Consider the following 115,343-nt stretch of genomic DNA (forward strand, 5'->3'; position numbering starts at 1 on the left):
CTCGAGCCGCGTGAAGCGTTCGCAGCCGGACCCTACGGTCTGAGCATCCATATGCGAGTGCTCAAGGACGCGCCGCGTTATTTGCGGCGCGGAGGCATCCTGCTTTTCGAGGTTGGGCTTGGCCAGGACCGGCAGGTCATGAGTTTGCTCGAGCGTTCCAAGGCTTATGAGAGTATCCGGGCAGTCACCAACCAGGCCGGCGAGGGCAGGGTGGTTGTGGGGCATACGAAGGCGCAGGCGTAAGCACCGCCGTCGCGACAGGCCTAGACGCGCTGTCGCAACCGGAAACGGTCGGGGACTTGAAACAGAGTTGCGCGAGATGTCGGCAAATCAGTTTCTCTTGCGCATGACATATTGCGCAATTCCCTCGATGGAATCGAGATTCTCGGGCAGCAGCTCGCTGTCTTCGACCGTGATGCCGAAGGTCTCCTCGATGAAGCCGATAACCTCGAGCACCCCCGTCGAGTCCACGATGCCTTGGTCGAGAAGCGAGGTGTCGCTCTCCAGGCTCTCTGGATCGGCTATATAGAAATTCGACGCCAGGAAAGCGCGAATTTGATCGCTGCAGGTATCGGTTCTATCCTTGGTAGACAACATTGATTTCGCCTCCGGTACAAAAAATGAATGCTGATCAACTTCGCCCTGATACCGACTCATGACAGGGCGGTTTTTTTGAGTTTGCCCGTGTCGGTCATCGGCAGACTGGGTACGATGACGATCGACTTTGGAACCATGAAGTTTTCCAGTCGTCTCTGGCACTCTTTCTGCAACTGCTTTTCACCGATCATGCTTCCTTGCTCCATCACGACAAATGCCTTCACTGCTTGTCCAAGCAACTCGTCCGGAACGCCGATGACCGCGGCTTCCCGTACGCCCGCAATCTCCATCAACACGTTTTCCACCTCCTTCGGCGCTATCTTCTCGCCCCGCGATTTTATGATCTCGTCGCCGCGACCGACAAAGTAGAGGTAGCCCTCGGCGTCCATCCGGCAGTAATCGCCGGTGTACAGGACCTGCTCGCCCGGCAGCGGTCCGGGCTTGAGCTTCCTGGCCGTCGCCTCCGGCTTGCCCCAGTAACCCTTCATCACCGTCGCTCCGCGGATGACGAGCTGGCCAACGACACCGTGGCCGACCCGCCTGTCATGCTCGTCGACAATCCACATTTCCGTATTGGGGATGGCGATCCCGACGCTCAACGGCTTTCGCTCGAGATCCTCCGGCGGCAGGTAGGTACAGCGCTTGCATTCGGTAAGGCCGTACATCGAATAGATACGGGCACGAGAAAATAGCTCCTGAAGCAGGAGAATGTGCTTGAGCGGCAGAGCGGCCGCAGTGTTCGTGACATAGCGAATACTCGAAAAATCCTGATCCCTGAGAGACTTGAGCTCCCCGAGTGCGGCGAAGATGGTCGGTACGCCGGGAAAGCCCGTCACCCTTTCTTGCTTGATCAGCCCAAGGATCTGCGCGGGGAAGGCGAACGAGCGTTCAAGCACCAGCCGGGCGCCCGCGCCGAATGCCATGATCATCTGGTACAGGCCGTAGTCGAAGGCGAGCGGCAGGACGTTGAGGATCACCTCGTCTTCAGCAAGCGCCAGGTATGAGGAAATCGAGGCGCACGCGGCAACCATGTTTCGGTGCGTCAGCATCACGCCCTTGGGCTCGCCCGTCGAGCCGGACGTATAAATGATTGCAGCAAGATCGATATCGATGCAGCGGCGCGCGGGCGGCGTGCTGCGGGCTCCCGCGACCGCAGTTTCCCAGCGCACAGCATGCGGCAGTTCTTGCAGGTCGTCGCGTTCGATCGGCCCGGAGACGATCATGCAGCGCAACGATGGGCAATTCCGCGCCGGCTCCCTGAAAATCGAATGCAGGTGGTTGTCGGTGATCAGTGCCGTCGGGCGGCAATCGTTGAGCAGATAACCAAGCTTGTCGCTTTTGGTGAGTGGATTGACGATGCACACCACGGCGTTGGCCTTGAGCACGGCCCAGAAAGCGACGACGGCCTCGACAGTGTTGTCGGCGAAGATCACCACCCGATCGCCGCGCGCGATTCCGGCCTGGCTCAAATGATGCGCTATGGCGTTCGAGCGCATATCGAGATCGCCGTAGGTGACACGTTGATTACCGCACACCAGGGCCACCTTCCCGCCGAGCCGGCTGGCAGAGTGGATGAGATAGTCGTGCAGGAGCGGTACGGCGCCATGCATCATGCGAGCACCTCTGCGCGATGCTCGCGGTCGATATCGACGCTGAGCTTGAGCGTGCGAGCTCCACTTGGTCGGCTCGCGATAAATTGCTCATGAAGAAGCTGCGTCGACAGCACCCCGACCAGCGCCATATTGTCGGAGTTGGACAGGTCGGCGCCGCCGGCGCTGGCCTGGCACTTGCTCAGGAGACGGGCAACCGACTTAGGATCGAAGACGTTTGCCTCGCGCAGCGCCGCCTCCGAAAGTGCTTCGCGAATATAGGCCGGAGCGCCATCGGCGACGAAGCAAAGCGCGTTGGGGGCCCGGTAGGGCTGCTTCTTGCGAGTGACGATTTCCGACGGCACAATCGGTTGCGCCACACGCTTCAGAACATGCTTTTCATCGAGCACGCGCAGCTTATAGGCGGCCGGAAGCGAATTCGCGAGCCTCACGAGTTCATGATCGAGGAATGGGAAGCGCCCCTCGACGGAATGGGCCAAGAGCATCCTGTCCCCTTGCGATGAAAGCAGGTATCCCGACATCAGCGTCTGGATCTCGATATGCTGGTCCTGCGCAAGGGAGCCCCATCGCGAAAACTCCGCCGGCAGGCGGGCAAGCAGCTCGGACACGGCGTTGCGGCGCTCCGTTTGGGCCCGCATGTCTGCCGAAAACAGCCGCTTGATAGCGCTCGTGGTACGCCAGCGCGTGCCATGCGCAAAACCAGGCGCGTCATGGGCGTGGATGTCGCGCCCGAAGAACTGGCGTGCCATCGCCTGCCGTTGCACCGGCGAGCGGCTGAGATAGGGATAGAGGCGCTCCAGCAGCCGGGAGCGTCGCGTCGAGGCGGGCTGGCGTCCCCAGAAACGGCGGACCTTGCCCTCGCGGAACAGATCGTAGCCGGCGAACATTTCGTCGGCCCCTTCGCCGGTCAGCACGACCTTGATGCCATGCTGACGCACCAGTCTCGATAGCAGGAACAGCGGCGCCGGCGCGGTCCTGAGGATTGGCCGCTCGGTGTGGTAGATCACCTCAGGGAAGATGCCAGCGATATCGCTGCGCGAAACAACCACCTCATGGTGCTCGCTTCCCGCGACGCCGGCAACCAGGCGCTGGAAATGAGTCTCGTCATACTCGGCGTCGGCAAAACGCAGGGAGAAAGTCTGGAAGCGTCCGCCGGCGAAGCGTCTTCCAAGCGCGGCGACCAGCGAGCTGTCGAGCCCGCCGGACAAATAGCAGCCGACCGGCACGTCGGCGCGTACTATCCTGAGCGCCGTAGCGGCTTCCAGGGCGCCGCGCACTTCCTCCACCGCGTCATCAAGTGAACCGGCGAATTCGTCATCGCCGGGTCCGTCAACCTCTGGATAGCTTGGCTTCCAAAAAGCCCGCTCGCGAACGATGCCACTGTCATAAATGCGAATGTGCCCTGGAGTGAGTTCGCTTACTCCTCCAAACACGCCTTGTGGCGGCACGACGGTCCAGAGCGTGAAAGTCTGATCGATGCCGGCTGGATCGAAGGCGCGGGGTATATCCGCATCGGCCGCGAAAATGGCCTTCACCTCGCTGGCGAAGTAAAGCCGTCCGCCGTGCTCGCAAAAATGCAGCGGACAGATGCCGAACCGATCCCGCGACAGGACGAGTCGACCCGCCACGGAGTCCCAAATGGCGACTGCCCATTGCCCATTCATCCGCTCGAAGGCGGCCTCGCCCCAGGCATGATAGGCATGGACGATGACCTCCGTGTCGCTGCGTGTGCGGAAGCGATAACCGAGCGCGACCAGGTCTTGTCGCAGCTCGATGTAATTGAAGATTTCGCCATTAAAGACGATCCACATTGTGTCGCCCGCGCCAGCGAGTGGCTGCTGGCCACTGGCGAGATCGATGACGGACAGACGGGCATGCGCCAATCCCGCACGTTTGTCCCGGTAAAGACCACGCTCGTCCGGGCCGCGATGCGCCAGTGTGCCTACCATGCGCATCAGCGCATCACGGGAAGGGGGCGCCGCGGCGGCGCTCAGCGACACAATTCCGGCGATGCCGCACATCGCCTAGCCCTCGCCCATTGAAGAGGACACCAACGGCCGCGCGTGAAGATAGCGTGCGGCGCGCCGTTTGCTGTCGATATCCTTGAAAACTTTCTGAACCTGCACCACGGTGAGACCGGTGGCCTCGGCGACGTCTTCGCTAGCGATCCCGTGGTTTAACCCGTAGAGGCACAAATCCATCAGATAATAAGGCAGTGCGAAGTAGAACTCCTCCTGGCTCTGCGCCATCGAGAAGGTGTCCGTGGTGGGCGGTCTGCGCCGGACCTCTTCCTCCACCCCAAGATATTCGGCCAACTGGTAGACCTGGGTCTTGTAGAGGTGAACGATTGGCATCAGGTCGGCGATTCCGTCGCCCTGCTTGACGAAGAAGCCCTGGTCGTATTCCAGGCGGTTCGGCGTGCCCGCTACCGCGTAGTTGAGGCGGTCGGCATGATAGTACTCGGTCATCTTGCGCAGGCGCTGCTTGTAATTGGTTGCGGCGACGATCTGCAGATAGGCTGCCGACGGCAGACGCACCGTGTCGGTCCTGCCCTCAGGGTCGTGAACCGTGAGGCGCGTGATGTTGAGACCATTGCTCTCGAGAACTGAGGCCAGCACCAGCTTGCATTTCCAGCCGTCCCCATAGTCGGGAACGACAGTCTGGATTGCCTCGGTCTGCCGACAATAGGCGCCGATCGCTTCGAGGGCCGGTGTTATGTCCTCCAGGATCGCATCGATGCCAAGCTGTGCGGCGACAGTGCGGCCAAGCCTTAGCGAGTCACCGGAGGAGTGGCGCTCCGGCATGAATATTCCGAGGACCTTGTCTTTCCCAAAGGCGCGAACACACAACGCCGCGACGACGGAGCTGTCGATGCCGCCTGAGAGGCCGACAACCGCGCCTCGACGTCGCAGCGTGCCAAGGACCTGCTGGCGCAGGATCTGGACGATGCGATCGACCTCCGCAGCAGCGTCGAGCACAAGCGCGTCCTTGCTGAATGTTGAGATCAGGTCGATAGCTTGTACTCCAGTTTGCGAGACTCGGTTGGCGAATAGGTTTGCGCCACCGCTTTCTCGATAAGCGGGCGGTTGGTGGCGAGGTGAGGTTCTACGACCAGATCGATGTGGCTGCCGACGATCGGAATCACGTCCAGATGTCCGAAAGCGCGATCCCAGCCGATGGCCAGAGGCATTCCGGGTCGAGCACAGCGGAACAGGGTGCCTGTGATCGGCAGCGCCGGCTTTGGCTCGGCCACCCACTGGAAGAAGGCTCGCGCGCGCAAAACCTCTTGCAGTTCCAGTTTGGTTCTAAAACTCGTCGCGTTGAACTGTCCCTGAGCGAAACGATCGAGAAACCGGACCAGTTGCGCCTCGCGCCGCATTGCCACGGCGACTTTCGCGAGGGCCCGGCAAGCCATCCGATAAGCGGATACGCGGTTGGTTCGGATTCGATTGAATGTGCGCGTAAACGTCTCCCAGCGAGCGCTTCGCTCGCCGACGAGACTGGTGTCGAGAATGCCAAGGAACCTTACGGTCCGCCCCGCGGCCAGCAGCCGCGCCGCAACTTCGAAAGCGACAGCACCGCCGAGCGAATGACCGAGAAGTCGTATATGACCCGCGGGTTGAGCGCGGCGGATCTGCTCGACGGCGGCATCGGCCATGTCGGAGAGGCTGTTTTGCCCGCGCAGGATCATGGTCAGGGCTGGGTACCTGATCGGGGCAACGCGGGTGATCTTGCCCATCGCTGCTGCAAAGGCAGCAAGGCTCGGGCCGTAGCCGACGGATCCCGGGAACAGAAAAAGAATTGGAGGATCATGCTTCTGGGCGCGCGCGCTTTGGTCGCCTGCCTGTGCAGACTCGACCGCCTTGACCATCTCGTCCAGGCTCATTCCAACGGTGAACGCCTCAAGGCCGAGTTCCTGCCCGATGGCGCTTTCGATTTCCATGACGCAGTGCAGCAGCTTCAGCGAGTCTCCTCCGGCGTCATCCCAGCGTCCCGCCGCTACGCGCGTATTGAGGATGCTGGTCCACGCCCGCTGGACGATCTGCTGCGCCGTCAGCTTGCCTCGCGGCTCGAGCGGACGCGCCGTCGCTGCCGTCCCTCTGGCTGAAAGATCCATCTCTGCAAGTGTCGAGATGTCCACCTTGCCGCTTGGCAGACGCGGGATCTCGGCGATCGTGTGTAACCGCAAGGGACGCAGCGGCGGTGGCAGATTGGTCCTCACAAGCTGGCGAAGCTCGTCCGAAAAGCTCGCTTCGGCCGAGCGCCGAGGAACGGCAAAGGCGACAAGCTCATTGGCCGCAGTCACGATTGCCACGGCATCCGCAACAGCAGGCGCGCAACGCAGCACCCGTTCGAGTTCGGCTGGCTCGACGCGTCGACCGTTGATCTTTACCTGCCGTCCCTTGCGACCGACGATGTGCAGTAAGCCTTGATTATCAAGTCGGACGAGGTCACCTGTCGCGAAAATCCGAAGGCCTGGATCGTCCGGGTCTGATGTCGCCGGCACAACCGCCCCGTCCTCCCAATGGCCAAGCAAGACATACGGGCTCCTGATCAGAAGCTCTCCGCTGCGGCCCGATTGAACGCAGCGGCCCGCTTCGTCGACAATTGCGAAGGTGATTCCAGGCAGCAGCCAACCAACTGGAACCGAATCTCCATGCTCCGGCCAGTCTCGCGGCAAGAACCATTGTGAGCCGGTGGTCTCGGTTGACGAGTAACCGATCTGGATGAGGCACGTATCGGAGACGGCCTTGCGCAGCAGTGCGATGTCGGTCCAGGGCACCTTCTCGCCACCGATCCGGGCGACTCTAAGCGAATGGAACGCTTCAGCAGGTCCGTCGGCCATGAGCGCGCGAAGCAGCGCCGGCACCAGATAGGTGATTGTCACGCCTTCGGATCGCACCAGGCGCTGAACGGCGCGCAAGCCGACCGCTTCGACTTCGACCAGATGCAAAGTGGCTCCGGTGAGAAGGGCTGCAAGAATCTCCCGGTACCCGGCGATTGTGGCGGGTCCGGTCAATGGCAGGAAAACATCATCCGAGTTGATGTGGCATGCATCGACATATTGCTGGACCCGGCACAGCAAGCTGCGCTGGCTGTTAACGATGCCTTTGGGGCGGCCTGTGCTCCCTGACGTATAAAGCACGATGGCGGGCGCATCGACCGAGACGGGGTAGGGCTGAGGCACTTGTACCGATTGCGAGGCCGCACTGGTGGGCACATCGATCCAACTGACCTGGTGAGGCAAACCGGCGGGTCGGACATTGCCCTCGCCCAGGATGGCCGAGAGCCGCGCCCCCGCCACGATTTCTAGGATCCGCGAGCTGGGATCTCGCGCGTTGAGTGGCACCGAAAGTCGCCCAGCCGTCATGCTTGCCAGCATGGCGATGGGATACCAGGCCGAGTTGGCCTGAAGAATCCCTATCGCCTGTCCGTCTGGGACGGCGGCAGCGATCTGGTAGGACAGCGTCTCAACTGACCGGAGAAGCTGGGAATAAGTCAGACGATTGGCGCCGTCGCTGATTGCAAGCTTGTCGGGGTACTGGCGGACCATATTTCTCAGGTGATCGAATACGGCAACGTTGGTAAAATCGGTGCCCAATCCTTGAAATGGGCGCAGTACCGGACCACCCTGATCCAGTGCGTATTGTGGAACACTTGACCATTTATTGGAGGTCGTTGTCTGACAATCCACCGCTAGATCCTGATCCGCGACTTCTGATCCCAAATATGCCGAAGACATGAGTTGCCCACGCTAAGATTAGGATCACTTATCGCCTCCCGCCCCAATCTTTTCATCGATCATTCTGATGATGCCCCGATCTTCGCCCAAGGACGCTTGGTTAGTCACTTCGCCTGTTTCGCAAGCCGCCGGCAGAGCCAATCATGCCGGGCTCGCGTGGTGCGCATGACGCGGCGAGCACCGGCGTTCGTGCCAGGTTGGCAACGCTGCTGCACATATGCCAAGGTGGATCGAAGACGGAATCGCCGCTATTCAGGCAGATTGCCTATTCTGTGGTTCTCCCGGGCGATACCGGCAATGGTTCAGTATCGGAGTAGCTGCCGGCGACAAAACAATATGCATAGATCTGTCCCCGATTTTCGTCAGTCACGCGGATCCAGTCTTTTTCCCACTTTCGGAAGGTAATATGTCCATCGGTCACCATGGCCGCAGCCTTGAACGGACTCGGCGCGTTGACGACGCGCACCGAGATCACATCGTCGCCGTCCATACGCTCGACGAGATACGTCTGCATGAAAGCCTCCCGCGAAACCACCCGCACTTTAACGCCGGCTAATAGATTCGGTTGCAACGTGCTTGGCGAAACTTGGGGTGGACACGTTCCATACCTGCAGGCACCTTCGCACTCGGCGTCGGCCGCGATGGTCTCGCCTGTCGGCAACGGTTCGCGCGCCCTGAGCGTCGAGACCAAAAGAAGCTCAAGACAGCTCAGCGGGCTGAGATATCGGCCGGATGGCTGAGCGCGCAGCCTGCGCGCCGCCCAGACCGGCACCATCGCCGCGCCGATTTCGGACGTCACCAACCCCTTTTTCGCCGAGTTCGTACGCGGACTGGAGACGCAGCCCACCAGCGCGCCGAGCGCTATAATATTCTGCTGTTCAACACCGAGGAGAAACACGGCACGCGAAGCGCGCGAGATCGACCGGGTGCTGGAGCGCCGCATCGACGGCATCGTCATGGCACCGGCGGCGGCAACGAGGAGTTGCTCGCCGACCTCGCCGAGAGCGGACTGTCACTCGTCTTCGGCCACCGCAGGCTGAAGGGCGTGCTGGAACGTCAGTCGCATTTGGCCAGGAAGCGCCCGACGGCGGCGAGGCAGTCGTGCTTTTCCTCGACATGCGGCATGTGGCTGGAATTCGGGAAGACCAAACCTTCGACGTGCGGGATAAGATCCAGAAAGGGCTGGACGCAGGCCTCGGTCGCTTCGTCGTAGAAGCCGCGGAAAACCAGGGTCGGCGCCTCGATCTGATGCAGGCGGTCGACGATGGTCCAGTTCCGCATCGTGCCGATGACGTGGAACTCATTGGGACCATTCATGGTGTGATAGACGGTCGGATCTTCCTCGATTGCCGCAAATGTCCGGGCGACCTCTGGCGGCATCGGAACGACGCGACAGACATGGCGGTCGTAGAAAGCCTTCGTCGCCGCAACATATTCCGGATGATCGGTGGTTCCTGCCGCTTCGTGCCGGTCGAGCGCGCTTTGTACATCGACTGGCAGCCCGGCGCGCAATTGCCGGGCTCCTTCCACCCACAGCACCATCGAGGCCAGCGAATTGGCCAGGATCAATGCCTTGAGCCCCTCCGGGCGGCGCACCGCGTGCTCGGCCGAAAGTATGCCGCCCCAGGATTGGCCCAGCAGGGCGTAGCGGCTGGCAATGCCGAGATGGGCGAGCAGCGCATCGAGTTCGCCCAGGAAGAAATCGACGGTCCAGAAGTCACCGCCCTTATCCGGCAGATGGGTCGATTTGCCATTGCCGATCTGGTCGTAGTGGATGACGGCTCGTCCGGTTTCGGCAAGCTCCTTGAATGAATCCACATAGTCGTGCGTGCAGCCCGGTCCACCATGAGCGACGATCAGGGGCAGCTTGCCCGAGGTGAGGTCTCCGGTCACTCGGTACCAGGTGCGATAGCCCTGGCATTGGCTAAATCCTTCGGTGATCGCATGCGCCGTCACAATCAAAGCTCCGCATCATGGCGCGGCAGGAGCCGAAGTGTGGACCCCTCCCAAGCCTTGTTTTGCGGCCGACGGTACTAAGCGGCCCGGCGCATTTACAGCTAGCACTATTTATAGGTTTGCCGGTTATGAGTTTGCCCGAGGCAAGGCCGATCGCCCGCAGGTCGAGAGCCTCAATGCTCCGGTTCAAGCAGCCGGTAATGGGCGGCGAGCGCGATGGCATGGAAGCGGTTGCGCGCGCCAAGCTTTCGCGTCGCCGCGTTGAGGTGCAGCGTTGCGGTAGGCACCGCGCGGCCAATCTCGCGCGCGACCTGCTTGGCCGTCAGTCCGGCAGCGGCCAGGCGCAGGCACTGGCGTTCGCGCGACGTCAGATGGACATGTTGGCAGGTGCGGATTCCAGCATCGAAACCGGCATAGACGGAATCATGCAGCAGATGACCCAGATCGCCGATCTCGGCGATGAAGGGTCTGGCTTCGGCCTCGAACCCGGCCTCCGGATCGGCACGGATAGCGGTGAAGGTGGCGAGATCGCCGCCGGCAAGGCGAATGGGTACGGTGACGCCGCAGGTCATCCTCGTGTCAAGCAGATAGCTGACCACAGGATCGTGCTTGGACTGAAGCACACGCTGCATGACGTTGCTCTGAACGCCGTTGTGCGACCAGAGAAACGGTCTCGATACCGCGAGCGCGGCCTCCTGCACCGGGTCGAGCTGATAATATCCGCCCTTGCACCAGAGATCCTGCATGTCGCGCGGCACGTTGCGCAGAGCCATCAGCGAGGGCGTGATAAGCTCGCCCTTGTGGCTGACCGGCACCGGCGTATAGTCGTAGATGAATGCGGTGAAACCGATGGGCTCCAGCACCTCCGTCGCCATCGCCATGGCAGCGTCGATGCTCATTCCAGTTCGGAACCGGCTCTCTAGATCGCCTGGAAGGCTTTGCATCCGGCAAGCTTACCCGCTGATGATTGCTTGTCAAATAGCCATGTCGGGCGACTGCTCAACAAATAGGCGGGAATAAGCCTGTCCGACCCTATCTATCTTAATAGCTATCCCGTCCGGCTTCGCTCGCCGTAGTCTTTTGCGATTGGGCGAAGTAGCGAACGCCGTTCGCAAACCCAGCACTGTTTTCAGCCGCGCGGTGGTCGATCGACCGGATTCAGCGCGGCAAAAGCCGACACGCCTCCATGAGGGAACAAATATGCGACCCCAAAAAGCATTTGCAGCGTTGATACCCGGGCTGGCTCTGCTCGGCGTGACGATGATGTCGCCGGCAAGCGGTGCCTTGGCCGCCGAGGGCAAGCCAGGCGGCACGCTCCGATTGCTGGCCAATGCCGCGGCAGGCACCGCCGATCCGCACATCAATTACACGCTGCAGTATTTCCAGATCAATTATGTCCTCTACGATGGCCTGGTGACCTACAGGAAGGCCGGAGACAAGACCGGCTTCGAGGTCGTCGCGGACCTGGCGGAAAGCCTCCCGCAGGTCGAGAACGGCGGCAAGACCTATGTCTTCAAGCTGCGCAAGGGCATCAAGTTCGCCGATGGCTCGGACGTCACGACCAAAGACGTGGTCGCTTCGTTCCAGCGCATCTTCAAGATCAGCGGGCCGACGGCCGGGACCTTCTACAAAGGCATCATCGGCGCGGATGCATGCTTGAGGGCGCCCGCGACATGCTCCCTCGAAGGTGGCCTGTCTGTCGACGATGCGGCCGGAACCATTACCTTCAACTTGGTCCAGCCGGATGCCGAGTTCCTGCAGAAGCTTGCCGTTCCACACGCGTCGATCCTGCCGGCGAGCGCGCCGCTCAAGGACGCCGGCACCGATCCGATTCCGGGCACCGGACCCTATATGATCGCCAGCTACGACCCCAACAAGCTGATGAAGATTGTGCGCAACCCTCACTTCAAGGAATGGAGCAAGGAAGCGCAGCCGGCCGGATATCCGGACGAGATCGACTATGAATTCGGCCTTACCGACGAGGCGGCGGTGACGGCGGTCGAGAATGGCCAGGCGGACTGGATGTTCGATCCGCCGCCGTCCGACCGTCTCGCCGAACTCGGCACCAAATATGCCAAGCAGGTCACGGTTCACCCGCTGACGGCGATGTGGTACGCGCCGATGAACACCAATCTGGCGCCGTTCAACGACATCCGCGTTCGCCAGGCGGTGAACTTCGCCATCGACCGCGCCGCGATCGTCAAGCTTTTCGGCGGCAGCAATCTGGCGCAGCCGGCCTGTCAAATCCTGCCGCCGGGCTTCCCGTCATTCGCAGCCTATTGCCCGTTCACCGCCAATCCGGGTGAGAAGTGGTCCGCGCCGGATATGGATAAGGCCAAGCAATTGGTTGCTGAATCGGGAACCGCAGGTCAGGAGGTGACGATCATCACCGAGGACACCACTGTCTCCAAGGCGATCGGCGTCTATCTGCAGGACGTGCTCAACCAGCTTGGCTACAAGACGTCGGTCAAGCCGATTTCGCAGAACATCCAGTTCACCTACATCCAGAACACCAACAACAAGGTGCAGATTTCGATCTCGCAATGGTTCCAGGATTACCCGGCGCCATCGAATTTCCTGCAGGTCTTGTTCAGCTGTGCCTCGTTTACGCCAGGTTCCGACGCCTCGGTCAATATTTCGGGGTTCTGCGACAAGTCGATCGACGCATCGATGGACGAGGCAGAGGCAGCCACCATCGCCGATCCGGCCAAGGGCGCGACACTCTGGACCGCCATCGACAAGGCGGTGACGGACAAGGCGCCGGTCGCCGTCCTGTTCACGCCGAAGCGGGTCGATGTCATCTCGTCCAGGCTGAAGAACTTCACCTTCAGCCCACAATTCTACTGGATCGTCAGCCAGTCTTGGGTGGAATAATCTCCCGGAGCCAATGCGACGGAGCGCCGCCGGCTCTCCGTCGCATTTCCTTTTCCGGCGGATCAGCGCATCTTTCAGGCCGAGATTTTTCCTAGGCAATCCTGTTCATGGTCAATGTCATTGCGGATCAGCCCGCCATCTCGGTTCGCCGGGTCACCGATGGCCCGTGGCGCACGGCATGGCGCAAGCTGAAAGGCGATCGTTCGGCAATATCGGCATTCGCCGTGCTCGTCGTCGTCGTGATCGCCTCGCTCGCGGCGCCGCTTTATGCGCGGTACGTCTCCGGCACCGATCCATTTGTGACCAATCTCAATGGCGAGGTCGTCGTCGATGGGGTGACCCAGCCGGTGCTGCAGCCCTCCACAGAAGGCCTTGGCCTCGGCATGACGCCGATCGGGCCGACGTGGCGCATCGGTCCCTACCTGCTCGGAGCCGACAACCAGGGCCGCGACGTCGCGGCGCGGCTGCTTTACGGCGGACGGGATTCGCTGTTGATCTCGGGTGCTGCAGCCGCGCTGTGCCTCGTCCTCGCGACGTTTCTGGGGGTCGTCTCCGGGTTCTTCGGTGGCATCGTCGACATCGGCCTGTCGCGCATTCTCGACGTGCTCTGGGCCTTCCCGATCTTCCTGCTGGCGATCTCGCTGTCGATCGTGCTGATTGCGCAGAGTATCCAGATCGGTCCATTCGAAATCCGCTCCGGCAGCCTGTGGCTACCGGTCTTCATCATCGGCATCGTCTATGTGCCCTATGTGGCGCGGCCGATCCGTGGCCATGTCCTGACCTTGATGCATGCCGAATTCGTGACCGCTGCGATCGGCCTGGGCGCGTCGCCCTGGCGCATCCTTTTGCGCGACATCATGCCCAATGTGGTGACCCGGATCATCGTTTTCGTGCCGTTGATCCTGGCGCTCAACATGATGACGGAATCCTCGCTGTCGTTCCTGTCGATCGGCGTGCAGCCGCCGGATGCCAGCTGGGGCACCATCATCCAGGACGGCCAGGGCCTGCTCTATTCGCGGCCGGTCGTTGCACTGGCGCCGGGGCTGGCCATCGTCATCACGGTCCTGGCCCTCAACATTCTGGGCGACAGCGTACGCGACGCGCTCGATCCGAAATCCTCGCCGAGGGGCGTCTAGTGGTTGCCGCGCTCGGCTTCCGGCTTGGCCAGATGGTGCTGGTCATGTTCGGCATAAGTGTCGTTGCTTTCCTGATTTTCTTTGCGACGCCGGGCGCCGATCCGTCGGCGCGCATTGCCGGCCGCAATGCCTCGCAAGAGACGTTGATCCAGGTGCGCCACGATTTCGGTCTCGACCGGCCATTGCCTGTGCAATATGGGCTGATGATGAACCGGCTTTTTGTCAGCCGTGATCTCACCTCCTTCGTCAATCGCGGGCAGCGCGTCATCCCGACCGTGATAAGCGCCATTCCGGTGACGCTGTCGCTGGTCGGCGGCGCGGCAGTGCTGTGGGTGCTGGGTGGACTGATTGTCGGGGTGATCGCAGGCGCAACGCGCGGTACATTCGTTGATCGCGCGCTGATGATCCTGAGCCTGGTCGGCGTGTCGATCCCGGTCTTCTGGCTGGGCGAGGTCGCCAACCTGCTGACACAAAGCCGCTGGCACGACAGCTGGCTGTTTTCCTGGGTTCCTCCGCTCGGCTACATCCCCCTGACCGAGAATCCCTGGGGCTGGTTCAAGGCGCTCGTCATTCCGTGGTTCACGCTGGCAACCCTCTATGTCGGCCTCTATGGACGGGTGCTGCGCGCAAGCCTGATCGAGATGATGCAGGAGGATTTCATCCGCACCGCCCGGGCCAAGGGGATCGGCGAGCGCCGGGTGTTGCTGCATCATGGCCTCAGGACCTCGCTGGTCGCGTTCGTTACCATGTTCGGCCTCGATTTTGGTGCCCTGGTCGGCGGCGGCGCACTGTTGACCGAAGTGGTCTTCGGATTGCAAGGTGTCGGGAAACTGACCTATGAGGCACTGCAGACCCTCGATCTGCCGATGATCCTGGCCACGGTGATCTACGCCGCCTTCTTCGTGGTGATGGCAAACTTCATCGTCGACGTCGTCTTCGTCATCATCGACCCGAGGGCACGCAATGTCGGCTGATGCTCCTCTTCTGGTGGTCAAGGACCTCACCGTCTCCTTCCGCAGCGACGAGGGCCTGGTGCGGGCGGTGGGAGGCGTCTCGTTTACCGTCGAGCAGCGCGAGATCATCGGGGTGGTCGGCGAATCCGGTTCGGGCAAAAGCCAGACCTTGCTCGCCATCATGGGGCTGATCGACAGCCCCAACGCTATCGTCTCCGGTTCCATCCGTTTCATGGGACAGGAGCTGATCGGGCTCAGCCGGCGTGCGCTCGATGCCATTCGCGGCCGCCAGATCGCGATGATCTTCCAGGATCCGATGTCGGCGCTCACTCCTGTGCATACGATCGGCAACCAGATCGGCGAGCAGGTGCGCGCGCATGAAAAAGTGTCGGCGAAAGCCGCGCGGGCGCGGGCCGTGCAATTGCTGGATGCGGTCGGCATCGCAAATCCGGATCGGGTCGTCGACAGCTATCCGCACCAGCTTTCCGGCGGCATGCGCCAGCGCGCGGTGATTGCCATGGCACTCTCCTGCAACCCGGCGCTGCTCGTCGCGGATGAACCGACCACAGCCCTCGATGTTACCGTGCAGGCGCAGATCCTCGAGCTGATCGGACGATTGCGCGACCAGTTCGGCTCGGCGGTGATCCTGGTCACGCATGATCTTGGCGTCGTTGCCGAAGTCGCGGACCGGGTGCTGGTGATGTATGGCGGACGCTTTGTCGAGGAGGGCGGCAAGAGCAGCGTGTTCCGGGCGCCGCTGCATCCCTACACATGGGGCTTGTTCGGCTCGATCCCGCCGATGGAGGGACCACGTCCGGCCCGGCTTGCCGCTATCCCGGGGATTCCGCCCTCGCTCTCCAACCTGCCGAAAGGCTGCGCCTTCGGCCCCCGGTGTGCCTTTCGCCACGACGCCTGTCTGGTCCAGCTGCCGATCATGCAAGGCGAGAGCCATCGCGCCGCCTGCGTGTTGCCGGAGTCCACGCGCAGACAATTCGCTGTCCAGAAGGCTGGCGGCGTGGAGATGCAACGATGAATGCCGTGCCGCGCCCGCTGCTTCGCGCCGGCGATCTGTCGAAACGTTATAGCGTCGGCCGCTCGATCTTCCCGGCACAGCGCCGGACCGTACATGCGGTCGATAAGGTGTCTCTCGACATCTGGCCCGGGGAAACGCTCGGCATCGTCGGTGAGTCCGGTTGCGGCAAATCCACGCTTGGCCGGTGTCTGGTGCGTCTGACCGAAATCAGCTCGGGGTCGCTGGAATTCGAGGGCCGCGACATCAGCGATGCCTCCCAGCGCCAGCTTCGTCCGTTGCGGCGGCAGATGCAGATGGTCTTTCAGGATCCCAGCGCTTCGCTCAATCCGCGCCGGCGGGTCGGCGATCTGCTGGCCGATCCATTCCGTATCCATGAACGCCTCTCGGCATCGGAAATGGCGGATCGCGTGGCCGACCTTCTGCGCCGGGTCGACTTGTCGCCCCAGCACGCATCGCGCTATCCGCACGAATTCTCCGGCGGCCAGCGCCAGCGTATCGGCATCGCCCGTGCGCTGGCGCTGCGGCCACGGCTGATCGTGGCCGACGAGCCGGTCTCGGCGCTCGACGTGTCGATCCAGGCGCAGATCGTCAATCTGCTCGCCGATCTGCGCGAGGAGTTCAACCTGACCTATGTGTTCATCGCCCACGACCTTTCCGTGGTGCGTCAGATCTCGAGCCGTGTGGCGGTAATGTATCTGGGATCGATCGTGGAGAGTGGGCCGACCGACGAGGTCTTTGCGACGCCCAGACACCATTACACCGCGGCGCTGCGTTCCGCCGTGCCGACACCCAGCATCGACCGGGCGCGGCGCGGGCGGTTGGTACTCAAGGGTGACCTGCCCAGCCCGATGAACCCACCTTCGGGATGCCGGTTCCACACCCGTTGTCCAGCCGCCACCTCCCTCTGCCGCAGCGAGCGTCCGCTTCTCCAAAGCATCGGCAATGGCCGCCTGGTTGCATGCCATCATCCAGCCGGCGGTTGAGGACAGACGTTTCTCGTTCAGCTGCATCATCTGATCACGACCGCTCGGGCCGGGATTTCATCACGGCACGTCGGCTTCAGAGAGATCAGGCGCCATCTGGACCCCGCACGATCCGGCCCTATGTTGCGCTTCGACGTGCGCGGCATGGGCACCGCGAGCCTAATACTAAAGTAACTGTTCTCGCGTTGCCGCGCGATGCTACGATTTGAGGGACGGGCATAGCCGGCCCTACAGCGCTGCGATTTTCCGCCGGAGAGGACGGAATATGGGAGGCCACTCTTCGTGCCGCAAGCAGGCAGCCGCCGACATGTTGCTCGGTTGTCGACCATAAGGGAGGAAGTCACCAATGAAGATATCGTACCTGGCCTTGGCCGCGCTTCTTGCAGCGACTGCGATGCCTGCCGCAGCCGCCGAGATTTCTGACGGCAAGGTCAAGATCGGCATTCTCAACGACCAGTCGGGCGTCTATGCCGATTTCGGCGGCAAGTGGTCGGTCGATGCCGCCAAGATGGCGGTCGAGGATTTCGGCGGCAAGGTACAAGGCGCGCCGATCGAGATCGTCAGCGCCGACCACCAGAACAAGCCGGACATCGCCTCCAACATTGCGCGGCAGTGGTATGATACCGAACAGGTCGATTCCATAATGGAACTGACCACCTCCTCGGTGGCGCTGGCCGTCCAGGGGATTTCCAAGGAAAAGAACAAAATCGACATCGTCACCGGCGCCGCGACCACCGAGCTGACCGGCAAACAATGCTCGCCCTATGGCTTCCACTGGGCCTATGACACGCATTCGCAGGCGGTAGGAACCGGTGGCGCTCTTGTCCAGCAAGGCGGCGACAGCTGGTTCTTCGTCACCGTCGATTATGCATTCGGCTATTCGCTCAAGGAGCAGACCGCCAAGTTCGTCGAGAGCCATGGCGGCAAGGTGGTTGGCGAGGTGCGCTACCCGCTCGGCTCGACCGATTATTCATCCTTCCTGCTGCAGGCGCAATCGTCGGGCGCCAAGGTCGTCGGGCTGGCGAACGCCGGCCTCGACACCTCCAACTCGATCAAGCAGGCGGCCGAGTTCGGTATCGTGCAGGGCGGTCAGCGGCTTGCAGCGCTTCTGTTCACGCTGGCCGAGGTGCATGGGCTCGGCCTCGAGGCAGCGCAAGGCGTGGTGCTGACCGAAGGCTTCTACTGGGATCGCGATGACAAGAGCCGCGAGTTCGCCCAGCAGTTTTTCAAGCGCACCAACCGCATGCCGAACATGATCCAGGTCGCCACCTACTCGGCAGTGACGCAGTATCTGAAGGCGATCGACAAGGCCGGCACCGACGCGACTGAAGCCGTCGCCAAGGAATTGCATTCGATGCCGGTGAACGACGTCTTTACGGCGAACGGCAAAGTGCAGTCCGACGGCAACATGGTCCACGATATGTATCTTTATCAGGTCAAGTCGCCGAGCGAGAGCACCAAGGAATGGGACTATTACAAACCCCTTGCCACGATCCCCGGTAACGAGGCGTTCCTGAGCCCCAAGGAAAGCGGCTGTCCTACGGCCAGCGAGTGATTGGCGGGCCGATGGCGCCGCCCGAACCGAATGGGCCGCGGGTGGTGCTTTCCGCCCGGGGCCTGCGGCGCGACTTCGCCGGTTTCGTCGCGGTCAGGAATGTCGATCTCGACCTCTACCATGGCAACATCCACGCGCTGATCGGGCCCAACGGCGCCGGCAAGACCACCGTCTTCAACCTGCTTACCAAGTTCCTGCCGCCGACGAGCGGCAGGATCGAACTGCTCGGCCACGACATCACCCGCACGTCGCCGGCCAAGGTCGCGCGGATGGGCTTGGTGCGCTCGTTCCAGATATCGGCGGTGTTTCCGCATCTCAGCGTGCTCGACAATGTGCGCGTTGCATTGCAGCGGCCGGGCGGGCTCAGCGTTCAGTTCTGGCGCTCGCTGGCAGCGCTCGATCGATTGACGCCGCGCGCCGAGGAGCTTTTGCGGTCTGTCGGCCTCGACGATGCCAAGAACAGGCCCGCCGCCGATCTCTCCTATGGCAGGAAACGCGTGCTCGAGATCGCCACGACGCTGGCCCTCGATCCGAAAGTGCTGCTGCTCGACGAACCGATGGCCGGCATGGGGCAAGAGGATGTGCGCACGGTTTCAGACATCATCCGCTCGGTCGCCAGGGATCGCGCCGTGCTGATGGTCGAGCACAATCTGACTGTTGTAGCCGATCTTTGCGACTGGATAACCGTGATGCAGCGCGGCGAAATCCTTGCCGCCGGCGACTATGCCACGGTCAGTCGCGACGAACGGGTGAGGATCGCCTATATGGGCACCGCCGATGAGTGACGCCGCGCCTCTTCTTGCAGTCCGCGGCCTCAACGCCTGGTATGGCGAAAGCCACGCGCTTCACGGCGTCGATCTGGAGGTCTTTCCAGGTGAAACGGTGACATTGCTGGGCCGCAACGGCGTCGGCAAGACCACGACATTGCGCGCCATCATCGGGCTGATCCGCCAGCGGACCGGCCAGATCGCTTTCGACGGCAAGGATCTGATGCCCCTGCCACTGCACCGGACGGCGCATCAAGGCATTGGCCTGGTGCCGGAGGAACGCGGCATCTTCGCGACGCTGACCGTGGACGAGAATCTGGTCCTGCCGCCGATCGTAGCCGAGGGCGGCATGAGCGTGGAGGAAATATTCGATCTCTTCCCCAATCTGAAGGAGCGCCGCAACAGCCCCGGCACCAGGCTGTCGGGCGGCGAACAGCAGATGCTGGCGATCGCGCGCATGCTGCGGACCGGCGTGAAAATGCTGCTTCTCGATGAACCGACCGAGGGACTGGCTCCCGTTATCGTGCAGCGCATCGGCGATCTGCTGGCGACGATGAAAAAGCGCGGCATGACAATCCTGCTGGTCGAGCAGAATTTCCGCTTTGCCAGCCGTGTCACCGATCGTTTCTATCTGATGGAGCACGGCAAGGTAGTGTCGGGCTTTCCGGTCGGCGAACTGCCTGACCGCATGACGCTGCTGCATGAAGTGCTGGGTGTATGATGGCGCCATGACGATGATCTTCGGAATACCCGTTCAGGCATTCCTCGGCCAATTGCTGGTCGGCCTCATCAACGGCTCTTTCTACGCCATGTTGAGCCTCGGCCTGGCTGTCATATTCGGCCTGTTGCGCGTCATCAATTTCGCTCACGGCGCGCTCTATATGCTCGGCGCCTTCATCGGCTATCTGCTGCTCACCCGGTTCGGCATCGGCTATTGGCCGGCTCTGATCCTGTCGCCGCTGATCGTCGGCGGCTTCGGTGTCGTGGTCGAGCGCCTGGCGCTGTCGCGGCTTTACGATATCGACCCGCTTTACGGTCTACTTTTCACCTTTGGCCTCGCGCTCGTGCTCGAAGGCGTGTTCCGGTACTACTATGGGGTATCGGGAAGTCCTTATTCCGTGCCGCCGCTGCTCTCCGGCGGCACCAATCTCGGCTTCATGTTCCTGCCAAATTACCGCGGCTGGGTGGTGGTCGCCTCGATGATCGTCTGTTTCGGCACCTGGGTGCTGATCGAGAAGACCAAGCTGGGCTCCTATCTGCGCGCGGCAACGGAGAACCCCCGCCTGGTCCAGGCTTTCGGCGTCAACGTGCCGTTGCTGCTGACCCTTACCTACGGCCTCGGCTGCGCTCTTGCCGGTCTCGCCGGCGTTCTCGCCGCGCCGATCTATCAGGTAAGCCCGCTGATGGGATCTGATCTCATCATCGTCGTGTTCGCTGTTGTCGTGGTCGGCGGCATGGGATCGATCCTCGGGGCGATCGTTACCGGTTACATGCTTGGGCTCGCCGAAGGCCTGACCAAGGTTTTCTATCCCGAAGCCTCCAATCTGGTGGTCTTCGTCATCATGGCGATCGTGCTTCTGGTCCGGCCAGCCGGCCTGTTCGGAAGGGACGTCTGAGATGGCCGAACTCTCACTTCGCGAGACGCGCGCCAAAAGTTCGGTATGGCTTGAATGGACGCTGGTGGGGCTCGGCATCCTGGCGCTGCTGGTGGCGCCTTTCTTCGTCTATCCGATCTTCCTGATGAAAATGCTGTGCTTTGCGCTGTTTGCCTGCGCGTTCAACCTTCTGATCGGCTACACCGGGTTGTTGTCCTTCGGCCATGCGACGTTCTTCGGCGGGGCGGCCTACTTCAGCGCATATGCGGTCAAGGTCTGGGGCTGGCCGCCGGAAGCGGGCATCCTGCTCGGCGTCCTGGGTGCCGCGCTGCTTGGCCTTGTGATGGGCTTCTTTGCCATCCGCCGGCAAGGCATCTATTTCGCCATGATCACGCTGGCGCTGTCGCAGATGTTCTTCTTTTTCTGCGTGCAGGCGCCGTTCACCGGAGGTGAGGACGGCATCCAGGGCGTGCCGCGCGGCAGGCTGTTTGGAATGCTCGACCTGAACGTCTCGATGAACATCTACTATTTCGTTCTGGCGGTCTTCCTGATCGGCGTGTTCGCCATCTGGCGCATCATCAACTCGCCTTTCGGCATGATCCTGCGTTCCATCCGCGAAAACGAGAGCCGGGCGATTTCGCTTGGCTATTCCGTCGCCAACTACAAGCTGGCGGCTTTCGTCATGTCGGCAACATTGGCCGGGCTGGCCGGCGCGCTCAAGGCGATTGTTTTCCAGTTTGCCACGCTCACCGACGTCACCTGGCAGATGTCGGGCGAGGTGATCCTGATGACGCTCCTCGGCGGCATCGGCACCATGGTCGGGCCGATCATCGGCGCCAGTCTGGTCGTCGGCCTGGAAAACACGCTCGCTACCTCGAATTTTCCGGTGACCATCGCCACCGGCCTGACCTTCATGGTCTGTGTGCTGGTTTTCCGGCGCGGTATTGTCGGTGAGGTCTATGCGCGGTTTCTCGGGCCAAAAGGTGACGCGAAAGACTGAAATGGCTCAGCGCCGCCTCGCTACGCGATGCGTACGCCTTGCGCGTCGAGAAGCACGCAGCTCAGCGGGTCGAAGCAGACATCGACCGTTTCGCCCTCACGCAGCGGCTGGCCGTCGATCAGCGTGTTGGCGCGCACCGGCGTGCCAGCGCCGATGTCGATCTCGTAGACCGCATTGCCGCCGAGATAGGAGGTCGAGACTATTCGTCCCGCCAGCCTGTTGGCAGCACCCGCCGCGCCAACGGTAAGCTTCTGCGGGCGAACGACGACAGTGATCGCGCTGCCGGCCGTGAGCGCCTTCGGCGCGGCCGCCTTTACGACATGGCCGCTGGCCAGCGCGATCGTCGCCATCTTGCCGTCCATCGCCGTCACGCTGCCGGGCAGCATGTTGGCCTTGCCCAGGAAATTGGCGACAAATGCGGTGGCCGGCTGGTCGTAGACCTGCGCCGGGGAACCGATCTGCTCGATCAGGCCGGCGTTCATCACGACGATGCGGTCGGACATCGACAAGGCTTCTTCCTGGTCGTGCGTCACAAAGATGGCGGTGATGCCCGTCTCTCGCTGGATTTTCTTGATCTCGACGCGCATGTCCTCGCGCATATTGGCGTCGAGCGCCGACAAGGGCTCGTCTAGCAGCAGCACTTCCGGTTCGAAGACGATGGCGCGGGCCAGTGCGATGCGTTGCTGCTGGCCGCCCGAGAGCTGTGACGGCAGCTTTGTCTCACTGCCGGGCAGCCGCACCATATCCAGCGCCTTCTTGACCCGGCGCACGATTTCCGGTTTCGGCACGTTCCGGTATTTCAGCCCGAATGCGACGTTGTCGAAGACGTTCTTGTGTGGAAAGAGCGCGTAGTTCTGGAACACCAGGCCGATGTTGCGCTTGTAGATCGGGATGTCGTCGACGCGCTTTCCGCCGATCGAGATCTGCCCGCTGGTGATATCCACCAGGCCGGCGATCGATCGCAGGATCGTGGTCTTGCCGCATCCGGACGGCCCCAGCAAGGTGACGAAACTGCCCTTGCGGATCGCCAGTGAAAAATCGCGCACGGCGGCGAACTTGCCGTAGAAAATATCGATGTCGCGAAACTCGACCGCAGGCTTTCCTGTCGGCTGGCTTTCGCCCCGAGCGAGCGGGTCGCGATCAGCCCCGGCCGATGCCGGCCGGGGCTGATCGTGGCTGTTATCGTCATGCACCTTTCGACACCCTGTCCCATTGCTTGGTCCAGGCGTCTTCGTTCTTCGCCCAGTAGAGCGGATCGGCGAAGGTCAGCGACTTCATCGATCCGGTCGGGTCGAAGGCCGGAAGCGCTGCGATCTTGTCGGTCAGCTTCACCTTGGTCGGATCAAGCGAGGGTGGATAATTCTGGCCTTCGGCGACAGCGATCGACGTGGCCGGATCCAGCATGAAGTTGATCAGTTCCTCGCATTCGGCCATCGGCGATCCCTTGAGCACCAGCATGTCCTCCATCCATGCGTATGAGCCGGCGGGGTCGAGATAGCCGATCGGCTGGCCCTGCTGCTGCAGGGCGGCGACGCGTCCGGACCAGGCATCGGTAACGACGATTTCGTTGCGCGACAGGAGGTCCATCAGTTCCGCGCCGGAACTCCAGAACTTCTTGGCCAGGTCGCGGGTCTCGCGAACCTTGGCCCAAACCGCATCCATGTCCTGGATGTTGTTGGGGTCCTGTTTCGTCTGCAGCGCCGCATACCAGACGCGCGTCGTCATATCGGCGTAGCCGCCGACCTTGCCGGCATATTTCTTGTCGGTAAGCAGGTTGGCGCCCTTTTCCTTGGCTTCCTCCGGCGAGATGACCTTGTTGTTGTAGGCGATGCCGGTGGTGCCGTAATCATATGGCACTGCCGACAGCTTCGGCGTGATCTTGCGGAACGGCTCGATCATGGCGGTCAGCACATTCGCCATGTTCGGAATGTTCGCCTCGTTGATCTCCGAGTTGAAGCCGCCATTGACGTATTTGATGTAGTAGTTGACGCCGGAAGAATGGACGATCTGGAAGTCGCCCGGCTTCGACGTCTTGATCTTGGTGATGATCTCGTTCTCGTCGCCAAAGGTGCCCTGGACGACCTTGACCTTGGACTTGGCGGTGTAGGGCTGGAACGCGTACTTATCGATCGCCTCCTGCACCACGCCGCCCCATCCGTCGAAGCGCACTTCCGAAACCGCGGCCAGCGCGCGTCCCATCCAGGGCATGGAAAGCCCGGTGGCGGCGGCAGCGGCGGCCGTCAGCGTCAGGAATGATCGCCGGCTGATGTCGCCATTGGCATAGCGTTCGTTGAGCCGTTCCAGTCGTTTGGTGGTTGTCAGTTTCATTTTCATTCTCCCATTTTCATTTTCACTTGCCTGCCTTGAACCAGGTGAGGCTTTGCAGGATGAGCCCACCAGCCAAGGGAATGCCGACCGTCAAAAGGATCATGACAGTGCCCAGCGCGTTCACCTCGGGGCTGATCGAGATCTTCAGCATCGAGAGGATTTGCGTCGGCATGGTCTCGACGCCCGCCGGTCGCCAGAACAGGCTGGCCGAGGTGTTGTCGAACGAGATGGTGAAGGCGAGCAGCACGCTGGCAAGCACTGCGGGAATGAGCAGCGGCAGCGTGATCTCGCGGAATGTCGACACACGCGGCGCCCCGAGCGACAGTGCCGCCTCCTCATAGGAACGTTTAATGCCGACCATGCGCGCCTGAACGATCAGCACCACGTAGGGGAGCGTGAGCAGAATGTGGCCGAGCACCAGAAGCGTCATGCTGCGCGGTTGGTCGACGGCTTTGATCATGACCAGCAGGCCGACGCCCAGTATCGTCTCGGGGACCAGCGCGGGAAGAATGACAAGCGTGTTGATCGCCTGCTTGCCACGGAACTCGAAGCGCACCAGCGCCAATGCCGCCATGATGCCGAGCAGCGTCGTCACCGTTGCCGTCACCAGGGCAATCCACATCGATGTCCGGAAGGCATCGAGGACCGGCCCGTTGGTGAGCAGCTTCTCGTACCAGCGCAGGCTGAAGCCGGTGAGGGGAAAGCCGCCAAACATCGAGGCGTTGAAGGAAAGCACGACCGTGGCGAGGATCGGCGCGAACATGAAGACATAGACGCACACCGTGATCGCGCCGGTTAGCCGCCACGCCCATCTGCCTTCGCGATCGGGATGCTCCGCTCTCATGCACTGAGACCCTTCATGATCTGCGACAGGCCCATATAGCGGCTGTAGGCGGCCGCGGCCGCACCGAGCAGAACGAACAGGACAATGGAAAGCGTGGCGCCCATCGGCCAGTTGAGCTGCCCCATGATGGTGTCGTAGATCAGGTTGCCGAACAGCGCGTCGCGGCTTCCCCCGAGCAATTGCGGCGTCACATAGGAGCCGGCCGCCAGCACGAAGCAGAGCAACAGTCCGGCGCCCAGCCCCGGAATCGACAGCGGCAGGGTCACTTCGCGGAACGCCTGTGCGCTGGTGCAGCCCATCGAGCGGGCGGCGGCGATCAAGGTGCGGTCGATGCCCTCCAGGCTGACATAGACGTTCAGGATCATGTAGGGCAGCAGAAAATGCAGCAGCCCCATGATGACGGCGCCCTCGGTGTAGAGCATCGGCAACGGCTCGTTGATGACCCCCAGCCGGATGAGCACGACGTTGATCAGCCCCTGTTCGCCGAGAATGTGGATCCACGAGAATGTCCGGATGGTGAAGCTGATCCAGAACGGCACGATGAGCAGCAACAGCAGCAGCCATTTGTGCTTGAAAGTCGTGGCCCAGATGAAATAGGCGGGGAAATAGCCAAGGATCGCGCAGATCACAGCGGTGATGGCGCCGACGCGAACGGTCTTCCAAAGAAAGCCGTGATAGTAGCTGTCGGTGAGGAATTCCTTCCAGTTGTCGAAGGTCAGCACCGCCGACTCCACCCCAGCGGTAACGAAGGTGAAAAACGTGTAGACAGTCATCATCGCGATCGGCAGCAGCAGAAGCAGGGTAAGCAGCAAAAGCACGGGCGCGACGAGGACCCAGGCCAGTCGCTGATCATATAATTTCCACCCTTTGGTCACGACCCGTCCAACCACTTCATGTCCAAGCCGCCATCACCGGGCTCGGCTCCGGACTAGATTGGGCGATCGGCGTTCAGGTGTCCACTCTGCATATGGCTCCTGCACAAATTCTGTGCAGGGCCACCGCGCGACCGTCGCCCTGCTGGATTTAACAAATTGCTCGGGTTCGCCTGCGCATTGATTAAATCAGATATCCCGATATACAGGATAATTTCGGATATAGATTTGGCATGGGCCCGGGCATTTCATGAGTCGCAATTTTCTGGTGATTGAACCTGAGGAAGGCATTGCCGTGCTCAAGGGGCTTGCCTCCTCGGCGCGTATCTCGATGCTGAAACTGCTGCATGAGAAGGGGCCGATGAATGTCAACGAAATCGCCGCCGTGCTGTCGCTGCCGCAGTCGACCGTCTCGACCAACATCCAGGTGCTGGAGGATGCGGGGCTGATCCGCACCGAGAACCTGAAAGCGAAGAAAGGCAGCCAGAAAATCTGTTATCCGACGGCCGAAGAAGTGCTCGTCGTGTTCAAGAGCGAATATCGTGCGGTCAAGAACGACGCGATCGAAGTGTCGATGCCGATCGGGCTTTACACCGGCTTCGAGGTTACCGCGCCCTGCGGCCTTTGTTCGCCGGACGGCATCATCGGCTTGCTCGATGTACCGAACACTTTCCTCGATCCGGATCGTATGAAAGCCGGGCTGTTGTGGTTCACCCGCGGTTTTGTCGAATACCAGTTTCCCAATAATGCCAAGCTCGCCAATGCCGAGATCACCGAGCTCGAAGTGGCGATAGAGCTGTCTTCGGAAGTGCCGGGCACCAGCGCCGATTGGCCCTCGGACATCACGCTGACGATCAATGGCGTCGATGTCGGCACCTGGACGTCGCCGGGGGATTTCGGCGACAAGCGCGGCGTCTTCACGCCGTCCTGGTGGAAACTCAAGGGTTCGCAATACGGCAAGCTCAAGAACTGGCGAATTGCCAATGACGGCACCTATGTCGACGGCCTCAGGATTTCCGAAACCGGCCTCGCCGCACTCGATCTGAAGAGCCATCATTCAATCCGCGTCCGTATCGGCGTCAAGGACGACGCCAAGCGCCCTGGCGGGATCAACATTTTCGGCAAGGGCTTTGGAAATTACGATCAGGACATCCTGCTCCGGATCAAAACTGGTTGATATCATGAAACCGGGTTCTGAAGATAACGCAGCAATTTCAATGAACTGGCTTTCTGCTGAGCCAAAACCTTCGTCTAATTGTCCTACTTTTGGCTATTTTGGCTTGACGAAGGGCTGCCAATTCCTCTTTGATATCGGGCAAGATGATTTAAATCATCGTTTGTGATATCGATGGGAGGAATGCATGAAGGCAGCCGTTACGGCACATCCGCATTATGTTGTCTCGGAAATCGATCCGAGGCTCTACGGATCCTTCATCGAGCATCTCGGGCGGGCAGTTTATACCGGCATCTACGAGCCAGGCCATCCGACGGCGGATGCCAATGGCATGCGTCAGGACGTCATCGATCTCGTCAGAGAACTTAATGTTCCGATCGTCCGCTATCCCGGCGGCAATTTCGTCTCCGCCTACAATTGGGAAGACGGCATCGGCCCCAAGGAAGAGCGCCCGGTGCGGCTCGACCTCGCCTGGCATACGTCGGAAAGCAACGAAGTCGGCCTGCACGAATTTGCCGATTGGTGCACCTCCGCCAACACCGAGATGATGCTTGCCGTCAATCTCGGCTCGCGCGGCCTTGACGAAGCCCGCAACCTTCTGGAGTACGCCAACCATCCCGGCGGCAGTAAATGGAGCGACAAGCGCATCGCCAATGGCCGCAAGGAGCCCTTCGACGTCAAGCTCTGGTGCCTCGGCAATGAAATGGACGGCCCCTGGCAGATCGGCCACAAGACCGCGGACGAGTATGGCCGCTTAGCGCATGAGACGGCCAAGGCAATGCGCGCCTTCTCCAAGTCGCTCGAGTTGGTGGTCTGCGGCTCTTCGAATGCCAAGATGCCGACCTACCCTGAATGGGAAGCGACGGTTCTCGACCATACCTACAACGAGGTCGACTACATCTCGCTGCACATGTATTTCGACAACGAAGCCAACGACGCTTCGAACTATCTCGCCATGAGCGAAAAGCTCGACGACTACATTGTCTCGGTCGCCGGCGTCATCGACTATATCAAGGCCAAGAAGCGCTCCAACAAGCAGGTCTACATCTCGTTCGACGAATGGAACGTCTGGTACCATTCCAAGGAGCAGGACAAGAAAATCCTCGGCGGCAGCGACGGCTGGCCATTCGCCCCGCCGTTGCTCGAAGACATCTATAATTTCGAGGATGTGCTGCAGGTCGGCCTGATCCTCAACACCTTCATCCGCCGTTCCGATGTCGTCAAGATCGCCTGCCTGGCACAACTGGTCAACGTCATCGCGCCGATCATGACCGTTCCGAATGGCCCGGCATGGCGGCAGACGATTTTTTATCCCTATCTGTTTGCTTCTAACTACGGCCGCGGCAATGCGCTGGATCTCAAGGTGGAAAGCCCGACCTATAAATCCACCGTTGCGGGCGACGTCGCCTACGTCGACATTGCCGGCGTGCACGACACGAAGACCGGCCACGTCACCTTCTTCGCCGTCAACCGCCATTCGAGCGAGGCAATCGAAACAGTGGTCGACCTCACCGGCTTCGGCGCAGCGGAAATCGTCGATCACCGGGTCGTGGCGCACGCCGATCTGAAAGCTGTCAATTCGGCCGAGAACCCAGGCAATGTCGGCCCAAGGAAGGGTGAGGGCGCCTCACTCGCCGGCGGCAAGCTGAGCCTGTCGCTGCCGGCCTATTCCTACCAGGTCATTCGCCTGAGGCTCTGAGTTCAGGCGGATCATCGAGACAAGCGCAAGCGCTGAGGAGGAGCGTCGACGTGACGGCCGATATCGAGATCAGAAACGTGAGCAAGCAGTTCGGTGCCATGACGGTGCTGGATCATCTGTCGCTCTCCATAAGGGCACGCGAATTCATCGTGTTCCTGGGGCCGTCCGGTTGCGGAAAATCGACGCTTCTTCGAATGATTGCCGGTCTCGAAGCTGTCGATAGCGGCGAGATTGCCATCAACAATGAGCGCATTGATCATCTGCCGCCGGGCAAGCGCGGCATTGCCATGGTGTTCCAGTCCTATGCGCTTTATCCGCATATGACGGTGCGCGACAACATGGCCTTCGGGCTTGCGAATATCGGCGTTCCAGGCAAGGTCATCGAGGCGCGCATCAACGAAGCCGCCCGCATCCTCGAAATGCCGCATTTGCTCGATCGCAAGCCGGGCCAGCTCTCCGGCGGTCAGCGCCAGCGCGTCGCCATCGGCCGTGCGATCGTCAAGGAGCCGAAGGCGTTCCTGTTCGACGAGCCGCTCTCCAATCTCGATGCGGCGTTGCGCACCCGCACCCGCATCGAACTTGCCCAGCTTCATCAGCGCCTGCAGTCGACGATGATCTTCGTCACCCACGACCAAGTCGAGGCAATGACGCTCGCCGACCGCATCGTCGTCATGAACAATCGCAAGATCGATCAGATCGGCACTCCGATGGAGATCTACGAGCGTCCGGCGACCAAATTCGTCGCAGGGTTCGTCGGTGCGCCGGCGATGAACTTCGTTGATGCGACGCTCAACAAATCCGGCGAGAACGCCACGGCCAGGTTTGCGGACGGCATCTCGGTGCAGACCGAGATCGCCTCCAGCCAATTGACCGATGGCAAGTACACTTTCGGCATCCGTTCGGAAGACGTCCGTATCGTTGCCGCCGGACAGGGCAATGCCGATGGCGTGGTCGATGTGCTCGAGCGGCTCGGCGAACGCACCCTGATCTACGCGCGGCTGGGCGATGGCCAGCAGATAGTCGGTTCCGATGCCGGCAACAGTCGCGTCGCCGTCGGCGACAGGATCGGGCTCGCCTTCGACGGCCAGAAATCGCATCTGTTCAATGAGACCGGCCGCGCCTGGCATGCGAGGGAGGCCTGGGATGGTTGACCGGCTGGCGATGTCCCCGACCGCGACGCTTGCTGTCGGCGCCAGAACGCCGACCGCCGACATCTATGCGCCGCAATGGCGAAACTTCATTTTCGTTGCGCCATTCTTGTTCTTCTTCACGACGCTGCTGCTCTTCCCGCTGCTCTGGGGGATGTGGCTGAGTTTCCACAAGGCCGACACGTTCTCGTCCGGAAATTTTGTCGGTTTCGGCAATTACGTCAGGCTGTATCACGACAAGGTCTTCCTGCAATCGATCTGGAACACCTTCTACTTCGTGCTGCTGACGGTGCCGACGCTGGCGCTGATCGGTCTTTTCCTGGCGCTTTGCCTCAATCGCCGGACGCGCACTGCTGCGGTTTTGCGGACGCTGTTCTTTTCCTCGTCGGTGCTGTCGGTTACCATCGTCACGCTGATCTGGCGCATCGTCTTCATTCCGAATGTCGGCCTGTTGTCGACGATCTACGGATGGTTCGGCGCGACCGCGCCGGCTTTCATTTCCGATCCCAACCTGGCGATGGTCGGCATCGCCATTGCCACCATCTGGTGGTGCATCGGCCTGCCGATGATGCTCTTTCTCTCGGCGCTCCAGCAGATTCCGCAGGATATCTACGAGGCGGCGGCGCTGGACAATGCCAATCGCTGGCAGACGCTACGCTCGATCACGCTGCCGTCGATCAAGCGGACCTTCATCCTGGTGATCATTATCCAGATCGTGCTGCAATTCCAGCTGTTCGGCCAGGCTTGGCTGATGACGCGGGGCGGTCCGAACAACCTGACCAAGCCGATCGTGCTCTACATCTACGACACCGCATTCCGCCGCTGGGATCTCGGCCTGGGCGCCGCTGCATCGGAAATCCTGTTCATCCTCATCCTGATCGCGGCCATGGCCCAGTACCTGGTGACACGCAGCAGGGGAGACCAGGCATGAGCGCTCCAGCCGCTTCCATCAAGGGACGGGCATTTGGCGACCATTTGTTATTGGCCTTGGTCCTCCTGCTTTCGATCGTCATGATCGCGCCGGTTCTGTGGGTCATCGGCCTGTCACTCAAGGACAATGCGGAGCTGATGGCAGATCCGAATTCGGTGTTTCACGCGCCCTATACGCTGAAGAACTACATCAACACGGTCGGCACCTCGTCGGTGTTCATCTGGGTGCGCAACAGCATCATCGTCTCGGGCGGATTGACGCTCGGCACCTTGATCCTGTCGTCGCTCGCCGGCTACGGCTTTGCACGGCTGAATTTCCCCGGCCGAGACGTGCTGTTCGTGATCGTGCTGTTCGGCCTGGCGGTCCCGGAGCAGGCCGTGCTCGTCGCCCGTCACCAGATCTTCAGCATGCTGAAGTTCCACAACACCTATCAAGGGCTCATTCTGCCGGGCCTTTCGGCTCCGTTCGGCGTCTTCCTGATGACCCAGTATTTCAAAGCCATCCCGAAGGAGTTGGACGAAGCCGCCATGCTCGATAACGCCAGCCGGCTCAGGATTTTCTGGAAGGTGCTTCTGCCGCTCACGCTGCCTGCGCAGGCAACGCTCGGCATCTTTACCTTTCTCGGCGCGTGGAACGATTATTTCTGGCCGCTGATTTCGGCAACGAGGAAGGACATGTTCACGCTGACGGTCGGCATGGCCTCGACGCAGACCAACTTCGCCCAGTCCGAAGGCATCGGCTTCCTGATGGCGCAGGCGGTGTTTGCCGGTGCACCGATCCTGATCGTCTACCTGTTTTTCCAGAAATACATCGTCACGGCGGTCTCCGGCGCTGCGGTGAGATAACGAAGATTGCCTGACGGCCGGGGGGAATGCGCAGCGATTGAAGCACGAAGGCCAATCCAGGGTGGAGCGGCGGAAACTCAGTAGGAGGAACTGATATGAAACTGAAGAAAATGCTGTTTGCCGCAGTCTCTGCGGGCGCAATGATGCTCGCAAATCCAAGCTTCGCGGCCACGGAACTGAGCGTGCAGCGCTTTTTCGGCGCCTGCGATGCCGATTTCGGCACCAACACCGATCCCACCAAAGCCGTTGGCGAATGCGGAATCATCACCTCGCTGATCAACAAGTTCAACGCCGACAATCCCGATGTCCACGTCAACGTCACCACCGTGGAATGGCCCGGCTACGATCAGCTGACCGCGCAGTTCGCTTCAGGCGACGCTCCGGACATCGTCACGATCCATGAATCCGTACTGTCGGATTATCAGTCGAAGGGCCTGTTGATGCCGCTCGACGATCTCTTGAAGTCAGTCGGCGTGACACCCGACGCCTTCACCGACGCGGCGCGCAATGGCGCCACCAAAGACAGCAAGATCTATGGCCTGCCGATCGACAGCTGGACGATGCTCTATCATGTCAACATGGATCTTTTCAAACAAGCCGGCCTCGTCAGTGCCGACGGCACGCCGATTTTTCCAAAGTCGCCCGAGGAACTGCTCGCCCAGGCCGAACAGTTCAAGCAGAAGACGGGCAAGCCTTATTTCGTCCAGAACCTGACCAATGAGACTGCGCTCTACACACGCAATCTCTACACTTATCTTTTCCAGCAGGATTCCGATTTCTTTGCCGATCCGAAGCATGTGAAGTTGAATACGCCGGAAGCCAAGAAGGTCGTCGAGATGTACAAGGCGATCTTCGAGAAGGGCTACACCACCAAGGACCTCGATTATGGCGGCTCGATCAATGCCTTCCTTGCCGGCGAGGGTGGCGTCCACCTCAACGGCACCTGGGTGGTCGGCGATTACAACGCCCAGTCCGAAACCAAGGGTACGGCGCTCAACAAGGGCGGCTATGCGGTTTATCCGTATCCGCAGCTGTTTGGCGGCACCCACGCGCAATATGCCGACGGCCACACCTGGGCCGTGTCGCAGAAAGACCGCACGCCTGAACAGATCGCGGCCATCGGCAAATTCCTGAAGTTCTTCGCCGACAACGATTTTGAGTGGTCGCGCACCGGTCACCTGCCGGCCTATAAGGCCGTCATCACCTCGGACGCCTTCAAGGCCCTGCCGCATCGCAACACGATCTCTGCGGTCGCCGACCTCGGCAAGCCGCTGCCGTCGGCCGTACAGCGCCAGTTTGCGATCCAGGACATTATCGGCGAAGAGATGAGTGCAGCAATCAGTGGCCAGAAGGACGTCGACACCGCCCTTGCCGACATGGAAAGCCGCGTCAACGAATTGCTCGCCAACATTTGACCACGGGTTTCGAAAGGCCCTCCCAAGGCGCCCCCGCGGCTGGAAACGGCCGTGGGGTTTTGGCGAGGTGGTGGTTATTGTCCTCGAATTGCGCGACTTGCCGCTGGCGACCGGGTCAAACACGCCAGCCACGGCGCCGCAACCTCGGCAGCAGCCGACGCAAGCCCTGGCTGGCGGATTCCGCTAGAACGCCGCGGCCATGGGCATTGCGACTTTGTTGGGGATCTGGATGTCGATCTCCAATCTCGACGTCGTTTCGCCGTGATCCATGCTCACCTGCAGGAAATCCTGGTCGACCTGAACATGCCGGGCGATCACCGCCATGATCTCCTCGCGCAACACGGAGACGAGATCGGGCTGGTTGCGGCTTCGACGCTCGTAAGCCAACAGCAGTTGCAAGCGCTCGCGCGCCACGGGTGCGCTGCCGCGGCGCTTGAAGATATCGAGCAGGTTCATGCTGCCCTCCTTCCCAACAGCCGGTCGAGGAGGCCCCTCCGCTCGAAAGGCAGAATGACCGGCAGGTCCTCGCCCTCGAGTCTTCTTGCCGCGTCGATATAGGCGCGTGCGGCGGGGTTGGTGTTTTCGCTGAGCGTAACCGGCGCGCCCACATTGGATGCGCGCAGCACGTCCTGGCTCTCGGGAATTATTCCCAGCAGAGGCGTGGACAGGATCTCGAGCACGTCATCGATGCTGAGCATCTCGCCGCGGGCAGCGCGGGCAGCGTCGTAGCGCGTGACGAGGACGTGTTTGGCAATCGATTCACCTTGCTCTGCTTTCATCGTCCTGGAGTCGAGCAGGCCGATGATGCGATCGGAGTCGCGGACCGAGCTCACTTCCGGGTTGGTCACGATAACCGCCTCGTCGGCAAAGCGCATCGCAAGCTGCGCGCCGCGCTCTATGCCGGCCGGGCTGTCGCAGAAGACATAGTCGAAAACCGAGCGCAGCTTGTCGATGACATCGGCGACGCCTTCCTCGGTGAGAGCATCCTTGTCGCGCGTTTGCGAGGCCGGCAGCAGGAACAGCGTGTCGAGCCGCTTGTCACGGATCAGCGCCTGCGAGAGCTTGGCGGTTCCCTGAATGACGTTGACGATATCGAAAACAACGCGCCGCTCGGCGCCCATGATCAGATCGAGGTTGCGCAGGCCGACATCGAAGTCGACGAGGGCCACCCGCTTGCCGGTTTTCGCGACCGCGGCGCCGAGAGCGGCCGTCGAGGTCGTCTTGCCGACACCCCCTTTGCCGGATGTGACAACCACTACCTTGCCCATATTTGTGCCTCCAATGTTGTTAGTTGAGCGGTGCGACGCAAAGTGCGCCGTCCTCGAGAAAGGCCTGTACCGGCCTTCCTCGCGAGGAGGCGTCCATCTCCTCGGCGGTGCGGTACCAGCCGTCTACCGCCAGAAGTTCGGCTTCATTTTTCCGGCAAAAGATACGAGCCGCGGAATTTCCGGTGGCGCCGGCGAACGCACGTCCACGCAGCGTGCCGTAGACGTGGATCGATCCTCCGGCGATGATCTCGGATCCGGAACTGACGGAGCCGACAATGACCACATCGCCATCGGGGTGAAAGATCGACTGGCCGGAGCGGATCGGTGCCTTGATCATCAATGAGTTCGGCGCCTGCGGCTCTTCCGTGTTGGCCTCAGCGGCGGCTTTCGGGTCCGGCTGCACGTAAAGCGCGTCAGCGGTGGCCTCCTTGGCGCCAACGAGGAGCGGCGGCAGATCAGCGTCGAGACCAACATTGCCGTCCGCCTCGATCGCGTAGATGCGAATCCCGCGCTCCGCGAGCTGTGAGACCAGATCTTCGATCTCGCCCCCCTCGGGCTTGAGCATATTCAGGTCGAGCACGACCGGGCGACCGGCAAAGAAGCCGGGAGAGTTTTCGGTCCAGTGATCCAGGCTTTGCAGCCATTCCCCCAGCGGGGCCTCAGGGGTGAGGGTGAAGGCTACAAACGAGCGCGCTCGAAAGCGTATGGACTTGTTTTGGATGGGAGCGACGCAGGTCACAGAGGCGACTCCTTACTGATTGGTTAAGGCTAGCCCGGCATGGTTAACGAACAGTTAATGGCGGCCTTCCGAGGCTTCCATTCTTGCTGTTTCGGAGCGCACCGACGGTCGATCTGATTGGACCCTGGAGACCCTCGCCGTTGCCGAAGACCGGCCGATGGGCGGAAATGAGGCGTTGCGACGGTGCGGAGGTGCCATTCGACCTCCGCACCGCAATCGCCATGGCACTTTTGTCAGTTACCCATCATCTGCTTGGCGTTTTCCGGCGTGATCGCCGTCGTTGCAACTGTGACCGTCGGCTCGACGGATGTGGCGCAATCGAGAAGAACCGACTTTGCCATATCGATCGCCTCCTTGGCGCCCGTCGGATAAGTGAAGGTTGCAGCCCATTCGCCTTCGGCAACGGCCCGGATGCCGCCGGCAGGACCTGGCAATCCGTCGGTGCCGATGATCTTGATCTGCCCTTCCTTGCCGGCGCCCTTGGCGGCAAGGCGCGCTCCGGCGGCCATCATGTCGTTGCTGGCGTAGACCATCTTGATATCGGGATTGGCCTGAAGCATGGCTGCGAACGCCGTCTGTGCCTTGTCCGGCAGCCAGTCCGCCGCCTGCTCAGCGACGACCTTGATCTTGTCGTTCTCCTTGACGCCGTCCTTGAAGCCGTTGAGCCGTTCCACGGCAGGGGTCGAACTGGGCAGCCCTTCCAGAACGGCAACTTCACCGCCGTCAGGAAGCAGTTTCGTGGCGGTGTATTTGCCGGCTTCGAAGGCGATCTTGTAATTGTCGCCGCCAATAAAAGCCGTGTAGTCCTTGCCCGGATCGCCAACCGTCTTGCGGTCGAGCTCGATGACGGGGATGCCGGCCTCCATGGCCCGCTTCACCGCCGGCGTCAGCGGCGATGCTTCGAAGGGCGATATCAGCAGCAGGTCGACCTTCTGGGTGATGAAATTGTCGACCTGTGAGGTCTGGGTGTTCACGCTGCCGGCGCCATCGGCGATCTGCAAGGTGAACTGGGACACTGCCTTGGCGGCGGCGGTGAGTTCGTCATTGACGTGCTGGCGATACGGCTCGGCATTGTTGGCCTGAGAAAAGCCGATTACGAATTCGCCGGTCTTGGAGCAAGCCTTGACCAATGGTTCCGCAGCTTGAGCCCCTCCGGCGGCTGCGAGAAAGGTCCCGGCAAGCAGACACGTTTGCCAGGCCCTTTGTCTGCTATTGCGTGTGCTCCTGATAACCATGGTTGTTTCCTTCCTGTCGATGCCCTTGGCTCGACTGTTGGTTTGCTGAGCTTCACTCTCCCGACGCCGGGTAAGCTGGCGTTCAGGGGTCTTCCAATGTCGCCCACTTAACGGACCAGACCTTCGCGGCGACGGACGAGGGACTGAAGAACCGCCGCCAGGATGATGATCGCGGCTGTCGCGAGCAATTGCAGGGCGGGTGTGATGTTGTTGAGTTGCAGGACGTTGGCGAGCGCGCCGAGCATGATCGTGCCGGCGACCGTGCCGACCATCGATCCGGCTCCACCGAACAGGCTGGTACCGCCGATGACGACCGCGGCGATGGCGGTAAGTTCGTAACCGGCGCCGTCATTGGCACTGCCGAAGTTGAACTGCCCTGCATGGACGATGCCGGCGAGAGCGGCCGCGAAGCCGGTGATCGCATAGACGGTGATCTTGACGGCGGACACCGGAACGCCCGAGAGGCGCGCCGCCCGCTCATTGCCGCCGACGGCAAAGACATAGCGGCCAAAGCGGGTCGTGTTGAGAACCACTGTGGCGATCGCCGCAAAAGCGATGAAGACGATGGTTGCCACCGGCACCACATTGTTGAACAAGCGCTCGCCCAGAATGGCAAATACCGGAGGGGCAAGCCCGGGTCCGTCGCCATAGGAGATGTTGATGTACTCGTTGCCCGAGACGACCAGGGCCAGACCGCGCGCGGCCTGAAGGCCCGCGAGGGTGACGATGAAGGGCTCAAGGCGGAAGCGCGTCGAGATCGAGCCCTGAACGGCACCGAAGACCACGCCGGCAAGAAGCACGGCAAGAATCGTCGGCACGAGGCCAACACCGCCATTGATCATCATCGTAGCCGTGACGACACTGGCCAGGCCAAGCAAAGCGCCAACCGAGAGGTCGATCCCCGCAGTGATGATGACGAAAGTCATGCCGATCGCGATGATGCCGGTCTCGGACACGGCGCGTACGATGTTGGCGATGTTGTCCGGGGCGATGAACAGTATCTGTCCGTGCCGGCGCGGCGAGAAGATGATGCCGCCGATCACGACGACCACCAAGCCGATCAGGCTCTGGAAGCGGACGATGAGTGCAAGCGGATCGCGCCGCTTCTGAGCTGTCTTGCCGCTCGGCAGTTCGGTATCCGCCGTGCTGGTGTCGGACATCAGGAGGCCTTTCCGGTTGCGGCGGCAAGCACCGTGTGTTCATCGACGCCGCGCTCGAATTCCGCCACGTTGCGGCCCTCCCGAAGAACCACGATGCGATCGCATAGGCCAATCAGCTCAGGCATTTCGCTCGAGGCGACGAGTATGCCGAGGCCTTGCGATGCCAGATCGCGAAGCCTGGCATAGATTTCCGCCTTGGCGCCGACGTCGACGCCACGCGTCGGTTCATCCAGCAACAGCAGCCGCGGATTGCCGAGGATCTCCTTGGCGAGCACCACCTTCTGCTGGTTGCCGCCCGACAGCGCGCCGACCGGGATGGCCGCATTGCGCGGTCGTATGTCGAATTGGCCGAACGAGCGCGCCACAGCGGCTGCTTCGCGTGCAATCGACATGAAGCCGCGCGGTGAGATTCGTCGCAGCACCGACATGACCAGGTTGCGGCCGACCGTCGTACGCAGCATCAGTCCGCTTCCTCGCCTGTCGTCGGTGACGAAGGCGACGCCGGCCCTGCGCGCAGCTCTGATGGACTCGAGGCGCACCGGGCGATCGTCGACCTCGACGGTGCCGGCCCAACGGCCTGCCAGGCCGGTGCCATAGAGCGCGCTGAGCAACTCGGTACGGCCGGCACCCATGACGCCCGCCAGCCCGACAATTTCGCCCTCATGCACGTCGAGCGAAACGTTTTGGGGAACCTGCCAGCCGGCGCTGGCTCGAGCGGGATGGAAACGGGCGTCCTTGAGATGAAGGAGCCGGCGACCTACGGTGCGTGTGCGTTTCGGGTAAAGGTCCTCCAGAGGCCGGCCGACGAGAAGGCTGACCAGTTCGGCCTGTGGTGCGTCCGGGGCTGTCGTCCCGGCCACGCGGCCATCGCGCATCACCGTTACCCGGTCCGCAACTTGGGGAACCTCCTCAAGCCGATGCGAGATGTAGATGATGCCCACGCCGGTGGCACTGAGCTTGCGCATGATGGTGAAGAGCCTGTCCACCTCGCTGACCGTCAGGGCCGCCGTCGGCTCGTCCATGATCAGGACACGCGATGCATAGGACAGTGCCTTGACGATCGCCACGACCTGACGATGCCCGATCGACAGTTCGCCGACGGGCCGTTCGACATCGATGTCCAACTCGATGGCGGTCAGCCGGGTGCGGGCTTCTTCGCGCATCCTTGCGACATCGAGAAAACCGCCGGGCTTCACCAACTCGCGACCGAGGAAAAGATTGGCCGCGACATCGAGGCCAGGCACGAGATCGAGTTCCTGGAAGATCGTGGCGATGCCGGCGGCCTGCGCTTCGCGCGGATTGGCAAAATGCACCGGTGCGCCATCGATCGTGATCGTTCCTTCGTCAGGGGCGTGCACACCGGACAGGATGTTCATCAATGTCGACTTGCCAGCGCCGTTCTCGCCCAGCAGGGCATGGATCTCGCCCACGCGCAGTTCGAAATCGACGCCGCGCAAAGCGTGAACGCCACCGAAACGTTTAACGACGCCATTCATGGTCAGAAGCGGCGAAGTCATGCCGGTCTTCCGCAGGATGCGCGCAGGCGCAGCGTTGGCTCAAGGCGAACCGTGCGTCGTTGGCCATCTGGAAGTCCAATCCGCTCAATCAGCAACGCGGCTGCCTGCCGGCCCAAATCCTCGCAGGGCTGTTCGACCAGCGTCAGTCGCGGCTCGAAGTAATCGGCCCATTCGAAATCGTCGAAGCCGACCACCGATATGTCCCTGGGGACAGCGAGCCCTCGCTCACGGACCGCGCGCATCACGCCTATCGTCGACAGATTGTTGCCGGTCACCAGGGCAGTCGGAGGCACCAGCAGCGACAACAGCGCATGGGCGGCGGTGCTCGCACTGGCGGTGGTCGCGTTTCCCGTCACGACGTAGTCCGGCACAAACTCCAGGCCGTTGGCCTCCAGTGCCGCGCGAAATCCGTTCATGCGCTCCAGCGTGGTGGCAAATCCCCGCTGTCCGGCAACAAAACCGATGCGGCGATGTCCGAAGGACACGACGTGGTCGATCAGCGCGCGGATGGCCTCGAAATTCTCGACACCGACCTGATCAAAGCGATCGTCAGGTAGTCGGTCGATCAAGACGCAGGGCAGGGACCGTTCCGAGAGATATCGCAATGCAGCTTGCGGCGCGGCAGAGGGCGCCAGGATGATCCCGTCGACGCGTCGCTGGTGCAGTGCCTGGACGACAGCCAGTTCCTTGTCGGGATCGTCCTGCGTATCCGACAGGAACACCATGAGGCCAAGGCGCGCGCACTCGGTCTCGACGGCGCAGATGATGTCGCTGAAATAGGGGTTTGAGATCGCCGAAATCGCCAGGCCGACACTGCTCGTCGAGGCCAGCTTTAGCGAGCGTGCGACACTGTTGGGCATATAGCCGAGAGCAGCGATCGCCTCGCTCACCGATCTGGCAGTGGCCGGGGAGACATAGCGGGTTTGATTGACGACGTGTGAAACGGTCGACACCGACACGCCTGCCCTGCGAGCGACCTCGACGATCGTCGTCATCGCGGAGCTGTCGCGCTCGACGTGGTGACGGGCAAGCGCACGCACGCTCCTCCTCGAATCTTGCGTTTCCCAGTCTCACAATCTTTGAATCCGCCTGGGCGGCCGTTGTGACTTTCCGAAAGCTAGCGCCATCGAAACGTTTGCGCAACCGGTTTTCTGGCTTGATGTGACTTGCTTGCGCCGAAATCAGCCAGGACTTCCGTGCCGGCCATCAGCTGCGGCTGGATGCCACCGCGATCTGTTGGCCGGGCGCGACAACTAGAGCAAGGCTTCGTACCGATCGCCAATCGTGTCGACTGTGAAATCCGCCGCCCGGCTTTTCAGGACGGCAGCAGGGGTGGGGTGGTCCAGCATCTCGGCCATCGCCTTCGCCAGGGCTGCGGCGTCACCGACCGACACCAAGGTGCCGAAACGGCCGTCACCGAGTATCTCGCGCGGGCCATGCGGAGCATCGGTGGAGATTACCGGGACACCGGCAGCCATGGCCTCGACCAACACGTTGCCAAAGCCTTCGCTGGTGGATGTAAGGACGAACAGATCGGCTGCGGCATAACAGGCTGCCGGATCGTTGACGTAGCCGGCAAAGAGCACTTCCCCGCCTATGCCGGTACCTTCGGCATAGGCGTGCAATTCGGCAGCCAGCGGACCTTCGCCGAAGATGACAAGCCGGGCAGGGCGGCCGGCGCGCAGGGCAGCGAAGGCCCGCAGCAAAGTCCGGTGGTCCTTGACCGGCACCAGGCGCCCGGCGGTGGCGATGACCGGGCCATATCCCATCGCTGCCAATTTTGCCTGCCAGGCATAGGAAGTCCCCTGCGGTGCTTCAGCCGGCGGCAGCGGGTTGCTGATGACCACGACCTTGGATTCGGGGAAGCCGCGGGCGATGATGTCACGGCCGACACCCGCCGAAACGGCGATGGCTTTGGTCGCGCGCGCTGCAACCAGCGCGGAAAGCCAGATCGCCAGCCTCGCGCCGAGGCCGCTCGCAGGCAGCGAGGCGGCGGCGTGGAAGCTTGGAAAGAATTTTGCGCGGCTTCTGGCCAACATGAGTGACAGCGCCATGACCAGATTGGCGAATTCCGGGGCACTATAGACCGCATCAGGATCAAGGCGGCGGAACAAATTTGCGCTTCGCACGATGCCTTTTAGCGTCGCCGACTTGGCGTAACCCTCGCCGCGCAAGAGAAGGCCGAAGTCGACCAGATGCACGGCGGCGGAGCGCAGCGCCGCGTTAGGCCCTTGCGCGTTCCAGGTAAAAAGCGTGACCTCGTGGCCACGCGACGCCATTTCATTTGCCATCAGGACGAAGACACGCTCGGCGCCGCCGCCTCGCAGGCTGGCGATGTGGAAAACGATGCGCTTCGCCATGCCTTGCTTCAGGCTCGGCTGGCAGCAAGGTCTGATCTGTTCGGCGGCCGGCGCATGTCGCGGATAATGCCCATGCCAATGGCCAGCAGCATGCCCAGGGCAAAGCCTGCGAACGCTCCTGCGCCTGCCACCAGGGCAGTACGCGGGGGCCATGAGCGCCCTGGCGGGGGCACCGCGGTCGAAATCACCTGTACGTTTGTGGTGTCGATCTGCTCGCGCTCGCTGATTTGGCGCGCACGTGAGAGAAAGCTCTCATAGACCGCTCTCTTCGAGGCCGCATCGCGTTCAAGCTCACGCAGGGCGACTTCGGACTCGCTGTCGGTGAAAACGTTGCTCTTCAGATCGTTCATCCTGGCGTTGAGAGAGGCCAACGAGGCCCTGGCCTTGTCCAGGCTGGACTTTGCCGTTCCGACGGTGCGGGAGAACTCGGCTCGGAGTTGCGAGTTGACGGTCTCGAGCTCCGTCCTCAGCCTGACAATCGTCGGGTGGCGCGGACCGAAGGTCATCGACTGTGAGTCGATCTGCTGTCGCAGGCTGTTTGACCTGTCGCGCAGCGCCGCGAGCGCTTCCGAAACCGTGGGGTCGGGATTGGCCCCATTTATACCGGAGGCAACCAGGGCGTCGTAGCTTGCCTGCGCGGCGATCACGCGCGATTGCGCATCGACGATTTCGCCGTTGAGCTGCGTCATCGTCTGCGAACTGACGAGCTGGCCATTGCTGGAGGACAGGTTGTGGCTGCGCCTGTAGCTCTCGACCTTCTCTTCGGCTGCCTGGACGTCGCTCTTGAGTTGGCCAAGCCGGCTGTCGAGGGCAGCCGCGGCACGGCCGGCACCGGCAGCTTCGGCCTTGGCCAGTTCTTCCTGGAAGTTTTTGACTATGGCCTGCGAGATCAGGATCGCTTTGGCAGTGGTTTCCGCGGATACCGAGAGGGTTGTGACAAACGAGGTTGGGTCCGCAGCGGCGTTTACCCGGTCCGCCAGGTTCTTCAAGGCGATAAGCTTCGGGTCGGGCTTCGCCACCGCGCCAGACGTAGACGTGCTCCGGTCTGGATCGAAAAACTCTGGATCGTGAGTCAGATTCAGTTCGTCCACCACACGGGAAAGCACGTTGCCCGAGGTCAAGATGCGCTGCTTGCTGCGTGTGCTGAGCAGCTGGCTATCGATCTGGCCCGGTTGTGAGTAGAGGTCGTTTTCCACAACCTGCAAATTGGAGGGGTTGATGAGTACCTCTGTCGTGACGGTGTAACGCTGCTTGCTCAGCAATGCATAGGCGCCGCCGACAATGCCGCCGATTACCGCCAGCATGAACGCCAGGGCGAGACCGGCCCGCAGCCAGACGAACAGGCGTCGAAAATCGAGCTCGAGGAAATCGCCGATCTTGTCCAGGGTCACCGTCGCGACAGGCTCGGATGGTTGCGGCGTCACCGGTGCGGAGCTGCGCGCCGCGACTGGGTCATGCTGTTGCAGCATCGCCCTGCGCCGCGCATTGGCGATACGCTCGAACGCACTGTTATTGGAAGCCGTCGCGGAGATGGGGGGTGTGCCGGAACCGGCAGACATGGTGACAACCCTTGTTAAATCGTTACGCTTGGCCTGCTCTACAGAAACATCGTTAATATCTTATTTTCCAAGCTGGCCCATTTTGCCGTTCATCCCCCCTTCCGTCCGGCGGACGTTGAAGGGATTCGTTGCCCAGAATTTGGCGCGCATTCTTGCCGTCGCCCGATTTGCGTCCGCAACCGGTGAGTGATTTTCATGAAATCGGTAACGCGCACTTAACGGCGCGGTTGTATTGAAAAGATGGCAATGCCTTTTGAATGACATCTGAAGCACTGACCGCGACCTGCAGGATGGCGTCAGTCGCCTGCAATTGCAGGAGAGGAACGTGACGAAATTCTATTCGGTCCAGTATCTTCGCGCCTGCGCCGCTTTGTTGGTTCTGTTCGCGCACGCTTTTTCCTACCAGATCGGCATAGATAATCCGATTATCGTGACTGCGGGCCGCCTTGGTGTCATTCTGTTCTTCGTCATTAGCGGATTCATAATGGTCTATATTACGGGGAGCGGTCCCTTCTCTGCTCCAACCTTCCTGAAACGCCGAGCGATCCGGATCATCCCCCTCTACTGGCTTTTCACAAGCGTCGCCGCACTTCTGGCAGCTCTTGCACCAAGTCTCTTCCAGAAGACCGTCTTTACGTGGCCCCATTATCTCCAGTCGCTGTTCTTCGTTGTCCACCAAGCGCCCGAACGAGATGGCGTCAGCCCAATTTTGTCACTCGGCTGGACGCTCAATTATGAGGCCTATTTCTATATCGCATTCGCGGTGCTCGCATTCCTATCGGTGACCGCGCGCGCATTTGTGTTGACGGTCTTTTTCATTGCGATGTGGCTGGCCGGGCTGTTGATAGCTCCCACCAACCCTGTTCTCCAGTTCTATCTGAACGCTTCGCCGGTGGCCTTCGTCGTCGGCATGTGGATAGGCCGGCGCTATCTGGACGGCGGCTTTGCTTCCGACACACGCCATGTCTGGCTACTCGGCCCTATGGCCGCTGCAGGCGTGTTGCTTGCATTCGTCGATGACGGCACGCCGCTGATGAGCCAGATCAGCTTCGCGGGGCAGGTAATGTGGGCCGCCAGCCTGCTTCACCTTGGCCTCATTCTGGAACCGAAACTGAAGCACTGGAGCCTGCTCGAAGAGCTCGGCAACGCCTCCTACGCGCTTTACCTGTCGCATATCTTCGTGATCGGCGCCGTAGCCTACCTGGCCAGGCGCACCATCGGCTACGACCATCCGGCAACAGTGTTGCTGGTCTCGGTGGTCAGCATCGTGACTGCCTGCATAGCCAGCCTGGTGATCCACCAGATGATCGAGAAGCCGATTCTTCTCATTCTGAACGGCAGAAGGAAGGTTAGAGCCACATCGCTTCCTTACGCTGCCACGGGGAACAAATAAGGAGACCGTGCAAACGTCCGGGCATCGAACTTAACGGTTGTGGCAAACGCATGGCCCGGCATATTTTGACAACACACACGCCGCATCCGTTCGGCAGTCTCTTGAATGGATCTCGTGGCCGGAATGCCGTTTGAATACCTTCACTTGGATGGGCCATGAGCTATCCTGCTGCCGCATCGGAACGATTGTTGTCCAGCCAGGCGCGCCGTCAAAACGCGTTGTCGCTGCTGTTTTTCCTATGCGCCGCATTCGCGTTCCTGCTGCGCTTTACGGTGTCGCCGCAGGTGATGAACATGGTCGTCGACTATACGGCCCAGGGAGGCTCGTTCTACGAGAAGCTGCATTTCGGCACTTACGCGATCTTCCTGCTGCTTGCTGTCGTTCTTTTCAGCCGACCGTTTCTGCTGCAGGGCGACGAAATTGGAATATTCAAGGCGTTGATGCGCTATTCGGTGCTGATGTTCGCGCTGGTGCCTTATCTGTTCATTACCGGCCGTGCGGGCTCCTCCGGGTTCATCATCGATACCTATCTGGTGGCCGGCGCCACAGGCCTGTTGATGCTGGCATTAAACGCGGAGTCGCGGCGGGCGCTGGGCGACGTAGTGCTTGGAATGGCCATCCTGAGCGCCGTGATCGGCACTATCGAAGCGGTGACTCAACATCGATTCCTGCCTTACGGCATCAACGAACTGCAGTTCAGGCCGATCGGCCTAGCGGCCCATCCGCTGTCACTAGGCGCGCTCTGCGCCACAGTCATCGGATTCGTACCGCTGACGCGCTGGCGCATATGGGTGCGGGTGGTGGCGATTTTCGTATTGGTCGTCGGTTGTGCTGCATCGGGCGCTCGCGCCGCGCTTCTGCTCGCTGCCGGAGAAATCCTCATTCTGCTGCTGTTCGTGCCTTGGCCGGGCCTGTCGCTCAAGTATGAGCGGCAGGCCAAATTTGTCGTGCTGATGTTCACTATGACCGGCGGCGCGGTGCTTGTTGCGATGCTGTTTGCGGGCGGTCTGCTGAACCGGTTCAGCAACACCATTTTCGACCAAAATTTTATGGCGCGGGTGACGATCTACCAGGTGTTCGGACTTGTCAGCTGGAAAGACATCCTGTTTGGCATGAACGGCGACGAACTCCTGGCGATCGTCAACGAGAAGCTGCATCTGCCGTTCATCGAGAGCGCGCCGGTGGTCATCGTCATGCTCTTCGGCCTGCCCATAGCCGTGCTCTTTACGGTGCTGATATTCTGGTTCGTTTTTCGGCTGCTGCGCGGGGCGCCGCTGCCCGCATGGATAGGCATCATCACCTTCCTGCTTGCTGCGCTGTCGAACAACGCGCTCTCATCAAAATCGCCTGAAATCGCGATTATTGTGGTGTTGCTGCTTGCCTATAGGAAGCAGCCCGATAGAGGCCAGCTCGAGAGCATGCCTTCGGCCGCTGCATCCCACCCAAACCCGGCCGGGTCTCGTTAAGCACGGACCTCGGATCCGGTCAGCCGGCGCTATCCACGACCTCGACATCGCCGGCGCGATTGAGCGTGTGGATACCCGCCCGCGCCCATGCTGGCCCCGGATCGATTGGGCGGGGCAGTTCAAAACGGACGTCGAAATCATTAAGCCGATCCAGCCGCATCAACCCCAGGCTACCGCCATAGGCTCTCGAGCCGTTTTGCACCGGCAGCAGCAAGGCGTCGCCCTGACGGATGAAAGCGCCACCCGGCCGAGTGGCCGAGTGATCGACGGCGACGGGATTGAGCGCATGCGCTACCCAAGGCCCACGCAGCGCCGTGGCGGAATAGACGGTCATCGTGTCCGACGCGCTGCCGTGACCGAACCGCTCCGTCCCCAGCAACCAGAAGCGGCCGTCGGATTCTAGCAGCGTGGCGTCGTTGAAATCCCTGTCCGCGATCAGCACCGTATCGCGTACCCAGCGATCCGGAAACTGCACGGCACGGTAGAGCACCAGTTCGCGTGCCGTAGCGCTTTCAGGAATCATGAAAATTTCGCCGGAGTGGGCGAACACCTGCGGATATGACAGGTGATGCGCTTCCTCCAGCACCAACCTCGGCACGCCGAAAACGCCGTCGTCGCCAAGTTCAGCGACGGAAATCACGCCGCGGCCCGTGGCGTAGGGGAACTCCTCGACAAAAAGATAGTGGCGGCCGTCGCGTTCGAGAACGAACGGATCGGCGTAGAATCGCTGCCCGTCATCGGCAAGCACGGTGAACGGCTTGCCATCCAGCTGTCCGGTTTCGGCGACGCCTGGACCGTCGATCAGCCGGTAAGCAACCTGCCAATAGAAGGGGCGCCGGCCACGTCGCAGTTTTTGCACGGCACGGTCGACCAATCCCCTGCCGAAAAAGGGCAGATAGTGCCGGATAAATCCGCCTTTCTGCAGGGGTGGCGCCGGGCTCTCGGCAATCGGCGCAAGTTTGCCCGTGGAAAAGCGGGCGACACATTGGGCAATCAGGGAGATGGCGCCGGCGAGCAGGTCGTTGCTGCTGCGGGACAGCCAGAGCCGATCGCTGATCATCGGCCGCGCCCTGGCGATGGCAACGCCGTCGAAGCGGGCGGTGAGTTCAGGTAGCCGCCCGCTCGCCAGTATCTCGGTCATGCCCGCGGCAAAGCTGCTGCGGCCACAAAATTCGAGCGTCAGGACAGGCGTGCCCCGTCGTGCGGCGGTAGCGGTGAGATCGACTATAAGGTCGGCGGGGCCGGTATCGCCGGACGGCAACGGCTCGGAACGGCTTGCCAGTGAGGGGCCGAAGCGCCGGCCCTCGAGCGCCAGCACATTATCCATCCCGCGCGCGTTGGCTTCAGGCGTCGGCGCGCGGCAACTCGAGACAACGTGTCCAGCCGCGCTCAACCGCACCAGAAGCTCATTTTCCCAGCGCCGGGATGCGTCGGCGTGGCCGATGATTAAAATATTAGTCAATCCAATATATTCTTTTTCAAGACTACTACCATAGACTATTTGTCAGCCCGACCTTTCACAAGAGTTAACCCGGGAGAACGCGGCCTTGGTTGTTAATCATATATTAAGAATTGAGATCACGAAGGCGTTTTCCGGCGCTATTATGGCTGTTGCGGACAATAGTCGGCATGTTTCGAGTGCTGCAGGCGGCCAGGATCAGCAATGAACGTCCTTTCACGTCCAAAACTGCCGTCCAGGCGGAAACTGCTGATCGTGTTCGGCACGAGGCCGGAGGCGCTCAAATGCTTTCCGGTGGCGCGCGCCGCCCTTGCTCATCCAGGCTTCATCACCGAAATATGCATCACCGCCCAGCATCGCGAGATGGTCGACCAGGTTGTCGAACTGACCGGCCTGCCGGTGCATCACGATCTCAACATCATGCAACCCGGCCAGTCGCTGTTCGACGTGACCTCGCGCGTGCTCTTGGGCATGGCCGAGGTGCTGGACAAGGCGAAGCCCGATATCGTCATGGTACAGGGCGACACCACCACGGCGATGGCCGCGGCTCTGGCTGCCTTCTACAAGCGCATCCCGGTCGCTCATGTCGAAGCAGGATTGCGCAGCCACAACATCAACTCGCCGTTTCCTGAAGAACTGAATCGCAAGATTGCCGGCGACATCGCCACCTGGCATTTTGCGCCGACCGTTCAGGCGCGCGACAACCTCATCGCCGAAGGAAAAGCCGAAAGCACTATCTTCGTGACCGGTAACACCGTGATCGACACGCTGTTGCATTTTTCAAGCGCGATCGATGCCGACAGGTTGATGAACGCGAAGCTCGCCGCCCGTTTCCCCTTCCTCGACCCTACGAAGAAAATGATCCTCGTCACCGGCCATCGCCGCGAGAATTTCGACGGCGGCATCCAGCGCATCTGTACGGCGTTGAAAGGATTGGCGGCGCGCGGAGACGTGCAGATCGTCTACCCTGTCCATCCAAACCCCAATGTGCGCTCGGTGGTCAACGCAGAGCTGGAAGGCGTGCCGAACATCCATCTGGTCGAGCCGCAGGACTATCTGCCGTTCCTGTATCTGCAGAAGCAGAGCTATCTGGTGCTTACCGATAGCGGCGGCGTGCAGGAAGAAGCGCCTTCGCTCGGCAAGCCGGTGCTGGTGATGCGCGAGAATACCGAGCGACCCGAGGGGATCGTGGCCGGCACCGCCCGCCTCGTCGGCACCGATGTCGAGAAAATCCTGTTCAACGCCAATCGCCTGCTCGACGATCAGGCTGCCTATCGCGGCATGGCGGAACGACACAACCCATATGGCGATGGCCGGGCCAGTAACCGGATTGTTGAGGAACTGCTGCATCATGGCTGAAATCAAAACCGTTTCCGTAATCGGCATGGGCTATATCGGCCTGCCGACCTGCGCCATTTTCGCCAGCCGAGGGCTCGACGTCATTGGCGTCGATGTGAACGGAGCGGTCGTCGAGAAAGTCAATCGCGGCGAAATCCACATCGTCGAGCCGGACCTTGACGGCCTGATCCAGAAGGTCGTGGCGAACGGCAAGCTCAAGGCCTACAGCACGCCGCAGCCGGCGGATGCGTATATCATCGCCGTGCCGACCCCGATGACCCACGACCATAGGCCGGACGTGACCTACGTGCTGGCGGCGGCACGAAGCATCGCCCCGGTGCTGAAGCGGGGAGACCTTGTTGTGTTGGAATCGACATCGCCGGTCGGCACGACACGCATCATGAACGGGCTGCTTGCCGAGTTGCGGCCTGACCTCAAATTTCCTGTCCTGCATGGCGAAGACGCCGATGTGCTGGTCGCCTATTCGCCCGAGCGCGTGCTGCCGGGAAAGGTGCTGACCGAGCTGATCAATAACGATCGCTCGATCGGCGGATTGTCCCGCAAATCGTCGGAACGGACCGCGGCACTCTATTCAACCTTCGTCACCGGCGACCTGTTCATGACGACGGCCGAAAGCGCTGAGCTGGTGAAACTTACCGAGAACGCGTTCCGCGACGTCAACATCGCCTTCGCCAATGAGCTTGCCGCAGTGTGTCAGGACCTGTCGCTCAATGTCTGGGAAGTGATCGATCTCGCCAATCGGCACCCTCGCGTGAACATCCTCCAGCCGAGCCCGGGCGTTGGCGGTCACTGCATTGCGGTCGATCCATATTTTATCATCGACGCCGCACCCAACAGCACGCGGCTGATGGCTTCCGCACGCCGGATCAATTCCGAGCGGCCCATGTCGGTGGTCAGGGATATCGAGGCCTTGCTCGACCCCTCCCGCAAGCAAACGATCGCCTGTCTTGGCCTCAGCTTCAAAGCCAATATCGACGATTTGCGCGAGAGCCCGGCCGTCGAGGTGGTGAAGCTTCTGTCCGATAACCCCAATGTGAAGATCATTGCGGCTGAACCCAACACAAATGCGCTGCCGCATGAACTCGAGGGCAGGGGCATCGTGTTCACCGACGCACTTTCGGCCATCGACAAGTCCGATATCGTCGTCCTCCTGGTCGACCATCGGCAGTTCAATCTGGTAGACCCCGAAGCGCTCAAGGACAAGAAGCTCGTCGATACAAGGGGCCTATGGACCTGGCGCAAGGCACGCAAGCCCGACGCCCGTATCGAAGGCAAGAAACCAGAAGTCGCACAAGTGACGCTCGCAAGGGAGCAGGCTGCATGAACGCGCACGACCCGGCTTGGGCGCAGCATTCCCTGTTGGCATCACGGCGCCGGGAGTTCCTTGGCGCACCGATCCATGCGCTGACCATGGCCGAGACGCTGGCCATCGCCGACGAGGCGATGACCGTGCGGCGGCCGCTGCATCATGTGGTCGTGAATGTCGCCAAGCTGGTGACCATGCGCCAGAATGCCGAACTGCGCGAGGATGTTGCAGGGGCGGACGTGGTCAATGTCGACGGGATCGGCGTGCTTTGGGGCGCACGTCTGTGTGGCGTCGCGCTGCCCGAGCGGGTGGCGGGCGTCGACATCATGATCAATCTGCTGAGCCTCTGCGCGAAGCGTGGGTTCAGGCCCTATCTGCTGGGGGCCGAACAGCACGTTCTCGACGCGGTTGTAGCGAGACTTGCCAAGGACCATCCGAGCCTGGTCATAGCGGGGATGCGCAACGGCTATTTCAAGCCGGAGGATGAGGCCGGGATCGTCGCGGCGATCAACGCGTCGGGCGCCGACTGCCTGCTGGTGGCCATGCCGACACCGCGTAAGGAGCGATTTCTCAAGCGCTACCGCGACGAACTCGCCGCAAGCTTCGTGATGGGCGTGGGCGGCAGTTTCGATGTCTATGGCGGCAAGGTTGCCCGTGCGCCGAGGCTGATACAAGCAGCCGGCCTGGAGTGGCTGTTCCGCGTGGTCCAGGAGCCGCGACGCTTGTGGCGCCGCTACTACGACACCAACACTGCCTATGCCGGGCTGCTGTGCCGGGAGTTCTGGGAGCGTCGCTGGCGCCGAAACGCCGGTTTATAGGTTCGCGTTCACCCATAAAACAGGCGTTGGCCGTGGGAGCGACGTTCGAACTCCCGAGACTAAGGCCGTGACTTGGAAAACGGCGCTTAACATTGGGTTATCTGAGTGTCACGATCGTAGATGCCGGTCTCCGAATCATGGCCTCTCAAATATCAAGGTAAGCGCCCGCCTTGCGGCATGTTGCAGCCGGGGGCGCGTCACCCTTTCGGACTTAGATTACGGGTTTAGGATCGCGAAGGCTGTTCCAGGCCGGAGCGCTTTCCAACGCCGCATAGTTCCCCATTGCGATCTCCTGGACTATTTTCATTAGTGCTCCGCCAGCCGCGCGCGCAAGTGACCCGCCCACGCTTATCCGCCGTACGCCCGCCCCGGCAATCTGCTCAAACGTGAGACCGGAAACACCTTGGCCGAGGACATGATTGACCGGCACGCTGACAGAGCTGCAAATCTGCTCGAGAGACGCCAGATCCGGGACACCCGGCGCATACAGCACCTCAGCGCCAAGAGCTTCGAAGGCCTTTAGGCGGCGAATCGCCTCGTCGAGACCATACACGCCTTTACCCACCCCATCGGCGCGGGCGGTGAGCACGATGTCGTATTTTCGAGCAGCTGCAACCGCCGCCGCTACACGTGCCACCGCAGCATCAAAATCGCGTATTGGCTGGCCAGGCTTTGGTTGTCGATCTTCGATCGAAAGTCCAGCCAATCCCGCTTCGGCGGCAAGCCGGACGGTTTCAGCCACGCCTTCTGGTGTGTCTTCATAACAATCTTCCAAATCGGCAGTGACCGGCACGGTCGTCGAGGCGGCGATCTCGGCGGCATATGCCAAGCTTTCGTCGCGGCCGACTTCCTTTGCTCCGTCCTTCTTTCCCTTCAAGAAGGCGTAACCCGAAGATGTTGTCGCAAGCGCCCTAAAACCCAGACCAGCCATCATTCTCGCGCCGGCTACGTCCCATGGGTTTGGGATCAGGAAGCAGCCGGATTTATGAAGAACGCGAAATTGTTCAACCTTCTTGGATCGGGAAATCACGCTGCCCCCTCAGACTTGGAAAAAAAGCCGGGTTCGACTAAATGCCGATGATTGCAGCTTTTCAATCGTCCGTTTTTCCGCCGAGCGCGACGTGCGGACCACTATGGCGCCTCCTCTCATGACCCGAACACCCGGAGATTGAATGTCCGGTATGCAAGAGCCCGTCTCCGGCAAGGTACACCATGTGTTGTAAGCCTCGGAAATACCCGCTTACAGATCGCTTGCGAAATTACGCGATCCGTAGCCGCGCCCGCAACTGGGCGACGAATTGCGTCGCTGCCACAGGGTGGAATAGCGAGGTCAGCCCGAAGAAAACCGCAACTCCGGCGGTGCCGCCGGCGAGAAGCGAGAAGATTGCCGGCACGTCGCCGGCCACCATGCTGGCAAGCTTGGCGGCCACCCCTGTGCTGAGCGAGATGATTGCCGAAACACCGATGTCGCGCCACGGCACCGGCACCGGCGTGAGCCGCTCGCTGATGATGATGCAGGTTATGGAGCCAACCACCGAGCCGCCCGCCAGCGCCAAAGCGGCGCCGATCTCCGCCATCGAAGGGATCAATAGCAGAGACAATGCGATTGTTGCCGCCGAGCCGAAGAGATTTGCGATGATCAGCAGCCACGGCCGCTTGTGCGCGTGCACCACGACGCCATAGACGAAGCTCGTGAGGTTGGCACACAGCACGCTGAAGGCAATGATCGGAAACAGCAGGCCGAAGCGGCCGTGATATTGCGAGGGCAGCATGAGCTCAGTGATATCGCTGCTGAGCGCGACCAGCATAGCTGCAATCGGCAGGCAAAGCCGCATCATCAAGGCCATCAACTGCGACAGCAACCGACCCGATGCGGCAGGCCCGTCCTCGTCGAACCGGCTGACCACCTCGGGAAAGGCGCCCATGTTGATGGCGTTAGCGACCATGTCGATCGGTTGGCGGGCCAGCGCATAGGCTGCGGCGAAGATCGCCACAGCGCTGGCATCGTAATAGAACTTGAGGAACAGACGCTCCGCGCTGTTGAGCCCGAAGCCAACCAGCGCCATGATGATCAGCGGCACACCGAGCGCAAAGAAGTCTCTGTGGGTGAAACGCGGCGGACCGGTAACGACGCGTCGGGATGCCATGATGCCCGCCACGATGCCGGCAATCAAGGCGCCGAGGCTCGAGCCGAGCGATACCGTCAGAAAGCTATCCTGGAAGATAAGGATGGCGCCGATCGGCAGCGCGAGTTGCAGCAGGGCACGCAGGGCTTCGAGCATCGAATAGACCGAATGGCGCTGCTGCATCTGCAGCACCGTCAACGCGAAGCGGCTGATGGACCCGGCGACCAGATAGCCGCAGACCGCGATCGCGAACTCGACCCAGCGTTCCGGCACGACCACCGCCGACGCGCCTACCGATATGACCAGCGCCAGTGCCGTGGTGGCAAGCAACACCTGCCCGGCCAGCATCAGGCTGCCGCGGCTGACTTCGCCCTTGCCGCCGAGCCTGAGCAAGGCGATGCGCAGCCAGTTGGTGACGGCAATGTCGGTCATTTCGCCGACGGTCACCACCAGAGTGAGCAGGCCATACTCGGTCTGGTCGATCAAACGCGTCACGACGACCAGCAGGAGCAGCGCCGAGATTCGCGTCAGCAGGATCGCCGGAGCATAAATGAGCGTGGAACGGAGCAGCAAAGGCGTGTCCCTGGAAAATTCACCTTCGACTAGCCGCCGACTGGCGGAAAATCCAGCGCGATGACGGCGAAGGGTGAACAGATTCAGTTTGAACTAAAAGATTTGCCGTAAACCTTATCGGGAACGTTTGCTTTGCAGTTACCCGGTCTGTGTTATTTAGAGTACCATCATGTTGCAGCGCCTCATATCCGATCGAAAAATACATGTCCTGGTCGCGACGCCGTCGGGCGTTTCGGGCCAGGGCGGCATCGACCGCATCATGGGGGCGCTGAAGCAGGAGTTCGAACGGCAAGAAGTCACCGACATCGATGTGCGCTTCCTTGCCAGTCGTGGCTCGGGGCATGTCGGACTTTCGATCTTCTATATGCTCGGCTTTTGCTTACGGATGCTTAAAGCGCGTCTGGCTGGACGCGCCGATGTCGTTCATATCAACATCTCAGTCTCCGGCAGCACCTATCGCAAGATGGTGATCGCCGCCTGCGCACGGCTGCTGTCGATACCCTATGTCCTGCATTTGCACGGGGCGCAGTATCAGACATTCTGGAAAGACGATCACGGGTTCATAAGCCGCCGTATCAAAGCTCTGTTCGAGCATGCCGATCGGGTGATCGTTTTGGGCAGGCTTTGGCGCGATTTCGTCGCCAACCGGGCGCCAGGCGCTGCCGGCAATATCGTGATCGTGCCCAATGCGACCGAAGTCCCGTCGCTGGCGCATGTCGGTGGCGGCGGCCACGTGCATATCCTGTTCCTGGGTCGTATCGGCGACCGCAAGGGCGTACCGCAATTGTTGGACGCGCTGCATCGCATGAACCCCGTCAAGAACTGGCGCGCCACGATTGCCGGCGATGGCGAAATCGATGCGGCACGGGCAAAATCGGCCGGGCTGGGGATCGCAGACCGGATCGCCTTTCCGGGTTGGGTGGGACCCGACGATGTCGCGTCGCTGATCTCTTTCGCGGATATTCTGGTTCTTCCCTCCTTCGCCGAAAACCTGCCTATGTCGGTGATCGAAGGGATGGCAGCCGGTTTGGCGGTGGTGGCAACCCCGGTTGGCGCGGTCGAAGACATAATTACCGACGGGCAATCCGGGCTGCTGGTGCCGCCAGGCGATGTTACTGCGTTGACCGACGCGCTGGGCCGCCTCGTGGAGAGCCCAGCACTGAGGGCGAGGCTTGGTGCCGGTGCCATGGCCGTGCATCGGGAACGGCTTGAACTCGCCCCGTTTGTCGGCGCAATCTGCGATGTCTGGCGGTCGGCGGCGTCAAGCCGTCAACCGGTCAAGCGCTGAGGCTGATGATCGCGGCGGCGCCTCAAGCCCGAATTCGCGGTGGAATATCTCCAAATTCAACAGCGCCCATATCAGCTTTTCGTGGTCTGCGGCACCCGTGGTGTGTTCCGAGACGATTTGATCAAGCTGTTTCGGGCTCAAATAGCTGCGAATGACGGAGTTAGGCGAGCAAAGGTGGTCGTGCACGTAGTTCCTCATCGACCCCCGAAACCATTCGGCGACGGGCACCTTGAATCCGATCTTGCGGCGGTTGAGAATTTCCTCCGGAAGTATGTTGGCCATGCTGCTGCGCAAGATCAGCTTACCCTTCCGCCAACCCACCTTGTAGCGATCGGGCAATTTGCTGACGAACGCAACCAGATCGCGATCGAGGAACGGCATTCTTCCTTCGATTGAACCGGCCATCATCATCCGGTCGCCTCGTTCCAGGAGATTGTCGGGCAACCACGATGTCTGATCGAAAAATAGCGCGCGGCGAAGATGGGATGCTGTCGCGCTTGAGGAAAACGGTAAGTTGTTGCGTCCATTGCGGCAATTGGCCGGAGCACCGATGAGGCGACTGTGTTCCTGCTCTGTCATGGCTCCAAACCAGGAGATCATCCGGGTGGCAAAGTCCCTTTCACCCGCGCTTCGGGCAAATGTATCGAACTTGGCCGATGCGCCAGGCATGGCACGTATCAAAGGGGCGAGGAGGTTGTTGTGGAGCAAGGCTGGAACGAGCGACCGGTAGATTCCAGCCAGTGACTCTGCGCGATGTTTGGGATACCCGCCGAGAACCTCGTCTGCCCCTTCACCTGTGAGCACCATCTTGACGTCCTGTGAGGCTCGCTCCGACATCAGGTAAATCGGAATGTCCGAACTTTGTGAAACGGGCGCCCCCAGATGGCGAATCAACTTCGGCAGGTGGTCAATCAGGTCGTCCGCTTCTATGACCAGTTCGCAATGATCGGTCTTGAAATGATCGGCGACGCGTCTGGCGAATGGAAGTTCACTATAGGCCGGTTCGCTGAAACCGACCGAAAATGTGCGGATGGGCTTGTCGCTGTGCTTGGTCATCAGGGCGACGATTGCTGACGAGTCGAGGCCTCCGGAGAGAAAGGCGCCGAAAGGTGCATCGCTGCGCATTCTGATCTCGACGGAATGGTCGAGCAGTTCCAGAAATCGTCGCTTGGCGGTTTCGTGGTCGATGTCCTCGGTCAGGTCCGTTTGATCTGGAGGCGTATAATAGCGCGTTTCCGTCACAGTCCCTTGCGACCAAACGGCATAGCTTCCGGGGTTGAGCTTGCGGATTTGTTTAAAAAGCGTGCGCGGTCCAGGCACGTAACGCCAGCGCAGGTACTCGTGCACAGCGTCCAAATCGAGTTGCTGCGCATTTGGCTGCGATGACAACAACGCGTTGATCTCTGAGGCAAAGGACAGCAGTTTTTCGCTCTGCATGAGGTAAAGGGGCTTTTTGCCGAACGGATCACGGGCGAGGATCAATTCGTGCCTCTGAGCATCCCAGAGCGCAAAAGCGAACATGCCGCTCAACCGTTCGAACATGGACAAGTGCCACTGATCATAAGCTCTGAGCAGCACCTCGGTATCGGAGCGCGTTCGAAAATGATGACCGAGGCCGATCAGTTCCTGGCGCAGCTCGATATAGTTGTATATTTCGCCGTTGAAAATTATTCTGAGATGGCCGTCCTCGATATGCATCGGCTGATTTGACTCTGGCGCTAAGTCAATAATCGCCAGGCGGCGATGGACCAATGCCAATTGTTCCTCGCCAGTATTCAAGTCCAAGAACTCGATGCCTTCGGCATCGGGACCGCGATGCCGCAATGCATTTGACATTCTGGCGGCCCGCTCTTGTGGATTCTCGGCCCTTCGGCCGATCCACCCGGCAATTCCACACATTGTTCCCCCTAGGCGCGCGTATTCCTCACTCCAGTACAACAAATGTATTAAACACTTCGTGGCTAACAGATCGAGCCGCGAGGGAAAAACTGCCACAGGCCGTTCTCGATCCAACCTGGCGTTGAGAGGATCGAAGTTGACGGCTGCTCATCCGCGACGAGAACTGACGGGAATTAGGGCAGGCCCAGTGCCTGCAGCATCTCCGGGTCGGGCACCGGGGGGCCATCGGGCCGGATGAGGCTCATCCCATAGCGATTGGAGAACTCCCAGACAGACCATGGGATCGCGAAGCGTTCGGCCTCTCGGCGCACCGCCTTGAGATAGCGCGAACGGTCGGCCTCGAAGGCGCCCATGCGGCCGTCCGCTGACATGAGGATAGCGCCGAATTCGCCCATGAAGAGCCGCCGGCTTGGAATGCCATGGCCTTCAGCCCAGTCGACGGCCTGACGAAAGCTCGTCTCGAGTTGGCTCTGCCCCCAGTTCTGCTCGAAATATTTCGCTACTGCTTCGCGCGCGGTGGCCATGTTCATCATCTGCTCGACCCTGCTCAAGCCGGCAGCTTCCATCCGCGCCCTAAGGGTTTCGGTCACCACTTCGGGTGTACTGCTGTCGGCAGGCCAGGGAAGTCCCGAAACAAAGCTGTTTGTGTCGTCGGGCCGCTGGTGGGTGAAGCTGTGCGGCTCATACATATGGAAGCTGTAATAGAGGTTTGGGTCATCAAAGCCGGGGCTGAGGTTGACCAGTCCGGCAATGCTGCCGCCGCAGGCGCCGGTCGCAACGATGGTGAGTTCGCTGCTGACCGCTCGAATGTCGTGGACGGTCCCCGCCATGATCCGCTGCCAGTCATCGCTGCCGCTTGGATCGCAAGGGTAATATGCTGGCTCGTTGTAAGGTTCGAGGGCGACTTTGTCGGTGCCTATCTTGACCAGCATGGCGGCGACCGCCACAACCATCTGGCGGTAGCCGGCAACGCCCTCGCTGTCGGCGCCGCCGTAGATCATCTCCATGCTGTAGTCCGGAACCTGAGTGACGCCATGCAGGTCGAAAACCACCTTGAGGCCGGTCGACGTGATCCGCTCGACGGCGGCGGCAAGTATGTCCAGCGCCTGCTGCCGCCTGGCGCCCTCGCTGGCAAGCAGAGGGCCGGGATCGACGCTCAGCCGGACGAAGTCGAAGCCCATCGATCGGATGTGGGCAAACACCTCCCCGGCCGGCCAATCGGTGAACGGCCTGCTTCCCGCAAGCCACTCCTTTTCGCTGCGATAGGGCGGCCAAACGTAGGTTCCGTCTTTCTCCACCGGCGACCAGTTGAGCCACTCATGCACGCCAACGCCGCGCTTGAGAGGGATGGGCGCTGCCTCGGCCGCCATAACCAAGGCGAGCACCCAGGCAACAACACACACCGCTTTTCTCATCGCTCTCTCCGCATGGTCGCCGGAGATATTAACCGCAACGAACGGGAAAGAAGATTGCCGGCGCGCAGCTTTTCGACGGCATGGTATACAAGGACCGAAACGTTGACGGGGCGTGCATGAGAATCGGCTGGTACATCAACCGATTGCGCAGCATGGGACCGGCCGAGGTGTTGCACCGGCTGAGCGAGCAACGTCGAAGGATCGCGTCGCGCCGCCGCGATGATGGGTGGGAGCGCTATCCATCGCCGCAGTTGCACCCGGTGCTGCCGGGATTTCGCCACGCTGTGCTGGCAGCGACCGACGCTCAACGGCAAGCCATAGCGGCGGCCGCGCAAGAGACGCTTCAGGGCCGGTTTTCGGCACTCGGGCGGACATGGCCAAAGCGCGAGCCCGATGTTTTGTTTCCTGCTGAGCTTTGGCGTCTTGATCCGGTGACCGGCAGGCTTTGGCCTGGCTCCGAGGCTCATACTTTCGACATCGATTTTCGCCATGGCGGCGACCTTGGCGATATAAAATATGTCTGGGAAATCAACCGGCTGCAGCAATTGCCGCCACTGGCTGCACACCTGCTCCTCAGCGAGGACAATCGGTCCCGGAGGGCCATCGAGGTGGCAATCGGCAGTTGGCATTCCGCCAATCCGCCGTTCCGAGGCATTGGCTGGGCGTCCGGCATCGAGGTAGCGCTGCGAGCCATCAGCCTGATCGTCACCCTGGACCTCGTTGGCGACCGGCTTGACCCGGCGACCCTGCGGAAAGCCGGTGAGATACTCGCGGCAAGCGCCTATTGGCTGCCGCGGTTTCCATCGCGATATTCCTCCGCCAACAACCATCTCGTCGCAGAATTGGCTGGCGAATATCTGGTCGGCCTGGCGCTCGGGGCCGAATCCGAAATCGCCCACGGCGCCCTCCTGAATGAGACGCACAAGCAGATACTCGCCGACGGCGCCGGTGCCGAGCAAACGCCGACCTACGCAGCCTTCAGCGCCGAACTCATCTTGCTGTGCGCCGCCGCGGCACGCCAGGCGGGAACGCCGTTTCCCCCCGCTGTCGAAGCGCGTCTGGGTGCCTTCGCCAATTTCGTCGGCTGGCTGCCACTGAAAGCCGCCCGCTTCGGCGACGACGATGAGGGCCGCGTGCTGAAGCTGGGGGATGAGCCGAACTATATCCGATCCGTCGCGGCCGCCATCCAAGGCTTGCTGGGGACGCCGGGCAACGTGCCGGGGCCCGACGACTTTCGTTCGCTTTTCTTTGGTGCGCCGTCGGGCCCGGCACCGGCGGTGCATGGCTTGCAGACATTCGCGCGAGGTGGGCTCTCCGTCTGGCGCGGAGCAATGAATGGCCGCGATGTCGAACTGACGTTCGATCATGGACCGCTCGGTTATCTCTCGATAGCGGCGCACGGCCATGCCGACGCGCTGTCGCTCAGCCTGTGCATCGACGGTGAGCCGGTGCTGGTCGATCCGGGCACCTGGCTCTACGGTTCGGGAGGCGCATGGCGCGACTGGTTCCGCTCGACGCCGGCGCACAACACGCTGAATATCGAGGGTAAAAACCAAAGCACCATCGCTGGGAATTTCAACTGGTCGCACAAGGCAGTTGCGACGCTGGTGGACAGCGAGCCTGGAACGCACTGGAGGCTGTGTGGCCGGCACGACGGGTATAGAAGCCGCTTCGGCGTCATGCATCAGCGCACTTTGGCGCGCCAGGCCGATGGCATCCTCATCACCGACCAACTGCTCGGCGGCAAGCACCAGTCCGAGATCGTCTTCCAACTGGCCGCCGGCCTCCATACCGACCGGCATGAAAACACGGTCACGGTGTTGCGCCGCGACGAGGCGCTATTGGCCATCCGCTTTCCTGATGCCGCGCTCGACATCCGCGCCGGCGGTGACATGCCGGGGCAGGGCGGTTGGGTTTCACTGCGTTTTGGTACCAGGCAGCAAGCCGAACGCCTCGCCTGGCACGGTGAAGTGGGCGAAGCCGGAATCCATATCCATCTTGCTCCAATTCACCCGCCGCAACGGCAAAAACCGGCGCCAACGTAGAGTTGCCGGGCGAGTTCCAGCCGTATTCGACATTAATTACGTTTGGACATTTAGCGGTTTCGTTACTGTTGATCTGCTAGTCTCGCACCATCCAGCCTGCTTTGCCCGCTGCGCCCGCAACAGCCACTGGTTGCAGGCGGCGTAGCGGGTTTGGCGGGAATTTCGTGCTTTGCAATTCGCCCCAGGAGCCGCTGCAACGATGTTTTCCGAATTTGCCAGAGCGATTGTGGAAAAGCTTTCGAACGTCAATCTGACCACGCTCGGCCTGCTTCTCCTCACCGCACTGGGCAGCGCGGTGATCGCCTACTGGCGAACTGCCGAACATAAATCCCTCAGGGATTTTTTCGACTTCGCCTTCCCGGCGGAAGTCATCCTGCATCCGTCGGCGCGAGCCGACGCCCTGTTCTGGATCACGAAACGGGCGATGATGCCCTTCCTGCTCATTCCTGCCGGCGTCACCTTCGTCGTCGCGGTGGGCTACGGCACACGCGAGGCAATCGGCTGGCTCCTTAACACCCACGCGCCGCTTCTCGGCGGCCCGGCGGGACCGATGACGATCGTCATCTTCACCGCAACCATGCTGGTCGCCTATGATATTTCATACTACCTCTACCACGTCGCCCAGCACCGTTTCCCGTTCCTGTGGGAATTGCACAAGGTGCATCATTCGGCCGAGGTGATGGTGGGGATCACCAAGGACCGGGTTCATCCGCTGGACGATCTGATGAACCGTATGTGGGATGGCGTCATCCCGGGCATCTGCTTCGGCATCTGGAGCCTCATTGCACTCGATCCGGTAGAGGTCGCTATCTTCGGCATCAACGTCTACGTCATCCGCAACATCCTGATGATGGATTTTGTTCGCCATACGCATCTCAAGGTCTCGTTCGGCCCGTTGAACAACATCATCCTGTGTCCGCACTGGCACCAGGTTCATCACAGCATCGACCCACGTCATTATGACAAGAATTTCGGCCTGCTTTTTTCGTTCTGGGATCGGCTGTTCGGAACGCAATTTGTCCCGGAGCCTGATGAAGACCTGAAATTTGGCCTGATCGATCGCGATGTGCGCGATTATCAGTCGCTCTTTGGGCTCTACATCCTGCCGCTCAAGAAGATGACAAGGCATGTCATGCGACTGTTTCACAGGCGGCCCAATGTGGTCGCGCAGCCACAGGACAGTTCTCCTTCATGAACACCGTTGTTTCCATCGACGTCCTAGGCGCGGAGCGTCTGGAAATCGTCCGTTCGGCGGATCGCCTGGCGGCGGTCGAAGCCGCTTGGATGGACCTTTGGCATCGTACCGACGGGCTGATCTTTCAAAGCCATGCCTGGATTTCGGCATGGTGGAGTACCGTACAACGCCGTGACCAGCGCGCGTTGCGGATCGGCCTGGTGTGGAAGGGCGAGAAACTCGTTGCCGTCGTTCCGCTGGCGATCGGCAGGCGCAGGGGGCTGCGGTTTCTCGAATGGGCGGCCGGCAGCTATACCGACTATGGAGATATTCTCGTTGCCCCGGACTGCTCGTTGTCGGCGCTGCAGGAGCTATGGAGCCAACTCTGCGATGCCGGTGGCTTCGATCTTGCCCTGATCAATCGTCTCTCACCGGATGCGGCGGCCCGCAAAATTTTCACGCCGGGAGCTTCCAGCGGCATCAGGCTTCGTCCGTTTCACCGAACGGAAGTCAGCTATCGCGTTGCCGGACAATGGGAAAGCGGAGCGGCATGGTTCGCGGATCAGTCGAAAAAGACGCGCCAGAACTATCGGCGCGGCATCAAAGCGCTGGAAGAAACCGGAGAGGTGAGATTTCGCCTGCTTGCCCCCGACGAGCCGCTGCAACCGGTACTGGAGCGCCTCGCGGCCTTGAAGCGGAAATGGCTGACCGAGCGCATGCGTGAGTCCGACCTGTTCGAAGAGGGCGTGCCGGTACTCGCCGCGCTCGTCGACGCGCTGGCGCACGCCGGCGTGCTGCATATCTTCGTCCTGGAATGCAATGGCATAATGGTCGCGGTGTCGATCAACTTCGTCCAGCACGACGTGATGATGGCCTTCGTAACGACCTTCGATCCGGATTTCGGCCGGGCGTCGCCGGGTGTGATCCTGTTGATGGATTACGTACAGTGGTCGATCGATCACGGCTTGAGCGTGGTCGATTTCCTCTGTGGTGCAGAGTCGTTCAAACACAAATTCTCAACGCAGGCGGTTACGCTGGAATCCGTCATCGGAACGCGCACGGCACAGGGCGCGCTTGCATCCCTTGCCGATCGTGTCCTTCAGACCGTCAGGCACATGCGCGAGCGTTCATTGGCACCACCAGAGGGGCGCGATATCCCCGCCCAAGCCGAAGCAGCCTTGGACTAGCGGGACGCTGGCAAAAAAGCTCAAATGAAGCGCGGTATTGGACCGTTTTGCGGCGTAGTGCGGTCGCCGAGGTCGAGGAAGATTTCGTCGATGTAGCACCATCCCCAGCCTTCCGGCGGATCGTAGCCTTCGATGACGGGATGGCCGGTTGCCCGAAAATGCTTGGTGGCATGACGGTTGGGCGAGTCGTCGCAGCAGCCGACATGGCCGCATGTGCGGCAGAGCCGCAGATGCACCCACTGCGAACCGCTCTTCAGGCATTCCTCGCAGCCGAGCGCGCTCGGCGTCACGTCGCGAATGTCCCCGGCATGCCTGCATTCGTCCGCCATCATGCGCTCCTGGCCAGTTGAGGCGCCACGGCGAGACTGCCGCCTTGCGCGAGATATGCATGCAGCGCCGCAACCACCTGGGCACCTTCACCGACGGCAGCGGCGACGCGCTTGATCGAGCCAGCGCGCACGTCGCCGATGGCGAACACGCCGCTGCGGTTCGTCTCCAGCGCACCCGCTTGGCCAATGTCCGGCCCAGTGCGCACGAAGCCCTTCGCGTCCAACGCCAAGCCGCATTGCGCCAGCCAATCGGTGTTCGGATCGGCGCCGATGAACAGGAAGAGATGGTGGATCGGACGTGCTGTCTCCGTGTCGCGGTTGCGCCAGCGTACATTGCCAAGATTGCCGTCGTCGCCTTCCAGCGCCGTGATCTGCGTCTCAGCCAGCACCTCGATGTTCGGCTGTGCCCTGACGCGCTCCACCAGATAGCGCGACATGCTCGCATCCAGGCTGCTGCCGCGCGCCAGCAGCCATACCTTCTTCACATGCGCCGCCAGATAAACAGCAGCCTGGCCAGCCGAATTGCCGGCGCCGACCAGGGCCACCTCTTGCCCGGCGCAAAGCCGGGCTTCGATCGGCGAAGCCCAATAGTGCACGGAGGTTCCCTCGAATTGCGCCAGGTTTGCCATATCAAGGCGGCGATAGCGCGCCCCGCTGGCGATCACCACCGACCGTGCCCGCACGGTCTCCCCGCCGCCGACGGCGAGCGTGTAATGGGCGCCCGGCGTGTCGCTTGCACTGCCCAGCCGCTTCGCCTCGTCCGGTATCACCATTTCGACGCCGAATTTCTGCGCCTGATTGTAAGCGCGCGCCATCAGCGCCATTCCCGAAATGCCGGTCGGGAAGCCGAGATAGTTCTCGATGCGCGAGGAGGCGCCCGCCTGTCCACCAAAGGCACGGCAATCGAGCACGATCGTCGACAGCCCTTCGGAAGCCGCATAGACGGCCGCCGCGAGGCCGGCTGGTCCGGCGCCGACAATGGCCACGTCGTACAGCTTGTCGGCGTCGATCGGCCTCACCAGGCCGATGCAGCGGGCGAGCTCGTTCTCTCCGGGATTGAGCAGCAGCTTGCCGTTCGGGCAGAGCACGATCGGCAAATGGTGGATATCGACATGGAAGCGTTCGATCAGCGTCTTGGCGCAGGGATCGGTAGCGGAATCGAGAACCCGATGCGGCTGACCGCTGCGGGCCAGGAAACCTTGCAGCCGCAATACGTCACCGCTGTCGACCGGTCCGACAATGATCGGTCCGGCTGTGCCGCTCTCGAGCAGGCCGACACGGCGCAGGATCAGCGCCCGCATGATGCGCTCGCCGAGGTTTGCTTCCTGTACCATCAGGTCCCGCAGCCTTTGCGAGGCGATGACCAGCGCCTCGACAGGCTCGACCGCCTCCACATCCACCAGTGAGGGCCTTGCTGAAAGCTGCGCCAGCTCGCCGACGAAATTGCCCGCACCGTGCGTGACGATCGTTTCGCGCCGGCCGAAGCTGCCGCCCTGGGTGATATCCACCTTGCCGGACAGGATCACGATCAGACCGGGCGCCAGCTCACCGGCTTTGACGATCTGTTCGCCTGCAGCATAGGACACGGCTTCGCCGAAACGGCCCATGCGGTCCAGGTCAGGTTCAGCCAGCGCGGGAAACATCTGGTCGCGACGGGCAATGGAGATCGGATTGGCAGATTGAGACATGGTTCGAGCCTATCGCCGCTGTCCGACAGATTGAAGCGGTTTTTTGCGGCTTGCGGGCCGTAGGAACCTAACCCGCCTGTCGGTAAACGCTGTGCCCCTTCGCTTCGCATTTCACTGACAGCGGGCCGTGCGCCGGTGCCGTCGCGAGGTGCCTCACATTCCGTTGCATCTCCCTGATTTGTTTGATTTGCGTATTCCGGCAAACCCGACGCATGCTGCTTCGGCCGGCGCCTGTCTAAGCCGGCCAGGCCCGGCGCGCCGTCCTGTGTCAAACTCTCGGCCGCCGGGCTTCTGAACAGGAGAAACGGCCTGCGTCCGCTAGGCGGCTACCTGAAGCACGATCTTGCCGCGCGTATGCTGCTTCTCGAGCCGTTCCTCGGCTTTGGCGACGTCCTCGAGAGGATAGATTGCCTGCACGAACGGCCTGACCTTCCCGGCGTCGATGAGGCGGCTGATTTCGGCAAGCTGTGCTGCGTTCGGCTTGGTCAGATAGGAGACGCCGCGAGCCCGATGCTGGCGGGCCTTTTCCGCCGACGGTTCGGAAAGCGTTGAGACGAGCGTGCCGCCGGGTTTGAGCACGTCCCACGAGCGGTCCTGTGTTTCACCTGCTACAAGGTCGAAGACAACGTCGACGTCTTCGACGACCTCCTCGAAGCGCTGGTTCTTGTAGTCGACCGCCTGGTCGGCGCCAAGCGCGCGGACGAAATTGAAATCCTGCGCGGAAACGGTCGTCGCGACGAAGGCGCCCGCAACCTTTGCAAACTGCACCGCCAGATGACCGACGCCGCCGGCGCCACCATGGATGAGGACCCGCTGCCCGGATTTAAGGCCGCCGTGATCGAAAAGGCCTTGCCACGCGGTAAGGCCCGCAAGCGGCACGGCGGCGGCTTCGGCGTGGTTTAAGCGTTGCGGCTTCGCCGCCGCCTCCGTTGCCTTGACGACGACATATTCGGCGTTGCCGCCGCGGTCGTTGCCGAGCATGGCATATAGCGGATCGCCCTTCTTCAGCGTATGGGCCCGCGTGCCGCACAGTTCCACCACGCCGGATACGTCACGGCCGAGCGTGACGGGCAGATCCGCGCCCGAAGAGCCCTCGCGAACCTTGTAGTCGACGGGATTGACGCTTGCCGCGTAGACCTTGAGCGTGACCTCGTCGTCATGCGGCTGAGGCAACGGAACCGTGTCCAGCGAAAGAGCCTCCGGTCCACCAAAATCGTGGATACGGACGGCCTTCATGGTAATCATGGCTTGCTCCTCGTCGGTTTGCGGTCCAGTTCGCCTCTGAACAGTTTCACCGGCAGGCTGGCGTCTATCCGGCCGGCGGTTCGGTCGTGGCAAGGCCGGTCGACGGTGCGCCGTCAGTGTATCGTTTGCGAATGCTCGCCGCCGGGTTGCGAGATGCCGCTTAGCGCTTCACCGGCTGTCGCCGTCTCGCTGTTGGTGGCGAGGTCGCCCAGCGAAACGATGCCGACCAGGCGCTTGTCCCGATTAAGCACCGGCAACCGGCGCACTTTCAGATCAGCCATGTTGCGCAGAACATCCTCCGCGTCTTCGTCGTCGAAGCAATACCTGACCTCGGTGCTCATCACTTCCCGTACCTTGGCGTCAGGTGTCTTGCCTTGGGCGACGCCGCGGATTGCGATGTCGCGATCGGTTATCATGCCGACGAGCCGGTCGTTCTCGCCCACCGGCATCGCGCCGGCGTCGAGGCGACCCATCATTTCTGCCGCATCACGTAGGGTTTGCTGCGGACTGGCGATCTCGACGTCCTTTGTCATGCAGTTGCCAACTTTCATTTTAACCTCCGTTGGTTGCAGGCCCTGCCGCCGAATTCCGTGATGGAAGGGTGAATGAGCGCCAGCGCAAAACGTTCCATGGCAAGACCCGTTTCGAGCGCTCCGCCAAATCACCCTTGCCATCCTCCACTCCGACCGCCCTTCAGGCGGTCGGCCCGGGAAAAGTCGGTTCCGAAGGAATTTCGGAAGGGGTGCCAGGAGGAATCCCGATTGGCTCCTGGTCCGGCATTGGAATTGGATCCGGCGAGGGTGGGGGTACGCCTGGAGGTTCTCCCGGCGGAGTCTCCGGCGGGGCAGGCGGCCGGGCCGGCTCGGGATTGGGATTGTCCGGCAGTGGATTCGGGTTGTTCGGATCGGGATTGTCCATCGATCACTCCCTGACATCTGTGGCCTGATCTCCGCTCAGAGTGGGTTGTCGCAGCGGCGATCAGGCTCTCTTGTCCTAAACCAGGGGGAAGCAAAAGCGTTCCCGATTCCGACGCCAAGCGCGGTGCGAATCTATCGGGCGGTTCCCAGGCTGGCATACATTCCGTTGGTGCGGAATTGCGTCGGGTTGATGCCGTAGAGGCGGCGGAAGACCTTCGAAAAATAATTGGCATCCTCGAAGCCGCACATGATGGCGACTTCCTTGACCGGCAGGAAATCGGCCTTCGTCAGCAACTTCGCCGCGCGCTGCAGTCGCTGCTGCAGCACGAATTCGGCGGGCGGAAGACCTTCACTCTCGGCGAAGCAGCGCGAGAAATGCGCGCGGCTCAGGCCGCTGATCTCGGCGAGATCGGCAACGCGGAGCGGCCTGTCGAGATTGGCCTTGATGTGATCGATGACCGGTTGCATGGCGCTCTTGTCGTCGGTGACGGCATGCGAGCCGAAGACATCGTCGTAGAGCGCCATGGCGGCTTCATAGGCGACAGCCGAGGCGGCTCCGGGCGAGACCGCGCCTGTGATCAGGCGTACGCTGCAATCCGCGAGATGATCGATCGTCGAGGGCTTCAGCCGAAGCACCGGACCGACGGCGGCAAGGATCGACTTGTGAATGCGCAGTGCCTCCTCGCCGTTCATCGATATCCAGAAGAATTCCCAGCGTTCGCCCCTGGCCAGCCAGTAACGGTGGTTGTGCGGCACGAGAACCAGCAACGTATCGCCCCTTTGCAGACGGTAGTTCCGGTTCTCGTAGCGCAATCGGCCGATGCCGCTGATCGTGTGCTGGAGCACGGTAAACGGCGTCTGGCCGCGCCTGCGCCCATCCCAGTCGTAGACCTCGTTCTCGCGCACTTCATAGCCCGTGCTTGTCGGCATGGTGTGCAGGCGCTGGCGGCCGCGCGGCAGCGATACCGTCCTGCCCGCCGGCCCGGCGTCGATCAAGTTCCGCAGCACAAAATTACCCCTAAAAGCATAATCCTTCTCTGGTCGCGTGCTGAATTAGGCGCATAATCCCTCGAGAAAAGCAAAAGAAACCGCGGTCAAAGAGCGGACGGGAGGAAGCGCCGGAGTCCAGCCTGCACGCCATGGCAGGCGGGCCAGGCCTGTTTTCGCCGCCTTTGCCCTAACATTCGATCAGGTCGAGGTGAGACTGATGAGTTTCAAGATCGCTATCATCGGTGCGGGAAGCGTCGGCTTCACCAAGAAGCTCTTCACCGACATTTTGTGCGTTCCTGAATTCAGGGATGTCGAATTCGCGCTGACCGATCTCAGCGAGCGCAATCTCCAGATGATCAAGTCGATCCTCGACAGGGTCGTCGAATTCAACAGGCTGCCGACCAGGGTTACAGCAACGACCGACCGCCGTGCTGCCCTCGAGGGTGCCCGCTACGTCATCAGCTGCGTTCGCGTCGGCGGTCTCGAAGCCTATGCCGACGACATCCGCATTCCGCTGAAGTATGGCATCGACCAATGCGTCGGCGACACGATTTGCGCCGGCGGCATCCTCTACGGCCAGCGCAACATTCCGGTGATCCTCGATTTCTGCAAGGATATCCTCGAGGTCGCCGAGCCTGGGGCGAAATTCCTGAACTATGCCAACCCGATGGCCATGAACACCTGGGCGGCGATCGAATATGGCAAGGTCGATACCGTCGGCCTCTGCCACGGCGTCCAGCACGGCGCCGACCAGATCGCCGAAGTGCTCGGCGCCAAGTCGCGCACCGAACTCGATTACATCTGCTCCGGCATCAATCACCAGACCTGGTTCATCGACCTGCGTCTCAACGGCCGCAAGATCGGTAAGGACGAGCTGGTTGCCGCCTTCGAGGCGCATCCGGTCTATTCGCAACAGGAAAAGCTGCGCATCGACGTCCTGAAGCGGTTCGGCGTTTATTCGACCGAAAGCAACGGCCATCTTTCCGAATACCTGCCCTGGTACCGCAAGCGGCCGGACGAAATCACCCGCTGGATCGACATGTCCGACTGGATCCACGGCGAGACCGGCGGCTACCTTCGCTATTCGACCGAAACGCGCAACTGGTTCGAAACCGAATTCCCGCAATTTCTGGAATCCGCCGCGAGGCCGATCGATCCTGCCAAGCGCTCCAACGAGCATGCCAGCCATATTCTCGAGGCGCTGGAGACGAACCGCGTTTATCGCGGTCATTTCAACGTCAAGAACAATGGCATCATCGCCAACCTGCCGCAGGATGCGATCGTCGAGTCGCCCGGCTTCGTCGATCGCTTCGGTATCAACATGGTGGCCGGCATCACGCTGCCGGAGGGCTGCGCCGCCACTTGCATTTCCTCGATCAACGTCCAGCGCATGTCGGTTCATGCGGCAATCTCCGGCGATATCGACCTGCTGAAGCTCGCGGTCCTGCACGACCCACTGGTCGGCGCGGTTTCGACCCCGGAAGAGGTTTGGCAAATGGTGGACGAGATGGTCGTCGCCCAGGCCCGCTGGCTGCCGCAATATGCCGATGCGGTGCCGGCCGCGAAGGAACGGCTTTCGAAATCCAGGGTCAAGACCCGAGAATGGGCCGGTGCGGCACGGCGCGACGTCCGTTCGATCGAGGAATTGCGTGCGGAAAAAACGGCTCTCAAGCAGGCCGTCTGAATTTCATCGGGACGGATTGCGGTAAAGTTTCGGAGGGATTTTCGGCGCCGCACCGTCTGCATAGCGTTCGAGGAGAAATGGAGCGGCGTCAACGCGCTCCTGAACAACAGGGAGGAGAGACGATGAGGAATTTTCGAAACATTGGCATTCTCGCAGGGCTGGCGCTTGGCGTCTCGGCCTCGGCGCTGAGCGCATATGCATCCGAGCCGACCGTGCCGCCGGTGCCCGCGCAATTTCCCGCCGAGGGAAAGATCAAATATGTCGCGCGCGACTCCATCCTGGAGTTCAAGGCACTTCCAGAATACCACGAACCCGATTGGGTCACCGACAAATACGTCAAGCCAGGCAAGCTGCCGCCGGTCAAGGACCGGCTCCCGAAGGAGCCGCTGGTCTTCAAGACCGGCAACATGCCGGACGGCGTCGGCGTCTACGGTGACACGATGCGCCATGTCATCGGCGGCCGGCCGGAGGGCTGGAACTACGGCGCGGGGCAGACGCAAGGCTGGGGCGGCATCGACATCGGCCTCTCCGAATGCCTTACGCGAACGGCCCCGCTTTTCCAGGTCGAAGCCAAGGACACCGAGCCGCTGCCGAACCTCGCCAGGGGCTGGGACTGGTCGAAGGACGGCCACACGCTGACGATGCATCTGGTCGAGGGCGCGAAATGGTCGGACGGCGTTCCGTTCAACGCCGACGATGTGATGTTCTACTGGGACGACGAGGTGATCGACCCCAATGTCTCGCCGCTGAACGGCGCCACGCAGGAGACCTTCGGCGTCGGCACGACGCTGAAGAAAATCGACGACTACACCGTCGAGTGGACCTTCAAGGACGCCTTTCCGAAGCAACACCTCTACGCCATGGCTTACGGCAAGTTCTGCCCCGGACCGTCGCACATCCTCAAGCCGCAGCATCCGAAATACTCGAAGAACACTTACGAGCAGTTCAAGAACGCGTTCCCGCCGGAATATATGAACATGCCCGTGATGGGTGCCTGGGTGCCGGTGGCATACCGCCCCGACGACATCATCGTCATGCGCCGTAATCCGTACTATTGGAAGGTCGACGAGAAGGGCAACCAACTGCCGTATCTCAATGAACTGCACTACAAATTATCGACCTGGGCCGACCGCGACGTTCAGGCGGTGTCGGGGGCGGCCGACATCTCCAATCTGGAGCAGCCGGAGAATTTCGTCGCCTCGCTGAAGCGGGCGGCGCAAAAGGACGCGCCGGCCCGGCTTGCCTTCGGTCCGCGGCTGATCGGCTATAATCTGCGGATGAACTTCTCCGCCAACGGCTGGGGCAATCCCGACGAGCGTGGGCAGGCGGTTCGCGAGCTGAACCGCAACGAGGATTTCCGCAAGGGCGTTACCATGGCGCTCGACCGCAAGGCGCTCGGCGACTCGCTGGTCAAGGGTCCGTTCACCGCCATCTATCCGGGCGGCTTCTCCTCGGGTACGAGCTTCTACGACCGGAAGTCGACGGTCTACTACCCCTTCGATCTCGAAGGCGCCAAGGCGGAACTCGCCAAGGCAGGCCTGAAGGACAGCGACGGCGACGGCTTCGTCAATTTTCCTGCCGGCACCGCCGGCGGAAAGAATGTCGAGATCGTGATGCTCGTCAACAATGACTACACCACCGACAAGAGCCTCGCGGAGGGCGTCGTCGGCCAGATGGAGAGGCTAGGTCTTCGCGTTGTCCTGAACGGGTTGAACGGCGTCCAGCGCGACGCGTCCATGTATTCTGGCCGTTTCGATTGGATGGTCAGGCGCAATGATGAGGAGCTCACCTCGGTCGTACAGAACACCGAGCAACTGGCGCCGATCGGCCCACGCACAAGCTGGAACCATCGCGCTCCGGAAAACGGCCAGGTCGATCTGATGCCGTTCGAGAAGGACCTCGTCGACATCGTCAACAAGTTCGTCTCGGCGCAGGACAACGACGAGCGCGCCAGCCTGATGAAGCAGTTCCAGAAGATCTCGACGCAACACGTCTATACCGTCGGGCTGACCGAATATCCCGGCGCGCTGATCATCAACAACCGCTTCTCCAATATCCCGCAGGGAACGCCGATCTTCATGTTCAACTGGGCCGAAGATTCGATCATTCGTGAAAGGGTCTGGGTCGCTGTCGACAAGCAGCAGAAATATGAACTGTTCCCCGAACAGCTTCCCGGAAAGCCCGGCGACAAGGGTCCGACGAACTGAGTTTCCTCCCCTGACTTGAAAATTCCCGGCCGCGCTGCTGGCGCGGCCGGGACAAAGCCAGCGGCAAGGGGATAACTGAAACCGAGCGAGGAGAGAAACGGCCGATGCTGCGATTTCTGCTTATGCGCATAGCATCCGCATTACCGGTTCTCGCCATTTTGAGCGTGGTTACCTTCGCGATCATCCAGGCCCCGCCGGGCAACTATGCCGACTACATCCGCTTGCAGCTCATCAACCAGGGTGGAGCCTCCTTTGCCGAGGCCGATGCGCAGGCGAAGGCTTATAGCGTGGAGCATGGCCTCGATAAGCCGGTTCCGCTCCAATACCTGAACTGGATCGCCGGCATCGTCACCCGCGGCGACTTCGGCTACAGCCTGTATTACAACAAGCCCGTCGCCGACGTGGTGGGCGAGCGGCTGCCGCGCACGCTGCTGCTTGCGCTTGTCTGCCATCTCTTGGCTTCGGTGCTGGGCATCGGCTTTGGCATCTGGGCGGCGACCAGACAGTACAGCTGGATCGACAGTACGCTGTCAGCGATTTCCTTCCTCGGCATGACGGTGCCGCGCTTCCTGATGGCGCTGATCATCGTCTACCTGCTGGTCTTCCAGTTCAATGTGTCCGAGATCGGCAGCTTCTTTTCGCCGCAATTTGGCGGGGCGCCGTGGTCCTGGGCGAAGTTCGTCGATCTCGTCCGGCATGTCTGGCCGGTTGTCGCCATCGCCACCTTTGGCGGGCTCGCCTACAACATGCGGGTGATGCGCGGCAATTTGCTCGACACGCTGAACGCGCAATATGTCGAAACCGCTCGCGCCAAGGGTCTCAGCGGTGGTGCGGTCGTGATGCGCCATGCGGTGCCCAATGCGCTGCATCCGCTGGTCATGTATCAGGGCGTGGTGCTGCCCTATATGCTGACCGGCGAGATCGAGACTGCGATCATCTTTGCCCTGCCGACCGTCGGCCCGGCGATCGTCGGTTCGATGGCGGTTGGCGACGTCTATGTCACGGCGACCTTCATGATGGTGCTGTCGGCGACGCTGATCGTCGGCAACATCATCGCCGACATGCTGCTCGTTATGCTCGATCCGCGTGTGCGCCAATATGCAGGGTCCTGAGATGCTTGTGTTCGAGCCCTCGCTGCCGCCACTTGCCGAGGAGCCGGCCAAGATCAAGCCGCGCGGCAATGAGAGCTACATCGCACTCGTCTGGCGCCGCCTGAAACGGTCCTGGACCGGCATGGCCGGGCTCATCCTGGTCGCGTTTCTGGTGCTGCTGGCGGTGTTTGCCGACTTCTTCGCACCGATGGATCCCAAGGTGACCGATGTCGGCTTCGCCCCGCCGCAGATGATGAGCTTCCATGACAAGGACGGCAACTTCGTGTTCCAGCCACGCGTCTATGCCCTGGCGGATTCGGAAGACCTCGACCCGGTTACCTTCCAACCCGTCGTCGGGCCGGACTACGACCATCCGCGGCTGCTCGGCTTCTTCGTCAAGGGAGCGGAGTACAGACTGCTCGGCCTGCTTCCCGCGAACCGGCACTTCTTCGGCTCGACCGACGGCCAGCCGGTGCACTTCCTTGGCACCGACAAATTCGGCCGCGATGTGCTGGCTCGTGCGATTTATGGTTCGCGCATCTCGTTGATGATCGCATTGACCGTGGTTTTCATCGTCACCGTGATCGGCACGACGGTCGGCATGGTGTCGGGTTATTTCGGCGGCACATTCGATGTCTGGGTCCAGCGCTTCGTCGAACTGGTGCTCGCATTTCCGCAATTGCCGCTTTATCTGGCGCTAACGTCGCTGGTTCCGGTGACGGCGCCGACAAATGTCTTCCTGGCCTTCGTAATCGTCGTCATGTCGGCGCTTGGCTGGGCGCAGATGTCGCGCGAGGTGCGCGGCAAGACCCTGGCGCTGGCGCGAATCGACTACGTCCGTGCGGCGATGGCGGTCGGCGCCACGGATGGCCGCATCATCATGCAGCACATTTTCCCAAACGTGATGAGCCACGTGATCGTTGCCGTCACATTGGCGATCCCCAGTGTCGTCCTGCTCGAATCCTTCCTCGGTTTTCTCGGCTTCGCGGTGAAGCCGCCACTGATCTCCTGGGGGCTGATGCTGCAAGACACCGCCACCTATTCGGTCATTGGCACCTATCCCTGGATCCTCTCGCCGGTCGGCTTCGTGCTTGTCACCGTCTTCGCGTTCAACGCGCTTGGCGACGGACTGCGCGATGCAGTCGATCCTTATTGACGTGACATGATGCAACACGCGCTCGTCAAATCTTTCGCACCGCCTGTCCGGCTCGACCATGATGGACGTTCGGAAAACCCGGTCATCGATGCCCGCAACATCGCCGTCGATTTCAAGGTCGAGCACGGCATGGTGGAAGCGGTCAAGGACATCTCCTTCCAGCTCTATCGCGGCGAGACGATCGCCATTGTCGGCGAGTCCGGATCGGGCAAGTCGGTGACGGCGCGCACCGTCATGGGACTGTTGTCGAAGCGTGCGGTCGTGTCGCCGAAATCGACCGTCGAATACAATGGGGCGAACATCCTGAAATTTTCCGAGCGTGCCCGGCGCAAACTGCGCGGCGACCGCATCTCGATGATCTTCCAGGAGCCGATGAGTTCGCTCAACCCGATCTACACGATCGGCAGCCAGATCGTCGAGGCGATACGGGTGCATCGCAAGATGAGCCGCAGGCAGGCCGAGGCAAGGGCGCTCGAGCTGCTGCAGCAGGTGCAAATTCCTGAGCCCCAGGCGCGGCTGAAGCAGTATCCGCACCAGCTTTCCGGCGGTCAGCGCCAGCGTGTGATGATCGCCATGGCGCTGGCCAACGATCCGGACGTGCTGATCGCCGATGAGCCGACGACGGCGCTCGACGTGACGGTTCAGGCGCAAATCCTCAATCTCATCCGCAACCTGCAGAAGAAACTGCGCATGGCGGTGATCCTGATCACGCACGACCTGACCGTGGTGCGCCAGTTCTCCGACTATGTCTACGTCATGCAGCATGGGGAGATGCGCGAGCACAATGTGACGGAGAAGCTGTTCGCCAATCCGCAGCATCCCTACACATGCCACCTGCTTGCCTCCGAGCCGCGCGGCCAGGCAAATCCGTTGCCGGAAGGCGCCGACGTCATTCTTGAGGCCAAGGGTGTGCGCGTCTCCTTCATGCTGCGGCACGGCACGTTCATGAAGCCGGATCTGCGCGAACTTGTCGCCGTCGACAGCCTCAGCCTGACCCTCCGGCGGCACGAGACGCTGGGCCTCGTCGGCGAATCCGGATCGGGCAAGACCACGTTCGGCGAGGCGTTGCTCAGGCTCAACACCACGGACAGCGGCGAGATCTATTTCGATGGCCAGCCGATCCATGGCTGTTCGCGGGCGCAGATGCGGCCGCTGCGGTCGCGCATGCAGGTCGTCTTCCAGGACCCGTTCTCGTCGCTCAACCCGCGCATGACGATCGGCCAGATCATCGAGGAAGGGCTTGTCGTCAACCGCATCGGCGCCACGAGGAACGATCGGATCGAGCGGGTGCGCGAGGCACTGATCAGCGCCGGCATGCCGGGCGATATCCTGTCGCGCTTCCCGCACGAGTTTTCCGGCGGCCAGCGCCAGCGTATTGCGATTGCCCGCGCCGTCGCGCTCGAACCGGAATTCATCGTACTCGACGAGCCGACATCGGCGCTGGATCTCTCGGTCCAGGCGCAGATCATCGAACTGCTGCGCAAGCTGCAGCGCGAACGGGGCCTGAGCTACATCTTCATCTCGCACGATCTCAAAGTCGTGCGGGCGCTGTGCCATCGCGTCATCGTCATGCAGCGCGGCCGGATCGTCGAAGAGGGGCCTGTCGACGAAGTCCTGTCCCATCCCAAAACCGCTTACACCGAACGGCTGGTCAAAGCCGCTTTCGAGGTAGCCTGATTGTTATGCCGGAGGTTATTGTGGCAAGAAATCCCAAGGTCGCTTTCATCGGAGCTGGCTCGACGGTGTTCATGAGGAACATCGTTGGTGACATATTGCAGCGTCCGGCTTTATCCGGCGCGACGATCGCACTGATGGACATCAATCCGCAAAGACTTGAAGAAAGTGCAATCGTCGTTGGCAAGTTGATCTCGACGCTTGGCGTAAAGGCCAAAGCCGAAACCTATTCGGACCAGCGCAAGGCGCTGGCGGGCGCCGATTTCGTCGTCGTCGCCTTCCAGATCGGCGGCTACGAGCCCTGCACGGTCACCGACTTCGAAGTTCCGAAGAAATACGGGCTGCGCCAGACCATCGCCGATACGCTCGGCGTCGGCGGCATCATGCGAGGCTTGAGAACCGTGCCGCATCTGTGGAAGATCTGCGAAGACATGCTCGCGGTCTGCCCGCAGGCTATCATGCTGCAATATGTCAACCCGATGGCGATCAACACCTGGGCGATCGCGGAGAAATACCCCGACATCAAGCAGGTCGGCCTCTGCCATTCGGTGCAAGGCACGGCAATGGAGCTGGCGCATGATCTCGACATTCCCTACGAGGAGATTCGCTATCGCTCGGCCGGCATCAATCACATGGCCTTCTACCTGAAGTTCGAGCATCGCCAGCCGGACGGCTCCTATCGCAACCTCTATCCGGATCTGCTGCGCGCCTATAGCGAAGGGCGGGCGCCGAAGCCGGGGTGGAACCCGCGCTGCCCGAACAAGGTGCGCTACGAGATGCTGAAGCGCCTCGGTTACTTCGTCACTGAAAGCTCCGAACATTTCGCGGAATACACGCCCTATTTCATCAAGGACGGGCGCGAAGATCTGATCGAGAAATTCGGTATCCCGCTCGACGAGTATCCGAAGCGCTGCATCGAGCAGATCGAACGCTGGAAGGGGCAAGCGGAAGCCTATCGCTCGGCTGACAAGATCGAAGTGGAGCAGTCGAAGGAATATGCGTCCTCGATCATGAATTCGGTCTGGACCGGCGAGCCGTCGGTGATCTACGGCAATGTCCGCAACAATGGCTGCATCACGTCATTGCCATATAATTGCGCGGCCGAGGTGCCGTGCCTCGTCGACGCCTCCGGCATTCAACCCACCTTCATCGGCGACCTGCCGGTGCAGCTTACTGCGCTAATCCGCACCAATATCAACGTCCAGGAGCTGACGGTCCAGGCGCTGATGACCGAGAACCGCGAGCACATCTATCACGCGGCGATGATGGACCCGCACACGGCGGCTGAGCTCGACCTCGACCAGATATGGTCGCTGGTCGATGATTTGCTGGTTGCGCATGGCGATTGGCTGCCGGCCTGGGCGCGCGGAGCGCGCAGCGTTCGGGCGGCCTGAGTATTGTACTAGGTTCAAATCACGGCAAGGCGAACTCGGTTTGCACGCTCGAAGAGCAGAGTACCGTGCAGAAGAGGAAATTACCTTTCGCTATAAATATTGGGAAGATATTCGCGTTTTGGTAATGTTCTACTGGGAGATTTGATTGACTGCTGGAAGTGGAGGAGAAATTCGGTGGGCGAGATGCGACAGACTACTCGGACCCTACGTTTCTCCCTGGCGCTTGGCATCGTGTTCTGGCTGTTGCTCGGCTCGTCTGCCCCGGCCGCGGCTGCCAAGCTTTCGCCGGCGCAGGCTTCCGTCGTTGCTGCGGAGATAGCCAAGCTCAAATTTCCTGAGGAGCGTGCGCTCGCCAAGGGTTGGACGGATGCGAAGAAAGTAGCCGAGTTCATCTGCCGCCCAGTTGCCAGGAAAGCGCTAAAGCGTCGCATCAAGGGTGTCGATCGGGTGTTCCTCGGGACCGACGATCCCAGCACGCTGCAACTCGTGAGCAACCGTCGGCTGACGGGCAGCGGCCAAGCCCGAACGGGCGACGACTGGCAAGCCTTCAGCTTTTCCTGCGGGCTGAATCCACAGACCGGGAAAGCCGTGTCGTTCGAGATTGTCCCCTTGGCGTCAACCGGTTCGGTTCCCGCTGTCGAGGACAAGCCTGCGCCCAAGTGGCCGCGTTACTTCGGGCCTGGGCCAGTGCGCTCTCCCACCTTCAATCCGAAGAAGTGGCCGGGTCAAAATCCGTAGGAACGACCGGCATCGGTAGCACGCCCGCGGCACCGATTCGTATCGATCCGGGCGGCTTTGCACTGCGAAATGACGGCCCGACGCACTGCTGTTGCTCACATTCGATGCCGGCAGCTACACTACAGGCTCGACCATCGAGATCGATGGCGGCATCTCGTTTCATCGTTGTGAGCGCCATGAATTTCGACATCCCCGTCCGCACCGAGGCCTTCCGCAGCCGGATCGCCGATTTCGTCGAGCGCGAAATCCTGCCGCTCGAGGCAGACAAGGCTTCCTATGACGGCCATGGCAACATCGCGCTGCCGCTGCTCGAAACGCTGCGGCCAAAGGCGAAGGCGGCTGGCCTGTGGTGCCTGCAGTTGAAACCCGAGACTGGCGGGGCGGGCCTTTCCAAGGTGGATATAGCTGTCTGCTATGAGGCGATGAACCGCTCGATCTTCGGTCCGGTCGTGTTCAATTCCGCGGCTCCCGACGACGGCAACATGATGGTGCTGGAACGGTTGGGGACGCCGGAGCAGAAACAGAGATGGCTGAAGCCGATCGTCGATGGCAAGGTGCGCTCGGCTTTCGCAATGACGGAACCGCATCCGGGCGGCGGGTCGGACCCGTCGATGATCATGACCAGAGCCGAGCGGCGCGGCGACAGATATGTCGTCAGCGGCCGCAAATGGTTTATCACCGGGGCGCAAGAGGCGAGCCATTTCATCCTTGTCGCACGCACCTCGGACGATCCGCGTCACGGCCTTTCGGCCTTGCTGTTCCACAAGGACCAGCCGGGCTGGCGGATCCTGCGGCGCATCGAGATCATGGGACCGGAAGAACATGGCGGCCATTGCGAGCTGGAATTCGACGGGCTTGAAATCCCGGTCGAGGACGTGCTTGCCGGCGAAGGCAGCGGCCTCAGGGTTACCCAGGTCCGGCTCGGTCCAGCGCGGCTCACCCATTGCATGCGCTGGCTCGGCCTTTCCAAGCGCTGCGTCGAAATCGCGCGCGCTTATGCCGCCGAGCGTAGCGGCTTCGGGCAGCTTTTGGCCGACCGCGAGAGTATCCAGCTGTTGCTCGGCGACCTTGCCATGCGCATCGAGATCGGTCGCTTGCTGGTGATGAAGGCGGCCTGGGAGCTCGATCGCGGTGGCTTTGCCCGCAAGGAGGTTTCCATGGCCAAGATCCAGGTCGCCAATGTGCTGCATGACGCCGCCGACGTGGCGATCCAGATCAACGGCGCCCGCGGCTATTCGAAAGACACTGTGCTCGAATGGATCTACCGCTATGCCCGCCAGGCTCGCCTGGTCGACGGCGCCGACGAGGTTCACAAGATGGTGCTCAACCGCTTCCTCAACGAGGAAGGTACAGGCTTCTGGCGCTGGCATGTCGAAGCCGGCACGCAAGATGACACAGGTCGCAGCGGGAACCGCTGAGCCGGCAATGAGGACGGATTTCGATCCAACGCGCCTGGAGGATTTTCTGAGAGCGCATTTTGGCGATGGCCAGATGTCGCTTGAGCGGATCGTCGGCGGCCAATCCAACCCGACCTATTTCGTCGACTATGGCGGCCGCCGCATGGTGCTGCGCAAGAAACCTCCGGGACCGATCCTGCGCGGCGCTCATGCCGTCGATCGCGAATACAGGGTGATCGAAGCGCTCGCGGAGACAGAGGTGCCGGTGCCGCGGCCGGTGCTCTTTCACGACGGCGACGAGCCGCTTGGCACGCCGTTCTATCTGATGCAGCGGCTTGACGGCCGGGTGTTCCACGATGGCTCGTTGCCGGGACTGGCGCCGGACGAGCGGCGCGGCATCTATTTCGGCATGGCCGAGGCGCTGGCAAAGCTGCACGCAGTGCGGCCGGAAGAGGTCGGGCTCGGCGATTATGGCCGTCCCGGGAACTATTTTGAACGACAGATCGCGCGCTGGACCAGACAGTTGCGGGAATCGCCGAGCGAGCGCATCACCGCGCTCGAAGCCGTCGCCGAATGGCTGCCGGGACATCTTCCGCCAGATGACGGCCACGTCTCGATCGCGCATGGCGACTTCCGTTTCGGCAACCTCATCTTCCATCCCGAGCGGCCCGAAGTGATCGGCATACTCGACTGGGAGTTATCGACCCTTGGCCATCCGCTTGCCGATCTCGGCTTCTGCTCGATGCCCTGGCATTCCTCGCCTGACGAATATGGCGGCATCCTCGGTCTCGATCAGGCAGCGCTCGGCATTCCGACACAGCGCGAATTCCTCGATCATTACTTCGCCCACGCGGTGCCGACGGCGCCGCTGCAACGGTTCCATCTGGTGTTTGCCATGTTCCGCTTTGCGGTGATCTTCGTCGGCATCGCCGACCGCGTGCTGGCCGGCAGCGCGGTTGCGGCCGATGCGGCCGACGTGGCACCGCTGGCCGGCCGTTTTGCTGCACGCGCCATGGAAGTCATCGACGGCGCGCGGCCCTGGTGAAGAGAGGCTGGCAATCGGCTGAGCGAGCCGCACGCGATACGCGTTCAGTTCATTCGAACCTCCGGTTCCGCCAGCAGCGGAATCTCCAGGCCACGCCGCAAGCCGGTGGCGACGACCGACACCCTGAATTTTCCGGCGAGTGCCTTGTCGAAGATGGCGCCGACGATGATGTCGGCATCGTTGTCGACCTCCTCGCGGATGCGGGTAGCCGCTTCATCGACCTCGAACAGCGTCATGTCCATGCCGCCCGATATCGAGACAAGGACGCCCTTGGCGCCCATCATCGAAGCTTCGTCGAGCAGCGGGTTGGCGATTGCCGCTTCCGCCGCCTTCTTGGCACGGCCTTCTCCGGCGGCCTCGCCGGTTCCCATCATGGCGCGGCCCATGTCGCGCATCACCGACTTCACATCGGCGAAGTCGAGATTGATCAGCCCTTCCTTGACGATCAGATCGGTGATGCAGCCGACACCCGCATAGAGAACCCGGTCGGCCATGGCGAATGCGTCGGCGAACGTGGTTCTGGCGTCGGCGATCCTGAACAGGTTCTGGTTGGGGATGACGATGACGGTATCGGCGCTTTCGCGCAGGCGCTCGATGCCGTCATCGGCAGCGTGCATGCGGCGCCTGCCTTCGAAGACGAATGGCTTGGTGACGACGGCGACGGTCAGTATTCCGGCTGCCCGCGCTGCCTGCGCTATAACAGGCGCGGCACCTGTTCCGGTTCCGCCTCCCATGCCGGCGGTCACGAAGCACATATGCGTTCCAGCAAGGTGATCCATGATCTCGTCGATGGATTCCACGGCCGCGGCACGGCCGACCTCGGGCAGGGACCCGGCGCCCAGGCCTTCGGTGATATGAGCGCCCAACTGGATCAGCCTCGTTGCCTTCGACATGGCAAGGGCCTGGGCATCGGTGTTGGCGACGATGAATTCCGCGCCCTGCAGGCCTTCGGCGATCATGTTGTTGACGGCGTTGCCGCCGCCGCCGCCGACCCCGACGACGGTGATCTTAGGCCTCATCTCCGAGATTACCGGCCTCGTCGCGGTGTTCATTGCCGTTCTCCCTGGATACGCCGAGTGGTCGCTGGAAGCTTGTCCCGGGCGCACTGCGAAAACTTTGAACCGGGCAGTGCGAATCAGAACAGCCCAGAATGCAGGGAATCAGAGCGCGGAGCGGGCTGCAAGTGCGCGATGTGCCTCTTAGGCGACTTGCGCCTGAAAGTTCACGCAATGCGCCTCAGATCGTGGCGCGGGCGCCGCACGCTACAACTTCGGCGCGAGGCGCTGCGCGACATGATCGGCAATCGCCAGGCAGGAGGTCAGGCCGGGGCTTTCGATGCCGAACAGGTTGAGCAGGCTGTCCACGCCATGCGCCGCCACGTCCTGGATGACGAAGTCGGCATTGGCCTCACCGGGACCGGACAGTTTTGGCCGGATGCCGCTATAGGCGGGCTGCAGGCTGCCATCGGCCAGGTCCGGCCAGTATTTGCGGATCTCGCTGTAGAAGCGCTCGCCACGAGCTGGATCGACGCGATAGTCGAGTTGATCAGTCCATTCGACGTCCGGCCCGAAGCGGGTGACGCCGTCGAGATCGAGCGTCAGATGAACACCGAGTCCGCCTGGTTCGGGTACTGGATAGATCAGCCGCGAGAAGGGCGCCCGGCCGGCCACCGAAAAATAATTGCCTTTGGCGTAATGGAGCTTTGGCACGAACTGCTGATCTAGCCCTTCAAGCGAGCGGGCAAGCGCTGCGGCGCTAAGCCCGGCCGCATTGACGAAGCGTGTGGTAGCGATCTCGAAGCGCTCGCCGCCGGTAGCGTCCACCGTGTCGAGCACGACGCGGCCCGCTTCGATGCGGCCGGCGGCGACGCGGGTGTTGAGGCTGAGTGCCGCCCCGTGCTCCTCGGCATCAGCCAGCAAGGCAAGCATCAGGGCATGGCTGTCGACGATCCCGGTGGCCGGCGACAGCAGCGCCGCCGTGCACTTGAGGCTGGGCTCCAGCGCATGTGCCTCGGCTTCGCTCAAGGGCGCCAGGTCGCCAGCGCCGCAAGCGCGCGCATTGGCCCGGATCGAGGCGAGCACCGGCTCCTGTTCGGCATTTGTGGCGACGATGAGCTTGCCGCAGCGCAAATGCGGGATCGCACGCTCGTCGCAGTAGCGATAGAGCTTTTCCCGGCCCGCCACGCAGAACCGGGCTTTCAGCGATCCAAGTGGATAGTGGAGGCCGGCGTGGATGACCTCGGAATTGCGCGAACTTGTTCCGGTGCCGATGGCGCTCTCGGCTTCCAGCACCAGCGTGTCGATGCCGCGCTTCGCCATCTCTCGCGCGATCGCCAGGCCAACGACGCCGGCGCCGGCGACAATGCAGTCGATTTGGTCCACGATCAGGTCAAGCCGAAGTTCTGCATGCGTCCATCCATCCGCTGGCCCTGTCGAAAGCGCTTGACACTATATCGTTCGAGAAAGATGCATCAAACCGCATAATGCACGGGGCCTGCCGATGCGGACCCGCACAGGAGCCATCATGGACGCACGACCGAACTCCCCCGAAGCCCGCGACATAAGCTTTCACATGCATGGCTACACCAACGCCCGCAAGCATCAGGAGGCAGGGCCGCTCGTCATCGAGAAGGGCGACGGCATCTATGTCGAGGACCTCGCCGGCAACCGCTATATCGAGGCGATGGCCGGGCTTTGGAGCGTCGCGGTCGGTTTTTCGGAGAGGCGGCTGGTCGATGCGGCGGTACGGCAAATGTCGAAGCTGCCTTACTATCACGACTTCGGCTCCAAATCGCATTCACCGCTGATCGATCTTGCCGAGAGACTGGTGCAGATGGCGCCGGTGCCGATGAGCAAGGCGTATTTCACCAATTCCGGCTCCGAGGCCAACGATACGGCCATGAAGATGATCTGGTACCGGTCGAATGCGCTCGGCCAGCCGGCGCGCAAGAAGATCGTCAGCCGCAAGAAGGGCTATCACGGCGTCACCATTGCCTCGGCGAGCCTGACCGGACTGCCCAACAACCACATTTCGTTCGATCTGCCGATCGCCAATGTGCTGCACACCTCGACCCCGCACCATTGGCGCGAGGCACTGCCGGGTGAAAGCGAAGAGCGGTTTTCGAGCCGGCTCGCCGACGAGCTGGAAAAGCTGATCCTGGCCGAAGGACCGGAAACCATCGCCGCCTTCTTCGGCGAACCGATCATGGGTGCTGGCGGCGTCATTGTTCCGCCTTCCGGCTACTGGGAAAAGATCCAGGCGGTGCTGTCGAGATACGACATCCTGCTGGTCGCCGACGAGGTGATCTGCGGCTTCGGCAGGACAGGTGAGATGTTCGGCTCGCAGACCTTCGGCATCAGGCCCGACATCATGGTGCTGTCGAAGCAGATCTCTTCGTCCTATCTGCCGATCTCGGCCTTGCTGATCAACGAAAAAGTGTTCGAGCCGATCGCCGACGAAAGCAATCGTATTGGCACCTTCGGCCACGGCTTCACCGGCGGCGGCCATCCTGTTGCGGCAGCGGTCGCGCTCGAGAACCTGAAGCTGATCGAGGAGCGCGACCTTGTCGGCAATGCGCGTGCGGTCGGCGCGCATATCCAGAAGCGGCTGCGCACGCTCGCTTCGCACCCGCTTGTCGGCGAGGTGCGCGGCATCGGCCTGATCGCGGCGGTCGAACTGGTCGGCGACAAGGCGAACAAGGCGCCGTGGGGGAAGACCGGTGAACTGGGCGGGCTCGTCAACGGCTTCATGCAGCAGAACGGCGTCATCTCGCGCAATATGGGCGATGCGCTGGCTTTCTGCCCGCCGCTGATCATCACCGAGCCGCAGGTCGACCAGGTGATCGACGCGTTTGAAAGATCGCTCGAGGCTGCCGTCAAGCAGGTCCGATCGCCAAGCTGATCGCACTATTTAGCGATGTCCGACCGCATCTGGCACGACGACCAGCTTGCCGACGAAATCCTTGGCGATGAAATCGGCCTGGGCGCGATGGAAATCGGAGAGCTTGTAGACGCCGCCGACCAGCGGCCGGATCTTCTTCTCCTCGATGTAGCGCACGATGCGGCGGAAATCCGCCCGTGTGCCCTGGCTCGAGCCATGCAGTTGCAGCTGTTTCAGATACATGGTGCGCAGATCTAGCTGCACGACGGGGCCGGCAATTGCACCAGCCGTGGTATAGCGGCCTTCCGGCCTCAAGATGCGCAGGAGGTCGTTGAAGATCGCGCCGCCGACCAGATCGGCCACCACGTCGATCGGCTGGCCCCCGGTCGCCGCGCGAACGGCGGCCGGCAGATCGGCAACGCCACGGGTGATCACCGCCTCGGCGCCGATATCACGCACCGCCTTTTCCTTGCCCTTGCCGGCAATGGCATAGGGAATGGCGCCGCGTGCCCGCGCCAGCTGCACGATGCCTGAGCCGACGCCGCCCGAGGCGCCGGTGACCAGCACCCGCTCGCCGGCTTTCAACGCGGCGCGTTCCAGCATCTGCTCGCCGGTGAGATAGGCGCAGCAGAAAGTGGCAAGCTCGACATCGGTCAGATCGGTATCGACGACATGGGCGTTTTCGGACGGTACTGCCTGGTATTCGGCATAGCCGCCGTCGCGGCCATGGCCCATATAGTCGATGTCGGCGAGTGAATCGTCGTCGCGATTGTAGATGGAGAAATCGACCATCACCCGCTCGCCGATGCGAGCCGGCGACACGCCGTCGCCGACGGCAACGATGTTGCCGACCGTGTCGGTGCCCTGGATGCGCGGGAAGGTCAGCGTATTGCCCTGACGACGCCAGGTCGACACAGCGGCGGCATCCTCCTCCGTGCCATAGGCGCCCTGGCGCACCCAGACGTCGGTGTTGTTCATACCGCAAGCGGTGACCTTGACCAGCACCTCGCCCCGGGCGGGCGAGGGCACTTTCACGTCGGTGCGGTAGACGAGCTTTTCCGGTCCGCCGTGCCCGATCAACTGCACGGCGGCCATGGTGGCGGGGATGGTCTTGGTCATGGCATTCATGTCGGTTCTTCAGATGTTGGCAAACACGCTCTTCACCGCATCGGCCGTCTTGGAGACGACGATGTCGGCCTCTTCCCGCGTCAGGCAGAGCGGCGGCGCAAAACCGAGAATGTCGCCCTGCGGCATGGCGCGGCCAATGACGCCGCTTGCCGCAAGCGCGGTCGCGATCTGCGGACCGATCTTCTGCGAGGCATCGAAGAACACGCGATCGTTCTTGTCGGCGACGAACTCGATTGCCGCCAGCATGCCGTCGCCGCGCACGTCGCCGACGTTTTTGTGGCCACCGACGGCTTTCGTCAGCTCGGCGCGGAAATAGGCGCCAGTCTCGCCGGCGTTCCTGACCAGATCCATCTCGTCGATCAGTTCCAAATTGGCGACGCCGGCGGCCACGCAGATCGGATGCGCCGAATAGGTCCAGCCATGGCCGAGCGAGCCGAGCTTGTCGGAACCCTGCACCAGCACCTGCCAGACTTTGTCTGAGACTATGACGCCGGAGAGCGGCGCATAGGCTGAGGTCAGGCCCTTGGCGATGGTGATCAGGTCGGGCTTGATGCCGTAATGGTCGGAGCCGAACATGGTGCCCAGCCTGCCAAAGCCGGTGACGACCTCGTCGGCAACCAGCAGCACGTCGTACTTCTTCAGCACCGCCTGGATCTTCTCCCAGTAGCCGGCCGGCGGCGGCACGATGCCGCCGGTGCCGAGAATCGGCTCACCGATGAAGGCGGCGACCGTTTCCGGCCCTTCGGCGAGGATCATCTCCTCGAGCTTGTCAGCGCAGTGTTGCGAAAACTGCTCCTCGCTCAGCGAGCGGTCGGCGCGGCGGAAATAGTAGGGCGCCTCGGTGTGCAGGACCGGCGCACGCGGCAGGTCGAAGGCGTTGTGGAAAAGGTCGAGGCCGGTCAGCGATCCGGTCATGATGCCGGAGCCGTGATAACCGCGCCAGCGCGAGATGATCTTCTTCTTCTCGGACCGGCCGAGCACGTTGTTGTAGTACCAGATCAGCTTGATGTTGGTTTCGTTGGCGTCGGAACCGGAGAGCCCGAAATAGACCCTCGACATGCCTTGCGGCGCGCGGTCGATGATCATCTTGGAAAGCGTGATCGATGCCTCGGTGCCGTGGCCGACATAGGCATGGTAATAGGCGAGGTTCTTGGCCTGTGCGGCGATGGCGTCGGCGATCTTCTGGCGGCCATAGCCGACATTGACGCAGTAGAGCCCGGCGAAGGCGTCGATGCTCTTCTTACCGGTATTGTCCCAGATGGTGACGCCTTCGCCACCGGCAATCACACGCGTCGGGCTCTCGCCACGCGCATGGGTGCCCATATGGGTCGAGGGATGGAAGAAGTGATCGCGATCCCAGGCGGCGAGTTCGTTTGACTGGTCGAGCATTTTTTTACTCCTGAGAAAAATGTGTCGGGCGCGGCTCACGCAACGTCGAGGCAGAGATATTTGAGATCGGTAAAGGCTTCGAGCCCGTGACGCGAGCCCTCGCGGCCGATGCCGGACTGCTTGACGCCGCCGAAGGGGATCGGCGCGCCGGTGATCTTGACGCGGTTGATGGCGACCATGCCATAGTCGAGCGCGCGACCCATGCGCAATTGCCTGCCGCCATTCTCAGTCACGACATAGGCAACCAGGCCGTATTCGGTGGCGTTGGCGCGGGCGATGACCTCGTCCTCGCTGTCGAAAGGCGTCACTGCCGCAACCGGACCGAAGGTCTCCTCGCGCATGATCAAAGCGTCGTCTCCAACGTCGGCAAGCACGGTCGGCTGGTAAAACAGCGGCCCGGCCGGATGGCGCTTGCCGCCGGTCAGGCAGCGCGCGCCTTTGGCGAGCGCATCGGCCACCTGCTCCTCGACCTTCTTGACGGCGCGTTCATGCATCAAGGGTCCGATTTCGGTGTCGTCAGCCAGGCCATTGCCGGCCCGCAATGCCTGGACGCGTTTGGCGAAAGCAGCGCAGAACCGATCGTATAGCGGACGCTGGACATAGATGCGGTTGGCGGCGAGGCAGTCCTGGCCGGAGGTGGCGAATTTGGCGTCGACCGCGATGGCCACAGCCTTGTCGAAATCGGCGTCGGCGAAGACGATCAGCGGCGCATGACCGCCGAGCTCCATCACCAGACGCTTCATCGTCGGCGCACTCTGCGCGGCGATCAACCTGCCGACCTCGGTCGAGCCGGTGAAGCTCATGGCGCGAACGCGCGGGTCTTCGCACATCCGCCCAACGATGGTCGAAGCCTTGCCGGTGAGGACGTTGAACACGCCAGCCGGCAGGCCGGCACGTTCGCCAAGCTCGGCCAGCGCCAGTGCGGACAGCGGCGTTTCCGAGGAAGGGTGCGCGGCGATGGTACAGCCGGCGGCAAGAGCGGCAGCCGCCTTGCGGGTCAGCATGGCCGCTGGAAAATTCCACGGCGTGACCACGCCGACGACGCCGAGCGGCTCGCGCCGCACCATCATCTCCGCGCCCGGCAGATGACTGGTGACGCTTTCGGCGTTGAGGCGTTTGGTCTCCTCGGCATACCATTCGACAAAAGAGGCGGCGTAGTCTATCTCGCCGAGCGATTCCTTCAGCGGCTTGCCTTGTTCTAGCGTCATCAGCAGCGCCAGATCATTTTTGGCGGCGACGATCAGATCGAACCATTTGCGCAAGATTTTCGAACGTTCCTGCGGCAGCAATGCGCGCCAGGCGGGAAAGGCGCGCGATGCCGCATCGATCGCCGACGTCGTCTGCCGGGCATCGAGCGCGGCAACGAAAGCGACGGTGGATCCGGTGGCCGGATCGGTCACCTCGAAACTCTCCGCGGTCTCGCTTGCCGTCCAGTGGCCATCGACATAGGCGAGTTCACGCAGCAGCCGTCGGTCGGCGAGGCGATCAAGCGCTTCATGGCGCTGCGAGCGGGCAAAATGTGCGGACATCATCGGGCTCCCGGTTCGGGTGACGCCGCAAGACTATCTCTGCCGCGCAAACAGAGAGGCTGTTTCGGTGCCTGCACGTAGAGAGATTGTCTCTATTGCATCGCCCGGGCAGACGATCTCTCCTGTATCAGGAAGATGCGGGCAGCAGATCGGCCACTGGCAGCACACTCTCCTCCTTCACCGTCTTGGTGACGATGTAGGTGAAATAGCGGTCTATGCCGATCTCGCGTTCGAGCAGAGTGTCAACCAGCCGCTGATAGGCGTCGATGTCGCGCGCCATCACCTTCAGCAGGTAATCGACGCCGCCACCGACAGACCAGCAGGCGACGATCTCGGGGATGTCGCGGATGACGCGCTCGAAACGGTCGAAATCGGCCTGGCGGTGGCTGGCCAGCGTCACCTCCATCAGCACGGTGGCGACCGGCGCGATGGCACGCATGGCGATCCTGGCGTGATAGCCGGAGACGATGCCGGCCTTTTCCAGCTTGCGCAGCCGCATCCAGCACGGCGTCGGCGACAGGCCGACCTTCTCGGCCAGCGCCAGCTTGGTGATGCGGCCGTCGCGCTGGATGGCCTCGAGGATTTTCAGGTCGATCGGATCGAGTTTCGCTGCAGCCATGATCGTCCACTTCCAGTGCCGGACACCATGACGGCGCATTATTTCGATTGTCAATTGCACTGATTTCGATCTCTAATAAGTCATGACATTTTGGCGTCCAGATCCCGCTCTTATCCGGCGGCCGGCCTATCAATCGCTCGCCGACCAGTTCGCGCGCGCCATCCACGACGGGCGCCTGGCCAATGGCGCCCGGTTGCCGACGCACCGGCAGCTGGCCGACGATCTCAAACTTTCCGTGCAGACGGTCAGCCGCGCCTATGAGGAACTGATCCGCCGCGGGCTGGTGTCCGGCGAGGTCGGCCGCGGCAGCTTCGTGCAGACGCAGCGCCGCGAGCCGGAGCCGCCCTATTTGCCGGAGCGGTTGGGTGAGGTCATCGACCTCTCTATCCTGAAGCCGGTCTGCGAACCGATGCATCTGGAGCGGCTGAAGCAGGCGCTGGGCTGGCTCGCCGAAAACCTGCCGTCGAGCTCGGCGCTGTCGTTCAGGCCGAACATGGTGTTCCCGCGCCACCGCGCGGTGGGTGTCGAGTGGCTACGCTTCTGCGGCCTCGACGCGTCGCCGCAGAACATCAGCCTGACCAACGGCGCCACCGCAGGGATGACAGTGGCGCTGATGAGCGTGGCGCCGCCCGGTTCGACCGTCGCCACCGAGGCGATCGGCCATCACACACTGATCCCGCTGGCGCGTTATCTCGGTTTCAACCTCGAGGGTTTGCCGATCGACGACAATGGGCTGATCCCGGAAGCGCTGGACGAGGCCTGCCGGCTGTCGGACATCCGCGCGGTGTTCGTGCAGCCCTCGGTGATCAACCCTACGGCGACGCTGATGGACGCCGCCCGGCGCGAACAGATTGCCGCCGTTGCGCGCAGGCATGACATCGCCATTATCGAAAACGACGTCCTCGGCCCGCTGGTCGAGGACCGGCCGCCGCCGGTCGCGGCGTTTGCACCCGAGCGCACGCTCTACGTCACCTCCTTCACCAAGATCGTGGTGCCGGGCCTGCGCATCGGCTATCTCGCGGCACCCGATCGTTATGTCGCCGCGGTTGCCAACCGCCACCTCGTCTCGAACTGGATGGCGACGCCGCTGGTGGCCGAGATCGCCACCAAATGGGTGACCGACGGCACCGCGATGGAACTCGTTCGATGGCAGCGGATGGCTTTGCGGCGGCGTCTGGACATCGCCGCCGAGGCGCTTGCCGGAGTGGACTATCGCGCTCATCGCGACGGGCTGCATGTCTGGCTGCGGCTGCCCGATGATCGCGGCGAGGAAAGCTTTGTTTCCCAGGCGCGCCTGCAGGGCGTGGCGATTGCGCCCGGCACGTCGTTTCGCATTTCGCAGACGCCTTGGCATCCAGCTGTGCGGATTTCGCTTGGCTCGACCACGGAGGGGGAACTGCGTGCCGGTCTCGGCGTTGTCACCAAGCTTCTGCTCGGCGATCCCGAGCATCTCCTGCTTGCCATCTAGGCAACAAATGGCGAGGAATTGTGCGGAGTTCGAAATATTGTCATGATATTATTTTCTTGATTGACATGATTTGCCGCGATCCGCATCGTTAAAGGCACAGCTTCTCCAGCACGGGAAATTCATTGTCGGCGCCCATCATCAAGATCGACGGCATTTCGAAAAGCTTCGGCACCTTCAAGGTGCTGGACGGCCTCTCGATGCAAGTCATGCCCGGCGAGAAGCTGGCGCTGATCGGCCCGTCGGGTTCGGGCAAGACGACGATCCTGCGCATCCTGATGACGCTCGAGCGCATTGACAGCGGCCACATCCAGGTCGACGGCGAGCAGTTGTACCACATGGAGCGCAACGGCCGGCTGCTGACGGCGGATGAACGGCATTTGGCAAAGATGCGCCAGAAGATCGGCATGGTCTTCCAACTGTTCAATCTGTTTCCGCACAAATGCGTCATCGACAATGTGACGCTCGCACCGATGCTGACCAAAGGCATGCCGCGGGCCGCCGCCGAGAAGCGGGCGATGGAGCTGCTCGACATGGTCGGCATGGTCGACAAGGCCAAAGCGATGCCGGCGCAGCTTTCCGGCGGACAGAAGCAGCGCGTCGCGATCGCCCGGGCGCTGGCGCTGTCGCCGAAGATCATGCTGTTCGACGAGGTCACCTCGGCGCTCGACCCGGAACTCGTCGACGAGGTGCTCAACGTCATGCGCAAGCTCGCCGCCGAGACCGACATGACCATGCTGCTGGTCACCCACGAGATGGGTTTCGCCCATGACTTCGCCGACCGGGTGCTGTTCTTCGATCGCGGCAGAATAGTCGAGGAAGGCAAGCCCGACGAGATTTTCCGCCATCCCAAACAGGAGCGTACGCAAGGTTTCCTGAAGAAGATCATTGCGGCCGGACATCGGGTCTGACTGCCATGCGAGGCGGCGACGCCTCAAGCAAGCCAAGAAGACAGACAAACAAGGAGTTGGGAACAATGAAGAAATTTGCCATTTTGGCCGGCGTCGCCGGTATTGCGCTGACGGCGGTGCTGGCCGCCTCGACGACCGGCTCGGCCGATGACAGCAAGCTCGAAGAGCTCAAGGCGCAAGGCTTTGCCCGCGTCGCCATCGCCAACGAGCCGCCCTATACGGCGGTCGCCGCCGACGGCAAGGTCTCGGGTGCGGCGCCTGACGTTGCCCGTGAAATCTTCAAACGCCTTGGCGTCAACGACATCGTCGCCTCTATCTCGGAATATGGTGCCATGATCCCCGGCTTGCAGGCCGGCCGTTTCGACGTCGTCACCGCCGGCCTGTTCATGAAGCCGGAACGTTGTGCTGCGGTCGCCTATTCGGAACCGGTGCTGTGCGACGCCGAGGCGATGCTGGTGAAGAAGGGCAACCCGAAGGGCTTCAAGAGCTACGAGGACGTCGCCAAGGACACCAGCGCGACGATCGGCGCACCCGGTGGCGGCACAGAGGAAAAGCTGGCGCTCACCGCAGGTGTGCCGCGCGAGCGCGTCATCGTCGTGCCGGACGGCCAGAGCGGCCTGAAGATGCTGCAGGACGGCCGCATCGATGCCTATTCACTGCCAGTGCTGTCGATCAACGACCTGGTCAAGAAAGCCAATGATCCGAACCTCGAAGTCATCGCGCCGGTGGTCGGTGCGCCGGTCTATTGCGATGGCGCGGCCTTCAAAAAGGGCGACGAAGCGCTACGTGATGCCTATGATGTCGAGCTGGCGAAACTGAAGAAGTCCGGCGAGTTCGCCAAGATCATCGAACCCTACGGCTTCTCGGCGGCGGCGGCGATGTCGACGAGCCGCGACAAGCTCTGCTCGGCGAAGTAGGCGCGTTCTTCCTTCTCCCCGTTGACGGGGAGAAGGTGGCCCGAAGGGCCGGATGAGGGGCGACGCCCAGCTTTTGACAGATTGGCTCTGCCCCTCATCTGCCTGCCGGCATCTTCTCCCCGTGAACGGGGAGAAGGACGCTGAAGTGATCGCCTCGCCAAATATTCAATGCGGAGCCCTTTCGACCAATGACCCAATGGTCCGGCTATTTCGGCCTGATTTTGCAAGGAGCGCTTGTCACCATCGAGCTGACGCTGATGGGGTCGGTGCTGGCCTTGATCATGGCCTTTCTTGCCGGGCTGGGGCGGCTGTCGCGGTTTTTTGTGCTACGCGCGCTGGCCACCGCCTATATCGAGTTCTTCCGCGGCACCTCGATCTTCGTGCAGCTGTTCTGGGCCTATTTCGTGCTGCCTTTCGCCGGCATCTCGCTGACGCCGCTGCAGGCCGGCGTGCTGGCGCTGGGCCTGAATGTCGGGGCCTATGCGGCGGAAGTGGTGCGCGGCGCCATCAAGTCGATCGGCCGCGAACAATACGAGGCCTGCACCGCGCTCAATCTCGGCCGCTGGCAAGCCATGCGCCATATCATCCTGCCACAGGCACTGCTGGTGATGCTGCCGACCTTCGGCAACAACGCCATTGAATTGCTCAAGGCCACCGCCGTCGTCTCGCTGATCTCGCTTGCCGACCTGACCTTCCAGGCGCAGGTGGTGCGCTCGCAGACCGGCAACACGCTGGTGCCGTTCAGCACCATTCTCGTCATCTATTTCGTGCTGGCGCTACTCATCTCATGGGGCGTGCGGTCGCTGGAACGCCGCATGGCGCGCGGCCTCGACGGGGTGCGCGTCTGATGGATCGGGCTCTGTAATGGAATGGGATTGGGATTTTGTCCGGCAGATCCTGCCGACGCTGATCCAGGGGGTGAAGATCACCATCCTGGCGACGCTGCTCGGCTCGGTGCTGGCGGCCATCGTTGGGCTGGGCATCGCGTTGGCGCGCCGTTCGCCGAACAGGGCTCTGTCGCGCACGATCGGCTTCCTTGCCGAGTTCATCCGCGGCACGCCGCTATTGGTGCAGCTCTATTTCATCTTCTACGTGCTGCCGGATTTCGGCGTCCTGTTGCCGCCGCTGGTGGCGGGCGTCATCGGTCTCGGGCTGCATTACGGCACCTACACAGCCGAGGTCTACCGCGCCGGCATCGATAATGTGCCGCGCGGCCAATGGGAAGCGGCCAAGGCCTGCAATCTGAACGCCACGCAGACCTGGACGCACATCATCATGCCGCAGGCGATCCCGCCGATGATCCCGGCGCTTGCCAATTATTTCATCGCCATGTTCAAAGAGACGCCGCTGCTGTCGGCGATCACCGTGCTGGAACTGATGAACCAGGCCAAGAGCGTCGCCAATACCTATTATCGGTATATCGAACCGATCACCTTGGTCGGCGCCTTCTTCCTCGCCATCAGCCTGTTCTCGGTGGTGCTGCTGCGCTGGCTGGAACACCGTTATGGGCGGATCGAACGATGAGCGCTGCACCCGATATCCGCCTGCGCTCGGCCCGTCCAGCGCTCGATGCACGTCCGCTGGAAAAGCGGGTCGGCCTGATTATCCTTGCCACCGACCATACGAGCGAACCGGATTTTCACCGCATGGTGGCAAGCGATCGTATCGGCGTCTATGTCGCGCGTATTCCCTACGCCAACCCGACGACGCCGGAGAATTTGCGCAAGATGCAGCCGTCACTGACGGCGGGCGCGGCCCTGATCCTTCCTGACGAACCGCTCGATGCGATCTGCTATTCCTGCACCTCGGCCTCCGTCGTGATCGGCGATGCCGAAATCGAGGCGGCGGTGAAGGCCGCGAAACCCGGCGCGCCGGTGGTGACGCCGCCGATGGCCGGAGTGCGCGGCCTGAAGGCGCTGGGCGCCAGGACAATCAGCATCCTCACCCCCTATACGGTCGAGACGAGCCGGCCAATGGCGGCCTATTTCGCGGCACACGGTTTCGAGATCGCCAGCTTCACTTGCCTCGGCTTCGAGGATGACCGCGAGATGGCGCGGATTGCGCCGAAATCCTTGGTCGATCTGGCCCGCGAGGCGACGGCCCCGCAGGCCGACGCGCTGTTCGTGTCCTGCACGGCGCTGCGGTCGGCGCTGGCAGTTGTCGGTATGGAAGAAGCCATCGGCCGTCCCGTCGTCACCAGCAACCAGGCGACAGCCTGGAATTGCCTGCGGCTTTGCGGCGACGACGAGCCACGCCCCGAATTCGGCCGCCTGATGACGCTGCCGTTGAACTGATTGCAGAGCCATGACCACGTCCAGGATAAGCCTCTCCGACATCCGCGCCGCACGCGAGCGCATCGCAGGCAAGGTCGAGCGCACGCCGACCGTCACTTCCCCGAGTCTTTCCCAACACTTGGACGCTCCTGTTTATCTCAAGCTCGAACATCGGCAGACCACCGGCGCCTTCAAGTTGCGCGGTGCCTCGAACGCTATCGCCTCGTTGACAGAAGAGGAGAGCGCGCGCGGCGTCGTCGCGGCCTCGACCGGCAACCATGGCCGGGCGCTTGCCTATGCCGCTCGACTGCAAGGCATCCACGCGACGATCTGCATGTCGCGGCTGGTGCCTGAGAACAAGCTCGAGGAAATCCGTCGGCTCGGCGCCGAGATCCGCATCGTCGGCAACAGCCAGGACGATGCGCAGCGGGAGGTCGAACGGCTGGTCGCGGAAGAGGGGCTGATCATGCTGCCGCCTTTCGATCATCCTGCGGTCGTTGCCGGGCAAGGAACACTTGGGCTGGAGATCATGGAACAAGTTGCGGACGCCGCGCTGGTGTTGGTGCCGCTTTCCGGCGGTGGGCTGGCGGCTGGCGTTGCCGCTGCCGTCAAGGGCGTCAGCCCGGCAACGAGGGTCATCGGCGTTTCGATGGCGCGCGGTGCGGCGATGAAGGCAAGCCTCGACGCCGGGCATCCGGTGTCGGTCGAGGAACTGCCGACGCTGGCCGACTCGCTCGGCGGCGGCATTGGGCTCGACAACCGGCTGACCTTCGCCATGTGCCGTGATCTGCTCGATGATGTGATCCTGCTCAGCGAGGACGAGATCGCCGCCGGCATCCGCCATGCTTATGAGCAGGAGCGCGAGATCGTCGAAGGCGCCGGCGCGGTCGGCATTGCGGCTGTGCTTGCCGGCAAGGTCGGGGCGAACGGCCCGACGGTGCTCGTGCTGTCCGGCCGCAACATCGACATGACACTGCACCGCAAGATCATTTGCGGCGAAGCAATTGCGGAGAGCGCAGCATGAGCCGGATGACGATCCTCACCGAAGCTGAATTGCGCAAGATCGTGAAGCTCGATCTCGATGCCGTCGCCTGTGTCGAGAACGCGTTTCGCGCGCTCGCCACCTTGCCAGTGGCGATGCCGCCAATCCTGCGGCTCGACATTCCCGAGCATCGCGGCGAGGTCGATGTCAAGACCGCCTATGTGCCGGGCATCGACGGTTTTGCGATCAAGATCAGCCCCGGCTTTTTCGATAATCCGAAGCTCGGCCTGCCTAGCGTCAACGGCATGATGGTGCTGCTGTCGGCGAAGACCGGGCTGGTCGAGGCGCTGCTGCTCGACAATGGCTATCTCACCGACATCCGCACGGCGGCGGCCGGCGCGGTCGCCGCCAAACATCTGTCGCGTCCGGACTCCTCCGTTGCCGCAATCTTCGGCGCCGGTGTTCAGGCCGGACTGCAGCTCGAGGCGCTGATGCTGGTGCGGTCGATCACCGAGGCTCGGATCTGGGCAAGGGATGCCGCCAAGGCCGAAGCCGCGGCGGACGCATTGTCCGAAAGACTGGGCATCGCCGTTCACGCCGAGCCGGACGCGGCAAAGCCTGCGGCCGATGCCGACATCATCGTCACCACGACGCCGTCGACCGAGCCGCTGATCAAGGCCGGCTTCGTCTCCGCCGGCCAGCACATCACCGCGATGGGCTCGGACGCGGAGCACAAGAACGAGATCGCGCCGGCGATCCTGCGCATGGCCGACCTCTACGTCGCCGACAGTGCGAAACAGACGCGGCTCCTGGGCGAACTGCACCATGCCATCGTGGCGGGCGTGATGGCGGCCGATGCCGAGATCACCGAGCTTGGCCACATCATCGCCGGCGAAAGGCATGGCCGGCGTTCGGACAGCGACATCACCATTGCCGATCTGACCGGCACCGGCGTGCAGGACACGGCGATCGCCACGCTCGCCCGCGACCGTGCGCGTGCAGCCAAGACCGGTACGATTTTCGAAAGCTGATACCGGCCGCAAGGCCCAACAAACGAGGACCAAGAACAATGCAGCCTAATTTGAAATTCTCGCGCGGCGAATATGCGGAGCGCCTCGCCAAGACGCGGAAGGCGATGGCGGCCAAGGGCGTCGATCTGCTTGTTGTCAGCGATCCGTCCAACATGGCCTGGCTGACCGGCTATGACGGCTGGTCGTTCTACGTACACCAGGCGGTCGTCGTGCCACCGTCGGGCGAGCCGGTGTGGTACGGGCGCGGCCAGGACGCCAACGGCGCCAAGCGCACCGCCTATCTCGCGCACGACAACATCGTCGGCTATGCCGACAACTATGTGCAGTCGACCGAGCGCCATCCGATGGATTTTCTGTCCAGCGTGCTCGCCGATCGTGGCTGGGGCAAGCTCAGCATCGGTGTCGAGATGGACAATTACTGGTTCTCTGCCGCTGCCTTCGCATCGCTGCAGAAGCACTTGTCCCATGCCCGCTTCGTCGATGCCACGGCACTGGTCAACTGGCAGCGCGCGGTGAAGAGCCCGACCGAAATCGACTACATGCGCAAAGCCGCCCGCATCGTCGAAGCGATGCACCAGCGCATCGTCGACAAGATCGAAGTCGGCATGCGCAAATGCGACCTGGTCGCCGAGATCTATGATGCCGGCACGCGCGGCGTCGACGGCATTGGCGGCGACTATCCGGCGATCGTGCCGCTGCTGCCGTCAGGCGCCGACGCATCGGCACCGCATCTAACTTGGGACGACAGGCCGATGAAATCGGGCGAGGGCACTTTCTTCGAGATCGCCGGCTGCTACAACCGCTACCATTGTCCGCTGTCGCGCACCGTTTTCCTCGGCAAACCGACGCAGGAATTCCTCGATGCCGAAAAGGCGACGCTGGAAGGCATGGAGGCCGGGCTTGCCGCCGCCAAGCCCGGCAACACCTGCGAGGACATCGCCAACGCCTTCTTCGCGGTTCTGAAGAAATACGGCATCGTTAAGGACAACCGCACCGGCTATCCGATCGGGCTTTCCTATCCGCCGGACTGGGGCGAACGCACGATGAGCCTGCGCCCAGGCGACCGCACCGAGCTCAAGCCCGGCATGACCTTCCATTTCATGACCGGCCTGTGGCTGGAGACGATGGGCTTGGAAATCACCGAATCCATCCTGATTACCGAAACCGGGGTCGCGTGCCTGGCCAATGTGCCGCGCAAGCTGGTGGTGAAGAATTGAGCCCGATGTCCAGCCTTCGCCCATCACCGATCACGCCGAGCGTCGATTTCGAGCGCGACGGCGTGCAGCACGGTTTCTTGCGCCTGCCTTACAGCCGTGACGATTCCGCCTGGGGATCGGTGATGATCCCGATCTGCGTCATCCGCAACGGCAACGGGCCGAGTGCATTGCTCACCGGCGGTAATCATGGCGACGAATATGAGGGGCCGCTGGCGCTTTACGATCTCGCCCGCACGCTCGATCCGAGGCAGGTCAGCGGCACGGTCATCATCGTGCCGGCGATGAATTATCCGGCGTTCCGCGCCGGCACGCGCACCTCGCCGATCGACAAGGGCAATCTCAACCGCAGCTTTCCCGGCCGGCCCGACGGTACGGTGACCGAGAAGATCGCCGATTATTTCCAGCGCGAACTTCTGCCGCGCACCGACATCGCGCTCGATTTCCATTCCGGCGGCAAGACGCTCGACTTCGTGCCGTTCTGCGCCGCCCATATCCGGCCCGACAAGGTGCTGGAAGAGAAGGGGTTCGCTGCGGTTGAAGCTTTCTCGGCACCCTGGTCGATGAAGATGCTGGAGATCGACGCGGTCGGCATGTTCGACACTGCCGCCGAAGAGATGGGCAAGCTGTTCATCACCACCGAGCTCGGCGGCGGCGGAACTTCGCGCGCGGAAACGGTGAGGATCGCGCGTCGCGGCGTGCTCAATGTGCTGCGCCATGCCGGCATCGTCGCCGGCGCGGTCGAGATGCAGCCGACCCGCTGGCTCGACATGCCATCGGGAGATTGCTTCTCGTTCGCCGAGGACGACGGGATGATCGAAACCATGATCGATCTCGGCGAGCCGGTGGCAGAAAACCAGGTGCTGGCGCGCATCCATTCGATCGGCCGCACCGGCGGCGCTCCGCAGGAGATCCGGGCCAAGATGTCCGGTCTGTTGGCGGCGCGGCATTTCCCCGGATTGGTCAAGGCCGGCGACTGTGCTGCCGTGGTGGCCGTGCTGGTCGATTGAGGCTAGGAGGCCGATGTCGGAAACGGCTCGGCCTTGCCTTTAGGGCGGTCGCCGATGGCAAAGACGGCGCTCGCCTCGCTGACGATCGAGACATGGTCCTTGGCGGCTGTTCCGGCGGCCGTACTGTCGCCGCGCATGATTGCGGTAACGATGGCGTCATGCTCTTGCCAGGACTGGGCCAGCCGGCCGGGCAGCATGAATTGCGCGCGCCTGAACGGCGCCAGCCGGCCGCGGGTCATGACGGTCAACTCATAAATGTGCTTGCTGTGCGCGCCGCGATAGAGCCGGGTGTGGAATTCGGTGTTGAAAATCTCATACTCTTCTTCGGCCCCGAGCTGCACGAAGCGTGCCGAGGCCCGGTGCTCGGCCTCCAGCGTGCGGCGCTCGCCGGCCGTCATGCGCTCGGCCGAGAAGCGCGCGCAGATCGCTTCAAGCTCGGCCATGCTCTCGAACATCGAGGCGAGGTGCTCCTGCGTCATCACGGCGACGGTGGCGCCGCGGTTCGGCCGCCTTTCGACCAGTCCCATGGCGCTGAGCCGGCTGAGCGCTTCCCTGATAGGCGTGCGTGAGACGTCGAAGCGGGCGGCGAGCGAGGCTTCGTCGAGTTTTTCGCCGGGACGCAGGAAACCGGTAACGATCCGGTCGCTGATCGCCCTCACCATCTGATCGACGGTCGTGCCCGACCTGATCAAATTGCGCTTTGCCGACACGTCTCCTCCGTCAGTCTCTTCGCGCAGCCATAAGCCACGCACCGGCTTCGATTCCTCCGCAGCTCTGTATGCCTATGTTTTAGCCTTCATGTCAAATTGGCCGTTTTAGAGGCAAAAAGTGTATGCAATTGCTCCGGCTTTGTGCAGGCCACATCGGCACACTCGTTGATATTGCTGAATAAATCCCATTTCTGAAACTGGCACGCTGATTGCATACACTTCTTTCATTGAGGTGTTAACCGGCCCCAAAGGCCCCATAGAGGGAGCATTCACATGACCGAGCGATTCATGCTTAGCCGCCGCGACCTGCTCAAGACTTCCGCCGCCGGAGCGGCGCTCGGTCTTGCGTCCGCATCGTTTCCGATCAGCAGGGCCTTCGCCGCGACCGCAACCGTCGGCTTCATCTATGTCGGGCCAAAGGACGATTACGGCTACAACCAGGCGCATGCCGAAGGCGCCGCCACGCTGAAGGGGATCGAAGGCATTTCCGTCGTCGAAGAGGAGAACGTGCCGGAGACGGTCGACGTGCAGAAGACGATGGAATCGATGATCAATCTCGACGGTGCGTCGCTGATCTTCCCGACCTCGTTCGGCTATTTCGATCCGCATATGCTGGCCATGTGCGCGAAATTCCCCGACGTGCAGTTCCGCCATTGCGGCGGCATGTGGAACAAGGACAAGCATCCGATGAATGCCGGTTCCTATTTCGGCTATATCGGCATGGGCCAGTATCTGAACGGCGTCGTCGCCGGCCACACCAGCAAAACCAAGAAGCTCGGCTTCGTCGCGGCAAAGCCGATCCCGCAGGTGCTGCTCAACATCAATTCCTTCCTGCTCGGCGCGCGCTCGGTCGACCCGACCATCACCTGCCAGGTGATCTTCACCGGCGAGTGGTCGCTGGCGGTCAAGGAGGCGGAGGCCACCAATGCGCTGGTCGACCAGGGCGCCGACGTCATCACCTGTCATGTCGACAGCCCCAAGGTGATGGTCGAGACGGCGGCCGGGCGTGGCGCCTTCATCTGCGGCTATCATGCCAACCAGAGCCCGCTGGCGCCGGAGAAATACCTGACCGGCGCGGAATGGAACTGGGCCAAGGTCTACAAGATGTTCGTCGACGATCTGGTGGCCGGCACGCCGCTTCCCAATTTCACGCGCGGCGGCCTGGCCGTCGGTTTCGTCAAGATGAGCCCGCTCGGCCCCGCCGTCGGCGAGGCCGCCCGCAAGCAGTTCGACGGCACGCTGGCCGAAATGATGAAAGGCGGATTTTCGGTCATCAAGGGTCCGTTGAAGAGCAACAAGGGCGTCGTCGTCGCGACCGAAGGCCAGGCCTTCGTCGAGACCGCGCTCGAGCTGGAAAGCATGGACTACCTCGTCGAGGGCGTGGTCGGTTCGACCGCCTGAACCGGATCGGAGACGGGGCCATGGCAGACACGGTCAGTACCGCGAGCGCACCAGCGCTGTTTGGCGCCAGGAATTATCCGGCGGCACTCGAATGGGTGGCACGGCGGGCGGAAGCCTTCGTCATACCGCTCGCGGCGCTGATCGTCGGCATGGCGCTGTTCAGCCTGTTCATCGCGCTGGTCGGCAAATCACCGGTGCAACTCTACGTGACGATGTGGCGCGGCGGCTTCGGCTCCTGGTTCTCGATCCAGAACTCGCTGTCGCGGGCCGCACCGCTTTTGCTGGCAGCGCTCTGCGTGGCGCTGCCGGCTCGGCTCGGCCTCGTCGTCATCGGCGGCGAAGGCGCGATCGTGCTGGGCGGCGTTGCCGCCGCCGCCATCGGCGTCGCGGCGAATGGCGCGCCGGCTTTCGTGGTCATCCTGTTGATGGGCGTGGCGGGCGTGGTCGCCGGCGGCATCTGGATAGGTGCCGTCGGCGCACTCCGCCACTACCGCGCCGTCAACGAAACCATATCCAGCCTGCTGATGGCCTATATCGCCATCGCGCTGATGAACCATCTGGTCGAAGGGCCGCTGCGCGATCCGGCCTCGCTCAACAAACCCTCGACCGAGCCGCTGGCGGATGCCTACCGCATCGGCAACATTCCAGGCATGGACGTGCACTGGGGCCTTGTCGTCGGCATCGTCGCCTGCGTCCTGTCCTGGCTGTTGATCGAAAAGACGCGCTGGGGGTTTGCCGCCCGCATTGCCGGCGGCAATGTCAGGGCGGCCCAGGTGCAAGGGCTTGCCGTCGGCCCGCTGATCGTCGGCTTTACCGGGCTCGCCGGCGGCTTTGCCGGACTGGCCGGCATGCTGGAAGTCGGCGCCGTGCAAGGCAGCGCCAACGCCTCGCTCGCCGCCGGCTACGGCTATACCGGCATCCTCGTCGCCTTCCTCGCCCGCCACAATCCGCTCGCCATCATCCCGGTCGCTTTCCTGCTCGGCGGCATCGGCGCTTCCGGCGGGCTGATCCAGCGCCGCATGGACCTGCCCGACGCCACCGTGCTGGTGCTGCAAGGCATGCTCTTCGTGGTCATCCTGTTCAGCGAAATCTTTTACGGCCGCTTCAAGGTTTTCAATCCCGATCTGTGGAAGAGGGGCTCCTGATGGACGCGACCGAGATCGGCCTGTGGGGCGTGCCGCTCGCCATTCTCGGCGGCGCCATCCGCGTCTCGACGCCGTTCATCTTCGTGTCGCTCGGCGAAGCCATCACCGAGCGCTCCGGCCGCATCAATCTCGGCCTCGAAGGCACGCTGGTCTTCGGCGCAATGACCGCCTATGCGGTAGCAGTGGTGACCGGCTCGCCATGGCTCGGCGTGCTGGCTGCCGCCGGTGCCGGTCTTTGCTTCGGGCTGTTCCATGGCTGGATCTGCAAATTCCGCGGGGTTAACGACATCGCCATCGGCATCGCGCTGATGCTGTTCGGCTCGGGTCTCGCCTTCTTCTTCGGCAAGCCGTTCATCCAGCCCTCGGCGCCAGACCTGCCGGCCATCGCCTTCGGTGGCTGGTCGAATATTCCGCAGGTGCAGGCGGCGCTCAACGTCAACGTGCTGTTCCTGATCGGGGCCGCACTTGCGCTGTTCCTGTGGTGGGCCTTCCGTAACACCCGCGCCGGCCTGATCGTACGCGTCGTCGGCGACAGCTCCGATGCGGCGCGCGCCATGGGCCTCAATCCCAACACCGTGCGCCTGCTTGCGACAGGCGTCGGCGGCGCGCTCGCCGGCATCGGCGGCGCCTATCTGTCGCTCTATTACCCCGGCAGCTGGACCGAACGCATCTCGTCGGGGCAGGGGCTGATGGCGGTGGCGCTGGTCATCTTCGCACGCTGGAACCCGCTCGGCTGCTTTGCCGCGGCACTGTTGTTCGGCGGCGCCGGGGCGCTAGGCCCGGCGTTGCAATCGGTCGGGGTAACGCAGGGCTACTATCTCTTCTACGCCGCACCTTACATCCTCACGCTCATCATCATGATCGCCACCTCGTCGCCGAGCCGCTCGCTTGCCGGCGCGCCGGGCGAGTTGTCGATCACCAAATGACTGGAGTTTTCCCGATGAACGCCAGAGCCGAGATCACCCAGCGCTACATCGACGCCGACCCTTATCCATGGCCCTACAATGGCGAGCTGCGGTCGGACAATACGGCTCTGATCATCATCGATATGCAGACCGATTTCTGCGGGCCGGGCGGCTATGTCGATCATATGGGCTACGATCTTTCGCTGGTGCGGGCGCCGATCGAGCCGATCAAGTCGGTGCTTGCAGCCATGCGGGCCAAGGGCTACACCATCATCCACACGCGCGAGGGCCACCGGCCCGATCTCGCCGACCTGCCGGCCAACAAGCGCTGGCGCTCACGCCGCATCAATGCCGGCATTGGCGACCCCGGACCTTGCGGGCGCATCCTGGTGCGCGGCGAACCAGGCTGGGATATCATCCCCGACCTCTATCCGGCGGCGGGCGAACCGATCATCGACAAGCCGGGCAAGGGCTCGTTCTGCGCCACCGATCTGGAGCTGATCCTGCACCAGCGCGGCATCGAAAACATCGTGCTGACCGGCATCACCACCGATGTCTGCGTCCACACGACCATGCGCGAGGCCAATGATCGCGGCTTCGAATGCGTGATGCTTGAGGACTGCTGCGGCGCGACCGACTACGGCAACCATCTCGCCGCGATCAAGATGATCAAGATGCAGGGCGGCGTGTTCGGCGCGGTGTCGAGCTCGGCGTCCTTCGTCGCGCAGCTGCCGTGAGGGGGCGATCTTGAGCGGAACCATCGTCAAGAAAGCCGTCGGCGTCGAGACTATCGGCATGACCATGCGCTTCGGCGCCTTCACCGCGCTGGACGATGTCTCGATCAAGGTGCCAGCGGGATCATTCCATGCGCTGCTCGGCGAAAACGGTGCCGGCAAGTCGACGCTGGTCAAATGCATGATGGGTTTTTACCGCCCGACCGCCGGCGACATGCTGGTCGATGCCCGCGAGGTCGCGATAGCCAGCCCGAAGGATGCCTCGGCGCTCGGGCTAGGCATGGTCTATCAGCATTTTACCCTCGTCCCGTCGCTGACCGGTGCGGAAAACCTGGTCATTTCCCGCGAGAAAGTGCCGGGCGTCATCGACTGGCGCAAGGAGCGCGCCGCACTTGCGCAATTCATGCAGCGGATGCCGTTCAAGCTGCCGCTCGACGTCAAGGTGGCGGAACTTGCGGCCGGCGAGAAGCAGAAGCTCGAAATCGTCAAGCAGCTCTATCTCGGCCGCAGTTTCCTGGTGCTCGACGAGCCGACTTCGGTGCTCACCCCTGGCGAGGCACAGGAAGTGCTTGGCCTGGTGCGCGACATGACCAGGACAGGCGACCTCACCGTGCTGATGATCTCGCACAAATTCCACGAGGTGACGGCCTTTGCCGACGACATCACCGTGTTGCGCAAGGGCAGGCTGACCGGAACCGGAAAGGTCTCCGAACTTTCGCACAAGCAGATGGCGGCGATGATGATCGGCGACCAACCGATTGCAGCACTCGACAGTCGCGCTCCGGTGCCGGCCGGCGCCAGGCAGGTGCTGACGGTAAAGTCGCTGAAGGCGCCTGACCGCACCGGCTTGAAAAGCATCGACATCGGCGAGCTCGACGTGAAGTCCGGCGAGATCGTCGGCATCGCCGGCATCTCCGGCAACGGCCAGAAGGAGTTTCTCGAAGTCCTTGCCGGACAGCGGGCACGCAATGCGGGCGACGTTCTGGTGAAAGGCTCGCCCTATGGTGCCAGCCGCAGCGAGGCGCGCACGCTCAATGTCCGCTTCATTCCGGAGGAGCCATTGCGCAATGCCTGCGCACCGCGGATGACGGTGGCCGAAAACATGGCCTTCCGGACCTTCGACCTCAACGAGGCCGGCAAGCCGGTCAACTGGATCAGGATGAGCGCGATCAGGGACTACGCGGCCCGTCTTGTCGAACAGTTCAAGGTCAAGACGGCCTCGCTCGCTTCGCCGATTTCATCATTGTCGGGCGGCAATGTGCAGCGCGCGGTGCTGGCGCGGGAACTGACCGGCGAGGTCGATTTGCTCATCGTGTCGAACCCCTGCTTCGGCCTCGACTTCTCCGCCGTCGCCGAAATACGCGCCCGCATCATGAAGGCGCGCAATGCCGGTGCTGCAGTGCTTTTGATGTCGGAGGACCTCGACGAGCTGCTTGAGCTCTCGGACCGCATCTTCGTCATGTCGGATGGCGCGCTGGTCTACGAGACGCCGATCGCGCAGGCGAGCGTGCAGACGATCGGCGAGCACATGGCGGGACATCATTGATGGCGGAGATCGAGGCGCTGCCGTTCCCGTTTGCCTTCAAGCCTGAGGCGATGGCGCTGGTCGTCATCGACATGCAGCGCGATTTCGCCGAGCCCGGCGGCTTCGGCGCCAGCCTCGGCAACGACGTCAGCCGGATCACGGCGATCGTGCCGACGGTGAAAAGGCTGCTCGAAGGGTTTCGCGCCGCTGGCCTGCCGGTGATCCACACGATGGAGTGCCACAAGGCAGATTTTTCGGATCTGCCGCCGGCCAAGCGCAATCGCGGCAATCCGTCGATCCGCATCGGCGATATCGGTCCCATGGGTCGCGTGCTGATCGTCGGCGAACCGGGAACGGCGATCCTCGATGAACTTGCACCATTGCCTGGCGAGATCGTCATCGAAAAACCCGGCAAGGGCGCGTTCTATGCCACCAGCTTCGGCGATGACCTCAAGCGGCTCGGCGCACAGCAACTGGTCTTTGCCGGGGTGACGACGGAGGTCTGCGTGCAGACGACGATGCGCGAGGCCAACGACCGCGGCTATGAATGCCTGCTGGCGGAGGATGCGACGGAGAGCTATTTTCCGGAGTTCAAGACGGCAGCCCTTGCCATGATCAGGGCGCAGGGCGCGATCGTCGGCTGGACGGCGACAACGGACCAGGTGCTCGAGGGAATTTCCAATGCCTAACATTGCATACCAGGCCCTCATCCAAGGGGGCTGGCGTGATCTGCCATTCGAGCCTTTTCGCGAAGGCATCACGGTGCATTGGCTGCTCAAGGGGGGATCGACGGAACCGTCGGTCGCGATTCTCAACTACCGGGCGGGCGCCGGCGTGCCGCGTCACCGCCACGCCGGGCTGGAAACGATCATCGTGCTGGAAGGCTCGCAGAGCGACGAGAACGGCGATTATGCAGCGGGCAGTGTGATCCTGAACCCGGTTGGAACCGAGCATTCGGTGTGGACAAAAGACGGCTGCGTCGTACTCATCCAGTGGAACCTGCCGGTCGTCATTCAGGGCGAGGCCGAATGAGCGACATCCGCTTCGACATAGCGAGCCTGCACGCCGCCTATCAGGCCGGCCTCAGTATTGGCGATATGATCGATACGGTCCATGCGCGGCTCGCGGCGGCCGATGACCCGGGCATCTTCATCCATCTGGCGAGCAGGGCGGAGATGCTTGCCGAGGCGGAAAAGCTCGGCCCGTTCGATCCGTTGGCAAAGCCACTGTGGGGCGTTCCGTTCGCGGTCAAGGACAACATCGATGTTGCCGGCATGCCGACCACGGCGGCCTGCGCGGAATATGCCTACTTGCCGGCGAACGACGCCACCGTCGTCGCGCGGCTCAAGGCCGCCGGCGCGCTGGTCGTCGGCAAGACCAATCTCGACCAGTTCGCTACCGGCCTGGTCGGCGTGCGCACGCCCTATCCAATCCCGAGGAATGCGATCGACCCGACACTGGTGCCGGGCGGCTCCTCATGCGGCTCGGCCGTGGCGACGGCGCGTGGCATCGTCTCGTTCGCGCTCGGCACCGACACCGCCGGTTCGGGCCGCATACCCGCCGGCCTCAACAACATCGTCGGGCTGAAGCCGAGCGTCGGCGCGCTGTCGGCCGCCGGCGTCGTGCCGGCCTGCCGCACGCTCGACTGCGTCTCCGTCTTCGCACTCAACGTCGACGACGCCTACAGCGTGTTCGAGGTCGCGGCGGCGAAGGACGACGCCGATCCCTATTCACGTGACCTCGGCATCCAACCGCTTGCCGCGCGCCCACCGGTGCTGACGGTTGGCGTGCCGGCCAAGGCCGATCGGACGTTCTTCGGCGACCAGGCGATGCAGGCGGGCTTCGAGGCCGCTCTTGCCTCGCTGGAGACGCTGGGCTGCAGGCTGGTCGAAATCCCGTTCGGCGATTTCTACGCCACCGCCAATCTGCTTTACGAGGGCGCCTGGGTGGCCGAGCGTTACACCGCGATCAGGGACTTCATGGATGCCAACGAGGCGGCCATGCATCCGGTGACGCGGCAGATCATCGGCGGTGCGCGAAAACTTTCCGCAGCGGACGCCTTCAACGGGCTCTATGCCTTGCAGGCCTACAAGGCCAAGCTTGCGCCGGTTATCGCCTCGGTCGATCTTTTCTGTGTGCCGACCGCGCCGACGCATTACACAGTCGAAGCGGTGTTGGCTGACCCTATCGTCACCAACAGCCGGCTCGGCACCTACACCAACTTCGTCAATCTGCTCGACATGTGCGGCATCGCCGTGCCGACCGGAACCCGCAGCGACGGTTTGCCGATGAGCGTCACCTTGCTTGCCGCGGCGGGCAAGGACCATCTGACGGCGTCGCTTGCGCGCGATGTCCATGCGGCAAGCGGCCTTGCGCTGGGCGCTACCGGCTGGCCGCTGCCGCCGCGTGGCGATATCCGCGTGGACGTGGGTGAAGGCACGATCGAGCTGGCCGTGGTCGGCGCGCATCTATCGGGGATGGCGCTGAACGGCCAGTTGCAGCAGCTCGGCGCGATTTTCGCCCGGGCTGCGAGAACGGCGCCGCTCTACCGGCTTTACGCACTCGCCGGCCAGTCGGTGTCGAGACCGGGGCTCGAGCGCACCTGCAATGGCAAGGGCACAGCCATCGAGGTCGAAGTCTGGCGGCTGTCGCCGCAAGCCTTCGGTCGCTTCGTCGCGGCGATCCCGCCGCCGCTCGGCATCGGGACGCTTCTGCTCGACGACGGAACTTCGCCGAAAGGCTTCCTCGTTGAAAGTGCCGGCCTTACCGATGCAGAAGAGATTTCGCATTTCGGCGGCTGGCGCAATTTCATGGCGGATCAGCAGCTGCGGAGCTGACGCCATCACTCGACCTTTTGCCGGAACTTCGAGTGGCAGCTCGAGCAATCCTGCAAGATGAGATGCAGGAGGTGCTCCGCCGGCAATTTGGCGGGATCGGCTTCCGCCGTCCCCGGTCGCTTGCCAAGCAGGCTGCCACCGCCCATCGCCGGGCCGGAACCCATTCTCATGTCGTCGGTAATGCGCGGCGGCACCCGCTCGGCGTCGGAGGCCAGGGCGCTGGCCAGCGTCCCGATGTGGCGAGCCAGCCCTTCGAACTCCGCGCGGGCAGGGTCGATATCCAGCTTGGCGCCTGAAGGCGCACCCAATGTCGCGCTGGGGAATTCGGCAATGAGGGAAGGGCCGGTGCGGGCGCGGATGGCCTCGGCCGCCGCTTGGAAAGCCGCGGCGTCATACGCCCGCTTGCCGTCGAACATCCCGGCGATCGCCTTTGCCGCCGCAGCCATTTCCTTCATCGAGGCCTGGCGAGCCTCGATGACCGCATCACGGCTCGAATGGGCGGCAGCGAGCACGACAGAGACGCAGGCAAGCGACAGCACTGTTAGAGCGGCTGCGAGCCTCACTGGGCCACGCCTTGTCCCGCCAACTCGTCGATGATCGGGCACTCCGGCCGCTCGTCGCCGTGGCAGTGACTGACCAGATGGTGAAGCAAGCCACGCAATCCGACCAGTTCGGCGATCTTCCTGTCGATCTCCACCAACTTGGCTTTCGCGATCGCCTTCACGTCAGCGCTGTCACGTTCCCTGTCTTGGTACAGCGAGAGCAACTGGCGGCATTCGTCGACCGAAAACCCCAGGCTTCGCGAGCGCTGCAGGAAGCGCAGCCGGTGAATATCGGCCGTCGAGTAATCGCGATAGCCATTGTCTGTCCGGGCCGGGTGCAAGAGCCCGATGTCCTCGTAGTAGCGGATCGTCTTGGCCGGTAGGCCGGATTTTTCGGATGCGACGCCGATGTTCATATCGGAAATCTCCTTTATCGGAGGAAATAGACCTTCCAGTAGATGGAAGGTCAACATGATGTGGCGATTTTGGATGCCCGACGCAACCGCCCGCCGGCTCCAACCGTTTGCCTGCCAACAGCGCATACTGAACCTTCGGGAAGAAATCAGTTTTCGGAAACGTTTATCGAACAGCGCTCAAACTCGGCGCCCGGCACCAGGTACCGATCAGCAAGGACCCTCCGGCGGCACGTTACGCCGTGCAGACGCCGAGGAGATAGAACATGCCCGTCAAGGCCTATATCAACCGGATCGCGACAGCGGTGCCGGAGCACGAGGTTCATCAATTCTACCTGCGTTTCGCGGCCTCGATGCTCGCGGCCGATCGCCGGAGGATCTTTGAACGCATGGCCGATCTTGCCGGCATCGAGCACCGCTATTCCTGCTTTGCGCCGGCGTCCGATCCCGAAGGACCATCCGCCGACCTGGCCGGGACCTTCATTCGGGGCGCGTTTCCCGGAACGGCCATGAGAATGGCGATGTTCGACGATGCCGCACCTGTTCTGGCGCAAAAGGGCATCGACGGATTGCAACTTGGCGACGACGCTTCCCGCATCACCCATCTTATCGTCACTACCTGCACCGGTTTTTCGGCGCCGGGCATCGATCTCGAGCTGGTTGCGCGTTGCGGGCTGCCGAACGGGGTCGAACGCACGATGATCGGTTTCATGGGTTGCTACGCGGCGATCAACGGCCTCAAGCTGGCGCGTCACATCGTCCGCTCCGACCCGCAGGCCAAGGTCCTGCTGGTCAATATCGAGCTCTGCACGATGCACCTGCGTCAAACCACCGAACTGGAAAAACTGCTGTCGTTCTGCCTCTGGGGAGACGGCTGTGCGGCTGCGCTCATCACTTCCGAGCCGCTCGGCATCGAGCTCGATAGCTTTCACTGTCTGGTGGCGAGGGAGCGGCGGGATCTGATGCGCTGGAATATTCGCGACCACGGATTCGAAATGGTTCTTTCCGGCCAAGTGCCGGCAGCGATTCATGAAGCGTTGCGGAGCAACCAGGCCGCCATCCTCGGTGGCCGGCCGACCGAGGCGATCGACCTTTGGGCCGTGCACCCGGGTGGGCGTTCGGTGCTCGATGCCGTCGAAAGGGCTCTGGAACTGGAGCCCACCGCGCTGGAACCATCGCGCGCGGTGTTGCGCCAATACGGGAACATGTCGTCGGCGACCGTCATGTTCGTGATGAAAGAGATGCTGAAGGCGCCTGCCGGCCTGCTCGGCTGCGGCATGTCGTTCGGACCCGGGCTGACGGCCGAAACCATGCTCTTTCGAACGGTGTCATGAGCGGCCTGGAGCATCGGCAGCTTGCGCCGGAAATCCTTGACGGCCTTGCGGCCGACGATCCGCGAGCGCTGACCGCGCGCCGCGACCTTCGGCGCATCAATATGCTGATGTTTCAGGTGCCGATCATGACGTCGTTGCTCAGGAGGTTTGTGCCAAAGCCGCCACGCCGCATTCTGGAGATCGGCGCCGGCGATGGCTCCTTCATGCTGGCGGTGGCGCGGCGCATGGCCAGGCATTGGCCTGGGGTCGAACTGATGATGCTCGACCGCGTCAGCCTCGTCACCGCGCAATTGCGCGGCGATTTTGACAGGCTGGGATGGAAGGCTGAAGGGATCACCGCCGATGTCTTCGACTGGGCAGGAAAGATCGAGGGCGCACGGTTCGACGCCGTCACGGTCAATCTGTTCCTGCATCATCTCGACGATGCGCAGCTCGTGCGTCTGTTTTCGCTGATCAGGCCGAAAGCCCCGTTGCTGCTGGCGACTGAGCCGTTGCGGGCGAAACTGGCGCTGGCCGCGACCCGTCTTCTCCCGGCAATCGGCGCCAATGACGTCACACGAAACGATGCGGCGCAAAGCGTGCGTGCCGGCTTTCGCGGCAGCGAGCTTTCCGGTCTCTGGCTTGCGGCCAACGGCAAACCGGTCGAGGAGCGGCGCGCCGGCCTCTTCTCCCACATCTTCGTCGGCGCCAGTGCCGGCAGCGACTCATGACGCGATTGTCGACTCATGACGCGATCGTCATCGGTGCCGGCCCGGCGGGGACGTCCGTCGCGCTCACGCTGGCCCGGCGCGGATGGGCCGTGGCAATTGTGGAAAAGACCGCATTTCCGCGCCGCAAGGTCTGCGGCGAATACATCTCGGCAAGCAATCTTGCGCTTCTCGACCAGCTGGAGATCGGCGATGCCTGGCGTACCGATGCCGGCCCCGAAATCCGCCGCGTCGGTTTGTTTTCCGGCGAAACCTGCGTCGAGGCGGCAATGCCACGTGCAGGAGCTGGGCCTCCTGCAAAAGACGGCTTCGGCCGGGCACTCGGCCGGGACATTCTCGACTCTCTGCTTTTGCAGACGGCGCGATCGGCGGGTGTCGAAATCTTCCAGCCCTGCCGCGCCGTCGCCATCGACCGGGACGGCGAGATGCAAAGGGTACGAATTCAAGCCGGGGACGAAACGGCGATGTTGCGCGCGCCGGTGATTGTCGCCGCACACGGCTCCTGGGAACCGGGGCCGCTGCCCAGCCAGCTCGCAAAGGCCAATCGCCCGTCGGACCTGCTCGGCTTCAAGGCGCATTTCACCGGGTCGTCGCTGGCGCCGGATTTGATGCCTCTGCTGGCCTTCCCCGGCGGCTATGGCGGCATGGTCTCGGCCGATCATGGCCGCTTGTCGATCTCGTGCTGCATTCGCCGCGATATGCTGGCGCGGTTGCGTAAACAACATGGCCCCAAACACCGGAGCCATGTGCCGGCCGCCGATGCGGTCTCCCGCCATCTCGTCGACTCATGCCGGGGCGTGCGGGACGCTCTGGAACCGGCGCTTCTCGACGGTCCGTGGCTTGCCGCAGGTCCGATCCGGCCGGGAATTCGCTCGTTCTACGAAGAGGACATCTTCCGCGTCGGCAACGCAGCCGGAGAGTCTCATCCTGTTATCGCCGAGGGTATCTCGATGGCGCTGCAGTCCGGCTGGCTGCTGGCTTGCGAACTCGCATGCGCGCCAGGTGGCCGAGCAGGGCGCGAGGCTGCCGCCAGGCGCTATGAGGGGGCCTGGAAAAGACTGTTTTCGACACGGGTCTACGCTGCCGCGGCCCTTGCCGGAATTGCCCTTCGCCCCGGCAGCGCCACCTTGATGGCGGCGATCGTCCGGAATTTCCCGCAGACACTGACACTGGGCGCGCAACTGAGCGGCAAGACCAAGCGGGTTCCCGGCTTTGCCTGACGAGTGACGCGGCGTCGTGCTGCCCTGGTCGCCTTACATGCCACCGCCACAGTTGGCAGCAGCTGGCTCCTTCTCCCCGGAATTTGTCATCGCATAGTCGTATACCTGACTGCGTCCGCGGCTTCAGGTTCGCAGGTATTTGACCAAGGCTGCAATCGCGAGCAAGAGGGCGACGAACACCAGGACCCAGACGAGTGCCATGCCGCCCATCATCCACGTATCCATTGGACCATTCATCATTGCAATCACCTTTACGGTCAGTGAAGGCCCGCCTTCGTCGGTAAGCATCGGCGACTGCGAAGGCAATTAGCTCGCCGGGGACTTCGGTCAAGACGACCAGGAAACCGATCGGCCGCCTGTCGCCTTGTCCCGCCAACCGGAAGTGTCCTGTCCTGTCCGTCTCACATGCCTCCGCCGCAGCCGTCCGAGAGATCCCAGACGTCGACGACCTGCTTGCCGGTGAAACCTTGCTCGCGGATCAGGAACTTCGCCAATCCGCCATACACTTTCCAGCGCCAGCATTGGCAGCAGCAAGGGCCTTTCTCGTTGGAATTGGCCATCGCATAGTCATAGGCCTGCTGCTCGTCGCCGGAGAGTTTCACATCGTAGTAGGGCATCATCTTCTGTGCGATGCCGGCCGGAATATCGTACGGATCGTTCGGGATCATCGCGATCTCGCGGTACCTGGCCAAACCGTTCACCTGCTCGGCATAGCGCTTTGTCTCCATTGGGCTGCAGCACGAGCCCGTGATCCGCGACATCGCCGGCATGGTCGCAATCGACTCCGTGAACTTGGCCGAACACGTGCTGTTGCCGTTCTGGCTGAGATATTTGAAGCGGCGCACCAGATCGGAATCCTCCGCGGCGATCGTCAAATCCGGCCCCTTGAGCAAGCCGACGACCGCAGCGACGCCAAAGGCGCTGCCCAGAACAACCGTCCGTCGGGTTGGATGGCATATCCGGCTCATTTGCTGTTCCTCGCTTGCTCGATCAGTTTCTTCATCGTTGCGAGGTCGGTCGCGCCGGGGAAAATCTGCTCGCCAACGACGAAGCTTGGCGTTCCACTGATCTTCAGCGCCTGTGCCAGTTGCGTATTCCGGTCGATCGACGCCTGGATATCGGGCCGCTGCATGTCGGTCTTCAGCTTAGCCACATCGAGACCGACGTCGGCAGCAACCTTCAGCACGACCGCTTCGGTCACCCGCGTCTTCACCGCATACAAGGCCTTGTGGAATGCCATGTACTTGCCCTGGCGCATTGCGGCGAGAGCCGCCTTGGAAGCAAATACGGAATCCGTGCTGAGGATCGGGAATTCCTTGTAGACGATTTTGAGCTGCGGATCGTCGGCCACGGCTTGCGCCAGGATCGGCGCAACCTGGCGGCAATAGGGGCAGTTGTAGTCAAAGAACTCGACCATGATGACGTCGCCTTCGGCGTTGCCGCCGACCGGGCTCGCCGGGTCCCGGAAGATATCGTCGGCCTTGGCCGCCAGGGCAGCCTTCGCCTCTTTTGCCGCGGCCTCGCGCTGGCGGGCATCGAGGCTCTGCAGCGCCTCCATGACGACCTCGGGATGCGCGAGGATATAATCGTGGATGCGCTGGTCGAACTGGTCCTGGGACATCTCGCCCGCGGCGATCGCCTGACCGTGGATACCGAGCGCGAGCCAGGCCGTCGCACCGGCCAGGACGAAGGCACGGGCCATTTTGCCGATGGCTCCGCGCCATGAATTGGATTTGTGGATCACAGGGTTCTCCTTCCCTCTGTTTCGCCGGACCGCCGGCATGTGAATGGTGCCTCAGAACAGGCCCTTGATCGTCGCCCACCATCCCGTTTCCGGCTCATGGTGCGGGCGCTCGACATTGTTGGTGAGCGCATTGACGAAGGTGACGAGATTGACCGCAGCGAAATTCAGGCCATGGAAATTCGCCCGCCAGCGGCCCTCCTTGTCGATCACATGGGTGACGGTGCCGTGCATCTGATAACCATCGTCCGTCAGTGTGAACTTGTGGCCGAAGGCCTCCGCCAGTCTGCGGGTCGCATCCTCCGGCTGATCCGCCGTCGTGGTCAGGAACAGCCAATTGACGGGATCGAGCCCGTGCGTCTGCCCGTAGCTGCGCAGCACGTCCGGCGTGTCCCTGGCGGGGTCGGTGGTGATGGTCACAAAGCTGACCTGGCCTCTCATCGGCGTGCCGTTCACCATTTTCTGGACCTCGGCGATCTTCTCGGCATGCAGGGGGCATACATCCGGGCACGATGTGTAGATGAAGTGGAGGACGACCACCTTGCCGCGCAGATCTGCCGTTCGCACGACACGCCCATCGGCGGTGCGCAGCGTGAATTCAGGCGCCGGCTTGTCGATCGTTTGGAAATATTTCTCGTCGCCCTCAAGCATGGTGTCGATTTCGTCGAGCGAGTGGGCTTGCGCCCGATACGAAAACCCCACGGTCAGCGCCGCAATGGCAATGGCGCCCAGCAGCAAACATCTCCACTCGTTCAAAGCCGATGCAAGGCAGTGAGCCTTCAACCCGGACATATCTGTTCCTTTCTCACTCGGCAGCGATGCGGCTGCCGATGAAGTCGACCATGTCGGGCGCGTCCCATTCGGCCGGCCCAATCAGCCGGCCGATCTCCTTGCCGTCGCGATTGATCAGCAGGGTTGCCGGAAGGCCGACGGAGCCGATGGCGAACATGGCCTTGCCCGAGGCATCGATGTTGAGGGCGAGGTGCTTGATGCCGATCTCGGCAAAGAACTTCTTCACAACCTCCGGACCGGCACGGTCCATGGACAGCGCGACGACCTCGAAATCCGGACCGCCCAGTTTGGCCTGCAGACGATCGAGCGTCGGCATCTCCTTGCGGCAAGGCGCGCACCATGTCGCCCAGAGATTGAGCAGCACGACCTTGCCGCGGAAATCCGCAAGCGTTTTCGGCTTGCCATTGCCATCCTCGAAGCTGATTTCCGGTACGGGGACGGGCGCCTCGTGAACGACAAAGTTCTGCGGCGGCTCGGCGGCTGATACCGGCAGCGAAAATGCCAGCAGCATGCCAATCAGGACCATGGCCAGTTTGCTCACAATAGCCTCACTCTGTCGCGTAGACGGTGGGCGCCTTGCCGTCCTTGGTGAAGGCGTAGACGACGAAGGGGCCTTGCTTCTCACCACCCATGCCTGGAGCGCCCGTCGGCATGCCGGCCAGCGTTATGCCGGTGATGGCAGGGCGTTCGGTCAAAAGCTTCTTGACGATTTCGACCGGCACCAGGCCATCGACGACATAGCCGTCGACCATCAGCGTGTGGCAGCCTTCGAGGTCGGCCGGCACGCCGGCATCGCTGCTGATCTGAGAGAGATTGTTGACCGGCTTGATGTCGACCTTGAAGCCGTTGTGCTCGAGATAGTTGGCGTAGGATTCGCAGCAGCTGCATTGCGGGTTCTTGTACATGACGGCGTTGATCGTGGCGGCAAAGGCAGGCAGCGGCGTTGCGATCAGCAGGGACAGTGCGGCTAGGCGGTAGGTCAGTTTCATTGCAGTTCTCCTTGGTTGGACAAAACTTTCAGGTCACGCGGA

General features: G+C 62.1%; 106 protein-coding genes (2 of these 106 cut by a window edge). 58 read left to right on the plus strand and 48 right to left on the minus strand.

The window, feature by feature from the left end; genetic code table 11:
• Positions 1-243 carry the 3' portion of a N5-glutamine methyltransferase family protein gene (locus NKH91_RS22900; protein ID WP_023718551.1) on the plus strand. Its footprint begins 450 nt before the window's first position, so only the last 243 of its 693 coding nucleotides appear in the window; its start codon lies beyond the left edge, outside the window; it ends in the stop codon at positions 241-243.
• 87 nt (positions 244-330) lie between these two features.
• On the opposite strand, the gene NKH91_RS22905 is transcribed toward NKH91_RS22900, so the two are convergent.
• The 8 genes from NKH91_RS22905 to NKH91_RS22940 form a co-directional block, all read right to left on the minus strand.
• Entirely contained in the window at positions 331-597 is a 267-nt protein-coding gene (locus NKH91_RS22905; protein WP_023718550.1) for an acyl carrier protein, read from the minus strand.
• 56 nt (positions 598-653) lie between these two features.
• On the minus strand, positions 654-2,210 hold the full coding sequence (locus tag NKH91_RS22910) for a class I adenylate-forming enzyme family protein (protein WP_352844741.1): 1,557 nt from the start codon (positions 2,208-2,210) through the stop codon (positions 654-656).
• The gene (gene asnB, locus NKH91_RS22915) at positions 2,207-4,228 is read right to left on the minus strand and encodes an asparagine synthase (glutamine-hydrolyzing) (protein WP_352885416.1); all 2,022 of its coding nucleotides are present in this window, start codon (positions 4,226-4,228) and stop codon (positions 2,207-2,209) included. The genes NKH91_RS22910 and asnB (NKH91_RS22915) overlap by 4 nt, the downstream gene beginning before the upstream one ends.
• 3 nt (positions 4,229-4,231) lie before the next feature.
• On the minus strand, positions 4,232-5,215 hold the full coding sequence (gene nadE / locus NKH91_RS22920; protein ID WP_352844877.1) for an NAD(+) synthase: 984 nt from the start codon (positions 5,213-5,215) through the stop codon (positions 4,232-4,234).
• Positions 5,212-7,950, minus strand: coding sequence for an AMP-binding protein (locus NKH91_RS22925; RefSeq protein ID WP_352844739.1), 2,739 nt, complete (start codon positions 7,948-7,950; stop codon positions 5,212-5,214). Before NKH91_RS22925 ends, nadE begins: the two co-directional genes overlap by 4 nt.
• Positions 7,951-8,215: 265 nt before the next feature.
• Positions 8,216-8,908, minus strand: a complete 693-nt coding sequence (locus NKH91_RS22930) for a hypothetical protein (protein WP_352844737.1) — start codon at positions 8,906-8,908, stop codon at positions 8,216-8,218.
• A gap of 98 nt (positions 8,909-9,006) precedes the next feature.
• A complete protein-coding gene (locus tag NKH91_RS22935) occupies positions 9,007-9,906 on the minus strand; it encodes a proline iminopeptidase-family hydrolase (RefSeq protein ID WP_352844735.1) in 900 nt (299 codons plus the stop codon).
• A gap of 173 nt (positions 9,907-10,079) precedes the next feature.
• Entirely contained in the window at positions 10,080-10,805 is a 726-nt protein-coding gene (locus NKH91_RS22940) for a LuxR family transcriptional regulator (protein WP_023718543.1), read from the minus strand.
• A 301-nt stretch (positions 10,806-11,106) separates the two neighbouring features.
• On the opposite strand from NKH91_RS22940, the gene NKH91_RS22945 reads away from it, so the two are divergent.
• The 10 genes from NKH91_RS22945 to NKH91_RS22990 all read left to right on the plus strand — a co-directional run bounded on the left by NKH91_RS22945 (position 11,107) and on the right by NKH91_RS22990 (position 21,802).
• Entirely contained in the window at positions 11,107-12,780 is a 1,674-nt protein-coding gene (locus NKH91_RS22945; RefSeq protein ID WP_352844733.1) for an ABC transporter substrate-binding protein, read from the plus strand.
• Positions 12,781-12,887: 107 nt separating this feature from the next.
• Complete coding sequence (locus NKH91_RS22950; RefSeq protein ID WP_352844731.1) at positions 12,888-13,916, plus strand: ABC transporter permease; 1,029 nt, start codon at positions 12,888-12,890, stop codon at positions 13,914-13,916.
• Complete coding sequence (locus tag NKH91_RS22955; protein WP_023718540.1) at positions 13,916-14,890, plus strand: ABC transporter permease; 975 nt, start codon at positions 13,916-13,918, stop codon at positions 14,888-14,890. Before NKH91_RS22950 ends, NKH91_RS22955 begins: the two co-directional genes overlap by 1 nt.
• On the plus strand, positions 14,880-15,902 hold the full coding sequence (locus NKH91_RS22960; RefSeq protein WP_352844729.1) for an ABC transporter ATP-binding protein: 1,023 nt from the start codon (positions 14,880-14,882) through the stop codon (positions 15,900-15,902). Before NKH91_RS22955 ends, NKH91_RS22960 begins: the two co-directional genes overlap by 11 nt.
• The gene (locus NKH91_RS22965) at positions 15,899-16,885 is read left to right on the plus strand and encodes an ABC transporter ATP-binding protein (protein ID WP_352844727.1); all 987 of its coding nucleotides are present in this window, start codon (positions 15,899-15,901) and stop codon (positions 16,883-16,885) included. The genes NKH91_RS22960 and NKH91_RS22965 overlap by 4 nt, the downstream gene beginning before the upstream one ends.
• 346 nt (positions 16,886-17,231) lie before the next feature.
• Positions 17,232-18,440 (plus strand): ABC transporter substrate-binding protein, encoded by a 1,209-nt coding sequence (locus NKH91_RS22970; protein WP_352844725.1) that lies wholly within the window; start codon positions 17,232-17,234, stop codon positions 18,438-18,440.
• Between the two features lie 11 nt (positions 18,441-18,451).
• The gene (locus NKH91_RS22975; protein ID WP_023718535.1) at positions 18,452-19,225 is read left to right on the plus strand and encodes an ABC transporter ATP-binding protein; all 774 of its coding nucleotides are present in this window, start codon (positions 18,452-18,454) and stop codon (positions 19,223-19,225) included.
• Entirely contained in the window at positions 19,218-19,928 is a 711-nt protein-coding gene (locus tag NKH91_RS22980) for an ABC transporter ATP-binding protein (protein WP_352484605.1), read from the plus strand. The genes NKH91_RS22975 and NKH91_RS22980 overlap by 8 nt, the downstream gene beginning before the upstream one ends.
• A 7-nt stretch (positions 19,929-19,935) precedes the next feature.
• Positions 19,936-20,823 (plus strand): branched-chain amino acid ABC transporter permease, encoded by an 888-nt coding sequence (locus NKH91_RS22985; protein WP_031193840.1) that lies wholly within the window; start codon positions 19,936-19,938, stop codon positions 20,821-20,823.
• A 1-nt stretch (position 20,824) separates the two neighbouring features.
• Complete coding sequence (locus NKH91_RS22990; protein WP_352844723.1) at positions 20,825-21,802, plus strand: branched-chain amino acid ABC transporter permease; 978 nt, start codon at positions 20,825-20,827, stop codon at positions 21,800-21,802.
• Positions 21,803-21,822: 20 nt separating this feature from the next.
• On the opposite strand, the gene NKH91_RS22995 is transcribed toward NKH91_RS22990, so the two are convergent.
• From NKH91_RS22995 to NKH91_RS23010, 4 genes are read right to left on the minus strand one after another with little or no spacing between them, the layout of a single operon-like run.
• The gene (locus NKH91_RS22995) at positions 21,823-22,995 is read right to left on the minus strand and encodes an ABC transporter ATP-binding protein (RefSeq protein WP_352844721.1); all 1,173 of its coding nucleotides are present in this window, start codon (positions 22,993-22,995) and stop codon (positions 21,823-21,825) included.
• Entirely contained in the window at positions 22,988-24,130 is a 1,143-nt protein-coding gene (locus NKH91_RS23000) for an extracellular solute-binding protein (protein ID WP_352484610.1), read from the minus strand. The genes NKH91_RS22995 and NKH91_RS23000 overlap by 8 nt, the downstream gene beginning before the upstream one ends.
• A 22-nt stretch (positions 24,131-24,152) precedes the next feature.
• Positions 24,153-24,974, minus strand: coding sequence for an ABC transporter permease (locus NKH91_RS23005; protein WP_023718529.1), 822 nt, complete (start codon positions 24,972-24,974; stop codon positions 24,153-24,155).
• Entirely contained in the window at positions 24,971-25,864 is an 894-nt protein-coding gene (locus NKH91_RS23010; RefSeq protein ID WP_502899022.1) for an ABC transporter permease, read from the minus strand. The genes NKH91_RS23005 and NKH91_RS23010 overlap by 4 nt, the downstream gene beginning before the upstream one ends.
• Positions 25,865-26,096: 232 nt before the next feature.
• Between NKH91_RS23010 and NKH91_RS23015 the strand changes: the two genes are divergently transcribed.
• The 7 genes from NKH91_RS23015 (at position 26,097) to NKH91_RS23045 (ending at position 33,058) form a co-directional block, all read left to right on the plus strand.
• Positions 26,097-27,023, plus strand: a complete 927-nt coding sequence (locus NKH91_RS23015) for an ArsR/SmtB family transcription factor (protein ID WP_352494491.1) — start codon at positions 26,097-26,099, stop codon at positions 27,021-27,023.
• A gap of 4 nt (positions 27,024-27,027) precedes the next feature.
• Positions 27,028-27,189 carry a hypothetical protein gene (locus NKH91_RS23020; protein WP_352844719.1) on the plus strand — a complete coding sequence of 54 codons (162 nt, stop codon included), beginning with the start codon at positions 27,028-27,030 and terminating at the stop codon, positions 27,187-27,189.
• A gap of 18 nt (positions 27,190-27,207) precedes the next feature.
• A complete protein-coding gene (gene arfA, locus NKH91_RS23025) occupies positions 27,208-28,719 on the plus strand; it encodes an arabinosylfuranosidase ArfA (protein WP_023720714.1) in 1,512 nt (503 codons plus the stop codon).
• 50 nt (positions 28,720-28,769) lie between these two features.
• Entirely contained in the window at positions 28,770-29,870 is a 1,101-nt protein-coding gene (locus NKH91_RS23030; RefSeq protein WP_352844717.1) for an ABC transporter ATP-binding protein, read from the plus strand.
• 10 nt (positions 29,871-29,880) lie between these two features.
• Entirely contained in the window at positions 29,881-30,798 is a 918-nt protein-coding gene (locus tag NKH91_RS23035; protein ID WP_051409714.1) for a carbohydrate ABC transporter permease, read from the plus strand.
• Positions 30,795-31,643: a carbohydrate ABC transporter permease gene (locus NKH91_RS23040; protein WP_352484059.1), complete on the plus strand. Its 849-nt coding sequence runs from the start codon at positions 30,795-30,797 to the stop codon at positions 31,641-31,643. The genes NKH91_RS23035 and NKH91_RS23040 overlap by 4 nt, the downstream gene beginning before the upstream one ends.
• A gap of 95 nt (positions 31,644-31,738) precedes the next feature.
• Entirely contained in the window at positions 31,739-33,058 is a 1,320-nt protein-coding gene (locus tag NKH91_RS23045; RefSeq protein WP_023720710.1) for an ABC transporter substrate-binding protein, read from the plus strand.
• A 183-nt stretch (positions 33,059-33,241) separates the two neighbouring features.
• Here the strand turns inward: NKH91_RS23045 and minE are convergent, their stop codons facing one another.
• The 9 genes from minE to NKH91_RS23090 form a co-directional block, all read right to left on the minus strand.
• The gene (gene minE, locus NKH91_RS23050; protein WP_023677151.1) at positions 33,242-33,514 is read right to left on the minus strand and encodes a cell division topological specificity factor MinE; all 273 of its coding nucleotides are present in this window, start codon (positions 33,512-33,514) and stop codon (positions 33,242-33,244) included.
• On the minus strand, positions 33,511-34,326 hold the full coding sequence (gene minD / locus NKH91_RS23055) for a septum site-determining protein MinD (protein ID WP_352472499.1): 816 nt from the start codon (positions 34,324-34,326) through the stop codon (positions 33,511-33,513). The genes minE and minD overlap by 4 nt, the downstream gene beginning before the upstream one ends.
• Positions 34,327-34,345: 19 nt before the next feature.
• Positions 34,346-35,065, minus strand: a complete 720-nt coding sequence (gene minC, locus NKH91_RS23060; RefSeq protein ID WP_352844715.1) for a septum site-determining protein MinC — start codon at positions 35,063-35,065, stop codon at positions 34,346-34,348.
• Positions 35,066-35,298: 233 nt separating this feature from the next.
• A complete protein-coding gene (locus NKH91_RS23065; RefSeq protein ID WP_031194494.1) occupies positions 35,299-36,300 on the minus strand; it encodes a substrate-binding domain-containing protein in 1,002 nt (333 codons plus the stop codon).
• A gap of 107 nt (positions 36,301-36,407) precedes the next feature.
• Entirely contained in the window at positions 36,408-37,460 is a 1,053-nt protein-coding gene (locus NKH91_RS23070) for an ABC transporter permease (RefSeq protein ID WP_352484056.1), read from the minus strand.
• On the minus strand, positions 37,460-38,977 hold the full coding sequence (locus tag NKH91_RS23075) for a sugar ABC transporter ATP-binding protein (RefSeq protein WP_352484055.1): 1,518 nt from the start codon (positions 38,975-38,977) through the stop codon (positions 37,460-37,462). The genes NKH91_RS23070 and NKH91_RS23075 overlap by 1 nt, the downstream gene beginning before the upstream one ends.
• Complete coding sequence (locus NKH91_RS23080; protein WP_352484067.1) at positions 38,974-39,972, minus strand: LacI family DNA-binding transcriptional regulator; 999 nt, start codon at positions 39,970-39,972, stop codon at positions 38,974-38,976. The genes NKH91_RS23075 and NKH91_RS23080 overlap by 4 nt, the downstream gene beginning before the upstream one ends.
• Before the next feature lie 258 nt (positions 39,973-40,230).
• Positions 40,231-41,337, minus strand: a complete 1,107-nt coding sequence (locus NKH91_RS23085; RefSeq protein ID WP_352844713.1) for a glycosyltransferase — start codon at positions 41,335-41,337, stop codon at positions 40,231-40,233.
• Between the two features lie 8 nt (positions 41,338-41,345).
• Complete coding sequence (locus tag NKH91_RS23090) at positions 41,346-42,896, minus strand: GumC family protein (RefSeq protein ID WP_352844711.1); 1,551 nt, start codon at positions 42,894-42,896, stop codon at positions 41,346-41,348.
• A 325-nt stretch (positions 42,897-43,221) separates the two neighbouring features.
• Between NKH91_RS23090 and NKH91_RS23095 the strand changes: the two genes are divergently transcribed.
• Together NKH91_RS23095 and NKH91_RS23100 are read left to right on the plus strand one after the other, a co-directional pair.
• Positions 43,222-44,289: an acyltransferase family protein gene (locus NKH91_RS23095; protein WP_023720700.1), complete on the plus strand. Its 1,068-nt coding sequence runs from the start codon at positions 43,222-43,224 to the stop codon at positions 44,287-44,289.
• A gap of 155 nt (positions 44,290-44,444) precedes the next feature.
• A complete protein-coding gene (locus NKH91_RS23100) occupies positions 44,445-45,755 on the plus strand; it encodes a VpsF family polysaccharide biosynthesis protein (RefSeq protein WP_023720699.1) in 1,311 nt (436 codons plus the stop codon).
• Positions 45,756-45,774: 19 nt separating this feature from the next.
• Here NKH91_RS23100 and NKH91_RS23105 read toward each other — a convergent pair whose 3' ends face one another.
• Positions 45,775-47,082, minus strand: a complete 1,308-nt coding sequence (locus tag NKH91_RS23105) for a glucosamine inositolphosphorylceramide transferase family protein (RefSeq protein WP_352844709.1) — start codon at positions 47,080-47,082, stop codon at positions 45,775-45,777.
• Positions 47,083-47,418: 336 nt separating this feature from the next.
• Between NKH91_RS23105 and wecB the strand changes: the two genes are divergently transcribed.
• Genes wecB through NKH91_RS23120 form a run of 3 tightly spaced genes read left to right on the plus strand, consistent with a single transcriptional unit; the run spans position 47,419 to position 50,697 of the window.
• The gene (gene wecB / locus NKH91_RS23110; RefSeq protein WP_352484050.1) at positions 47,419-48,573 is read left to right on the plus strand and encodes a non-hydrolyzing UDP-N-acetylglucosamine 2-epimerase; all 1,155 of its coding nucleotides are present in this window, start codon (positions 47,419-47,421) and stop codon (positions 48,571-48,573) included.
• Positions 48,566-49,897: a UDP-N-acetyl-D-mannosamine dehydrogenase gene (wecC, locus tag NKH91_RS23115; protein ID WP_023720695.1), complete on the plus strand. Its 1,332-nt coding sequence runs from the start codon at positions 48,566-48,568 to the stop codon at positions 49,895-49,897. The genes wecB and wecC overlap by 8 nt, the downstream gene beginning before the upstream one ends.
• Complete coding sequence (locus NKH91_RS23120) at positions 49,894-50,697, plus strand: WecB/TagA/CpsF family glycosyltransferase (protein WP_023720694.1); 804 nt, start codon at positions 49,894-49,896, stop codon at positions 50,695-50,697. Before wecC ends, NKH91_RS23120 begins: the two co-directional genes overlap by 4 nt.
• A gap of 211 nt (positions 50,698-50,908) precedes the next feature.
• On the opposite strand, the gene NKH91_RS23125 is transcribed toward NKH91_RS23120, so the two are convergent.
• The gene (locus tag NKH91_RS23125) at positions 50,909-51,727 is read right to left on the minus strand and encodes an isocitrate lyase/PEP mutase family protein (RefSeq protein WP_352844707.1); all 819 of its coding nucleotides are present in this window, start codon (positions 51,725-51,727) and stop codon (positions 50,909-50,911) included.
• Positions 51,728-51,956: 229 nt separating this feature from the next.
• Positions 51,957-53,396 (minus strand): lipopolysaccharide biosynthesis protein, encoded by a 1,440-nt coding sequence (locus NKH91_RS23130; RefSeq protein WP_352844705.1) that lies wholly within the window; start codon positions 53,394-53,396, stop codon positions 51,957-51,959.
• A gap of 169 nt (positions 53,397-53,565) precedes the next feature.
• Between NKH91_RS23130 and NKH91_RS23135 the strand changes: the two genes are divergently transcribed.
• A complete protein-coding gene (locus NKH91_RS23135) occupies positions 53,566-54,684 on the plus strand; it encodes a glycosyltransferase family 4 protein (protein ID WP_352844703.1) in 1,119 nt (372 codons plus the stop codon).
• On the opposite strand, the gene asnB (NKH91_RS23140) is transcribed toward NKH91_RS23135, so the two are convergent.
• Together asnB (NKH91_RS23140) and NKH91_RS23145 are read right to left on the minus strand one after the other, a co-directional pair.
• A complete protein-coding gene (gene asnB, locus NKH91_RS23140; RefSeq protein WP_352589477.1) occupies positions 54,658-56,583 on the minus strand; it encodes an asparagine synthase (glutamine-hydrolyzing) in 1,926 nt (641 codons plus the stop codon). The genes NKH91_RS23135 and asnB (NKH91_RS23140) overlap by 27 nt on opposite strands.
• Positions 56,584-56,756: 173 nt before the next feature.
• On the minus strand, positions 56,757-57,998 hold the full coding sequence (locus tag NKH91_RS23145; protein WP_023720689.1) for a glycoside hydrolase family 5 protein: 1,242 nt from the start codon (positions 57,996-57,998) through the stop codon (positions 56,757-56,759).
• 116 nt (positions 57,999-58,114) lie between these two features.
• Here NKH91_RS23145 and NKH91_RS23150 point away from each other — a divergent pair, with 116 nt between their 5' ends.
• The 3 genes from NKH91_RS23150 (at position 58,115) to NKH91_RS23160 (ending at position 62,404) form a co-directional block, all read left to right on the plus strand.
• The gene (locus NKH91_RS23150) at positions 58,115-60,043 is read left to right on the plus strand and encodes a heparinase II/III family protein (RefSeq protein ID WP_352844700.1); all 1,929 of its coding nucleotides are present in this window, start codon (positions 58,115-58,117) and stop codon (positions 60,041-60,043) included.
• A gap of 199 nt (positions 60,044-60,242) precedes the next feature.
• Positions 60,243-61,238 (plus strand): sterol desaturase family protein, encoded by a 996-nt coding sequence (locus tag NKH91_RS23155; protein ID WP_352844698.1) that lies wholly within the window; start codon positions 60,243-60,245, stop codon positions 61,236-61,238.
• On the plus strand, positions 61,235-62,404 hold the full coding sequence (locus NKH91_RS23160) for a GNAT family N-acetyltransferase (RefSeq protein ID WP_352494478.1): 1,170 nt from the start codon (positions 61,235-61,237) through the stop codon (positions 62,402-62,404). Before NKH91_RS23155 ends, NKH91_RS23160 begins: the two co-directional genes overlap by 4 nt.
• A 20-nt stretch (positions 62,405-62,424) precedes the next feature.
• Here NKH91_RS23160 and NKH91_RS23165 read toward each other — a convergent pair whose 3' ends face one another.
• From NKH91_RS23165 to NKH91_RS23185, 5 genes are all read right to left on the minus strand, one after another.
• Positions 62,425-62,736 carry a UBP-type zinc finger domain-containing protein gene (locus NKH91_RS23165; RefSeq protein WP_036238601.1) on the minus strand — a complete coding sequence of 104 codons (312 nt, stop codon included), beginning with the start codon at positions 62,734-62,736 and terminating at the stop codon, positions 62,425-62,427.
• Positions 62,733-64,421, minus strand: a complete 1,689-nt coding sequence (locus NKH91_RS23170) for an FAD-dependent oxidoreductase (RefSeq protein WP_352844696.1) — start codon at positions 64,419-64,421, stop codon at positions 62,733-62,735. The genes NKH91_RS23165 and NKH91_RS23170 overlap by 4 nt, the downstream gene beginning before the upstream one ends.
• Before the next feature lie 318 nt (positions 64,422-64,739).
• On the minus strand, positions 64,740-65,666 hold the full coding sequence (locus NKH91_RS23175; RefSeq protein ID WP_352844694.1) for an NADP-dependent oxidoreductase: 927 nt from the start codon (positions 65,664-65,666) through the stop codon (positions 64,740-64,742).
• 113 nt (positions 65,667-65,779) lie between these two features.
• Positions 65,780-66,217 (minus strand): CBS domain-containing protein, encoded by a 438-nt coding sequence (locus NKH91_RS23180; RefSeq protein ID WP_023720681.1) that lies wholly within the window; start codon positions 66,215-66,217, stop codon positions 65,780-65,782.
• Positions 66,218-66,715: 498 nt separating this feature from the next.
• Positions 66,716-67,513: a helix-turn-helix domain-containing protein gene (locus tag NKH91_RS23185; protein ID WP_084642854.1), complete on the minus strand. Its 798-nt coding sequence runs from the start codon at positions 67,511-67,513 to the stop codon at positions 66,716-66,718.
• Positions 67,514-67,790: 277 nt separating this feature from the next.
• Between NKH91_RS23185 and NKH91_RS23190 the strand changes: the two genes are divergently transcribed.
• From NKH91_RS23190 to NKH91_RS23230, 9 genes are all read left to right on the plus strand, one after another.
• Positions 67,791-69,257, plus strand: a complete 1,467-nt coding sequence (locus tag NKH91_RS23190) for an alpha-glucosidase/alpha-galactosidase (RefSeq protein WP_023720679.1) — start codon at positions 67,791-67,793, stop codon at positions 69,255-69,257.
• 122 nt (positions 69,258-69,379) lie between these two features.
• A complete protein-coding gene (locus tag NKH91_RS23195; protein ID WP_023720678.1) occupies positions 69,380-71,464 on the plus strand; it encodes an ABC transporter substrate-binding protein in 2,085 nt (694 codons plus the stop codon).
• 104 nt (positions 71,465-71,568) lie between these two features.
• Entirely contained in the window at positions 71,569-72,576 is a 1,008-nt protein-coding gene (locus NKH91_RS23200; protein WP_031194486.1) for an ABC transporter permease, read from the plus strand.
• A 1-nt stretch (position 72,577) separates the two neighbouring features.
• Positions 72,578-73,711 carry an ABC transporter permease gene (locus NKH91_RS23205; RefSeq protein WP_031194485.1) on the plus strand — a complete coding sequence of 378 codons (1,134 nt, stop codon included), beginning with the start codon at positions 72,578-72,580 and terminating at the stop codon, positions 73,709-73,711.
• Positions 73,712-73,720: 9 nt separating this feature from the next.
• On the plus strand, positions 73,721-75,388 hold the full coding sequence (locus tag NKH91_RS23210; RefSeq protein WP_352844873.1) for an ABC transporter ATP-binding protein: 1,668 nt from the start codon (positions 73,721-73,723) through the stop codon (positions 75,386-75,388).
• 20 nt (positions 75,389-75,408) lie between these two features.
• Positions 75,409-76,779, plus strand: a complete 1,371-nt coding sequence (locus NKH91_RS23215; RefSeq protein ID WP_352639423.1) for an alpha-glucosidase/alpha-galactosidase — start codon at positions 75,409-75,411, stop codon at positions 76,777-76,779.
• A 174-nt stretch (positions 76,780-76,953) separates the two neighbouring features.
• Positions 76,954-77,517, plus strand: a complete 564-nt coding sequence (locus tag NKH91_RS23220; RefSeq protein WP_352844692.1) for a hypothetical protein — start codon at positions 76,954-76,956, stop codon at positions 77,515-77,517.
• A gap of 176 nt (positions 77,518-77,693) precedes the next feature.
• Positions 77,694-78,935 carry an acyl-CoA dehydrogenase family protein gene (locus NKH91_RS23225; protein WP_352844871.1) on the plus strand — a complete coding sequence of 414 codons (1,242 nt, stop codon included), beginning with the start codon at positions 77,694-77,696 and terminating at the stop codon, positions 78,933-78,935.
• A 7-nt stretch (positions 78,936-78,942) separates the two neighbouring features.
• Positions 78,943-79,959: a phosphotransferase family protein gene (locus NKH91_RS23230; RefSeq protein ID WP_352844690.1), complete on the plus strand. Its 1,017-nt coding sequence runs from the start codon at positions 78,943-78,945 to the stop codon at positions 79,957-79,959.
• 44 nt (positions 79,960-80,003) lie between these two features.
• Here the strand turns inward: NKH91_RS23230 and ftsZ are convergent, their stop codons facing one another.
• Positions 80,004-81,011, minus strand: coding sequence for a cell division protein FtsZ (gene ftsZ / locus NKH91_RS23235; RefSeq protein ID WP_023720665.1), 1,008 nt, complete (start codon positions 81,009-81,011; stop codon positions 80,004-80,006).
• A 210-nt stretch (positions 81,012-81,221) separates the two neighbouring features.
• Entirely contained in the window at positions 81,222-82,340 is a 1,119-nt protein-coding gene (locus tag NKH91_RS23240) for an NAD(P)/FAD-dependent oxidoreductase (RefSeq protein WP_352844688.1), read from the minus strand.
• Positions 82,341-82,482: 142 nt separating this feature from the next.
• Between NKH91_RS23240 and NKH91_RS23245 the strand changes: the two genes are divergently transcribed.
• Positions 82,483-83,859 carry an aspartate aminotransferase family protein gene (locus NKH91_RS23245; RefSeq protein WP_352844686.1) on the plus strand — a complete coding sequence of 459 codons (1,377 nt, stop codon included), beginning with the start codon at positions 82,483-82,485 and terminating at the stop codon, positions 83,857-83,859.
• 9 nt (positions 83,860-83,868) lie between these two features.
• Here NKH91_RS23245 and NKH91_RS23250 read toward each other — a convergent pair whose 3' ends face one another.
• The 4 genes from NKH91_RS23250 to NKH91_RS23265 form a co-directional block, all read right to left on the minus strand.
• Positions 83,869-84,966: an alcohol dehydrogenase family protein gene (locus NKH91_RS23250; RefSeq protein ID WP_352844684.1), complete on the minus strand. Its 1,098-nt coding sequence runs from the start codon at positions 84,964-84,966 to the stop codon at positions 83,869-83,871.
• A 9-nt stretch (positions 84,967-84,975) separates the two neighbouring features.
• Complete coding sequence (locus NKH91_RS23255; protein WP_352844682.1) at positions 84,976-86,355, minus strand: aspartate aminotransferase family protein; 1,380 nt, start codon at positions 86,353-86,355, stop codon at positions 84,976-84,978.
• 35 nt (positions 86,356-86,390) lie between these two features.
• Positions 86,391-87,884: an NAD-dependent succinate-semialdehyde dehydrogenase gene (locus NKH91_RS23260; protein WP_352844680.1), complete on the minus strand. Its 1,494-nt coding sequence runs from the start codon at positions 87,882-87,884 to the stop codon at positions 86,391-86,393.
• A 127-nt stretch (positions 87,885-88,011) separates the two neighbouring features.
• The gene (locus tag NKH91_RS23265) at positions 88,012-88,503 is read right to left on the minus strand and encodes an Lrp/AsnC family transcriptional regulator (RefSeq protein ID WP_352548887.1); all 492 of its coding nucleotides are present in this window, start codon (positions 88,501-88,503) and stop codon (positions 88,012-88,014) included.
• A gap of 82 nt (positions 88,504-88,585) precedes the next feature.
• On the opposite strand from NKH91_RS23265, the gene ehuR reads away from it, so the two are divergent.
• The 10 genes from ehuR to doeB all read left to right on the plus strand — a co-directional run bounded on the left by ehuR (position 88,586) and on the right by doeB (position 98,306).
• Positions 88,586-89,971 carry a MocR-like ectoine utilization transcription factor EhuR gene (ehuR, locus tag NKH91_RS23270; protein WP_352844678.1) on the plus strand — a complete coding sequence of 462 codons (1,386 nt, stop codon included), beginning with the start codon at positions 88,586-88,588 and terminating at the stop codon, positions 89,969-89,971.
• Between the two features lie 122 nt (positions 89,972-90,093).
• Positions 90,094-90,879: an ectoine/hydroxyectoine ABC transporter ATP-binding protein EhuA gene (ehuA, locus tag NKH91_RS23275; protein ID WP_352524912.1), complete on the plus strand. Its 786-nt coding sequence runs from the start codon at positions 90,094-90,096 to the stop codon at positions 90,877-90,879.
• A 65-nt stretch (positions 90,880-90,944) separates the two neighbouring features.
• On the plus strand, positions 90,945-91,796 hold the full coding sequence (ehuB, locus tag NKH91_RS23280) for an ectoine/hydroxyectoine ABC transporter substrate-binding protein EhuB (protein WP_352484026.1): 852 nt from the start codon (positions 90,945-90,947) through the stop codon (positions 91,794-91,796).
• 188 nt (positions 91,797-91,984) lie between these two features.
• Positions 91,985-92,644 carry an ectoine/hydroxyectoine ABC transporter permease subunit EhuC gene (gene ehuC / locus NKH91_RS23285; protein ID WP_023720654.1) on the plus strand — a complete coding sequence of 220 codons (660 nt, stop codon included), beginning with the start codon at positions 91,985-91,987 and terminating at the stop codon, positions 92,642-92,644.
• A 16-nt stretch (positions 92,645-92,660) separates the two neighbouring features.
• Entirely contained in the window at positions 92,661-93,320 is a 660-nt protein-coding gene (gene ehuD, locus NKH91_RS23290; RefSeq protein ID WP_023720653.1) for an ectoine/hydroxyectoine ABC transporter permease subunit EhuD, read from the plus strand.
• Positions 93,317-94,090, plus strand: coding sequence for an ectoine utilization protein EutA (gene eutA, locus NKH91_RS23295; protein ID WP_352484025.1), 774 nt, complete (start codon positions 93,317-93,319; stop codon positions 94,088-94,090). The genes ehuD and eutA overlap by 4 nt, the downstream gene beginning before the upstream one ends.
• A 10-nt stretch (positions 94,091-94,100) precedes the next feature.
• Positions 94,101-95,093, plus strand: a complete 993-nt coding sequence (gene eutB / locus NKH91_RS23300) for a hydroxyectoine utilization dehydratase EutB (protein ID WP_352484024.1) — start codon at positions 94,101-94,103, stop codon at positions 95,091-95,093.
• Positions 95,090-96,082, plus strand: a complete 993-nt coding sequence (locus NKH91_RS23305; protein ID WP_352885402.1) for a cyclodeaminase — start codon at positions 95,090-95,092, stop codon at positions 96,080-96,082. Before eutB ends, NKH91_RS23305 begins: the two co-directional genes overlap by 4 nt.
• 38 nt (positions 96,083-96,120) lie before the next feature.
• Positions 96,121-97,299 carry an ectoine hydrolase DoeA gene (gene doeA, locus NKH91_RS23310; RefSeq protein WP_352844676.1) on the plus strand — a complete coding sequence of 393 codons (1,179 nt, stop codon included), beginning with the start codon at positions 96,121-96,123 and terminating at the stop codon, positions 97,297-97,299.
• 5 nt (positions 97,300-97,304) lie between these two features.
• Positions 97,305-98,306, plus strand: a complete 1,002-nt coding sequence (doeB, locus tag NKH91_RS23315) for a N(2)-acetyl-L-2,4-diaminobutanoate deacetylase DoeB (protein ID WP_352494460.1) — start codon at positions 97,305-97,307, stop codon at positions 98,304-98,306.
• A gap of 2 nt (positions 98,307-98,308) precedes the next feature.
• On the opposite strand, the gene NKH91_RS23320 is transcribed toward doeB, so the two are convergent.
• Positions 98,309-98,968: a GntR family transcriptional regulator gene (locus NKH91_RS23320; RefSeq protein WP_352494540.1), complete on the minus strand. Its 660-nt coding sequence runs from the start codon at positions 98,966-98,968 to the stop codon at positions 98,309-98,311.
• A gap of 321 nt (positions 98,969-99,289) precedes the next feature.
• On the opposite strand from NKH91_RS23320, the gene NKH91_RS23325 reads away from it, so the two are divergent.
• Genes NKH91_RS23325 through atzF form a run of 8 tightly spaced genes read left to right on the plus strand, consistent with a single transcriptional unit; the run spans position 99,290 to position 107,563 of the window.
• Entirely contained in the window at positions 99,290-100,417 is a 1,128-nt protein-coding gene (locus NKH91_RS23325) for a BMP family ABC transporter substrate-binding protein (protein WP_352844674.1), read from the plus strand.
• A 20-nt stretch (positions 100,418-100,437) separates the two neighbouring features.
• Positions 100,438-101,562 (plus strand): ABC transporter permease, encoded by a 1,125-nt coding sequence (locus NKH91_RS23330; RefSeq protein WP_352844672.1) that lies wholly within the window; start codon positions 100,438-100,440, stop codon positions 101,560-101,562.
• Complete coding sequence (locus NKH91_RS23335) at positions 101,562-102,488, plus strand: ABC transporter permease (protein WP_023720644.1); 927 nt, start codon at positions 101,562-101,564, stop codon at positions 102,486-102,488. The genes NKH91_RS23330 and NKH91_RS23335 overlap by 1 nt, the downstream gene beginning before the upstream one ends.
• Positions 102,489-102,502: 14 nt before the next feature.
• Positions 102,503-103,204: a biuret amidohydrolase gene (gene biuH, locus NKH91_RS23340; RefSeq protein WP_352639441.1), complete on the plus strand. Its 702-nt coding sequence runs from the start codon at positions 102,503-102,505 to the stop codon at positions 103,202-103,204.
• Positions 103,205-103,214: 10 nt separating this feature from the next.
• A complete protein-coding gene (locus NKH91_RS23345; protein ID WP_023720642.1) occupies positions 103,215-104,747 on the plus strand; it encodes an ABC transporter ATP-binding protein in 1,533 nt (510 codons plus the stop codon).
• The gene (locus NKH91_RS23350; protein WP_023720641.1) at positions 104,747-105,415 is read left to right on the plus strand and encodes a cysteine hydrolase family protein; all 669 of its coding nucleotides are present in this window, start codon (positions 104,747-104,749) and stop codon (positions 105,413-105,415) included. The genes NKH91_RS23345 and NKH91_RS23350 overlap by 1 nt, the downstream gene beginning before the upstream one ends.
• On the plus strand, positions 105,408-105,758 hold the full coding sequence (locus NKH91_RS23355; RefSeq protein WP_023720640.1) for a cupin domain-containing protein: 351 nt from the start codon (positions 105,408-105,410) through the stop codon (positions 105,756-105,758). Before NKH91_RS23350 ends, NKH91_RS23355 begins: the two co-directional genes overlap by 8 nt.
• Positions 105,755-107,563, plus strand: coding sequence for an allophanate hydrolase (gene atzF, locus NKH91_RS23360; RefSeq protein WP_352885403.1), 1,809 nt, complete (start codon positions 105,755-105,757; stop codon positions 107,561-107,563). Before NKH91_RS23355 ends, atzF begins: the two co-directional genes overlap by 4 nt.
• Before the next feature lie 5 nt (positions 107,564-107,568).
• Here the strand turns inward: atzF and NKH91_RS23365 are convergent, their stop codons facing one another.
• From NKH91_RS23365 to NKH91_RS23375, 3 genes are all read right to left on the minus strand, one after another.
• Positions 107,569-108,126, minus strand: coding sequence for a cytochrome c (locus NKH91_RS23365; RefSeq protein ID WP_023720638.1), 558 nt, complete (start codon positions 108,124-108,126; stop codon positions 107,569-107,571).
• Positions 108,123-108,521, minus strand: coding sequence for a Cu(I)-responsive transcriptional regulator (cueR, locus tag NKH91_RS23370; protein ID WP_031194477.1), 399 nt, complete (start codon positions 108,519-108,521; stop codon positions 108,123-108,125). Before cueR ends, NKH91_RS23365 begins: the two co-directional genes overlap by 4 nt.
• A 146-nt stretch (positions 108,522-108,667) precedes the next feature.
• Entirely contained in the window at positions 108,668-108,934 is a 267-nt protein-coding gene (locus NKH91_RS23375) for a hypothetical protein (protein WP_352885407.1), read from the minus strand.
• Between NKH91_RS23375 and NKH91_RS23380 the strand changes: the two genes are divergently transcribed.
• From NKH91_RS23380 to NKH91_RS23390, 3 genes are read left to right on the plus strand one after another with little or no spacing between them, the layout of a single operon-like run.
• Entirely contained in the window at positions 108,872-109,852 is a 981-nt protein-coding gene (locus tag NKH91_RS23380) for a type III polyketide synthase (RefSeq protein WP_352885406.1), read from the plus strand. The two genes, NKH91_RS23375 and NKH91_RS23380, sit on opposite strands and share 63 nt — an antisense overlap.
• Positions 109,849-110,562 (plus strand): methyltransferase domain-containing protein, encoded by a 714-nt coding sequence (locus NKH91_RS23385; protein WP_023720635.1) that lies wholly within the window; start codon positions 109,849-109,851, stop codon positions 110,560-110,562. The genes NKH91_RS23380 and NKH91_RS23385 overlap by 4 nt, the downstream gene beginning before the upstream one ends.
• Positions 110,559-111,779 carry an NAD(P)/FAD-dependent oxidoreductase gene (locus tag NKH91_RS23390; protein WP_352589566.1) on the plus strand — a complete coding sequence of 407 codons (1,221 nt, stop codon included), beginning with the start codon at positions 110,559-110,561 and terminating at the stop codon, positions 111,777-111,779. Before NKH91_RS23385 ends, NKH91_RS23390 begins: the two co-directional genes overlap by 4 nt.
• Before the next feature lie 123 nt (positions 111,780-111,902).
• On the opposite strand, the gene NKH91_RS23395 is transcribed toward NKH91_RS23390, so the two are convergent.
• The 7 genes from NKH91_RS23395 to NKH91_RS23425 all read right to left on the minus strand — a co-directional run.
• Complete coding sequence (locus NKH91_RS23395; RefSeq protein ID WP_352589569.1) at positions 111,903-112,067, minus strand: hypothetical protein; 165 nt, start codon at positions 112,065-112,067, stop codon at positions 111,903-111,905.
• A 113-nt stretch (positions 112,068-112,180) separates the two neighbouring features.
• Complete coding sequence (locus tag NKH91_RS23400) at positions 112,181-112,747, minus strand: hypothetical protein (protein WP_023720632.1); 567 nt, start codon at positions 112,745-112,747, stop codon at positions 112,181-112,183.
• A complete protein-coding gene (locus tag NKH91_RS23405; RefSeq protein WP_352484015.1) occupies positions 112,744-113,523 on the minus strand; it encodes a DsbA family protein in 780 nt (259 codons plus the stop codon). The genes NKH91_RS23400 and NKH91_RS23405 overlap by 4 nt, the downstream gene beginning before the upstream one ends.
• Positions 113,524-113,574: 51 nt before the next feature.
• The gene (locus tag NKH91_RS23410) at positions 113,575-114,312 is read right to left on the minus strand and encodes an SCO family protein (protein WP_352844668.1); all 738 of its coding nucleotides are present in this window, start codon (positions 114,310-114,312) and stop codon (positions 113,575-113,577) included.
• A 13-nt stretch (positions 114,313-114,325) separates the two neighbouring features.
• Positions 114,326-114,853, minus strand: coding sequence for a TlpA disulfide reductase family protein (locus NKH91_RS23415; RefSeq protein WP_352494452.1), 528 nt, complete (start codon positions 114,851-114,853; stop codon positions 114,326-114,328).
• A gap of 7 nt (positions 114,854-114,860) precedes the next feature.
• A complete protein-coding gene (locus NKH91_RS23420) occupies positions 114,861-115,301 on the minus strand; it encodes a DUF411 domain-containing protein (protein WP_023720628.1) in 441 nt (146 codons plus the stop codon).
• 28 nt (positions 115,302-115,329) lie between these two features.
• A protein-coding gene (locus NKH91_RS23425) for a multicopper oxidase family protein (protein WP_352844665.1) crosses the window boundary here: on the minus strand, positions 115,330-115,343 show its 3' portion. 1,423 nt of this gene lie beyond the right edge of the window; the window shows 14 of its 1,437 coding nt (coding positions 1,424-1,437); the start codon falls outside the window, past its right edge — the gene reads right to left on this strand; its stop codon occupies positions 115,330-115,332.

This window comes from Mesorhizobium sp. M0894, from assembly GCF_040319725.1.
Lineage (GTDB): Bacteria > Pseudomonadota > Alphaproteobacteria > Rhizobiales > Rhizobiaceae > Mesorhizobium.

Coding starts and splice junctions, on each gene's coding strand:
- NKH91_RS22905 (WP_023718550.1), bottom strand. CDS start 597: ATGTTGTCTACCAAGGATAGAACCGATACCTGCAGCGATCAAATTCGC.
- NKH91_RS22910 (WP_352844741.1), bottom strand. CDS start 2,210: ATGATGCATGGCGCCGTACCGCTCCTGCACGACTATCTCATCCACTCT.
- asnB (WP_352885416.1), bottom strand. CDS start 4,228: ATGTGCGGCATCGCCGGAATTGTGTCGCTGAGCGCCGCCGCGGCGCCC.
- NKH91_RS22925 (WP_352844739.1), bottom strand. CDS start 7,950: ATGTCTTCGGCATATTTGGGATCAGAAGTCGCGGATCAGGATCTAGCG.
- NKH91_RS22930 (WP_352844737.1), bottom strand. CDS start 8,908: ATGACGATGCCGTCGATGCGGCGCTCCAGCACCCGGTCGATCTCGCGC.
- NKH91_RS22940 (WP_023718543.1), bottom strand. CDS start 10,805: ATGAGCATCGACGCTGCCATGGCGATGGCGACGGAGGTGCTGGAGCCC.
- NKH91_RS22945 (WP_352844733.1), top strand. CDS start 11,107: ATGCGACCCCAAAAAGCATTTGCAGCGTTGATACCCGGGCTGGCTCTG.
- NKH91_RS22950 (WP_352844731.1), top strand. CDS start 12,888: ATGGTCAATGTCATTGCGGATCAGCCCGCCATCTCGGTTCGCCGGGTC.
- NKH91_RS22960 (WP_352844729.1), top strand. CDS start 14,880: ATGTCGGCTGATGCTCCTCTTCTGGTGGTCAAGGACCTCACCGTCTCC.
- NKH91_RS22965 (WP_352844727.1), top strand. CDS start 15,899: ATGAATGCCGTGCCGCGCCCGCTGCTTCGCGCCGGCGATCTGTCGAAA.
- NKH91_RS22970 (WP_352844725.1), top strand. CDS start 17,232: ATGAAGATATCGTACCTGGCCTTGGCCGCGCTTCTTGCAGCGACTGCG.
- NKH91_RS22975 (WP_023718535.1), top strand. CDS start 18,452: ATGGCGCCGCCCGAACCGAATGGGCCGCGGGTGGTGCTTTCCGCCCGG.
- NKH91_RS22980 (WP_352484605.1), top strand. CDS start 19,218: ATGAGTGACGCCGCGCCTCTTCTTGCAGTCCGCGGCCTCAACGCCTGG.
- NKH91_RS22985 (WP_031193840.1), top strand. CDS start 19,936: ATGACGATGATCTTCGGAATACCCGTTCAGGCATTCCTCGGCCAATTG.
- NKH91_RS22990 (WP_352844723.1), top strand. CDS start 20,825: ATGGCCGAACTCTCACTTCGCGAGACGCGCGCCAAAAGTTCGGTATGG.
- NKH91_RS23000 (WP_352484610.1), bottom strand. CDS start 24,130: ATGAAACTGACAACCACCAAACGACTGGAACGGCTCAACGAACGCTAT.
- NKH91_RS23005 (WP_023718529.1), bottom strand. CDS start 24,974: ATGAGAGCGGAGCATCCCGATCGCGAAGGCAGATGGGCGTGGCGGCTA.
- NKH91_RS23015 (WP_352494491.1), top strand. CDS start 26,097: ATGAGTCGCAATTTTCTGGTGATTGAACCTGAGGAAGGCATTGCCGTG.
- NKH91_RS23020 (WP_352844719.1), top strand. CDS start 27,028: ATGAAACCGGGTTCTGAAGATAACGCAGCAATTTCAATGAACTGGCTT.
- arfA (WP_023720714.1), top strand. CDS start 27,208: ATGAAGGCAGCCGTTACGGCACATCCGCATTATGTTGTCTCGGAAATC.
- NKH91_RS23035 (WP_051409714.1), top strand. CDS start 29,881: ATGTCCCCGACCGCGACGCTTGCTGTCGGCGCCAGAACGCCGACCGCC.
- NKH91_RS23040 (WP_352484059.1), top strand. CDS start 30,795: ATGAGCGCTCCAGCCGCTTCCATCAAGGGACGGGCATTTGGCGACCAT.
- NKH91_RS23045 (WP_023720710.1), top strand. CDS start 31,739: ATGAAACTGAAGAAAATGCTGTTTGCCGCAGTCTCTGCGGGCGCAATG.
- minE (WP_023677151.1), bottom strand. CDS start 33,514: ATGAACCTGCTCGATATCTTCAAGCGCCGCGGCAGCGCACCCGTGGCG.
- minD (WP_352472499.1), bottom strand. CDS start 34,326: ATGGGCAAGGTAGTGGTTGTCACATCCGGCAAAGGGGGTGTCGGCAAG.
- NKH91_RS23065 (WP_031194494.1), bottom strand. CDS start 36,300: ATGGTTATCAGGAGCACACGCAATAGCAGACAAAGGGCCTGGCAAACG.
- NKH91_RS23070 (WP_352484056.1), bottom strand. CDS start 37,460: ATGTCCGACACCAGCACGGCGGATACCGAACTGCCGAGCGGCAAGACA.
- NKH91_RS23075 (WP_352484055.1), bottom strand. CDS start 38,977: ATGACTTCGCCGCTTCTGACCATGAATGGCGTCGTTAAACGTTTCGGT.
- NKH91_RS23080 (WP_352484067.1), bottom strand. CDS start 39,972: ATGACGACGATCGTCGAGGTCGCTCGCAGGGCAGGCGTGTCGGTGTCG.
- NKH91_RS23085 (WP_352844713.1), bottom strand. CDS start 41,337: ATGGCGAAGCGCATCGTTTTCCACATCGCCAGCCTGCGAGGCGGCGGC.
- NKH91_RS23090 (WP_352844711.1), bottom strand. CDS start 42,896: ATGTCTGCCGGTTCCGGCACACCCCCCATCTCCGCGACGGCTTCCAAT.
- NKH91_RS23100 (WP_023720699.1), top strand. CDS start 44,445: ATGAGCTATCCTGCTGCCGCATCGGAACGATTGTTGTCCAGCCAGGCG.
- NKH91_RS23105 (WP_352844709.1), bottom strand. CDS start 47,082: ATGGATAATGTGCTGGCGCTCGAGGGCCGGCGCTTCGGCCCCTCACTG.
- wecB (WP_352484050.1), top strand. CDS start 47,419: ATGAACGTCCTTTCACGTCCAAAACTGCCGTCCAGGCGGAAACTGCTG.
- wecC (WP_023720695.1), top strand. CDS start 48,566: ATGGCTGAAATCAAAACCGTTTCCGTAATCGGCATGGGCTATATCGGC.
- NKH91_RS23120 (WP_023720694.1), top strand. CDS start 49,894: ATGAACGCGCACGACCCGGCTTGGGCGCAGCATTCCCTGTTGGCATCA.
- NKH91_RS23135 (WP_352844703.1), top strand. CDS start 53,566: ATGTTGCAGCGCCTCATATCCGATCGAAAAATACATGTCCTGGTCGCG.
- asnB (WP_352589477.1), bottom strand. CDS start 56,583: ATGTGTGGAATTGCCGGGTGGATCGGCCGAAGGGCCGAGAATCCACAA.
- NKH91_RS23145 (WP_023720689.1), bottom strand. CDS start 57,998: ATGAGAAAAGCGGTGTGTGTTGTTGCCTGGGTGCTCGCCTTGGTTATG.
- NKH91_RS23150 (WP_352844700.1), top strand. CDS start 58,115: ATGAGAATCGGCTGGTACATCAACCGATTGCGCAGCATGGGACCGGCC.
- NKH91_RS23155 (WP_352844698.1), top strand. CDS start 60,243: ATGTTTTCCGAATTTGCCAGAGCGATTGTGGAAAAGCTTTCGAACGTC.
- NKH91_RS23160 (WP_352494478.1), top strand. CDS start 61,235: ATGAACACCGTTGTTTCCATCGACGTCCTAGGCGCGGAGCGTCTGGAA.
- NKH91_RS23165 (WP_036238601.1), bottom strand. CDS start 62,736: ATGATGGCGGACGAATGCAGGCATGCCGGGGACATTCGCGACGTGACG.
- NKH91_RS23170 (WP_352844696.1), bottom strand. CDS start 64,421: ATGTCTCAATCTGCCAATCCGATCTCCATTGCCCGTCGCGACCAGATG.
- NKH91_RS23175 (WP_352844694.1), bottom strand. CDS start 65,666: ATGATTACCATGAAGGCCGTCCGTATCCACGATTTTGGTGGACCGGAG.
- NKH91_RS23180 (WP_023720681.1), bottom strand. CDS start 66,217: ATGAAAGTTGGCAACTGCATGACAAAGGACGTCGAGATCGCCAGTCCG.
- NKH91_RS23185 (WP_084642854.1), bottom strand. CDS start 67,513: ATGCCGACAAGCACGGGCTATGAAGTGCGCGAGAACGAGGTCTACGAC.
- NKH91_RS23190 (WP_023720679.1), top strand. CDS start 67,791: ATGAGTTTCAAGATCGCTATCATCGGTGCGGGAAGCGTCGGCTTCACC.
- NKH91_RS23195 (WP_023720678.1), top strand. CDS start 69,380: ATGAGGAATTTTCGAAACATTGGCATTCTCGCAGGGCTGGCGCTTGGC.
- NKH91_RS23200 (WP_031194486.1), top strand. CDS start 71,569: ATGCTGCGATTTCTGCTTATGCGCATAGCATCCGCATTACCGGTTCTC.
- NKH91_RS23205 (WP_031194485.1), top strand. CDS start 72,578: ATGCTTGTGTTCGAGCCCTCGCTGCCGCCACTTGCCGAGGAGCCGGCC.
- NKH91_RS23210 (WP_352844873.1), top strand. CDS start 73,721: ATGCAACACGCGCTCGTCAAATCTTTCGCACCGCCTGTCCGGCTCGAC.
- NKH91_RS23225 (WP_352844871.1), top strand. CDS start 77,694: ATGAATTTCGACATCCCCGTCCGCACCGAGGCCTTCCGCAGCCGGATC.
- NKH91_RS23230 (WP_352844690.1), top strand. CDS start 78,943: ATGAGGACGGATTTCGATCCAACGCGCCTGGAGGATTTTCTGAGAGCG.
- ftsZ (WP_023720665.1), bottom strand. CDS start 81,011: ATGAACACCGCGACGAGGCCGGTAATCTCGGAGATGAGGCCTAAGATC.
- NKH91_RS23245 (WP_352844686.1), top strand. CDS start 82,483: ATGGACGCACGACCGAACTCCCCCGAAGCCCGCGACATAAGCTTTCAC.
- NKH91_RS23250 (WP_352844684.1), bottom strand. CDS start 84,966: ATGAATGCCATGACCAAGACCATCCCCGCCACCATGGCCGCCGTGCAG.
- NKH91_RS23255 (WP_352844682.1), bottom strand. CDS start 86,355: ATGCTCGACCAGTCAAACGAACTCGCCGCCTGGGATCGCGATCACTTC.
- NKH91_RS23260 (WP_352844680.1), bottom strand. CDS start 87,884: ATGTCCGCACATTTTGCCCGCTCGCAGCGCCATGAAGCGCTTGATCGC.
- NKH91_RS23265 (WP_352548887.1), bottom strand. CDS start 88,503: ATGGCTGCAGCGAAACTCGATCCGATCGACCTGAAAATCCTCGAGGCC.
- ehuR (WP_352844678.1), top strand. CDS start 88,586: ATGACATTTTGGCGTCCAGATCCCGCTCTTATCCGGCGGCCGGCCTAT.
- ehuB (WP_352484026.1), top strand. CDS start 90,945: ATGAAGAAATTTGCCATTTTGGCCGGCGTCGCCGGTATTGCGCTGACG.
- ehuC (WP_023720654.1), top strand. CDS start 91,985: ATGACCCAATGGTCCGGCTATTTCGGCCTGATTTTGCAAGGAGCGCTT.
- ehuD (WP_023720653.1), top strand. CDS start 92,661: ATGGAATGGGATTGGGATTTTGTCCGGCAGATCCTGCCGACGCTGATC.
- eutA (WP_352484025.1), top strand. CDS start 93,317: ATGAGCGCTGCACCCGATATCCGCCTGCGCTCGGCCCGTCCAGCGCTC.
- eutB (WP_352484024.1), top strand. CDS start 94,101: ATGACCACGTCCAGGATAAGCCTCTCCGACATCCGCGCCGCACGCGAG.
- NKH91_RS23305 (WP_352885402.1), top strand. CDS start 95,090: ATGAGCCGGATGACGATCCTCACCGAAGCTGAATTGCGCAAGATCGTG.
- doeA (WP_352844676.1), top strand. CDS start 96,121: ATGCAGCCTAATTTGAAATTCTCGCGCGGCGAATATGCGGAGCGCCTC.
- doeB (WP_352494460.1), top strand. CDS start 97,305: ATGTCCAGCCTTCGCCCATCACCGATCACGCCGAGCGTCGATTTCGAG.
- NKH91_RS23320 (WP_352494540.1), bottom strand. CDS start 98,968: ATGGTGAGGGCGATCAGCGACCGGATCGTTACCGGTTTCCTGCGTCCC.
- NKH91_RS23325 (WP_352844674.1), top strand. CDS start 99,290: ATGACCGAGCGATTCATGCTTAGCCGCCGCGACCTGCTCAAGACTTCC.
- NKH91_RS23330 (WP_352844672.1), top strand. CDS start 100,438: ATGGCAGACACGGTCAGTACCGCGAGCGCACCAGCGCTGTTTGGCGCC.
- NKH91_RS23335 (WP_023720644.1), top strand. CDS start 101,562: ATGGACGCGACCGAGATCGGCCTGTGGGGCGTGCCGCTCGCCATTCTC.
- biuH (WP_352639441.1), top strand. CDS start 102,503: ATGAACGCCAGAGCCGAGATCACCCAGCGCTACATCGACGCCGACCCT.
- NKH91_RS23350 (WP_023720641.1), top strand. CDS start 104,747: ATGGCGGAGATCGAGGCGCTGCCGTTCCCGTTTGCCTTCAAGCCTGAG.
- NKH91_RS23355 (WP_023720640.1), top strand. CDS start 105,408: ATGCCTAACATTGCATACCAGGCCCTCATCCAAGGGGGCTGGCGTGAT.
- atzF (WP_352885403.1), top strand. CDS start 105,755: ATGAGCGACATCCGCTTCGACATAGCGAGCCTGCACGCCGCCTATCAG.
- cueR (WP_031194477.1), bottom strand. CDS start 108,521: ATGAACATCGGCGTCGCATCCGAAAAATCCGGCCTACCGGCCAAGACG.
- NKH91_RS23380 (WP_352885406.1), top strand. CDS start 108,872: ATGCTCGCGGCCGATCGCCGGAGGATCTTTGAACGCATGGCCGATCTT.
- NKH91_RS23385 (WP_023720635.1), top strand. CDS start 109,849: ATGAGCGGCCTGGAGCATCGGCAGCTTGCGCCGGAAATCCTTGACGGC.
- NKH91_RS23390 (WP_352589566.1), top strand. CDS start 110,559: ATGACGCGATTGTCGACTCATGACGCGATCGTCATCGGTGCCGGCCCG.
- NKH91_RS23395 (WP_352589569.1), bottom strand. CDS start 112,067: ATGCTTACCGACGAAGGCGGGCCTTCACTGACCGTAAAGGTGATTGCA.
- NKH91_RS23400 (WP_023720632.1), bottom strand. CDS start 112,747: ATGAGCCGGATATGCCATCCAACCCGACGGACGGTTGTTCTGGGCAGC.
- NKH91_RS23410 (WP_352844668.1), bottom strand. CDS start 114,312: ATGTCCGGGTTGAAGGCTCACTGCCTTGCATCGGCTTTGAACGAGTGG.
- NKH91_RS23420 (WP_023720628.1), bottom strand. CDS start 115,301: ATGAAACTGACCTACCGCCTAGCCGCACTGTCCCTGCTGATCGCAACG.